Origin of the sequence: Klebsiella sp. CN_Kp106, from assembly GCF_040064575.1 — a bacterium.
Taxonomy (GTDB): domain Bacteria; phylum Pseudomonadota; class Gammaproteobacteria; order Enterobacterales; family Enterobacteriaceae; genus Klebsiella; species Klebsiella michiganensis.
The window spans coordinates 230,155-342,866 of record NZ_JBEAIG010000001.1 but is presented as its reverse complement, the minus strand read 5'-3'; the positions used below and the strand labels follow the sequence as shown (position 1 = coordinate 342,866).

Annotated in this window: 107 protein-coding genes and 1 other RNA gene (2 of these 108 only partly in view); 61 read left to right on the top strand and 47 right to left on the bottom strand. The window is 56.0% G+C overall.

The features are described 5' to 3' along the window. Together sbcC and sbcD are read right to left on the bottom strand one after the other, a co-directional pair. Positions 1-1,966, bottom strand: partial view of an exonuclease subunit SbcC gene (gene sbcC / locus ABLU96_RS01515; RefSeq protein WP_348862275.1) — the 5' portion only. 1,169 nt of this gene lie to the left of the window's left edge; the window shows 1,966 of its 3,135 coding nt (coding positions 1-1,966); it begins with the start codon at positions 1,964-1,966; its stop codon lies beyond the left edge, outside the window. Next, on the bottom strand, positions 1,963-3,165 hold the full coding sequence (sbcD, locus tag ABLU96_RS01510; protein WP_014228147.1) for an exonuclease subunit SbcD: 1,203 nt from the start codon (positions 3,163-3,165) through the stop codon (positions 1,963-1,965). Before sbcD ends, sbcC begins: the two co-directional genes overlap by 4 nt. Before the next feature lie 278 nt (positions 3,166-3,443). Between sbcD and phoB the strand changes: the two genes are divergently transcribed. The 5 genes from phoB (at position 3,444) to malZ (ending at position 10,647) form a co-directional block, all read left to right on the top strand. Further along, positions 3,444-4,133 carry a phosphate response regulator transcription factor PhoB gene (gene phoB, locus ABLU96_RS01505; RefSeq protein ID WP_004099401.1) on the top strand — a complete coding sequence of 230 codons (690 nt, stop codon included), beginning with the start codon at positions 3,444-3,446 and terminating at the stop codon, positions 4,131-4,133. Between the two features lie 21 nt (positions 4,134-4,154). Continuing rightward, a complete protein-coding gene (phoR, locus tag ABLU96_RS01500; protein ID WP_004848171.1) occupies positions 4,155-5,444 on the top strand; it encodes a phosphate regulon sensor histidine kinase PhoR in 1,290 nt (429 codons plus the stop codon). 418 nt (positions 5,445-5,862) lie between these two features. Further along, a complete protein-coding gene (gene brnQ / locus ABLU96_RS01495; protein WP_014837566.1) occupies positions 5,863-7,182 on the top strand; it encodes a branched-chain amino acid transporter carrier protein BrnQ in 1,320 nt (439 codons plus the stop codon). Positions 7,183-7,305: 123 nt separating this feature from the next. Next, complete coding sequence (gene proY / locus ABLU96_RS01490) at positions 7,306-8,676, top strand: proline-specific permease ProY (RefSeq protein WP_014228149.1); 1,371 nt, start codon at positions 7,306-7,308, stop codon at positions 8,674-8,676. Between the two features lie 153 nt (positions 8,677-8,829). Beyond that, positions 8,830-10,647: a maltodextrin glucosidase gene (gene malZ / locus ABLU96_RS01485; RefSeq protein ID WP_064405114.1), complete on the top strand. Its 1,818-nt coding sequence runs from the start codon at positions 8,830-8,832 to the stop codon at positions 10,645-10,647. Here malZ and ABLU96_RS01480 read toward each other — a convergent pair. Then, the gene (locus tag ABLU96_RS01480) at positions 10,644-11,546 is read right to left on the bottom strand and encodes a LysR family transcriptional regulator (protein ID WP_014228151.1); all 903 of its coding nucleotides are present in this window, start codon (positions 11,544-11,546) and stop codon (positions 10,644-10,646) included. The genes malZ and ABLU96_RS01480 overlap by 4 nt on opposite strands. Before the next feature lie 290 nt (positions 11,547-11,836). Here ABLU96_RS01480 and ABLU96_RS01475 point away from each other — a divergent pair, with 290 nt between their 5' ends. The 5 genes from ABLU96_RS01475 to ABLU96_RS01455 all read left to right on the top strand — a co-directional run bounded on the left by ABLU96_RS01475 (position 11,837) and on the right by ABLU96_RS01455 (position 19,238). Further along, positions 11,837-12,478 (top strand): hydrolase, encoded by a 642-nt coding sequence (locus tag ABLU96_RS01475; RefSeq protein WP_004848179.1) that lies wholly within the window; start codon positions 11,837-11,839, stop codon positions 12,476-12,478. A 136-nt stretch (positions 12,479-12,614) separates the two neighbouring features. After that, positions 12,615-13,160: an antibiotic biosynthesis monooxygenase gene (locus ABLU96_RS01470; RefSeq protein WP_004129650.1), complete on the top strand. Its 546-nt coding sequence runs from the start codon at positions 12,615-12,617 to the stop codon at positions 13,158-13,160. A gap of 24 nt (positions 13,161-13,184) precedes the next feature. Further along, complete coding sequence (locus tag ABLU96_RS01465; RefSeq protein ID WP_014228153.1) at positions 13,185-15,053, top strand: amidohydrolase; 1,869 nt, start codon at positions 13,185-13,187, stop codon at positions 15,051-15,053. Between the two features lie 136 nt (positions 15,054-15,189). Then, positions 15,190-17,847, top strand: coding sequence for a DUF2339 domain-containing protein (locus ABLU96_RS01460; protein WP_064405111.1), 2,658 nt, complete (start codon positions 15,190-15,192; stop codon positions 17,845-17,847). Further along, the gene (locus ABLU96_RS01455) at positions 17,844-19,238 is read left to right on the top strand and encodes a DUF3999 domain-containing protein (protein WP_047724319.1); all 1,395 of its coding nucleotides are present in this window, start codon (positions 17,844-17,846) and stop codon (positions 19,236-19,238) included. Before ABLU96_RS01460 ends, ABLU96_RS01455 begins: the two co-directional genes overlap by 4 nt. A 47-nt stretch (positions 19,239-19,285) precedes the next feature. Here ABLU96_RS01455 and ABLU96_RS01450 read toward each other — a convergent pair whose 3' ends face one another. Both ABLU96_RS01450 and acpH read right to left on the bottom strand, forming a co-directional pair. Beyond that, entirely contained in the window at positions 19,286-19,888 is a 603-nt protein-coding gene (locus tag ABLU96_RS01450; RefSeq protein WP_004099418.1) for a peroxiredoxin, read from the bottom strand. A 170-nt stretch (positions 19,889-20,058) separates the two neighbouring features. Beyond that, positions 20,059-20,640: an ACP phosphodiesterase gene (acpH, locus tag ABLU96_RS01445; RefSeq protein WP_049083002.1), complete on the bottom strand. Its 582-nt coding sequence runs from the start codon at positions 20,638-20,640 to the stop codon at positions 20,059-20,061. Between the two features lie 91 nt (positions 20,641-20,731). Between acpH and queA the strand changes: the two genes are divergently transcribed. From queA to ABLU96_RS01405, 8 genes are all read left to right on the top strand, one after another. Further along, on the top strand, positions 20,732-21,796 hold the full coding sequence (queA, locus tag ABLU96_RS01440; protein WP_032694142.1) for a tRNA preQ1(34) S-adenosylmethionine ribosyltransferase-isomerase QueA: 1,065 nt from the start codon (positions 20,732-20,734) through the stop codon (positions 21,794-21,796). A gap of 109 nt (positions 21,797-21,905) precedes the next feature. Continuing rightward, complete coding sequence (gene tgt / locus ABLU96_RS01435; RefSeq protein WP_004129667.1) at positions 21,906-23,033, top strand: tRNA guanosine(34) transglycosylase Tgt; 1,128 nt, start codon at positions 21,906-21,908, stop codon at positions 23,031-23,033. A gap of 22 nt (positions 23,034-23,055) precedes the next feature. Beyond that, positions 23,056-23,388 carry a preprotein translocase subunit YajC gene (gene yajC, locus ABLU96_RS01430; RefSeq protein WP_004099423.1) on the top strand — a complete coding sequence of 111 codons (333 nt, stop codon included), beginning with the start codon at positions 23,056-23,058 and terminating at the stop codon, positions 23,386-23,388. A gap of 27 nt (positions 23,389-23,415) precedes the next feature. After that, on the top strand, positions 23,416-25,263 hold the full coding sequence (gene secD / locus ABLU96_RS01425) for a protein translocase subunit SecD (protein ID WP_071957337.1): 1,848 nt from the start codon (positions 23,416-23,418) through the stop codon (positions 25,261-25,263). A gap of 10 nt (positions 25,264-25,273) precedes the next feature. Then, the gene (secF, locus tag ABLU96_RS01420) at positions 25,274-26,245 is read left to right on the top strand and encodes a protein translocase subunit SecF (RefSeq protein WP_004848195.1); all 972 of its coding nucleotides are present in this window, start codon (positions 25,274-25,276) and stop codon (positions 26,243-26,245) included. 116 nt (positions 26,246-26,361) lie between these two features. Beyond that, a complete protein-coding gene (locus ABLU96_RS01415) occupies positions 26,362-27,753 on the top strand; it encodes a M24 family metallopeptidase (RefSeq protein WP_064405108.1) in 1,392 nt (463 codons plus the stop codon). 64 nt (positions 27,754-27,817) lie between these two features. Beyond that, positions 27,818-28,183, top strand: coding sequence for a VOC family protein (locus ABLU96_RS01410; RefSeq protein WP_064377633.1), 366 nt, complete (start codon positions 27,818-27,820; stop codon positions 28,181-28,183). Between the two features lie 14 nt (positions 28,184-28,197). Next, positions 28,198-28,887 carry a YafY family protein gene (locus ABLU96_RS01405; protein ID WP_014228161.1) on the top strand — a complete coding sequence of 230 codons (690 nt, stop codon included), beginning with the start codon at positions 28,198-28,200 and terminating at the stop codon, positions 28,885-28,887. A gap of 43 nt (positions 28,888-28,930) precedes the next feature. On the opposite strand, the gene ABLU96_RS01400 is transcribed toward ABLU96_RS01405, so the two are convergent. Further along, complete coding sequence (locus ABLU96_RS01400) at positions 28,931-29,815, bottom strand: nucleoside-specific channel-forming protein Tsx (RefSeq protein ID WP_004848202.1); 885 nt, start codon at positions 29,813-29,815, stop codon at positions 28,931-28,933. 296 nt (positions 29,816-30,111) lie between these two features. Then, positions 30,112-30,654, bottom strand: coding sequence for a DUF3251 domain-containing protein (locus ABLU96_RS01395; protein ID WP_032748221.1), 543 nt, complete (start codon positions 30,652-30,654; stop codon positions 30,112-30,114). 147 nt (positions 30,655-30,801) lie between these two features. Here ABLU96_RS01395 and nrdR point away from each other — a divergent pair, with 147 nt between their 5' ends. The 6 genes from nrdR (at position 30,802) to pgpA (ending at position 34,908) form a co-directional block, all read left to right on the top strand. After that, positions 30,802-31,251 carry a transcriptional regulator NrdR gene (gene nrdR / locus ABLU96_RS01390; protein ID WP_014228162.1) on the top strand — a complete coding sequence of 150 codons (450 nt, stop codon included), beginning with the start codon at positions 30,802-30,804 and terminating at the stop codon, positions 31,249-31,251. A gap of 4 nt (positions 31,252-31,255) precedes the next feature. After that, positions 31,256-32,359, top strand: coding sequence for a bifunctional diaminohydroxyphosphoribosylaminopyrimidine deaminase/5-amino-6-(5-phosphoribosylamino)uracil reductase RibD (gene ribD, locus ABLU96_RS01385; RefSeq protein ID WP_025107180.1), 1,104 nt, complete (start codon positions 31,256-31,258; stop codon positions 32,357-32,359). Between the two features lie 93 nt (positions 32,360-32,452). Beyond that, a complete protein-coding gene (gene ribE, locus ABLU96_RS01380; RefSeq protein WP_004129690.1) occupies positions 32,453-32,923 on the top strand; it encodes a 6,7-dimethyl-8-ribityllumazine synthase in 471 nt (156 codons plus the stop codon). Positions 32,924-32,942: 19 nt separating this feature from the next. Then, positions 32,943-33,362, top strand: a complete 420-nt coding sequence (nusB, locus tag ABLU96_RS01375) for a transcription antitermination factor NusB (RefSeq protein WP_004099457.1) — start codon at positions 32,943-32,945, stop codon at positions 33,360-33,362. Between the two features lie 75 nt (positions 33,363-33,437). Further along, the gene (thiL, locus tag ABLU96_RS01370) at positions 33,438-34,412 is read left to right on the top strand and encodes a thiamine-phosphate kinase (protein ID WP_014228164.1); all 975 of its coding nucleotides are present in this window, start codon (positions 33,438-33,440) and stop codon (positions 34,410-34,412) included. Continuing rightward, the gene (gene pgpA, locus ABLU96_RS01365; protein WP_004133926.1) at positions 34,402-34,908 is read left to right on the top strand and encodes a phosphatidylglycerophosphatase A; all 507 of its coding nucleotides are present in this window, start codon (positions 34,402-34,404) and stop codon (positions 34,906-34,908) included. Before thiL ends, pgpA begins: the two co-directional genes overlap by 11 nt. Positions 34,909-35,059: 151 nt before the next feature. Here pgpA and ABLU96_RS01360 read toward each other — a convergent pair whose 3' ends face one another. The 4 genes from ABLU96_RS01360 to xseB are packed head-to-tail and all read right to left on the bottom strand — an operon-like array spanning position 35,060 to position 39,118. Then, positions 35,060-36,034: an aldo/keto reductase gene (locus ABLU96_RS01360; RefSeq protein ID WP_064377632.1), complete on the bottom strand. Its 975-nt coding sequence runs from the start codon at positions 36,032-36,034 to the stop codon at positions 35,060-35,062. Positions 36,035-36,094: 60 nt separating this feature from the next. Continuing rightward, positions 36,095-37,957, bottom strand: coding sequence for a 1-deoxy-D-xylulose-5-phosphate synthase (gene dxs, locus ABLU96_RS01355; RefSeq protein ID WP_025107179.1), 1,863 nt, complete (start codon positions 37,955-37,957; stop codon positions 36,095-36,097). A gap of 18 nt (positions 37,958-37,975) precedes the next feature. Further along, entirely contained in the window at positions 37,976-38,875 is a 900-nt protein-coding gene (gene ispA / locus ABLU96_RS01350; protein WP_004848218.1) for a (2E,6E)-farnesyl diphosphate synthase, read from the bottom strand. After that, a complete protein-coding gene (gene xseB / locus ABLU96_RS01345; protein WP_004099468.1) occupies positions 38,876-39,118 on the bottom strand; it encodes an exodeoxyribonuclease VII small subunit in 243 nt (80 codons plus the stop codon). Positions 39,119-39,331: 213 nt separating this feature from the next. Here xseB and thiI point away from each other — a divergent pair, with 213 nt between their 5' ends. Then, a complete protein-coding gene (gene thiI, locus ABLU96_RS01340) occupies positions 39,332-40,780 on the top strand; it encodes a tRNA uracil 4-sulfurtransferase ThiI (RefSeq protein ID WP_014228166.1) in 1,449 nt (482 codons plus the stop codon). Between the two features lie 57 nt (positions 40,781-40,837). Here the strand turns inward: thiI and yajL are convergent, their stop codons facing one another. Then, positions 40,838-41,428, bottom strand: coding sequence for a protein deglycase YajL (gene yajL / locus ABLU96_RS01335; protein ID WP_004848222.1), 591 nt, complete (start codon positions 41,426-41,428; stop codon positions 40,838-40,840). Then, on the bottom strand, positions 41,391-42,302 hold the full coding sequence (gene panE, locus ABLU96_RS01330; RefSeq protein WP_004848223.1) for a 2-dehydropantoate 2-reductase: 912 nt from the start codon (positions 42,300-42,302) through the stop codon (positions 41,391-41,393). The genes yajL and panE overlap by 38 nt, the downstream gene beginning before the upstream one ends. A gap of 142 nt (positions 42,303-42,444) precedes the next feature. Here panE and ABLU96_RS01325 point away from each other — a divergent pair, with 142 nt between their 5' ends. Then, on the top strand, positions 42,445-42,936 hold the full coding sequence (locus ABLU96_RS01325; protein ID WP_004129715.1) for a YajQ family cyclic di-GMP-binding protein: 492 nt from the start codon (positions 42,445-42,447) through the stop codon (positions 42,934-42,936). A gap of 103 nt (positions 42,937-43,039) precedes the next feature. On the opposite strand, the gene ABLU96_RS01320 is transcribed toward ABLU96_RS01325, so the two are convergent. The 9 genes from ABLU96_RS01320 to ABLU96_RS01280 all read right to left on the bottom strand — a co-directional run bounded on the left by ABLU96_RS01320 (position 43,040) and on the right by ABLU96_RS01280 (position 54,440). Continuing rightward, positions 43,040-44,404 carry an MFS transporter gene (locus ABLU96_RS01320; RefSeq protein ID WP_004848226.1) on the bottom strand — a complete coding sequence of 455 codons (1,365 nt, stop codon included), beginning with the start codon at positions 44,402-44,404 and terminating at the stop codon, positions 43,040-43,042. Positions 44,405-44,559: 155 nt separating this feature from the next. Continuing rightward, the gene (locus ABLU96_RS01315) at positions 44,560-45,738 is read right to left on the bottom strand and encodes a Gfo/Idh/MocA family oxidoreductase (RefSeq protein WP_047724313.1); all 1,179 of its coding nucleotides are present in this window, start codon (positions 45,736-45,738) and stop codon (positions 44,560-44,562) included. Between the two features lie 92 nt (positions 45,739-45,830). Next, positions 45,831-47,231, bottom strand: a complete 1,401-nt coding sequence (locus ABLU96_RS01310; protein ID WP_064405106.1) for an MFS transporter — start codon at positions 47,229-47,231, stop codon at positions 45,831-45,833. 407 nt (positions 47,232-47,638) lie between these two features. Continuing rightward, positions 47,639-49,003, bottom strand: coding sequence for an aromatic acid/H+ symport family MFS transporter (locus ABLU96_RS01305; RefSeq protein ID WP_046876999.1), 1,365 nt, complete (start codon positions 49,001-49,003; stop codon positions 47,639-47,641). Positions 49,004-49,013: 10 nt separating this feature from the next. Continuing rightward, the gene (locus tag ABLU96_RS01300; protein WP_025107174.1) at positions 49,014-49,832 is read right to left on the bottom strand and encodes a TIM barrel protein; all 819 of its coding nucleotides are present in this window, start codon (positions 49,830-49,832) and stop codon (positions 49,014-49,016) included. A 65-nt stretch (positions 49,833-49,897) separates the two neighbouring features. After that, positions 49,898-51,601, bottom strand: a complete 1,704-nt coding sequence (locus ABLU96_RS01295; RefSeq protein WP_064405104.1) for an FAD-dependent oxidoreductase — start codon at positions 51,599-51,601, stop codon at positions 49,898-49,900. A gap of 10 nt (positions 51,602-51,611) precedes the next feature. Further along, on the bottom strand, positions 51,612-51,932 hold the full coding sequence (locus ABLU96_RS01290; protein ID WP_004133454.1) for an NIPSNAP family protein: 321 nt from the start codon (positions 51,930-51,932) through the stop codon (positions 51,612-51,614). Positions 51,933-51,945: 13 nt separating this feature from the next. After that, complete coding sequence (locus ABLU96_RS01285) at positions 51,946-53,622, bottom strand: FAD-dependent oxidoreductase (protein WP_049083430.1); 1,677 nt, start codon at positions 53,620-53,622, stop codon at positions 51,946-51,948. Further along, on the bottom strand, positions 53,619-54,440 hold the full coding sequence (locus tag ABLU96_RS01280) for a hypothetical protein (protein ID WP_032748247.1): 822 nt from the start codon (positions 54,438-54,440) through the stop codon (positions 53,619-53,621). Before ABLU96_RS01280 ends, ABLU96_RS01285 begins: the two co-directional genes overlap by 4 nt. Positions 54,441-54,593: 153 nt before the next feature. On the opposite strand from ABLU96_RS01280, the gene ABLU96_RS01275 reads away from it, so the two are divergent. Beyond that, entirely contained in the window at positions 54,594-55,352 is a 759-nt protein-coding gene (locus tag ABLU96_RS01275; protein WP_032748248.1) for an IclR family transcriptional regulator C-terminal domain-containing protein, read from the top strand. Positions 55,353-55,454: 102 nt separating this feature from the next. Here the strand turns inward: ABLU96_RS01275 and ABLU96_RS01270 are convergent, their stop codons facing one another. The 8 genes from ABLU96_RS01270 to ABLU96_RS01235 form a co-directional block, all read right to left on the bottom strand. Further along, positions 55,455-55,766, bottom strand: a complete 312-nt coding sequence (locus ABLU96_RS01270; protein ID WP_348862266.1) for a hypothetical protein — start codon at positions 55,764-55,766, stop codon at positions 55,455-55,457. 1,117 nt (positions 55,767-56,883) lie between these two features. After that, positions 56,884-57,771 (bottom strand): heme o synthase, encoded by an 888-nt coding sequence (cyoE, locus tag ABLU96_RS01265; RefSeq protein ID WP_004129778.1) that lies wholly within the window; start codon positions 57,769-57,771, stop codon positions 56,884-56,886. 11 nt (positions 57,772-57,782) lie between these two features. After that, the gene (locus ABLU96_RS01260) at positions 57,783-58,112 is read right to left on the bottom strand and encodes a cytochrome o ubiquinol oxidase subunit IV (protein ID WP_004099523.1); all 330 of its coding nucleotides are present in this window, start codon (positions 58,110-58,112) and stop codon (positions 57,783-57,785) included. Beyond that, positions 58,112-58,723 carry a cytochrome o ubiquinol oxidase subunit III gene (locus ABLU96_RS01255; protein ID WP_004099525.1) on the bottom strand — a complete coding sequence of 204 codons (612 nt, stop codon included), beginning with the start codon at positions 58,721-58,723 and terminating at the stop codon, positions 58,112-58,114. Before ABLU96_RS01255 ends, ABLU96_RS01260 begins: the two co-directional genes overlap by 1 nt. Then, positions 58,713-60,704: a cytochrome o ubiquinol oxidase subunit I gene (cyoB, locus tag ABLU96_RS01250; RefSeq protein WP_004848247.1), complete on the bottom strand. Its 1,992-nt coding sequence runs from the start codon at positions 60,702-60,704 to the stop codon at positions 58,713-58,715. The genes ABLU96_RS01255 and cyoB overlap by 11 nt, the downstream gene beginning before the upstream one ends. A gap of 19 nt (positions 60,705-60,723) precedes the next feature. Then, positions 60,724-61,671: a cytochrome o ubiquinol oxidase subunit II gene (gene cyoA, locus ABLU96_RS01245; protein WP_348862264.1), complete on the bottom strand. Its 948-nt coding sequence runs from the start codon at positions 61,669-61,671 to the stop codon at positions 60,724-60,726. Between the two features lie 480 nt (positions 61,672-62,151). Continuing rightward, the gene (gene ampG / locus ABLU96_RS01240; protein WP_348862262.1) at positions 62,152-63,627 is read right to left on the bottom strand and encodes a muropeptide MFS transporter AmpG; all 1,476 of its coding nucleotides are present in this window, start codon (positions 63,625-63,627) and stop codon (positions 62,152-62,154) included. A gap of 45 nt (positions 63,628-63,672) precedes the next feature. Beyond that, positions 63,673-64,251 (bottom strand): lipoprotein, encoded by a 579-nt coding sequence (locus ABLU96_RS01235; protein ID WP_004848253.1) that lies wholly within the window; start codon positions 64,249-64,251, stop codon positions 63,673-63,675. A gap of 305 nt (positions 64,252-64,556) precedes the next feature. On the opposite strand from ABLU96_RS01235, the gene bolA reads away from it, so the two are divergent. The 9 genes from bolA to ABLU96_RS01190 all read left to right on the top strand — a co-directional run bounded on the left by bolA (position 64,557) and on the right by ABLU96_RS01190 (position 74,999). Beyond that, entirely contained in the window at positions 64,557-64,874 is a 318-nt protein-coding gene (bolA, locus tag ABLU96_RS01230) for a transcriptional regulator BolA (RefSeq protein WP_004133447.1), read from the top strand. 347 nt (positions 64,875-65,221) lie between these two features. Further along, positions 65,222-66,520, top strand: coding sequence for a trigger factor (gene tig, locus ABLU96_RS01225; protein WP_004848255.1), 1,299 nt, complete (start codon positions 65,222-65,224; stop codon positions 66,518-66,520). Positions 66,521-66,835: 315 nt separating this feature from the next. After that, positions 66,836-67,459, top strand: coding sequence for an ATP-dependent Clp endopeptidase proteolytic subunit ClpP (gene clpP, locus ABLU96_RS01220; protein WP_003021624.1), 624 nt, complete (start codon positions 66,836-66,838; stop codon positions 67,457-67,459). A gap of 132 nt (positions 67,460-67,591) precedes the next feature. Beyond that, a complete protein-coding gene (gene clpX / locus ABLU96_RS01215) occupies positions 67,592-68,866 on the top strand; it encodes an ATP-dependent protease ATP-binding subunit ClpX (protein ID WP_004099538.1) in 1,275 nt (424 codons plus the stop codon). A gap of 183 nt (positions 68,867-69,049) precedes the next feature. Beyond that, positions 69,050-71,404 (top strand): endopeptidase La, encoded by a 2,355-nt coding sequence (gene lon, locus ABLU96_RS01210; RefSeq protein WP_004099539.1) that lies wholly within the window; start codon positions 69,050-69,052, stop codon positions 71,402-71,404. A 208-nt stretch (positions 71,405-71,612) separates the two neighbouring features. After that, positions 71,613-71,885, top strand: coding sequence for a nucleoid-associated protein HU-beta (gene hupB / locus ABLU96_RS01205; RefSeq protein ID WP_002444653.1), 273 nt, complete (start codon positions 71,613-71,615; stop codon positions 71,883-71,885). A 213-nt stretch (positions 71,886-72,098) separates the two neighbouring features. Continuing rightward, the gene (gene ppiD, locus ABLU96_RS01200; protein ID WP_064405102.1) at positions 72,099-73,973 is read left to right on the top strand and encodes a peptidylprolyl isomerase; all 1,875 of its coding nucleotides are present in this window, start codon (positions 72,099-72,101) and stop codon (positions 73,971-73,973) included. A 148-nt stretch (positions 73,974-74,121) separates the two neighbouring features. Then, positions 74,122-74,487, top strand: coding sequence for a helix-hairpin-helix domain-containing protein (locus ABLU96_RS01195; protein ID WP_004848263.1), 366 nt, complete (start codon positions 74,122-74,124; stop codon positions 74,485-74,487). A 110-nt stretch (positions 74,488-74,597) separates the two neighbouring features. Then, on the top strand, positions 74,598-74,999 hold the full coding sequence (locus ABLU96_RS01190; protein ID WP_064405100.1) for a YbgC/FadM family acyl-CoA thioesterase: 402 nt from the start codon (positions 74,598-74,600) through the stop codon (positions 74,997-74,999). Between the two features lie 199 nt (positions 75,000-75,198). On the opposite strand, the gene queC is transcribed toward ABLU96_RS01190, so the two are convergent. Beyond that, positions 75,199-75,894, bottom strand: a complete 696-nt coding sequence (gene queC / locus ABLU96_RS01185) for a 7-cyano-7-deazaguanine synthase QueC (protein WP_014228183.1) — start codon at positions 75,892-75,894, stop codon at positions 75,199-75,201. 66 nt (positions 75,895-75,960) lie between these two features. After that, positions 75,961-77,661, bottom strand: a complete 1,701-nt coding sequence (locus ABLU96_RS01180; RefSeq protein WP_064405098.1) for an SgrR family transcriptional regulator — start codon at positions 77,659-77,661, stop codon at positions 75,961-75,963. A 126-nt stretch (positions 77,662-77,787) separates the two neighbouring features. On the opposite strand from ABLU96_RS01180, the gene cof reads away from it, so the two are divergent. Then, positions 77,788-78,606, top strand: coding sequence for an HMP-PP phosphatase (gene cof, locus ABLU96_RS01175; protein ID WP_025107162.1), 819 nt, complete (start codon positions 77,788-77,790; stop codon positions 78,604-78,606). 46 nt (positions 78,607-78,652) lie between these two features. Here the strand turns inward: cof and ABLU96_RS01170 are convergent, their stop codons facing one another. After that, positions 78,653-79,705, bottom strand: coding sequence for a PLP-dependent cysteine synthase family protein (locus ABLU96_RS01170; protein WP_025107161.1), 1,053 nt, complete (start codon positions 79,703-79,705; stop codon positions 78,653-78,655). A gap of 115 nt (positions 79,706-79,820) precedes the next feature. On the opposite strand from ABLU96_RS01170, the gene ABLU96_RS01165 reads away from it, so the two are divergent. The 6 genes from ABLU96_RS01165 to amtB are packed head-to-tail and all read left to right on the top strand — an operon-like array spanning position 79,821 to position 85,767. Further along, complete coding sequence (locus ABLU96_RS01165; protein ID WP_004135994.1) at positions 79,821-80,279, top strand: Lrp/AsnC family transcriptional regulator; 459 nt, start codon at positions 79,821-79,823, stop codon at positions 80,277-80,279. Positions 80,280-80,321: 42 nt separating this feature from the next. Continuing rightward, positions 80,322-82,094, top strand: coding sequence for a SmdA family multidrug ABC transporter permease/ATP-binding protein (locus ABLU96_RS01160; protein ID WP_064405096.1), 1,773 nt, complete (start codon positions 80,322-80,324; stop codon positions 82,092-82,094). Then, positions 82,087-83,865, top strand: a complete 1,779-nt coding sequence (locus tag ABLU96_RS01155) for a SmdB family multidrug efflux ABC transporter permease/ATP-binding protein (RefSeq protein WP_064405094.1) — start codon at positions 82,087-82,089, stop codon at positions 83,863-83,865. Before ABLU96_RS01160 ends, ABLU96_RS01155 begins: the two co-directional genes overlap by 8 nt. Beyond that, positions 83,865-84,095: a hypothetical protein gene (locus ABLU96_RS01150; protein WP_004848281.1), complete on the top strand. Its 231-nt coding sequence runs from the start codon at positions 83,865-83,867 to the stop codon at positions 84,093-84,095. Before ABLU96_RS01155 ends, ABLU96_RS01150 begins: the two co-directional genes overlap by 1 nt. Positions 84,096-84,108: 13 nt before the next feature. Further along, the gene (glnK, locus tag ABLU96_RS01145) at positions 84,109-84,447 is read left to right on the top strand and encodes a P-II family nitrogen regulator (RefSeq protein ID WP_004099573.1); all 339 of its coding nucleotides are present in this window, start codon (positions 84,109-84,111) and stop codon (positions 84,445-84,447) included. A 33-nt stretch (positions 84,448-84,480) separates the two neighbouring features. Continuing rightward, the gene (gene amtB / locus ABLU96_RS01140) at positions 84,481-85,767 is read left to right on the top strand and encodes an ammonium transporter AmtB (RefSeq protein WP_004848284.1); all 1,287 of its coding nucleotides are present in this window, start codon (positions 84,481-84,483) and stop codon (positions 85,765-85,767) included. 56 nt (positions 85,768-85,823) lie between these two features. Here the strand turns inward: amtB and tesB are convergent, their stop codons facing one another. Next, on the bottom strand, positions 85,824-86,687 hold the full coding sequence (gene tesB, locus ABLU96_RS01135) for an acyl-CoA thioesterase II (protein ID WP_064405092.1): 864 nt from the start codon (positions 86,685-86,687) through the stop codon (positions 85,824-85,826). Between the two features lie 220 nt (positions 86,688-86,907). Between tesB and ABLU96_RS01130 the strand changes: the two genes are divergently transcribed. After that, positions 86,908-87,417, top strand: coding sequence for a YbaY family lipoprotein (locus ABLU96_RS01130; RefSeq protein ID WP_004848288.1), 510 nt, complete (start codon positions 86,908-86,910; stop codon positions 87,415-87,417). Positions 87,418-87,456: 39 nt separating this feature from the next. Here ABLU96_RS01130 and ABLU96_RS01125 read toward each other — a convergent pair whose 3' ends face one another. After that, positions 87,457-87,768 carry an MGMT family protein gene (locus tag ABLU96_RS01125; protein WP_025107157.1) on the bottom strand — a complete coding sequence of 104 codons (312 nt, stop codon included), beginning with the start codon at positions 87,766-87,768 and terminating at the stop codon, positions 87,457-87,459. A gap of 65 nt (positions 87,769-87,833) precedes the next feature. Next, on the bottom strand, positions 87,834-88,241 hold the full coding sequence (locus ABLU96_RS01120; protein WP_025107156.1) for a hypothetical protein: 408 nt from the start codon (positions 88,239-88,241) through the stop codon (positions 87,834-87,836). Between the two features lie 254 nt (positions 88,242-88,495). On the opposite strand from ABLU96_RS01120, the gene ffs reads away from it, so the two are divergent. The 3 genes from ffs to ABLU96_RS01105 all read left to right on the top strand — a co-directional run bounded on the left by ffs (position 88,496) and on the right by ABLU96_RS01105 (position 89,377). After that, positions 88,496-88,592: signal recognition particle sRNA small type (gene ffs, locus ABLU96_RS01115), an RNA gene on the top strand. A 315-nt stretch (positions 88,593-88,907) separates the two neighbouring features. After that, on the top strand, positions 88,908-89,165 hold the full coding sequence (locus ABLU96_RS01110; RefSeq protein WP_004848294.1) for a hypothetical protein: 258 nt from the start codon (positions 88,908-88,910) through the stop codon (positions 89,163-89,165). Continuing rightward, the gene (locus tag ABLU96_RS01105; RefSeq protein ID WP_004129860.1) at positions 89,162-89,377 is read left to right on the top strand and encodes a hypothetical protein; all 216 of its coding nucleotides are present in this window, start codon (positions 89,162-89,164) and stop codon (positions 89,375-89,377) included. Before ABLU96_RS01110 ends, ABLU96_RS01105 begins: the two co-directional genes overlap by 4 nt. A gap of 133 nt (positions 89,378-89,510) precedes the next feature. Here ABLU96_RS01105 and ABLU96_RS01100 read toward each other — a convergent pair whose 3' ends face one another. Further along, entirely contained in the window at positions 89,511-90,938 is a 1,428-nt protein-coding gene (locus ABLU96_RS01100; RefSeq protein ID WP_046876987.1) for a PLP-dependent aminotransferase family protein, read from the bottom strand. Between the two features lie 87 nt (positions 90,939-91,025). On the opposite strand from ABLU96_RS01100, the gene ABLU96_RS01095 reads away from it, so the two are divergent. Then, positions 91,026-91,640 (top strand): membrane protein, encoded by a 615-nt coding sequence (locus tag ABLU96_RS01095; protein ID WP_014228193.1) that lies wholly within the window; start codon positions 91,026-91,028, stop codon positions 91,638-91,640. 92 nt (positions 91,641-91,732) lie between these two features. Continuing rightward, entirely contained in the window at positions 91,733-92,086 is a 354-nt protein-coding gene (locus ABLU96_RS01090) for a DUF1428 family protein (RefSeq protein WP_004848301.1), read from the top strand. Positions 92,087-92,132: 46 nt separating this feature from the next. On the opposite strand, the gene ABLU96_RS01085 is transcribed toward ABLU96_RS01090, so the two are convergent. Then, complete coding sequence (locus ABLU96_RS01085; protein ID WP_064405090.1) at positions 92,133-92,999, bottom strand: nickel/cobalt efflux protein RcnA; 867 nt, start codon at positions 92,997-92,999, stop codon at positions 92,133-92,135. Between the two features lie 167 nt (positions 93,000-93,166). Between ABLU96_RS01085 and ABLU96_RS01080 the strand changes: the two genes are divergently transcribed. After that, complete coding sequence (locus tag ABLU96_RS01080; protein WP_004129869.1) at positions 93,167-93,439, top strand: metal-sensing transcriptional repressor; 273 nt, start codon at positions 93,167-93,169, stop codon at positions 93,437-93,439. A 2-nt stretch (positions 93,440-93,441) separates the two neighbouring features. Here the strand turns inward: ABLU96_RS01080 and ABLU96_RS01075 are convergent, their stop codons facing one another. Both ABLU96_RS01075 and ABLU96_RS01070 read right to left on the bottom strand, forming a co-directional pair. Continuing rightward, entirely contained in the window at positions 93,442-95,028 is a 1,587-nt protein-coding gene (locus ABLU96_RS01075; protein WP_048261436.1) for an EAL domain-containing protein, read from the bottom strand. Between the two features lie 243 nt (positions 95,029-95,271). After that, positions 95,272-96,381 (bottom strand): ABC transporter ATP-binding protein, encoded by a 1,110-nt coding sequence (locus ABLU96_RS01070; protein ID WP_004848307.1) that lies wholly within the window; start codon positions 96,379-96,381, stop codon positions 95,272-95,274. 353 nt (positions 96,382-96,734) lie between these two features. On the opposite strand from ABLU96_RS01070, the gene ABLU96_RS01065 reads away from it, so the two are divergent. The 6 genes from ABLU96_RS01065 to ABLU96_RS01040 all read left to right on the top strand — a co-directional run bounded on the left by ABLU96_RS01065 (position 96,735) and on the right by ABLU96_RS01040 (position 103,869). Then, a complete protein-coding gene (locus tag ABLU96_RS01065; protein WP_064374547.1) occupies positions 96,735-97,967 on the top strand; it encodes a maltodextrin ABC transporter substrate-binding protein in 1,233 nt (410 codons plus the stop codon). Positions 97,968-98,023: 56 nt separating this feature from the next. After that, positions 98,024-99,331, top strand: coding sequence for a sugar ABC transporter permease (locus ABLU96_RS01060; RefSeq protein ID WP_004848312.1), 1,308 nt, complete (start codon positions 98,024-98,026; stop codon positions 99,329-99,331). A gap of 10 nt (positions 99,332-99,341) precedes the next feature. Beyond that, entirely contained in the window at positions 99,342-100,193 is an 852-nt protein-coding gene (locus ABLU96_RS01055) for a sugar ABC transporter permease (RefSeq protein ID WP_004848313.1), read from the top strand. A gap of 4 nt (positions 100,194-100,197) precedes the next feature. Further along, positions 100,198-101,400 carry an arabinogalactan endo-beta-1,4-galactanase gene (locus tag ABLU96_RS01050; RefSeq protein WP_032694156.1) on the top strand — a complete coding sequence of 401 codons (1,203 nt, stop codon included), beginning with the start codon at positions 100,198-100,200 and terminating at the stop codon, positions 101,398-101,400. 31 nt (positions 101,401-101,431) lie between these two features. After that, positions 101,432-103,489, top strand: coding sequence for a beta-galactosidase (locus ABLU96_RS01045; protein ID WP_048261447.1), 2,058 nt, complete (start codon positions 101,432-101,434; stop codon positions 103,487-103,489). 65 nt (positions 103,490-103,554) lie between these two features. Further along, positions 103,555-103,869, top strand: a complete 315-nt coding sequence (locus tag ABLU96_RS01040) for a PTS transporter subunit EIIB (RefSeq protein WP_064405086.1) — start codon at positions 103,555-103,557, stop codon at positions 103,867-103,869. Positions 103,870-103,992: 123 nt separating this feature from the next. Here the strand turns inward: ABLU96_RS01040 and ABLU96_RS01035 are convergent, their stop codons facing one another. Continuing rightward, positions 103,993-105,264, bottom strand: a complete 1,272-nt coding sequence (locus ABLU96_RS01035) for a maltoporin (RefSeq protein ID WP_014228201.1) — start codon at positions 105,262-105,264, stop codon at positions 103,993-103,995. Positions 105,265-105,533: 269 nt separating this feature from the next. Between ABLU96_RS01035 and ABLU96_RS01030 the strand changes: the two genes are divergently transcribed. From ABLU96_RS01030 to ykgO, 3 genes are all read left to right on the top strand, one after another. Next, positions 105,534-106,607, top strand: coding sequence for a LacI family DNA-binding transcriptional regulator (locus ABLU96_RS01030; protein ID WP_009653595.1), 1,074 nt, complete (start codon positions 105,534-105,536; stop codon positions 106,605-106,607). A 119-nt stretch (positions 106,608-106,726) separates the two neighbouring features. Beyond that, a complete protein-coding gene (locus ABLU96_RS01025) occupies positions 106,727-106,990 on the top strand; it encodes a type B 50S ribosomal protein L31 (RefSeq protein ID WP_004848323.1) in 264 nt (87 codons plus the stop codon). After that, on the top strand, positions 106,990-107,130 hold the full coding sequence (gene ykgO, locus ABLU96_RS01020; protein WP_003859006.1) for a type B 50S ribosomal protein L36: 141 nt from the start codon (positions 106,990-106,992) through the stop codon (positions 107,128-107,130). Before ABLU96_RS01025 ends, ykgO begins: the two co-directional genes overlap by 1 nt. On the opposite strand, the gene ABLU96_RS01015 is transcribed toward ykgO, so the two are convergent. Further along, positions 107,127-107,825 carry a GNAT family protein gene (locus tag ABLU96_RS01015; RefSeq protein WP_048261453.1) on the bottom strand — a complete coding sequence of 233 codons (699 nt, stop codon included), beginning with the start codon at positions 107,823-107,825 and terminating at the stop codon, positions 107,127-107,129. The two genes, ykgO and ABLU96_RS01015, sit on opposite strands and share 4 nt — an antisense overlap. 101 nt (positions 107,826-107,926) lie before the next feature. Here ABLU96_RS01015 and ABLU96_RS01010 point away from each other — a divergent pair, with 101 nt between their 5' ends. After that, positions 107,927-109,381, top strand: a complete 1,455-nt coding sequence (locus ABLU96_RS01010; RefSeq protein ID WP_064405080.1) for a PLP-dependent aminotransferase family protein — start codon at positions 107,927-107,929, stop codon at positions 109,379-109,381. Here ABLU96_RS01010 and ABLU96_RS01005 read toward each other — a convergent pair. After that, the gene (locus ABLU96_RS01005) at positions 109,356-109,826 is read right to left on the bottom strand and encodes a YlaC family protein (protein ID WP_004848329.1); all 471 of its coding nucleotides are present in this window, start codon (positions 109,824-109,826) and stop codon (positions 109,356-109,358) included. The two genes, ABLU96_RS01010 and ABLU96_RS01005, sit on opposite strands and share 26 nt — an antisense overlap. Before the next feature lie 20 nt (positions 109,827-109,846). Between ABLU96_RS01005 and ABLU96_RS01000 the strand changes: the two genes are divergently transcribed. Further along, positions 109,847-109,981: a hypothetical protein gene (locus ABLU96_RS01000; RefSeq protein WP_224243896.1), complete on the top strand. Its 135-nt coding sequence runs from the start codon at positions 109,847-109,849 to the stop codon at positions 109,979-109,981. Here ABLU96_RS01000 and maa read toward each other — a convergent pair. The 4 genes from maa to acrB all read right to left on the bottom strand — a co-directional run. Continuing rightward, positions 109,953-110,519, bottom strand: coding sequence for a maltose O-acetyltransferase (gene maa, locus ABLU96_RS00995; RefSeq protein WP_064357999.1), 567 nt, complete (start codon positions 110,517-110,519; stop codon positions 109,953-109,955). The two genes, ABLU96_RS01000 and maa, sit on opposite strands and share 29 nt — an antisense overlap. 162 nt (positions 110,520-110,681) lie before the next feature. After that, positions 110,682-110,900, bottom strand: a complete 219-nt coding sequence (locus ABLU96_RS00990; protein WP_004099646.1) for an HHA domain-containing protein — start codon at positions 110,898-110,900, stop codon at positions 110,682-110,684. A 26-nt stretch (positions 110,901-110,926) separates the two neighbouring features. Continuing rightward, complete coding sequence (tomB, locus tag ABLU96_RS00985; RefSeq protein ID WP_025107145.1) at positions 110,927-111,301, bottom strand: Hha toxicity modulator TomB; 375 nt, start codon at positions 111,299-111,301, stop codon at positions 110,927-110,929. Positions 111,302-111,783: 482 nt separating this feature from the next. Continuing rightward, positions 111,784-112,712: the end of a multidrug efflux RND transporter permease subunit AcrB gene (acrB, locus tag ABLU96_RS00980; RefSeq protein WP_014228207.1), read on the bottom strand. 2,218 nt of this gene lie beyond the right edge of the window; 929 of the gene's 3,147 nt are visible here — the last part of the coding sequence; its start codon lies beyond the right edge, outside the window; its stop codon occupies positions 111,784-111,786.

Here is a 112,712-nt window from a genome sequence, read left to right as displayed (position 1 = left end):
TCAGCGCAAATGCGGCCAGTTCAGCCGCCAGCGCGGCGCTGCGCTGCGCTTGTTCCTGCTGGAGCTGCTGGAGCTGCTGCTGGCACTCCTGCTGCTGGGCCTGCCAGGCCAGACGCTGCTGATGCTGATACAGCCGCTGTTCATGCTCCTGCTGCGCGTTTAGCCAGCCGGGAATGTCATCCTTTGGCGTCAGGTCGATATTTAATCCGGCGATCGTCGCCTGCCAGCGTGAGGTAAGCGCTTGCTCCTGCTGCAGAAGCGATGCTTTCTCGGTGGCCTCTTTCTGCTGCTGCTTAAGCAGGGCGTCCAGCTCGCCGCGTACCAGGGCGCCGGCCTCCGCCAGCTGTTTGACTTCGCGCTCAAGCGCATCGCGCCGCGCCTGATTTACGCCGGGAACCAGCGCCTGATACTCGGCGACGGCCGGATGCTGCGCGGAACCGCAGAGCGGACAGGGGGAACCGGGCTGCAGGCGGGCTCGTTCGGCCTCCAGGCCGGCAATGCGCGCTTCCATTTCGCACAGGGCTTTGACATCGCTAAGCTGCTGATTCTTCTCTTTATAGGCCTGACGGCGCTGGGCCAGGGTGGTTTCCAGCCGCTCCTGCTCCTGCTTACTGGCCTGCCCGGCGGCATGAAGCTGTGATAATCGCTGGCTCAGCGGCTGCAGCTGGCCATGCAGGGCCGCGAGCTGCTGGCGCAGAGCGCGCGCCGCGGCGTGCTGCGCGAGGCTGGCGCTGACCTGCTCAGCATCCAGCGCCAGCCCGTCGGGCGGCAGTTCGCCCAGCCGGCGGCTGGTTTCCGCCAGACGCTGCTGCAGAGCGGCTTGCTGCTGCGTATCGCGGGCCTGCTGCTGGAAAGCGGCCCGCCAGCCCGCCAGCGCATTGCCCCATCGCTGGTAGCGGTCGTGCTCTTTTAGCCATGCGGCGAGCGTTTGCTGGTGGTTCTGCAGGCGTTCAGATTGCTGCCGGGCGGCGAGGCGAATCCCCGCCCGCAGCCGCAGTCGTTCATGTAAGCGAGTATTTACTTCTTCTCTCAGATTGCGGGTTTGCGCCAGCGCGGCGATTTGCTCCTGTTGACGCGTCCACTGCGGGCGTAGCTGCTCCGCGGGCTGGGCATTCAGCAATACGGTAAGCTGCGGTTGCGCCTGCTCCAGCGCAGCCTGCGCTTCGCGTAGCGCGGTTTGAGCCTGCCGATCTTCTGCCGTCAGCTCTGCGCCGCGTACCAGCCACTGACGGGCATTTTGCAGGCGGGTTTGTTCGCTAACCTGCTGTTTTTCTTCATCAGTAAGCGCTTGCAAACTTTGTTGGAGCGCCTGCTGCTGTTCGTCGCTCAGCAGCAGCACGCCGGAGGCCTGGGCCTGAATTTTCTCCAGCTCGACGCGGGCCTGCTTATGCTTTTCAAAGACCTGTGCCGAAATCTGGCCGTAAATCTCGGTGCCGGTCAGCTCCTCCAGCAGCTCGGCGCGCTCTTTCGGTTTCGCGTTCAGGAAGGCGGCGAACTGCCCCTGCGACAGCAGCATCGAGCGGGTGAAGCGGCCATAGTCCAGGCCGGTGAGCGAGGCGGTCAGTTCCAGCTTATCTTTGACCTTATCGGCGAGGATCTTGCCGTCCTCGCAGCGCGCCAGCTCGACGCGCGGAACCTGCAGGTTGCCGTCCGGCTGGTTTCGCGCCCGGTTCTGGCTCCAGAAGGCGCGGTAGGCGATGCCTTTTACCTCAAACTCCACTTCCGCCAGGCATTCGGCGGTGTCGCGGGTCATCAGATCGTTCTGCGATTGCGACACGCTGCTCAGGCGCGGGGTTTCGTGATACAGCGCCAGACAGATTGCATCCAGCAGGGTGGTTTTTCCGGCGCCGGTTGGCCCGGTAATCGCGAACAGTCCGTTGCTGGCGAAGGGCTCAGCGGTGAAATCAATTTTCCATTCGCCTTTGAGTGAGTTGAGGTTTTTCAGGCGTAAGCTGAGTATTTTCACAGGCGATCCTCACCGTTCAGACTATGCAGCGTTTCATTAAAGAGCTGTTCCAGGCGCTGCTGCTGCGTTGCTTCCAGCGTTTCCAGCGCCAGACGGCGGGCGAAGACGTCCTCCACCTGCAGTTCGCTGAGGGTCTCGCGCTGAGCGCCGGCCAGAATGCGATCGCGCTGGGCGCGGCTGCGGCGCACCAGCAGCACTTCTACCGGCAGCGTTTCGGTCTGCGCCTGGATTTTACGTTGGATATCATGCATATATTCGTCGCTGGTGACTTCGATATCCAGCCACGCTGAGGGCTGCTGGTCGTTATTCTGCCATTGGTTTAGCTGTGCGCTAATGCTGGCGAAATCGCCCTTCAGGACCGCCAGCGGCTGGGTGACGGGGACGATAAGCGGCGTGACGTCCGTCAGGCAGCCGTTAGCGAAAGTGACCAGATTGACGCTCTTATTTTTCCCGGTTTCGTCAAAGCTCAGCGGGATGGGCGAACCGCTGTAGCGGATATGTTCGCAGCCGCCGACCACCTGCGCCCGGTGAATGTGGCCGAGCGCGATATAGTCGGCGGGCGGAAAACGGCTCGCCGGGAAGGCGTCCAGCGTACCGATATAGATTTCGCGAACCGCGTCGCTTTTGCTGGCGCCGACGGTGGTTAAATGGCCGCTGGCGATAATCGGCAGCGCCCGGTCGCCGCGCAGTTCGCAGGCCAGCTGGTACTGCTGCTGGTAGTAGTCGCTGATGGCGCTGAGCAGCAGCTGCTGCTTTTCGCCGCCAGAGTGCCCGGCCTGGCTGGTCACCAGCTCACGCGGGCGCAGGAACGGTACCGGACAAAAAATCGCCCCCGGCGTACCGTCGCGCAGCGGCAGGATAAAAGGGGCGTGGCCGGCATTGGCCACCACCGTCGTATTCAGGAAGGCGAGAATGTCTCGCGACTCGTTGAGGGTGGCAACCGAATCGTGGTTTCCCGCCAGCACCACCAGCCGGCAGCGGGTCTGCTGCAGCTGAACGACAAAGCGGTTATACAGCTCGCGCGCGTAGCTCGGCGGTGAGCCGGTATCAAAAATATCGCCCGCAACAATAATGGCATCGACATCATGTTCCTGCGCGCTGGCCAGCAGCCAGTCGAGAAACGCCTGATGTTCGGCGGCGCGACTTTTGCTGTAAAAATTTTGCCCAAGGTGCCAGTCAGAGGTGTGAAGGATGCGCATAGTTGTTCCCTGGAGAAAAAGCGTAAGCGGCATTATATACCCGTCATCCTTCAAGTTGCTTATGCGTTGGCTACGTCCAGCCACCTGGTTACCTGTACTTGTGGGGAGTGAAACCTGAATTATTGAGGGGATAACGCTGCTTTTGGGTGAGTTAAGTCCGTGTCACAATTCGAAATCCGCGTTCATCTGGCGGTCATTTTTTTCATAAATCTGTCATAAATCTGACGCATAATGGCCGCGCACTTCTATACTGATGGCTAAAAAATACAGGGTAAATAATGGCGAGAAGAATTCTGGTCGTTGAAGATGAAGCTCCAATCCGCGAAATGGTTTGCTTTGTTCTGGAGCAAAACGGCTTTCAGCCCGTCGAGGCGGAAGATTTTGACAGCGCGGTCAATCAGCTCAATGAACCCTGGCCTGATTTGATCCTCCTTGACTGGATGCTGCCGGGCGGGTCGGGTCTGCAGTTTATTAAACAGCTCAAGCGTGAAGCGATGACCCGTGATATTCCGGTGGTGATGCTGACCGCCCGCGGCGAAGAGGAAGATCGCGTCCGCGGCCTGGAGACCGGCGCCGATGACTACATCACTAAGCCGTTTTCCCCGAAAGAGCTGGTGGCGCGAATTAAAGCCGTGATGCGGCGCATTTCGCCGATGGCGGTGGAGGAGGTGATTGAAATGCAGGGGCTGAGCCTCGACCCCTCTTCGCATCGCGTCATGACCGGCGAAAATCCGCTGGATATGGGGCCTACGGAGTTTAAATTACTCCACTTCTTCATGACGCACCCGGAGCGAGTCTATAGCCGCGAACAGCTGCTGAATCACGTCTGGGGAACCAACGTTTATGTCGAAGACAGAACGGTAGACGTGCATATTCGCCGTCTGCGCAAAGCGCTGGAACATAGCGGCCATGACCGGATGGTACAAACGGTTCGCGGTACGGGATATCGTTTCTCCGCCCGTTTCTGAATGCTGACAGGAGTGTGAACCGTGCTGGAACGGCTGTCATGGAAAAGGCTGGCGCTTGAGCTTTTCTTGTGTTGTATCCCGGCCCTGATCCTCGGGGCGTTTTTAGGTTACCTGCCGTGGTTTTTATTGGCGGCAGTGACCGGTCTTCTTGTCTGGCATTTCTGGAATCTGATGCGCCTGTCGTGGTGGCTGTGGGTTGATCGCAGCATGACGCCGCCGCCGGGCAGCGGCAGCTGGGAGCCGCTGCTTTACGGACTGCACCAGATGCAGATGCGTAATAAAAAGCGCCGCCGTGAGCTGGGAAGCCTGATTAAGCGCTTTCGCAGCGGGGCGGAGTCTCTGCCGGATGCGGTGGTGCTGACCACCGAAGAAGGGGTGATGTTCTGGTGCAACGGTCTGGCCCAGCAGATCCTGAATCTGCGCTGGCCTGACGATAACGGGCAGAACATCCTTAACCTCTTGCGCTACCCTGAATTTGCCAATTATCTGAAATACCGCGATTTTTCCAAACCGCTCAATCTGGTGCTGAATAACGGCCGTCATCTTGAAATTCGCGTGATGCCCTATAGCGATAAACAGCTGCTGATGGTGGCGCGCGATGTCACGCAGATGCACCAGCTGGAAGGGGCGCGGCGAAACTTTTTCGCCAACGTCAGCCACGAACTGCGCACGCCGTTGACGGTGCTGCAGGGGTATCTGGAGATGATGCAGGAGCAGGTGCTGGAAGGGGGAACGCGCGAAAAAGCATTGCACACCATGCGTGAACAAACCCAGCGCATGGAAGGCCTGGTTAAGCAACTGCTGACGCTGTCGCGAATCGAAGCCGCGCCGGTACTGGCGATGAACGATAAAATCGATGTGCCGATGATGCTGCGGGTGGTCGAGCGCGAGGCGCAAACGCTAAGCCAGCAGAGGCAGGTGCTGCATTTTTCGGTCGATGAATCGCTGAAAGTACTGGGTAATGAAGAACAGCTGCGCAGCGCCATTTCCAACCTGGTCTATAACGCGGTCAACCATACGCCGCCGGGAACGGACATTACCGTAAGCTGGCAGCGCGCGCCGCACGGAGCGTTGTTCAGCGTCGAAGATAACGGGCCGGGCATCGCGCCGGAACATATTCCGCGTCTGACCGAGCGTTTCTACCGGGTGGATAAAGCGCGTTCAAGACAGACCGGCGGCAGCGGTCTGGGGCTGGCGATCGTCAAACACGCCGTCAGCCATCACGATAGCCGCCTCGAAATTGAGAGTACGCTGGGGAAAGGCACCCGCTTTAGCTTCCTGTTACCGGAACGTTTAATTGCCAAAAATTGAGCCCGAGCGGCCGGGTGTCAGAATAACTTGCCAATGACCAGCTTCGGCTGGTCATTTTCCTTTGCAGCGCAATCACAGCTGCGTAATTAACGAACGCTCGCTGCTTTTTTGTTCGCATGATAAGCCAGATGTTTTCTATCCATCAGGTAAATAATTCTACGCATCAAAATAGAGTTAGCATAATCATCTGCTTTTGCGATCCCTCCTTGCTTTAAAACGTTATAAGCGTTTAAATTGCCCCCCTACGGTCGCAGACAGACTGTTTTTGCGTGGTAATTCAAAAAACAATTCTTTTCCACGCCGCTTTGGGAGCATATCCCGCTGAGTTTACTGACAATGGCCGCTGTATCATCCCCAGGGGAAAGGCGCGGTATTTATCCGTTTTTACAACACCACATCCACAGGCTGTAATGAATTTATGACCCATCAGTTAAAATCTCGCGACATCATAGCGTTGGGCTTTATGACCTTCGCGCTGTTTGTCGGCGCAGGCAATATTATCTTCCCCCCAATGGTTGGCTTACAGGCCGGCGAACACGTCTGGAGCGCGGCCATTGGCTTTCTGATTACCGCCGTGGGTCTGCCGGTGCTAACGGTCGTGGCGCTGGCAAAAGTCGGCGGCGGCGTAGAGAGCCTGAGCACGCCGATTGGTAAAGTCGCCGGTATCCTGCTGGCGGTCGTCTGCTACCTGGCCGTAGGGCCGCTGTTCGCGACCCCGCGTACCGCGACCGTCTCTTTTGAGGTGGGGATTGCGCCGCTGACCGGCGACGGCCCGCTGCCGCTGCTGATTTACAGCGTTATCTATTTTGCGCTGGTGATCCTCGTTTCGCTCTACCCGGGCAAGCTGCTGGACACCGTGGGGAATTTCCTCGCGCCGCTGAAAATTATCGCCCTGATTATTCTCGCCGTGGCGGCAATCGTCTGGCCTGCCGGTCCGCTGAGCCACGCGATGGAAGCCTACCGCACCGCGCCGTTCTCTAACGGCTTCGTCAACGGCTATCTGACCATGGACACCCTCGGGGCAATGGTCTTTGGTATCGTGATTGTTAACGCCGCGCGTTCTCGCGGCGTCACCGAAGCCCGCCTGCTGACCCGCTACACCGTCTGGGCTGGCCTGATGGCCGGCGTGGGCCTGACGCTGCTGTACCTGGCGCTGTTCCGTTTAGGTTCCGATAGCGGCACGCTGGTGGAGCAGTCCGCTAACGGCGCGGCGATTCTGCATGCTTACGTCCAGCACACCTTCGGCGGCGCGGGAAGCTTCCTGCTGGCGGCGCTGATCTTTATCGCCTGTCTGGTGACGGCGGTGGGCTTGACCTGCGCCTGCGCGGAGTTCTTTGCCCAGTACCTGCCGTTCTCCTACCGTACGCTGGTGTTTATCCTCGGCCTGTTTTCGATGGCGGTCTCCAACCTCGGCCTGAGCCACCTGATTCAGATTTCGATTCCGGTGCTGACGGCTATCTATCCGCCGTGTATCGCACTGGTTGTATTAAGCTTTACCCGCGGTTGGTGGCATAATTCGTCCCGCGTTATCGCCCCGGCAATGTTTATCAGCCTGATGTTTGGTATCATTGACGGCATTAAAGCGTCGGCGTTTGCAGAGATGATGCCGTCCTGGACCGCGCGTCTGCCGCTGGCGGAGCAGGGCCTGGCCTGGCTGATGCCAACCGCCGTTATGGTGGTGCTGGCGGTTATCTGGGATCGCGCAGCGGGACGTCAGGTGACATCCAGCGCGCACTAACCGACGCTTTACACAGGTGTTTAACCACGGGACTTCAGGTCCCGTGGTTTTTTGTTTTTTTGGTCACCCTCCTTTGTTCTTTGCCCCCGCGAAGGCCAGAGGAGAAAAACGGCATGGAACACGATGGAAAGTAGTAACAAGCTTAAGCGCGGGCTAAGTACCCGGCATATTCGCTTTATGGCGCTGGGGTCGGCAATCGGTACCGGCCTTTTCTATGGTTCGGCTGACGCGATTAAAATGGCGGGGCCGAGCGTTCTGTTGGCTTATATTATCGGCGGCGCCGCGGCCTACATTATCATGCGCGCGCTGGGCGAGATGTCGGTGCATAACCCGGCCGCCAGTTCATTCTCGCGCTACGCGCAGGATTATCTTGGCCCGCTGGCGGGCTATATCACCGGCTGGACCTACTGTTTCGAAATTCTGATTGTCGCCATCGCCGACGTCACGGCCTTCGGTATCTATATGGGCGTCTGGTTCCCGGCGGTACCGCACTGGATCTGGGTACTCAGCGTGGTGCTGATTATCTGCGCCGTCAACCTGATGAGCGTGAAGGTCTTCGGCGAGCTGGAGTTCTGGTTCTCCTTCTTCAAAGTCGCCACGATTATCATCATGATCCTCGCCGGTTTCGGCATCATTATCTGGGGTATTGGCAACGGCGGGCAGCCGACGGGTATCCACAACCTCTGGAGCAACGGCGGCTTCTTCAGCAACGGCTGGCTGGGGATGGTGATGTCGCTGCAGATGGTAATGTTCGCCTACGGCGGGATCGAAATCATCGGTATCACCGCCGGCGAAGCGAAAGATCCGGAGAAATCCATTCCGCGCGCCATTAACTCGGTGCCGATGCGTATCCTGGTGTTTTACGTCGGGACGCTGTTTGTGATTATGTCTATCTATCCGTGGAACCAGGTGGGGACCAACGGCAGCCCGTTCGTCTTAACCTTCCAGCATCTCGGCATCACTTTTGCCGCCAGCATCCTGAACTTTGTGGTGCTGACCGCTTCGCTGTCGGCGATTAACTCCGACGTCTTTGGCGTGGGGCGTATGCTGCACGGCATGGCGGAACAGGGCAGCGCACCGAAGATGTTCGCGAAAACCTCCCGTCGCGGGGTGCCGTGGGTGACGGTGACGGTGATGACGATTGCCCTGCTGTTCGCGGTCTATCTTAACTACATTATGCCGGAGAACGTCTTCCTGGTGATCGCCTCGCTGGCGACCTTCGCCACCGTCTGGGTGTGGATTATGATCCTGCTGTCGCAGATCGCCTTCCGTCGCCGCCTGCCGCCGGAAGAGGCGAAGGCGCTGAAGTTCAGGGTGCCTGGCGGTGTCGCGACCACGGTGATTGGCCTGCTGTTCCTGGTCTTTATTATCGGTCTGATCGGCTACCATCCTGATACCCGCATCTCGCTGTACGTTGGCTTTGCGTGGATTCTCCTGCTGCTGATTGGCTGGCAGTTTAAAACCCGCCGCGAGCGAAAACTGGCGAAAGCCTAGTCATTTTCGTTCTCTTCTTGCCGGATGCGCTCAGGCTATCCGGCAAGCTATCCCTCCACCCCCGCCATCCTCCCCCAATAATTCTGCCGATGATGAGTCATACGCCAGTACGCTGTGGCAAGGTGTGCCCATTCTGCAAAGAGAGGAATAACAATGTTGAAGGCATGGCACCTCCCGGTTGCTCCGTTTATTAAGGAACAGCAGGAACGACTGATTATTACGCTATGGTTAAGCGGCGACGATCTGCCGCCGCGGGTCACGCTGCGCGCGGAAGAGGATAACGAAGAGCTGTCGCTGCCGATGCACCGCCTGCGGCAGGAGCCGCATCCGGGCGTGGTGGCGTGGCGCGGGGAAATCAGCCTCGTTAACGGGCAGCCGCGTCGCCGCTACAGCTTCAAGCTGCTGTGGGCCGACCGCCAGCTGTGGTTCACGCCGCAGGGGTTCAACCGCTTTCCGCCGGCGAGGCTGGAGCAGTTTGCGGTCGATCTGCCGGACAGCGGACCGCAGTGGGTAGCCGATCAGGTATTTTATCAAATCTTCCCTGACCGTTTTGCCCGCAGCGAGTCTCGCGAAGCGGGACAGGATGCGATTTATTACCATCACGCCGCCGGTCACGACATCGTACGCAAAGCGTGGGATGAACCGCTAACCGCCGAGGCGGGCGGCTCCACCTTTTACGGCGGCGATCTCGATGGTATCAGCGAGCGGCTGCCGTACCTGAAGCAGCTTGGCGTGACGGCGCTGTACCTGAACCCGGTATTTGTCGCCCCCAGCGTGCATAAATATGATACCGAGGATTATCGTCGCGTTGATCCGCAGTTTGGCGGCGATGCGGCGCTGCTGCGCCTGCGCCACCATACGCAAAAAGAGGAAATGCGTCTGATCCTCGATGGCGTGTTCAACCATAGCGGCGATTCGCATGCCTGGTTCGACCGCCACCAGCGCGGTAGCGGCGGTGCCTGCCATAACGCCGATTCGCCGTGGCGCGACTGGTATAATTTTTCCCCCGAGGGCGTTGCCCACGACTGGCTGGGATACGCCAGCTTGCCTAAGCTGGACTACCGGTCGTCGACGCTGATCGATGAAATCTATGGCGGGGAAGATAGTATCGTCCGCCACTGGCTGAAAGCGCCATGGAGCATGGACGGCTGGCGCCTGGACGTGGTGCATATGCTGGGCGAAGAGGGCGGGGCGCGCAATAACCTGCGCCATATCGCCGGCATTACCCAGGCGGCGAAGCTGGAGCGGCCGGACGCTTTCGTGTTCGGTGAGCATTTCGGCGACGCGCGCCAGTGGCTACAGGCCGACGTTGAAGACTCGGCGATGAACTACCGCGGCTTTACCTTTCCGCTGTGGGGCTTTCTCGCGAACACCGATATCTCCTACGATCCGCAGAAAATCGATGCGCAGACCTGTATGGCGTGGATGGATAACTATCGCGCCGGACTGTCGCACCAGCAGCAGCTGCGGATGTTTAACCAGCTCGATAGCCACGATACCGCGCGCTTTAAGTCTCTGCTCGGCAAAGATGTTGCCCGCCTGCCGCTGGCGGTGGTGTGGCTATTTAGCTGGCCGGGCGTGCCGTGCATTTACTACGGCGATGAAGTGGGCGTGGATGGCAATAACGATCCGTTCTGCCGTAAGCCGTTCCCGTGGGATCCGGCTTTGCAGGATGGCGCTCTGCTTGAACTGTACAAGCGGATGAGCAAGCTGCGTAAGGCCAATCAGGCGCTGCGCTACGGCGGCTGTCAGGTGATTTATGCCGAAGATAACGTGGTGGTGTTCGTGCGCGTCTATAAGCAGCAGCGCGTGCTGGTGGCGATCAACCGCGGCGAAGCCTGCGAGGTGGTGGTGGAGGATTCGCCGCTGCTCGACGTCAACGGCTGGCAGCTGAAAGAGGGCGCCGGGGCGCTACACGACGGCGTGCTGACGCTACCGGCGATCTCCGCCAGCGTCTGGTTTAGCCGCTAGTCGTAGAGCTGGCTCAGGCTTTCACTTTGCAAAATGGCCTCGCGCCACCAGCGCTGGGCCAGCCCGTCGTTGCCGCTGCGCCAGGCCATATAGGTGATATCTTTCTCGCGGCAGGAGATGACGGCCTTTTCGACCAGCTCGCCTTTTTCCAGCCACGGCCGGGCAATGTGGCGCGGTAAAAAGCCGCAGCCCAGCCCGGCGCGCAAGAGTTCGACTTTACTGGCGAAATCATCGACGCGGATTTGCGGCTGCTCGTCGAGCAGGTTGCTGTTGAGCGGATGGCAGTAGCGGGCGCTGTCGCTGATAACCACCGCGCGATGCAGGCTGAGCTGCTTATTGGTCAGCGGTTGGGTTGTTTCCGCCAGCGGATGCCCCGGCGCGATGACGAAAATATTGTCCATGGCGCCGAGCATTTTCCACGACCATTCGGCGGAGGTCGGCGGTTCATTGATCGCCCCGAGAATAATATCCGCGCCGTTGTGGGTGAGCTCTTCCCACGAGCCCGCAAGAGTATGGTGGGTAAAGTTAAGGCGGGTTTGCGGATGCTGGGCGTAGAACGCGTCGATCAGCGGCAGCAGCGCGCTAAACGGGAAAGAGTCATCCAGGGCGATTGCCAGATCCCGTTCCCAACCGGCGCTGAGCTGCACCGCCTGCTTTTCCAGATCTTTGGCGGCATTCAGCAGCAATCGGCCTTTCTCCAGCATCATTCTGCCCGTATCGGTAAATTTTGCCCGGTGCCCGGAGCGATCCAACAGAGTGATATTCAGATCGTTTTCCAGCTTTTGAATCATGTAGCTCAGCGCGGCAGGGGTTTTAAATAGCGATTCTGCGGCGGTGGCAAAAGAGCCATGTTTGTCCAGCGCGTCGAGAATCAACAGGACATCAAGGTTCAGGCGCATGCGTCAGCTTCCGGTAAAAAAGAGTGCCCCCGTTTTACCGGAGCGCCCTGTTCAATTCCAGTGAATAATTTAGAACGGTTAACCGTAAAAATTTGATAAACATAATTTCGCCCATCTTGTAATGGTTAATCGAATAGTCATAACTTTCGCTTTGGAAATAAATCAGAAAAAAATCTTTAATAACTCGTTAGAAATTACTGACTATACTCACCATGCTTTATCAGTCAGGATCCAGACAGCACAACGGAAACGGTAGTATCTTTTTAACTCATTGATTAACAGGATATGTTATGTCTATTCGTGAACTGATCGATCCCTCAAACTCAGCGCTTATTTTTATTGACCACCAGCCGCAAATGTCTTTTGGCGTAGCCAATATTGACCGTCAGACCCTGAAAAATAATACGGTGGCCTTAGCCAAAGCGGGCAAAATTTTTAATGTTCCGGTGATTTATACCTCAGTAGAAACCAAAAGCTTCAGCGGCTATATCTGGCCGGAACTGCTGGCCGTACATCCAGATGTGAAACCTATTGAACGTACCTCAATGAATTCCTGGGAAGACGCGGCTTTTGTTGAAGCGGTAAAGGCGACCGGACGCAAGAAATTGATTATTTCCGCACTGTGGACGGAAGTCTGCCTCACTTTCCCGGCGCTGATGGCGCTGGATGCGGGCTATGAAGTTTACGTGGTGACCGATACCTCCGGCGGCACCTCGGTTGATGCCCACGAACGCTCCATTGACCGTATGGTGCAGGCCGGCGCGGTGCCGGTAACCTGGCAGCAGGTGCTGCTGGAGTACCAGCGCGACTGGTCGCGTAAAGAGACGTATGACGCGGTGATGGACCTGGTGCGCGAGCACAGCGGCGCCTACGGGATGGGCGTGGATTACGCTTATACCATGGTGCACGGCGCGCCAGAGCGTAAAGCTTAAATACACTTCATCCTTCAAGCTGCCTCTTTGTTGGCTTCGTTTGCCCGCCTCGACGCAGCATGAATGATTTTGTGTATGGTCATGTATAGGGAATGGCGGCGGACAACCCGCCATTCCCTGAAGCAAGGAACTCTTAATGGCGCAACAGAAATCGGTGACCCTGGTGATCAGCCATGTGCTCGACCCGGAGCATGGCCAGCGGTATGAAGCGTGGCTGGGCAAAATTATGCCGATTGCGGCAGAGTTTCCCGGCCATCTTGGCGCAAACGTCATTCGTCCGGCCCCCGGGCAGAATTTATGGAGCGTGATTATTCGCTTCGACACCATTGAGCATCTTTACGCCTGGACCCAGTCGGAGACCCGCCGCCAGCTGGTGGCGGAAATTGCGCCGCTGCTGAGCGAAGGCGATCGTACCGAAGTCCGGACTGAACCGGCCTTCTGGTTTACGCCCCCCGCGGCGAACGTGCGCCAGCCGCGACGCTGGAAGCAATTTTTAATCACCCTGCTGGTGATTTTCCCCAGTACAAACCTGGTGCCGTCAATAACCGGAATACTGTTGCCCTCGCTGAAGGGAAGCCTGTTGCTGCATCTGATCAATGATGCCTGTGTGGTCGCGCTGGTGGTCTGGTTCTGGATGCCCATCGTGACCCGTCTGTTTGCTGGCTGGTTAAAGAAAAACTGAGCCAGTCTCCTGAAGGAGTGCGTTATGTCGCAAACTGCCACACTGATCCTGACCCACGGTCGGGTTCATACTCTCGATCGTCAAAATCCCCTGGCCGATGCGGTGGCGATCGCTGACGGTAAAATTCTCGCCGTCGGTAGCCACGATCGGATCATGAGCTTTGCCGCGGACGGGACGCAAATTATCGATCTCAAAGGCCATACGGCGATCCCCGGCCTGAACGACTCCCACCTGCACCTGATCCGCGGCGGCCTGAACTACAATCTGGAGCTGCGCTGGGAGGGGGTTCCCTCGCTGGCGGACGCGCTGCGGATGCTAAAAGATCAGGCCGACCGCACGCCGTCGCCGCAGTGGGTGCGGGTGGTCGGCGGCTGGAGCGAGTTCCAGTTCGCCGAACGGCGGATGCCGACGCTGGAGGAGCTTAACGATGCGGCGCCGGATACGCCGGTATTTGTCCTGCATCTGTACGATCGCGCATTGCTGAACCGCGCGGCGCTGAAGGCGGTGGGCTACACCAAAGAGACCCCGGATCCGGCGGGCGGCGAGATCGTTCGCGACGGTAACGGCAACCCGACCGGGATGCTGATCGCCAAACCCAATGCGATGATCCTCTACTCGACGCTGGCCAAAGGGCCGAAGCTGCCGCTGGAACTTCAGGTCAACTCAACGCGGCAGTTTATGCGCGAGCTTAATCGTCTGGGGCTGACCAGCGCTATTGATGCCGGGGGCGGTTTCCAGAACTACCCGGAAGATTATGAAATTATTGAACAGCTGCACGCCAAAGAGCAGATGACCGTACGTATCGCCTATAACCTGTTTACCCAGCGGCCTAAGCAGGAGCTGGAAGATTTTGAGCGCTGGACCGATATGCTCAAGCCGGGACAGGGCACCGATTTTTACCGCGCCAACGGCGCCGGGGAGATGCTGGTTTTCTCGGCGGCGGATTTCGAAGACTTCCTCCAGCCGCGTCCGGATCTGCCGGAAGGGATGGAAGATGAACTGGAGCGGGTGGTGCGCCATCTGGTTGAACACCGCTGGCCGTTCCGCCTGCACGCCACCTATGATGAATCCATCAGCCGGATGCTCGACGTCTTCGAGAAGGTGAATCGCGATATTCCGTTCAACGGGCTGCACTGGTTCTTCGATCACGCGGAAACCATCACCGAGCGCAATATCGAACGCGTTAAAGCGCTGGGCGGCGGCATCGCCGTGCAGCACCGTATGGCTTTCCAGGGCGAATATTTTGTCGACCGCTACGGTAAAGACGCGGTCAAACATACACCGCCGGTCGCGAAAATGCTCGAACTGGAGGTTCCGGTGGGTCTGGGGACGGATGCCACCCGCGTGGCGAGCTACAATCCGTGGACCGCGCTTTACTGGCTGGTATCAGGGCGTACCGTCGGCGGGATGGCGATGTACGACGACAGCAACCGCCTGCCGCGCGACGTGGCGCTGGAACTGTGGACGGCGGGAAGCGCGTGGTTTTCCAGCGAGCAGGGCAAGAAAGGGCGCATTGAGCAAGGCCAGCTTGCCGACCTGGTGGTGCTGTCGAAAGACTACTTCAGCGTCGCGGAAGAGGAAATCAAGGGGATCGAGTCGGTGCTGACGGTGGTGGACGGCAAGGTGGTGTACGCGGCGGGACACTTTTCGCCGCTGGCGCCGCCGCCCATTCCAGTGCTGCCCGAGTGGTCGCCGGTGGTGAAAGTTCCGGGCCATTACCGTTCCGCGCCGCCGACGGCCGCGAATATTGGCGCGATAGTTCAGATGCACCAGTGCTGCGGCAGCTGCGGCGTACATGGGCATCAGCATGATATTGCGCGCAAATCGGCGATTCCGGTTGCCGATGAGCAGGCGTTCTGGGGCGTACTCGGCTGCTCCTGCTTTGCTTTTTAGCGCGACGGACGCTTATTAGTACCGGTAGGCCAATGAGAGCGTTCACGCCCTCATTGGCCTTTTTCATTTTCTCGGATAGCGCTGATAAGACAATGTGTGTCATTCTGCTCCCTCTTCAAACAGTGAAGGTGAGAACATGGATGATCTACTGATCTTTGGCGCTGTGATTTTATTCTGCGGGCTGGTGGTTGGGCCGCTCGTGGCGATTGCCGCGCTCAGGCGCAGCGCGGCGGTCCGTGTGGAACTGGCGGCTTTGCAGCGTCGGGTTGAGGAGCTTGAGCTGCGCGGCGTTGCGCAGGCACCGGTGGCGGAGGCAAGTGGCGTCGTGCCGACTGCTCCGGAAGTCGTTGCCTCTGTTGACGCAACAGCGCTGGTAGAACACGAGCCATCACCGGCGCCCGTGGCGGAAGCCGTTGACCCATGGCTTTCGCAGCCGAAGCCAACGCCGAAGCCGGAGCAGATGGCGAAATCGGCTCCTGAAACCGAACAACCTTCCGCGTTTGGCGGGATGGTATCGTCATTGGTTCGTTGGTTTATGCAGGGTAACCCGCTGGCGAAGCTCGGGATCCTGCTGCTGTTTCTTGGCCTCTCCTTTCTGCTGCGCTATACCGTGGAACACGCGCTGTTCCCCCTCGAGTTACGTCTGGTCGCGGCGTCGTTGTTCGCCATTGTCCTGCTGGCTGTCGGATGGCGATTGCGGCATAAGCAACCGATGTACGCCCTGATCTTACAGGGTGGGGCAACGGGGGCGCTCTATCTCACCGTTTTTGGCGCCTTTCGCCTGTGGCAGATGCTGCCGATGACCCTGGCGTTTGCGCTGCTGGTGGTGATTTGCGCGGCGAGCGTAGGGCTGGCGATTGTGCAAAAAGCGCTCAGCCTGGCCATGCTGGCGAGTCTTGGCGGTTATCTTGCGCCGCTGCTGCTCTCTACCGGCGGCGGCAGTCATGTGGCGTTGTTCTCATTCTATCTTCTGCTGTCGGTGGGCATTCTTACCATCAGCATCCGCCAGCACTGGCGGGAGCTTAATCTGCTTGGCCTGCTGTTTACCTTTGGCGTCGGTGGCCTGTGGGGGCTGAATGATTATCGGCCAGAGTATTACCTGAGCTGCCAGCTGTTCTTAATCGCCAATACGATTATTTTTGGCGTGTTGAGCGTGGCGCTGTCGCTGCGGGCGCAGGAAAAGGGTAAGCAGATTATTGACGGCGTTCTGCTGTTTGCACCGCCGCTGGTCGGCTTTGGTATGCAGTACGCTATCACCCGGCATATGGAATACGGTCCGGCGCTCAGCGCGCTGGGCTACGGTGGCTTCTATCTGGCTTTAGCCTGGCTGGCACTGCGTCGCTACCCCTCTTTAGGGAAGCCGCTGGTACTGGCCGCGCTGGCGCTCGGCGGCGCATTTACCACCCTTGCTATTCCCCTTGCGCTTTCGGCTCGCTGGACCGCGATGGCCTGGTCGCTGGAGGGGCTTGGGATCCTCTGGCTGGGCGTGCAACAGCAGCAGCGGCGTATGAGCTATAGTGGGACTGCGCTACTCTTTTTGGCGGTTGGCAGCGCGCTCTGGGCGCAGGCAAATGACGCCACGCCGCTTTCTTTGCTGCTGATTTTCGCTGTACTCAGTCTTAGCTGGCTGGTCGCCGCCTGGCTGTGGCGAAGCATTGAAGTGCACGCCAGTGGAGGACTGCTTTTGGGCGGGCTACTGTTCTGGGTGGTGGCGCTTGTCGGCGCATCGCAGCTGGCGTTGAGTAAAGACTCGCAGATTATATTTGGCGTGCTGGCGACGCTGGCCGCGTCGGTATGGTGCTGGCGCGCGGTCGCTGCGCGTTTAGTCTGGCAAGAGCTGGATGCCAGCAAATGGTTGTTGTGGCCAATGATGTTGATAGTGCTGTTTTATCAGCTATCCCAACGGCAGATTTTCGCTGCTGGCTGGCAAAATCTGGCCTGGTGCGCGGCGCTGCCCGCGGCGGTGGCGCTGCTCTGGCGTGATGGGCCTTCCCTCCCGCCGCGCATAAACAGGCTCGCCCACCTGTCGCTGTTCTGGATGGTGTTGCTGGCGCTGGCGATGGAGCTGTTTTGGTTTACCCGGGATTTGCCGTGGGGGATGTCGGCCTGGGCGAGTGGATTAATGATGGCGGCAGGCGGGGGGCTGATCTTCCTTGTCTCTGAAGCCGTTCATCGGCAAATATGGCCATTCCGGGTATGGCCTGGGCTGTATGCCTCTCAGGCCATGATACCGGTGGCGGTTGCGCTGGGATGCCTGCTAACGCTGACGAACGTGCAGGATGGTACGGTCTACGGTCAGACCTATTTGCCGTTGATTAACCCGCTGGAAGAGGGCGCCGCTTTCGCGCTGCTTGGGCTGACGATATTTTATCGCGTTTCGCGGCGTTATTTTCCGCTGCAGCTATCGGTATGCCGCCCCTGGCCCGCGGTCGCGCTGCTGGCGCTCGGCTTCTGGTGGCTGAATGGCCTGCTGCTGCGCGCCCTGGCCTGGTACGGCGAGGTGGCCTGGAATATAGAGGCGCTGTGGCATTCGCGCTTAATTCAGACCACTTTCGCTCTGGTCTGGACGCTGGCGGCGCTGGCGGTCATGCTGCGTGCGACGCGGCGACACTCCCGCCGCGAATGGCTGTGCGGCGCGGCGTTGTTAGGCATTGTCATTGTGAAACTCATGCTGGTGGACAGCGCGCGCGGCGGCGGGCTGGCGCGCGCTGTCGCGTTTATCGGCGTGGCTATTTTGGTGCTGATCGTCGGGTATTTTTCCCCGTTACCGCCCAAAGCAGGAGAAGAAAAATGAAATGGATGAAAGCGGTGTTATGCAGCGTGCTGCTGGGCGTGACGGGCGCGGCTGTCAGCGGCGATGAAGCGCGAGAAAAACCACTGGACTATATGCAGGGGGTGATGCTGGAAACCACCGGCGCGTCGCCCTGGTATCGCGTCGAGCTTTCCCCGCTGCTCTATCAGGGGACGGCGTGGCCTGACCTGCGCGATGTGCGGGTATTTAACCATCAGGGAGAGACCGTACCGTTCGCGCTGCAGGTGCAGAAGGCGCAGCCCGTTACGCCTGAAGCGATGACGCTGCGGCTTTTCCCTCTGGAGATGTCGCCGGTTCCGCCGCGCGAAGAGGGGCGACGCGGCGGAGAATCGCTGGTCCTGCGTTCAACAACGGGGATCGAAATTCATCTGGAAACCGATGATGCGAAGGCGCTCGGGCAGAGCTACTTACTGACGCTGCCAACGGAGAAAACGGACGCGTTTGCGCTGGCTCAGCTGCGGCTGAACTGGGCGGCGCTGGCGGGCAGCTGGCAGGGGAAAGCGTCGGTCTATTCCAGTCGGGATTTGAAGTACTGGCGCCCTGTCCAGGAGGATGCGCCCCTTATGGATCTGGCGCGCGATAGCGATCGTTTGAAAATGGATACCATAAGCGCTGACCTGACGCTCTCCGCGGACGGGAATCGTTACCTGCTGGTGCTCCTCGATTCGCAAAGCAAGGCGGTCGTGTTAAATAGCGTGACGGCCCTGGCCGAACGCAGAGAGCCCGAGTCTACGCGCATTGAGCTTGATGCGCAGGCGAACAAGATTTCAGATGAGGAAGCCGTTTGGCGCTGGGCCCGGCCTCAGCCGCTGACTTCGCTCAGGATATCGATGGCCAGCGAAGGGGTTCTACCGGTCGCGCTCTCCTGGCGCAGCGGCGAAAAAGAAGCCTGGCAGCCGCTGACCAAAACCGTGCTGTATCGACTGGACGGCAAGCGTTCGGAGGATATTCAACTTTCTGGCCAGCCGGTTGAAGCGGTGCGGATCACAACGATTAACGCCCGATTACCGACGTCGCTGCCCGCGATAAGCGGTGCGCGAGACAAATACCAGCTGGTTTTTAATACCCAGGGAAAAGGGCCTTATATGCTGGCCTGGGGCAACCGGGCGGCGCCAAAGGCGGATGTCGCCATGGACATGCTGATACCGGCGTCGCTGCGCAAAACGCAGGCTGTAAGCGATCTACCGCTGGCCGTCGCGCAGGAGAGCGTCACCCTCGGCGGTGAAGCGCGGTTGACGGCGACGTCGGCTACCGAGCAGCAGAGCGGCTGGAAAACGCTGCTGGTGTGGGGAGCGCTAATAGTGGGCGTCCTGGTGCTGGCGCTGATGGCGTGGCGAATCTGGCGCGAAGTGAAAAAAAGCGGCTCCGTATAAAACAAAAAAGGCTCGCATCTGCGAGCCTTTTGCCGAACGTACGCCGATTACAGGCTGGATACGTTCTCGGTCAGGTATTTAGCGACGCCTTCCGGAGAAGCGGCCATACCTTCTTTTCCTTTTTCCCACTGCGCCGGACAAACTTCGCCGTGCTCTTCGTGGAACTGCAGCGCGTCAACCATACGCAGCATTTCGTCGATGTTACGGCCCAGCGGCAGGTCGTTAACCACCTGGTGACGAACAACGCCGTTGGCGTCGATCAGGAAGGAACCACGCAGGGCAACGCCTTCGTCCGGGTGCTCAATACCGTACGCTTTCTGGATTTCGCGTTTGATGTCAGCAACCATGGCGTATTTAACCGGGCCGATGCCGCCCTGGTCTACCGGGGTGTTACGCCACGCGTTGTGGACGAACTCGGAGTCAAAAGAAACGCCAACCACTTCTACGCCGCGTTTCTGGAATTCTTCGTAGCGCTTGTCGAACGCGATCAGTTCAGACGGGCAAACGAAGGTGAAGTCCATCGGCCAGAAGAACAGAACGGTGGCTTTACCGCTGGTGTGCTGTTTGAAGTTGAATTTCTCAACGATTTCGCCGTTACCTAAAACCGCTGCCGCGGTGAAGTCCGGAGCCTGACGAGTAACCAGAACCATATGATTCTCCTGTTAATACTAAGGTTAATTGGAACGCAACGCGGGCAAGTATAGGGAGAGGCGCCGGCGAACTCAACGTGACGCTGACAATCGATGAGATAGGTTTTGCCTATCAATCGTTATTTGAAACGGCTATTCAGAATAGTCTTTTGCCAAAAAAGCGCAATCTTTTACAGTTCACCTTTTTTCGCCTGCGCCATCATCTGCGGGTAGAAGCGCCAGAACTGATGCTCAAGACGATCGTAATGGGTATCCAGATCCTGCCAGGAGTCGCGCAGGGCGTCCAGCCGCGGACGGCGGCTGGCCATACCGTTCAGAACCCGCTGAATAAACGCCATATCCCGATAGCGTTCAAGCCAGCGCTCTGACCACAGGTATTCGTTGAGATTGACAAAACGCGGCGGGGAATCGGGCAAAATAAACGTGACCTGGGCGTGGGCGTAGCGGACAAACTCCGGCAGCGGCAGCTCGGGCGACAGCTGCGTCCAGTGGCGTGACAAGAAATGGTCCCACATCACATCCAGCGTAATCGGCGCAACCCGGCGCGTTTCGGGACGAAACCACCCTTTGGCTTCGGTGACTTCGGGCAGGTTATCCGTCAGTACATCGATCCGGCGGTGCATAAAAATGCCCTCCACGACGTCAGCGGGCCACTCGCCGGCGGGGTCGCCGCGAACGAAATCGGCCAGTAAATTACCGGAAAGGGAGCTGTCAGCGAGATGGGCGAGGTGCAGGTGTGCGAGAAAATTCATGCGATTCGTTATCCGGATACGGCTAGTTGTTGCAGCGAAGAGGTGTGAGCACTAGACTAAGCCGCCTGTTTTTAAGTCATGAGTATATGCCATGCGCGTCGCCGATTTCTCCTTTGAATTACCCGAATCCCTGATTGCCCACTATCCCATGCCCGAGCGCAGCAGCTGCCGCTTGCTGTCATTAGACGGGCCGACGGGCGCGCTGACGCACGGTACTTTCACCGATTTACTCGACAAGCTCAACCCTGGCGATCTGCTGGTTTTTAATAATACCCGCGTGATCCCGGCCCGCCTGTTTGGCCGTAAAGCCAGCGGCGGCAAGATTGAGGTGCTGGTCGAGCGCATGCTCGATGATAAACGTATTCTGGCACATATTCGCGCGTCTAAAGCGCCGAAACCGGGCGCGGCGCTGCTGCTCGGCGACGATGAAAGCATTAAAGCGACCATGGTAGCGCGCCACGACGCGCTGTTTGAAGTTGAGTTCGACGACGCGCGCAGCGTGCTGGACATTCTCAACGCTATCGGCCATATGCCGCTGCCGCCGTACATCGATCGTCCTGACGAAGACGCCGACCGCGAGCTGTATCAGACCGTATACAGCGAAAAACCGGGCGCCGTTGCGGCGCCAACCGCCGGCCTGCACTTTGATGAGCCGATGCTGGCGAAGCTTCGCGAAAAGGGCGTTGAGATGGCGTTCGTCACGCTGCACGTGGGGGCAGGAACCTTCCAGCCGGTACGCGTAGACAGCATTGAAGAGCATATTATGCACTCTGAATATGCGGAAGTGCCGCAGGAGGTGGTCGATGCGGTGCTGGCGGCAAAAGCGCGCGGCAGCCGGGTGATTGCGGTGGGCACGACCTCGGTGCGTTCGCTGGAAAGCGCGGCGCAGGCGGCGAAAAACGACCTGATTGAGCCTTTCTTCGGCGATACGCAGATTTTCATCTACCCGGGCTATCAGTACAAAGTCATTGATGCGCTGGTGACCAACTTCCATCTGCCTGAATCCACGCTGATTATGCTGGTTTCCGCATTTGCCGGCTATCAGCACACCATGAACGCCTATAAGGCTGCGGTAGAACAAAAATATCGCTTTTTTAGCTACGGGGACGCGATGTTTATCACGTACAATCCGCAGGCTATTTTTGAGCGCCCATAAGAAGGCTGTCGCGCTGGTTATTTTGACGCCTTCAGGAATTTATTAGCTATGGAATCATTCCGTAGCGAGTCGTTAAACGTCAGACTGTTTTTCTGACGCGGGAGTGATAATGAAATTTGAGTTAGATACCACCGATGGTCGCGCGCGCCGCGGCCGTCTTGTGTTTGAGCGCGGCGTCGTTGAAACGCCAGCCTTTATGCCGGTTGGCACCTATGGCACCGTGAAAGGGATGACGCCGGAAGAAGTTGAAGCGACCGGCGCGCAAATCATCCTCGGCAACACCTTCCATCTGTGGCTGCGTCCTGGTCAGGAGATCATGAAGCTGCACGGCGATCTGCACGACTTTATGCAGTGGAAAGGACCGATCCTCACCGACTCCGGCGGCTTCCAGGTCTTCAGCCTCGGCGATATTCGCAAAATCACCGAGCAGGGCGTGCACTTCCGCAACCCGATCAACGGCGATCCGATTTTCCTCGATCCGGAAAAATCCATGGAGATTCAGTACGATCTCGGTTCCGATATCGTGATGATCTTCGACGAATGTACGCCGTATCCGGCGGACTGGGATTACGCTAAGCGCTCAATGGAAATGTCCCTGCGCTGGGCGAAGCGCAGCCGCGATCGGTTTGACGGTCTGGGCAACAAAAACGCGCTGTTTGGCATCATTCAGGGCAGCGTTTACGAAGATTTACGTGATATCTCTGTTAAAGGTCTGGTAGAGATTGGCTTTGATGGCTACGCTGTCGGCGGTTTGGCTGTCGGCGAGCCGAAGGAAGATATGCACCGTATTCTGGAGCACGTCTGCCCGCAGATCCCGGCCGACAAGCCGCGATACCTGATGGGCGTCGGTAAGCCGGAAGATCTGGTTGAAGGGGTGCGTCGCGGGATCGATATGTTCGACTGCGTCATGCCGACGCGCAATGCGCGCAACGGCCACCTGTTCGTCACCGACGGCGTGGTGAAAATCCGTAACGCGAAGCACAAGAGCGATACTTCGCCGCTGGATGCAGAATGTGATTGCTACACCTGTCGCAACTATTCACGCGCTTACTTGCATCATCTTGACCGTTGCAACGAAATATTGGGCGCGCGACTCAATACCATTCATAACCTGCGATACTATCAGCGCTTAATGGCTGGTTTACGCAAGGCTATTGAAGAGGGTAAATTAGAGAGCTTCGTGACCGATTTTTACCAACGTCAGGGTCGAACCGTTCCACCTTTGAACGTTGACTAATTTTAATAATGAGGGAATTTCAATGAGCTTTTTTATTTCTGATGCGGTAGCAGCAACCGGTGGCGCGGCGCAGGGCAGCCCGATGTCTCTGATCCTGATGCTGGTGGTGTTTGGTCTGATTTTTTACTTCATGATCCTGCGCCCACAGCAGAAACGCACCAAGGAACATAAAAACCTGATGAACTCCATTGCCAAAGGCGATGAAGTACTGACCAACGGTGGCCTGGTTGGGCGCGTCACTAAAGTCGCGGAAAGCGGCTACATCGCTATCGCGCTGAACGATACCACTGAAGTGGTTATCAAACGTGACTTCGTAGCTGCCGTTCTGCCGAAAGGCACCATGAAGGCGCTGTAATTACCCATTTTCCCTAAGGGAACTGCCGTGTTAAACCGTTATCCTTTGTGGAAGTACGTCATGCTGGTCGTCGTCATTGTCGTCGGCTTAGTGTATGCGCTTCCCAACCTGTATGGTGAGGATCCGGCCGTTCAAATCACTGGCGCGCGCGGCGTCGCCGCCAGTGAGCAAACGCTGATCCAGGTCCAGAAAACACTACAAGAAGAAAAAATTACCGCGAAGTCTGTGGCACTGGAAGAGGGCGCAATTCTTGCGCGCTTCGACACCACTGATATCCAGCTGCGCGCGCGCGAAGCGCTGATGGGCGTGCTGGGTGACAAATACGTCGTGGCGCTTAACCTTGCTCCGGCAACCCCGCGCTGGCTGGCGGCCCTGTATGCCGAGCCGATGAAGCTGGGTCTTGATCTGCGCGGCGGCGTGCACTTCCTGATGGAAGTCGACATGGACACCGCGCTGGGCAAACTGCAGGAACAAAATATCGACAGCCTGCGCAGCGAACTGCGTGATAAAGGCATTCCTTACGCGACCGTGCGTAAAGAAGACAACTACGGCCTGAGCATCGCTTTCCGCGACAGCGCCGCGCGCGACCAGGCTATCTCATACCTTAGCCCTCGTCACCGCGATCTGGTTATCTCCACTCAGGGCAGCACTGGCCTGAAAGCCGTGATGACCGACGACCGTCTGAAAGAAGCTCGCGAATATGCCGTTCAGCAGAACATCAATATCCTGCGTAACCGTGTAAACCAGCTGGGCGTTGCCGAACCTCTGGTTCAGCGTCAGGGCGCCGACCGTATTGTGGTTGAACTGCCGGGTATCCAGGACACCGCGCGTGCGAAAGAGATCCTCGGCGCGACCGCGACCTTGGAATTCCGTCTGGTTAACACTAACGTTGATAGCGCCGCGGCGGCCGCCGGTCGCGTTCCGGGCGACTCTGAAGTGAAATATACCCGCGAAGGCCAGCCGGTTGTGCTGTACAAGCGCGTCATCCTCACCGGTGACCACATCACCGACTCGACGTCGAGCATGGATGAGTACAACCAGGCGCAGGTTAACATCTCCCTGGATAGCGCTGGCGGCAACATCATGTCTAACTTCACCAAGGACAACATCGGTAAACCGATGGCGACCCTGTTTGTGGAGTACAAAGACAGCGGGAAGAAAGATGCCAACGGGCGCGCGATTCTGGCGAAAGAGGAAGAGGTGATTAACATCGCCAACATCCAGTCTCGTCTGGGTAACAGCTTCCGTATTACCGGCATCAGCAACCCGACCGAAGCGCGCCAGCTCTCCCTGCTGCTGCGTGCAGGCGCGCTGATTGCGCCGATTCAGATTGTTGAAGAACGGACCATCGGTCCAACCCTCGGTATGCAGAACATCAAGCAGGGCCTGGAAGCGTGTCTGGCCGGTCTGGTGGTCTCCATCCTGTTTATGATCTTCTTCTACAAGAAGTTCGGCCTGATTGCGACCTCTGCGCTGGTGGCTAACCTGGTGCTGATTGTCGGCATTATGTCCCTGATTCCGGGGGCGACGCTGACCATGCCGGGGATTGCGGGGATCGTGTTAACCCTTGCGGTGGCGGTCGATGCGAACGTTCTGATTAACGAACGTATTAAAGAAGAGCTGAGCAACGGGCGCTCCGTGCAGCAGGCGATTGACGAAGGTTATCGCGGCGCGTTCAGCTCCATCTTTGATGCCAACATTACGACGCTTATCAAAGTCATTATCCTGTACGCGGTCGGTACCGGTGCCATTAAAGGGTTTGCGATTACCACCGGTATCGGTATTGCGACCTCAATGTTTACCGCTATCGTCGGCACCCGTGCCATCGTGAACCTGCTGTACGGCGGCAAGCGCGTTAAAAAGCTGTCTATCTGAGGAGTGCGTTGTGGCACAGGAATATACTGTTGAACAATTGAACCACGGCCGTAAAGTCTGGGACTTTATGCGCTGGGACTACTGGGCTTTCGGCATTTCAGGTTTTCTGCTGATTTTGTCCATCGCTATTATTGGCGTGCGCGGGTTTAACTGGGGTCTGGATTTCACCGGCGGTACGGTGATTGAGATCACCCTCGAAAAACCTGTCGATATGGACCAGGTGCGTCAGTCGCTGCAGAAGGCGGGCTTTGAAGAGCCGCAGCTGCAAAACTTCGGCAGCAGCCGCGACATCATGGTGCGTATGCCGCCGGTGCATGACGCCAACGGCAGCCAGGAGCTGGGCAGCAAGGTCGTTAGCGTGATTAACGACTCGACCAGCCAGAACGCGACGGTCAAACGTATTGAGTTTGTGGGGCCGAGCGTTGGCGCGGACCTTGCGCAGACCGGCGCGCTGGCGCTGATAGCCGCGCTGGTGTGTATCCTGATCTACGTCGGCTTCCGCTTTGAGTGGCGTCTGGCGGCAGGGGTGGTTATCGCGCTGGCGCACGACGTGGTGATCACCATGGGCGTGCTGTCGCTACTGCATATCGAGATCGACCTGACCATTGTGGCCTCGTTGATGTCGGTTATCGGCTACTCGCTGAACGACAGTATCGTGGTATCCGACCGTATTCGTGAAAACTTCCGCAAGATTCGCCGCGGTACGCCGTACGAAATCTTTAACGTGTCGTTGACGCAAACGCTGCACCGTACCTTGATCACCTCCGGGACAACCTTGATGGTTATCCTGATGCTGTACCTCTTCGGCGGTCCGATTCTGGAAGGCTTTTCGCTGACCATGCTCATCGGTGTCTCCATCGGTACGGCTTCTTCTATCTACGTCGCGTCCGCGCTGGCGCTGAAGCTGGGCATGAAGCGCGAGCATATGCTGCAGCAGAAAGTCGAGAAAGAAGGGGCGGATCAGCCGTCAATTCTGCCGTAAGGCAATCGCGTAGCGATAAAACGAATCCCGGTCGCAAGGCCGGGATTTTTTTATTACAGCCGCCCGGATTTTGGTTACTCTCCCGTATCAGCACGCAATGACATGGAGAAATGCCGATGGCTGTCGTAACGCTTTCCACCGTTCCTCAACCCCCGCTCTGGTACGATGTGCCTTCCGTTACGCTTAACGACGACACGCTGCAACTGCGCAAGTCCAGGGTGCTGGCAAATATGCGTCAGTCCGGCGTAGACACGCTTATCGTCTATGCCGACAAAGAGCACGGCGGCAACTTTGAGTATCTCACCGGCTTTATTCCCCGTTTCGAAGAGGCGCTGCTGGTGCTGCATCGGGACGGTGAAGCGGTGCTGGTGCTGGGTAACGAGAATCTCAAGCTGGCAGGCCATGCCCGGCTGGAAAACCGTGTGATTCACGCCCCGTGGTTTTCGCTGCCCAATCAGCCGATGGAAACCGGTAAAACGCTGGCTCAGCGGCTTCAGGAGGCGGGCGTTGCGGCGGAAAACCGAATTGGCCTGGCGGGCTGGAAGCTCTTTACCGGCGCGGCGGATGACCGCGCGCAGATGTTCGATCTGCCTGCCTTTATCGTGGACGCTATTCGCCAGGCCGCCGGCCCGCAGGCAAGATTAACTAACGCCACCGGCATTTTTATCGACCCGGCAAGCGGAGCGCGAGTCACCAATAATGCCAACGAGCTGGCGCACTATGAGTACGGCGCAAATCTGGCTTCCACCGCGATTCTCACCGCGCTTAACGCCGTTGCGCCGGGTAAAACGGAAAAGCAAATCGGCGCGCTGCTGGCGGCGGAAGGGCAGTCTAATAGCGTGGTGATGATTGCCGCTACCGGCGAGCGCTTCGCCTGGGCGAATCTCTATCCGGGCGATAAGGTGATTCAGCGCGGAGATAAATTCTCGCTGACCACCGGCTTCAAAGGCGGCCTGAGCAGCCGCGCCGCCTACGTGGTGGCCGATGAGAGCGAACTGGCGCCCGAGGTGGCTGATTACCTCGAGGTCGTGGCGAAGCCCTATTTCAACGCGGTGGTGAACTGGCTGGAAAATCTGCGCATCGGCATGCGCGGCGGTGATATGTATGCGCTGATAGAGCAGGCGTTGCCGAAGGCGGAATATCACTGGCACCTGAATCCGGGGCATCTGGTCGCGGATGAGGAGTGGCTCTGTTCGCCCATTGGCCCCCATTCAACCGCCTGCCTGCAAAGCGGGATGATACTGCAAATCGACATCATTCCTTCCCGCCCGGGCTACGGCGGCGCAAGCATTGAAGATACCGTGGCGCTTGCCGATAGCGCGTTGCGTCGGGAGCTGGCGCAGCGCTATCCCGAACTCTGGCAGCGTATCGTCGCCCGGCGCTTGTATATCGGCGAGCAGCTTGGCATTGTGCTTCCTGAAGAGGTGCTGCCATTTTCCAGTACCGTGGGATACCTGCGTCCGTGGCTGCTGAGTCCCGAGCGCGCGCTGGTGTGCGCACCATACTGACACAATGCTGTCAGTAGGCCTGTCTTACACTCCTCCTGAACCCAAACAATGGACAGGAGGATGTATGAACAACGTAATTAACTGGTTTGAGATCCCGGTTGCGGAGATGGATCGTGCCGTGGCGTTTTACGAGCCGGTGATGCAGGTGACGCTGCGTCGGGAAAAAATGGATTGCATCGAGATGGCCGTTTTCCCGCATGAGGATCCGGCTCCCGGCGGCGCGCTGGCAAAGTTCGAAGGCGTTAAGCCCTCCGATCAGGGATGTATTCTCTATCTGCATACTGACAATCTGGCGGCCACGCTCGATCGCGTCAACTCGGCGGGCGGAAGCTGCGTGTTTGGCCCCCTTGAACTGGCGGACGATATCGGCACGATTGCCCTGTTTATTGACAGTGAGGGTAATCGGATTGGCCTTCACCAACCCGCGTAAATGAGACAACAGAAATGAGCCGACGCGCCGACCGCCTTTTTCAAATCGTCCAGATCCTGCGCGGGAGGAGATTAACCACCGCCGGGCTGCTGGCCGAGCGGCTCGGCGTGTCAGAGCGCACCATCTACCGCGACATTCGCGACCTCTCGCTCTCCGGCGTCCCGGTTGAGGGGGAAGCCGGGAGCGGCTACCGGCTGCTGGCAGGCTATGACCTACCGCCGCTGATGCTAACAACCCAGGAATCGGAAGCGCTGATGGCCGCTATACGGCTGCTGCAAACCTGGGGCGGTGCCTCGCTTTCCCAGGCGCTGGAGTCGGCGCAGGAAAAAGTGCTGGCTATTTTGCCTGCCGAGAGCCGGCGCAAGGCGGAGCAGTCGCGCGTGTTCGCACCGGACTTTGGTGCGCAGGGCTATAGTAAAGATCAGTTTGATATAGTGCATCGGGCAGTCTCCGCCCAGCAGGCGCTGGGGCTGCGCTATCGCGATGAAGCGGGAAACGTGTCGCAGCGTGACGTACTGCCGCTGGGGCTTTTTTTCTGGGGCGAGCGCTGGCTGCTGGTGACCTGGTGCGAACTGCGGGAAGATTATCGCTGTTTTCGCCTTGACCGCTGCCTGGAGATTTCCGCCACCGGGCGTCATTTCAGCGAACGAGCCGATCGCTCATTAAGTGATTTCTTGCGTAAGGTGAGATGCGAAGAGCGTTAGCTTTTATGATCCCCGGCGTAGTTGCCGGGGATCATCGAGCCGATTAGAAGTTGTAGCCGACCACGAAGTAACCACCCCAGCCGGTAGAGCGGACGTTAAAGTCGCCGTCGCCGAAGTTCAGCTTCGCGTCATCCGCCCACTGGCCGCCGTTGTGGAAGTAACGCGCCACGACGGAGTAGTGCCAGTGATCGTAGTTCAGCGCCAGGATATGGCTGGATGCGATGGAGTTGCTGGTGCGTGAATGCTTACCGTTCAAATCATAAGCGTTGTCATCGCCCAGATCGGAGCCCCAGTCAAAGTTGGTGAAGCCGATATAGCTCAGTGAACCGCCCCACAGGTCGGTCAGCGGCACGAAGTATTTCACTTTGAAGCGGTAGCCGTCCCACTCGTTCTCGTTTGATGCGCCATAGTTTTGCCACTGATATTTCGCATAGACGTTGAGCGAGAGGCTCATCGGCAGGCCGGTATCGATATCGGTACCCAGACCCATATACCAGGTGCTCTGACGACCGGACTTGTTGCGGCCCATGTCGTAGATATAGTTGTTAGCGAAATACCACTCTTTGAACGGGCCGAAGCTGAGGTCGGTACCGGTCAGTTTGTCGATGGAGAAGCGCGGCTCAATTTCCATAAACAGCGGGGAACCGTGGTTCCAGATACCTTTCGCGTTGGTGTTACCGCCGAAGAAGACCGGCGCATCCATATAGCCATAGAAATCAAACCAGTCTTTCTTGGCGAACGCTTCATATTCCAGATAAGTATCGTTACGGATCTGCGGACCAAAACGAGTGTGGTAGCTGCCCACCACGTTTACACTCTGGTGCCACCAATCAGACAGGTATTGCGGTTTGTCGTTTTCTGCCGCGCTGGCAGAGAAAGATGCGGAGAGCGCCAGAGCTGCGCCGGCTGCCAGTAATGTTTTTTTCATAATGATGCCACTGTTTAAATTAAGCCTGAAGGCGTTAAAAGAAGCGCCGAAGCGTTTCTAAATATTTCGTATTTCTGTGGCGTCTATTATAGGAATCATTGCTCACAAAAATATGTGTTGTTTCACATAACGAACACATGCGTAATCGATTGCGTTCACGATTTTATGCATTTCTTGCGGGAATGCCACCGAAATTCATAAATTCTGGCAATTTTTAGTGAACTGAATGGAAAATCTGTAAGTGGATTAGCATGAGGGGAGGGGAGCCGGATGTTCAGGGCATCCGGCTGAGGGCGTTACGGCGTGTTTGCGGGCTGGATATCGTGGATGCGGACAAAGCCAACCTGCTCGGGCGTTACGCCATTCAGGCGTAGCGGAATATCGACGTCGCTCGGCGCCAGAACGCTTGCCGGCGCGCTAATCAGCTGATTTTGTACGTTAACTTCCTGATAGCTATCGGTGGTGCCGCTGATCTGCCCGGAGGCGACCGTCGCGCTAAAGGCCGGCAGCGGATCGTTTGATTCACCCTGGATACGCAGGGTCAGGCGGGTACCGTCGCCATCCGGCGCGATATTGAGCAGCGACATGCGCAGCGTACCAATCTGGCTTTTCAGACGGGCCGGCGTTTTCGCCTCCGGCAGCAGGTATACGCCGCTGTTTGATTTCGCGTTCAGAACGTTTTGCTGAGTAATTTTTACCGTTTGCTGATTGAGCTGGGTCATCTCTTTGCTCAGGGTGCTCACGCTCTGGTTCATCTGGCGGATTTCGCTTTGCTGCGCGCAGGCGCTGAGGGTGAAAATGCTACCCACAATGGCCAGCTTTAAATAACGTCTTGTCATAGTTGGGATTCCGTTAACAGAGGATGCTTAATGGTAGACCGATCGGATAATCGCACTATAGATCCTTTGTCTCAAAAGCTCTTTCTTTGTTGTCGGGTCACTTCGCGGTAAACTACCCGTTAGTTTAACTACATGTCAGGACGCGCCATGCATTGCCCTTTCTGTTTCGCCGTAGATACCAAAGTTATCGACTCTCGTCTGGTGGGCGAGGGCTCTTCCGTGCGTCGTCGTCGTCAGTGTCTGGTCTGTAATGAACGTTTTACGACGTTTGAAGTGGCGGAACTGGTGATGCCGCGAGTCGTAAAAAGCAACGACGTGCGCGAGCCTTTTAATGAGGACAAACTGCGCAGCGGTATGCTGAAAGCGCTGGAGAAGCGCCCGGTCAGCTCAGACGATGTCGAAATGGCGGTTAACCATATAAAAACCCACCTGCGCGGGACCGGCGAGCGGGAAGTGCCGAGCAAAATGATCGGCAACCTGGTGATGGAACAGCTGAAAAAGCTCGATAAAGTCGCCTACATCCGCTTTGCTTCCGTCTATCGCAGCTTCGAAGATATCAAAGAGTTTGGCGAAGAGATCGCCCGCTTACAGGACTGAGCCCATGCAGGATGAAATATACATGGCGCGAGCGCTGAAGCTGGCCGCGCGCGGACGCTTCACCACGCACCCAAACCCGAATGTCGGCTGCGTGATCGTTAAAGATGGCCAGATCGTCGGCGAAGGTTTTCACTATCGCGCCGGTGAACCGCACGCGGAAGTGCACGCGCTGCGCATGGCGGGCGAAAAAGCGAAAGGCGCGACGGCGTACGTCACGCTGGAGCCCTGTAGCCATCACGGGCGAACGCCGCCGTGCTGCGAGGCGCTGATTGCCGCAGGGGTGACCCGCGTGGTTGCGGCGATGCAGGACCCGAACCCGCAGGTCGCGGGTCGCGGTTTGTACCGTTTGCAGCAGGAAGGGGTCGACGTCAGTCACGGGCTGATGATGAACGAAGCCGAGGCGCTGAATAAAGGTTTTCTTAAGCGGATGCGCACCGGTTTTCCCTGGATTCAGTTAAAAATGGGCGCATCGCTGGATGGGCGCACGGCGATGGCCAGCGGAGAGAGCCAGTGGATCACCTCCCCGCAGGCGCGGCGCGATGTGCAGCGCCTGCGCGCGCAAAGCCACGCCATCCTGACCAGCAGCGCGACGGTGCTGGCGGATGACCCGGCGCTAACCGTACGCTGGGACGAGCTCAACGCCGACACTCAGGCGCTGTACCCGCAGGAAAACCTGCGCCAGCCTTTGCGTATCGTTATCGATAGTCAGAATCGCGTCACGCCGCAGCATCGTATCGTGGAGCAGGCGGGTGAAACGCTGTTTGCCCGTACCCGTGCAGATGAACGCCAGTGGCCGGAGAACGTACGCACGCTGCTGGTGCCGGAGCATAACGGTCGCCTGGACCTGGTGGTCCTGATGATGCTGCTGGGCAAACAGCAAATTAACTCGATCTGGGTGGAAGCAGGCCCCACCCTTGCCGGCGCGCTGCTGGAGGCCGGGCTGGTGGACGAGCTTATCGTCTATATTGCGCCTAAACTGTTAGGCAGCGATGCGCGCGGATTATGTGTACTGCCGGGGCTTGAGAAACTTGAGCAAGCACCCCATTTCAAATTCAATGAGATACGTCATGTAGGCCCGGATATTTGCCTGCATTTAGTGAACGCTTGATTTCCCCGGACAAAAGGGAAAGCAGTGCGCCGATTATTATGATAGAATCCGCCCCCCTTGCGGGGCCAAATGAACTGAACCCGAAGGAAGAGTATGAACATTATTGAAGCTAACGTTGCTACCCCGGACGCTCGCGTCGCCATCACCATCGCGCGTTTCAACAACTTTATCAACGACAGCCTGCTGGATGGCGCGATTGACGCCCTGAAGCGTATTGGCCAGGTCAAAGATGAAAACATTACCGTGGTTTGGGTTCCAGGCGCGTATGAGCTGCCGCTGGCGGCTGACGCACTGGCGAAAACCGGTAAGTATGACGCAGTGATCGCGCTGGGTACCGTTATCCGTGGCGGCACCGCGCACTTTGAATATGTGGCTGGCGGTGCAAGCAATGGCCTGGCGCACGTCGCTCAGGACAGCGGAATCCCGGTAGCCTTCGGTGTTCTGACCACAGAAAGTATTGAACAAGCCATCGAACGCGCTGGCACCAAAGCCGGTAACAAAGGCGCTGAAGCCGCGTTGACCGCGCTGGAAATGATTAACGTATTGAAAGCCATCAAGGCCTGATTTTTGTAAGGGGAATTCCGTGAAACCTGCTGCTCGTCGCCGCGCCCGTGAGTGTGCTGTCCAGGCGCTTTACTCCTGGCAGTTGTCCAAAAACGACATCGCTGATGTCGAATACCAGTTCCTGGCGGAACAGGATGTGAAAGATGTAGACGTTCTGTATTTCCGCGAACTGCTGTCCGGAGTGGCGACTAACAGCGCGTATCTCGACGGCCTGATGAAGCCGTATCTTTCTCGTCTGCTGGACGAGCTGGGTCAGGTGGAAAAAGCGGTGCTGCGTATCGCACTGTTTGAGCTGTCAAAGCGTAGCGATGTACCGTACAAAGTTGCGATTAACGAAGCCATCGAACTGGCGAAAACCTTTGGCGCTGAAGATAGCCATAAGTTTGTCAACGGCGTGCTGGACAAAGCTGCCCCGGTAATTCGTCCCAACAAAAAGTAAATTCCAGGGCCGGTTTTTGCAGAGTCTCACTTCTGCAAACCGGCCTTATTCTTTTCTTTTTCTGAGGCATAACGTATGGCATGCGGCGAATTCTCCCTGATTGCCCGTTATTTTGATCGCGTAAAAAGCGCACGTCTTGATGTTGAAACCGGCATTGGCGACGACTGCGCGCTCCTGAACATCCCCGAGAAAAAAACGCTGGCAATCAGCACCGACACCCTGGTGGCGGGAAACCATTTTTTACCCGATATCGACCCTGCCGACCTCGCCTATAAAGCGCTGGCGGTCAACCTGAGCGACCTGGCGGCAATGGGCGCTGAACCGGCGTGGCTAACCCTGGCCCTGACCCTGCCGGAAGCGGACGAAGCCTGGCTTGAGGCCTTTAGCGACAGCCTGTTCGTGCAGCTTAATTATTACGATATGCAGCTCATTGGCGGCGATACCACGCGCGGACCGCTGTCGATGACGCTGGGTATTCACGGCTATGTGCCGACGGGACGCGCTTTGAAGCGCTCCGGGGCAAAGCATGGCGACTGGATTTACGTCACCGGCACGCCGGGAGACAGCGCAGCGGGTCTGGCGATTTTGCAGGATCGGCTGCAGGTTGAAGATGACGCCGACGCGGATTATCTCCTGGCGCGCCATCTGCGTCCGCTGCCGCGGGTTCTGCAGGGGCAGGCGCTGCGCGATTTGGCGAACGCCGCCATCGATCTCTCCGACGGCCTGATTTCTGACCTGGGGCATATTCTCAAGGCCAGCGGCTGCGGCGCGCGCGTCGATCTTGATGCGATGCCGTTCTCGGATGCGATGCTGCGCCAGGTTGAGCCTGAGCAGGCGCTGCGCTGGGCGCTCTCCGGCGGTGAAGATTACGAGCTGTGCTTTACCGTACCTGAACTCAATCGCGGGGCGCTGGACGTGGCCCTTGCCAACCTCGGCGCGCGTTTTACCTGCATTGGGCAGATCCTGCCGGAATCGGAAGGTCTGCAGTTCACACGCGAAGGTAAGCCCGTCACGTTCGATTTTAAGGGATACGATCATTTTGGCGCGTAGTAGAGATGTGGCGAAAAGCCGCCTGAAGATGAGCAACCCCTGGCATCTGCTGGCAACGGGATTTGGCAGCGGCCTTAGCCCCGTGGTTCCCGGCACCATGGGATCGCTGGCGTCGATCCCCTTCTGGTATTTGCTGACCTTACTCCCCTGGCAGCTCTATTCGCTGGCGGTGATGATGAGCATCTGCATTGGCGTCTATATTTGCCACCGTACGGCGAAAGATATGGGTACCCACGATCATGGCAGCATTGTCTGGGATGAGTTTGTCGGGATGTGGATCACCCTGATGGCTCTACCGACGATGGACTGGCAGTGGGTCGCCGCTGGATTTGTGATTTTCCGCCTCTTTGATATGTGGAAGCCGTGGCCCATCCGCTGGTTCGACCGCAATATCCACGGCGGGATGGGGATCATGGTGGACGATATTGTCGCCGGGGTGATTTCCGCCGGGGTGCTGTACGTGATTGGCCACCACTGGCCGATTGGTCTTTTTTAAACCAGTCTGGCCCGGCTGGCCTGGCGCCTCTGGGAAATTGAGCAGGCAGGCTTTTCCCGGAGGCGGTGGTGAACTCGTCGTCCGCAGATGCTGGTGAACCTGTAGCCCGGCTAAGCGCAGCGCGAGCCGGGAATCGGCAGGGAACCGCGCGTTACTTGAACCCCACAATCGGGTGCGGTTTATACGGCGTCTCCAGCTTTTCAATCTGATCCGGCGTCAGCGTTAAATCGACCGCATGCAGCAGCTCATCCAGCTGCTCCTGCCTTGAGGCGCCGATAATCGGCGCGGCCACGCCCGGCTTGCTCAATAGCCAGGCCAGAGCCACCTGCGCGCGGTTGGCGTCAAGCTCTTCCGCGACTGCGGCCAGGTTTGTCGCGATCAGTTCATCATTCTCATCAGTGGCATTGTAAAGCGCCTTACCGACTTCATCGGATACCAGACGGGCGGTGGTTTCTCCCCACGGACGGGTCAGGCGACCGCGCGCCAGCGGACTCCACGGCATCACCGCGACGCCTTCACGGCTGCACAGCGGCAGCATTTCGTTTTCTTCTTCACGATAAATCAGATTGTAGTGATCCTGCATGGTGACGAAGCGGGCCCAGTTATTCTGCCGCTGTAGCGCTAACGCCTGGGCAAACTGACGGGCATGCATTGACGATGCGCCGATATAGCGGGCTTTACCCGCCTTGACGATGTCGTTTAGCGCTTCGAGAGTTTCTTCAATGGGCGTGGTGTAATCCCAGCGATGGATTTGCAGCAGATCGACATACTCCATGCCGAGGCGGCGCAGGCTGTCGTCAATGGAGCGCAGGATCTGCGCGCGCGACAGTCCCTGCGGCAGATCGCCCACCTGATGGTAAACCTTTGTGGCGACGATCACGGAATCGCGACGAGCATACTCACTCAGCGCGCGCCCGAGGATCTCTTCGCTGCTGCCGTCAGAGTAGTTATTCGAGGTGTCGAAGAAGTTAATGCCGCCCTCGAGGGCGTATTTTATCAGCGGGCGGCTGCTCTCTTCCGGTAAGGTCCATGCATGGTTACCGCGGTCCGGTTCGCCAAAGGTCATACAGCCGAGGCAGAGTCGGGAAACGCGGAGATCGGTATCGCCAAGAGGGATATAGTGCATAGTGCGCTCCTGCTACGGGTAAAGGGTATCCTTTAAGCATAGCAGGAGCGGTGGCGGCAATTATGCCAGCCAGGCGTGGATTTTGGCTTCTATTCCGGCGGCGTCCAGGCCGAGGTCGGCGTGCGCTTCTTCCTGGGTTCCCTGCGGGATAAAGAAATCAGGCAGGCCGAGATTGAGCACAGGAATCGCGCGGCGGCGGGACATCAGCAGCTCATTCACGCCGCTGCCCGCACCGCCCATAATGGCATTCTCTTCCAGGGTGACCAGCACTTCGTGTTCTGCGGCCAGCTGTAGCACCAGCGCTTCATCCAGCGGTTTGGCAAAGCGCATATCCACCAGGGTGGCGTTAAGCTTTTCCGCGACTTTTGCCGCCTGCGGCAGCAGCGTGCCGAAGTTCAGAATCGCGATTTTTTCACCTTCGCGTTTCACTACGCCTTTACCGATAGGCAGCGAGGCTAGCGGTTCAAAGGCCGCGCCGGTACCGGAGCCGCGCGGATAGCGCACCGCGCTCGGGCCGTCGTTGTAGTGATAACCGGTATACAGCATCTGGCGGCACTCGTTCTCATCGCTGGGGGTCATGATGACCATGTCAGGAATGCAGCGCAGGAAGGAGATATCAAACGCGCCCTGATGGGTTTGCCCATCGGCGCCGACGATACCCGCACGGTCGATAGCGAACAGCACCGGCAGCTTCTGGATGGCGACATCGTGAATCACCTGATCGTATGCGCGCTGCAGGAAGGTGGAGTAGATCGCCACCACCGGCTTATAGCCGCCGATCGCCAGGCCGGCGGCAAAGGTCACCGCGTGCTGCTCGGCAATGGCCACGTCGAAATACTGGTCGGGGTATTTTTTCGAGAACTCGACCATCCCGGAACCTTCGCGCATCGCTGGCGTGACGGCCATCAGCTTGTCATCTTTCGCGGCGGTTTCGCACAGCCAGTCGCCAAAGATTTTCGAGTAAGAGGGCAGGCCGCCGCTGCTTTTCGGCAGCACGCCGCTGGTGTGATCGAATTTTGGCACCGCGTGGAAGGTGATCGGGTCTTTTTCGGCGGGCTCATAGCCGCGGCCTTTTTTGGTCATAATATGCAGGAACTGCGGCCCTTTCAGGTCGCGCATATTCTTCAGCGTATTTACCAGACCGATAACATCATGACCGTCCACCGGCCCAATGTAGTTAAAGCCCAGCTCTTCAAACAGGGTCCCCGGAACCACCATCCCTTTGATATGTTCCTCGGTGCGTTTGAGCAGCTCTTTAATCGGCGGCACGCCAGAGAAGACCTTTTTGCCGCCTTCGCGCAGCGTGGAGTAGAGTTTGCCGGAGAGCAGCTGCGCCAGATGATTGTTTAGCGCACCGACGTTCTCGGAGATCGACATTTCGTTGTCGTTGAGCACCACCAGCAGATCGGGTTTGATATCGCCAGCGTGGTTCATCGCTTCAAACGCCATCCCGGCGGTTATCGCCCCGTCGCCGATTACGCAAACCGCGCGGCGCTGCTTATCCTCTTTGGCTGCGGCGATAGCTATGCCGATTCCGGCAGAGATGGAGGTCGACGAGTGGCCGACGCTCAGGACGTCATACTCGCTTTCTCCGCGCCACGGGAAGGGGTGCAGCCCGCCTTTCTGGCGGATGGTGCCGATCCGATCGCGGCGTCCGGTCAGAATTTTATGCGGGTAAGCCTGGTGGCCGACGTCCCAGATCAGGCGATCGAAAGGCGTGTTGTAGACGTAGTGCAGCGCCACGGTTAGTTCTACCGTACCGAGCCCGGAGGCAAAGTGTCCGCTAGAGCGGCTGACGCTGTCCAGCAGATAACGCCGCAGTTCGTCGCACAGTTTCGGCAGGCTATCTTTCGGCAACAAACGCAACTCCTGGGTGGAATCCACCAGCGCCAGGGTCGGGTATTTGGCAATATCAAAACTCATCAGAGACTCATTTATTGTTTATTTATCACGCTGAATTATGTAATTCGCGAGCGCTTCCAGTGCCGTGGTATCCAGAGATTGCGCGGCCAGCTCAGTTAACGACCGGCGGGCGTCGGTAATCAGGTCAAAGGCCTTTTTCCGGGCTTGCTCGAGTCCCAAAAGGGCGGGGTAGGTACTTTTGCCCAGCTGCTGGTCGGCTCCCTGACGTTTGCCAAGTGTGGCAGTATCCCCTACCACGTCGAGAATGTCATCCTGGACCTGGAAGGCGAGACCGATGTTCTCGGCGTAGCGATCGAGAGCGGGTAGCGCCCTGCGTCCGGCTTCACCTGCGCTCAGCGCGCCCATTCGTACCGCGGCGCGAATCAACGCGCCGGTCTTATGGCGGTGAATTCGCTCCAGCGACGTCAGATCAACCTGATGGCCTTCCGCTTCCAGATCCAGCGCCTGACCGCCGCACATACCCGCGATGCCGCTGGCCTGGGCCAGCTCAGAAATCATCGCCAGGCGATCGCGATCCGGCACTTCCGGCATCGGCGCATCACTCAGTATAGAAAACGCCAGCGTTTGTAGGGCGTCTCCGGCAAGAATTGCGTTCGCTTCGCCGAATTTTATATGGCAGGTCGGCTGGCCGCGGCGTAAATCGTCATCGTCCATCGCCGGGAGATCATCGTGCATCAGCGAATAGGCATGGATGCATTCGACGGCGGCGGCAGGGGCATCCAGCGTAGCGCGGCTAACGCCAAACATATCGCCGGTCGCGTAAACCAGGAACGGGCGCAGGCGTTTGCCGCCTAATAGTGCGCCATACTGCATGGCTTCGACCAGCGGAGTGTTCTGAAAGGGCTGCGGAGCGATAAAACGGCGCAGCGCTTCGTTAGCCTGCTCGACGCACGCCTGTAGCTGTTGCGGGAAGTCCATTTATTCAGCGTCCGGCGTAAAAGGGGTAAGCGGCGCGTCTTCGCTATCCGCCAGCAGAATTTGTACGCGCTGTTCGGCCTGCTGCAGCTTTGCCTGCCCCTGGCGCGCCAGCTGGATCCCGCGCTCGAATTCGCCGAGCGCTTCTTCTAACGGCAGCGAGCCGCTTTCCAGACGATTAACAATTTGCTCCAGCTCGCCCAGGGCGGTTTCAAAGCTGGCCGGGGCCTCATTTTTCTTTGGCATAGTGAATATAGACTCTTGTAATGTCTCGATGGCTATCAATATGGTAACGAAGTCGCGCGGTTAATCAAATAACGCGCAATGCCAGGTGAAAAGCGTCCAATAGTGGTATACTCCGCGCCCTGGATGCAGACGCCAGTCGCGCCTGTACAACTTTTTATGCTTAAAGCCCCGTCGGGCTAGCCAACGACGGGCTTGCCAACGAATAGTGTCGCCATGAAGTTTATCATTAAATTGTTCCCGGAAATCACCATCAAAAGCCAATCTGTGCGATTGCGCTTCATTAAAATTTTAACCGGGAACATTCGTAACGTTCTCAAAAACTATGATGAGACGCTTGCCGTCGTTCGTCACTGGGATCATATCGAGGTCCGGGCGAAGGATGAAAACCAGCGTCCGGCTATTCGCGATGCCCTGACCCGTATCCCCGGTATCCACCATATTCTGGAAGTCGAAGACGTTCCTTATACCTCTCTGCACGATATTTTCGAGCAGACGCTGCCGCTGTGGCGTGACGCGCTGGAAGGTAAAACGTTCTGCGTGCGCGTTAAGCGTCGCGGTAAGCATGAGTTTACCTCAATCGAAGTGGAGCGCTACGTCGGCGGCGGTTTGAACCAGCATATTGAAACGGCGCGAGTGAAGCTGACCGATCCCGATGTGACGGTTAACCTCGAGATCGAAAACGATCGCCTGCTGCTGGTTAAAGGGCGCTACGAAGGTATCGGCGGTTTCCCGATCGGCACCCAGGAAGACGTGCTGTCGCTCATTTCCGGCGGTTTCGACTCCGGCGTTTCCAGCTATATGCTGATGCGCCGCGGCTGCCGCGTGCATTACTGCTTCTTTAACCTCGGCGGCGCGGCCCATGAAATCGGCGTGCGTCAGGTCGCGCACTATCTGTGGAACCGCTTCGGCAGCTCACACCGCGTGCGCTTCGTGGCGATTAACTTCGAGCCGGTGGTGGGTGAGATCCTGGAGAAAGTCGACGACGGTCAGATGGGCGTGGTGCTCAAGCGCATGATGGTGCGCGCGGCGTCAAAAGTCGCCGAGCGCTACGGCGTCCAGGCGCTGGTCACCGGCGAGGCGTTAGGCCAGGTTTCCAGCCAGACGCTGACCAACCTGCGCCTGATCGACAACGTCTCGGATACGCTGATTCTGCGTCCGCTGATTTCGCACGATAAAGAGCACATTATTGACCTCGCGCGTGAAATCGGCACTGAAGATTTTGCCCGCACCATGCCGGAATACTGCGGCGTTATCTCGAAGAGCCCCACCGTGAAAGCGGTGAAGGCGAAGATCGAGGCGGAAGAAGAGCACTTCGATTTCAGCATCCTTGAGAAAGTGGTGGCGGAAGCGAGCAACATTGATATCCGCGATATCGCTCAGCAGACCGAGCAGGACGTAGTGGAAGTGGAAACCGTCAGCGGTTTTGGCCCTGACGACGCGATCCTCGATATCCGCTCTATCGACGAGCAGGACGATAAGCCGCTGAAGGTGGAAGGCGTGGACGTGGTTTCTCTGCCGTTCTATAAGCTGAGCACCAAATTTGGCGATCTCGACCAGAGTAAAACCTGGCTGCTGTGGTGCGAGCGTGGGGTGATGAGCCGCCTGCAGGCGCTGTATCTGCGCGAGCAGGGCTTTGAAAACGTGAAGGTATATCGCCCCTAGTTCTTCAGGAGCAAGGCGTAATCATGAAAACGGCAACCCTGGGTTGCCGTTTTGCATTTATTCGTAGTAGTTATAAATTCCTGCCGCCATCACCAGCTGTGAAGCGACTTCGTGCGCTTTTTCGCGTCCAACCAGCAGGTCGATCATCTTCAAGGCGAAATCAATTGAGGTTCCCGGCCCCTGGCTGGTGAGCAGCTTAACGCGAGCGTCCCAGACGACGCGCTTATCCTGCCACTGCTCGGCGGGAATGCGTTCTTTCAGCGCCGGAAAGCCGGTCATATTGCCGATGGGGAAAAGGTTGTGCGGCACCAGCACGGTCGGCGCCGCGGCGCAAATCGCCGCAACGATGCGCCCGGAAAGATGGAATTGACGTACTGTTTCAACCAGCAGCGGGCTGTCGCGAAAGCACTCCGCACCCTTAATGCCGCCGGGCAGAACAAGGATATCGAAATCGCCATCGGCCACTTCGACCAGCGGCGCATCGGCCAGCAGCTTAACGCCGCGCGAGCAGACAATGGTCAGGCTGCCATCGCTGGCAACGCTGGCGGTCGTGACCTTTACTCCTCCGCGAACGAGTAAATCAATGGTGGTGACCGCTTCGGTCTCTTCGCTACCAGGGGCGAGGCAAATCAGTGCCGACGCGCTCATATTCATTCTCCTTACGCTTTACCAGTTCAAACAGGCGGGTATTCTCAGGTACGGCGATACCGTGGGCTCGGGCGCGTTTTAACAGATAACCGGTGATATAGTCGATTTCCGTATGGCGCTGGGCGAGAATATCCTGCAGCATGGAGGAGGTATTTTCTGCCGTACTTTCAATAACCTGATGTACATAGAATAACAGGTTTTCCGGCGAGGTATGCATCCCCTCGCGATCCATCACCGCCGCAACTTCATAACAAATCGCGGCGACCTCCTGCGGGTATTCGCGTAAATCGCCGTTCTGACAGTTTTTTAACGCCGTCAGCGGGTTAATCACACAGTTTACCGCCAGCTTGCTCCAGGTCGCGGGGTAGATATTGTTATGCCAGGCGACGTCGGGCAGCACGCTCTGCAGTACATCGGCGAGATAGCTATAATCCTCAGGGTAGGCTTTCGCCGGGCCAATATGGCTGGTGCCGTTGGCGACGTGGACGATCACGTTGCCGTCGCGGCGGGCCGCCTGCGTTGTCGAAGCCAGAAGCAGCGGCTGTTTGAGGCTCTTAAGCTCGTCAACGGTACCCATACCGTTGTGCATGAGCAGAACAGGTACTGACGACGGCAGGATGGCGCTCAGGTTTTTTACCGCGTTAGAGACCTGCCAGGCTTTGAGGGTGACCAGCAGCAGGTCGCTGCTGGCGAGAAAATCAGGATCGTTAGCGGTAAACGATTCATTAAACACGCTGCCGTCGGTTTCAATCACATTGACGCTACAGAATGGCTGTGGGACGCGTAACCAGCCCTGGACTTCATGTCCGTGTTTGTACAGCGCAGTTAGCCATAACTGTCCCAGTGCACCGCATCCGAGTACGGTTACTTTCATTATTCCTCCTCACCTGTGAGTGCTGCATCAGGTGCTCATGGCTAAAGTATAGCGTTATCAGTTATCCTTTCGGGATAACAAGTTGAGTTATGTCGCGTTGCGGGTATTATGCAACGCAAAAGAAACTGAAGGAGAGGAAAAGATGCCATCTTTCGATATTGTCTCTGAAGTCGATCTTCAGGAAGTTCGAAACGCCGTAGAGAACGCGACCCGCGAAGTTGAATCGCGTTTTGATTTCCGTAACGTCGAAGCGAGCTTTGAGCTGAACGAAAAAAACGAGACCATCAAGGTCCTCAGCGAGTCTGATTTCCAGATTAACCAGCTGTTGGATATTCTGCGCGCCAAGCTGCTGAAACGCGGAATTGAGGGCAGTTCTATCGAAGTGCCGGACGAGTTCGTGCACAGCGGTAAAACCTGGTTTGTCGATGCGAAGCTGAAGCAGGGCATTGAGAGCGCGACGCAGAAAAAAATCGTCAAGCTGATTAAAGACAGCAAGCTGAAAGTACAGGCGCAGATCCAGGGCGAAGAGATTCGCGTTACCGGTAAATCTCGTGACGACCTGCAGGCGGTTATGGCGCTGGTGCGCGGCGGTGATTTGGGCCAGCCGTTCCAGTTCAAAAACTTCCGCGATTAAAAGAGTCCCGTCTGTCGGCCGGGCACGGCGTTAGCCGCCGCCCGGCAGGACACAAAGCACCGCTCAGAATCGTTTTTGCCTGCCTGAACAAAGGTGCTCGCTTTTATATCCCTTTGATTGCCTGCTCAATTTCAAAGCGGTTGGTGATCTTGCTGTCGATTTTGATATACACCGAACGCTCTTCGCTAATCACCAGCACCTCTTTGACGCCCTCTTTAGCCCGTAAGCGCGCTTCGAGCATTTTGTCCGCGGCGATATCCTCCGGGATCTCGACCCGCAGGCTGCTAACGTACGGCGGCTCGCTCATGGTGCTGGCCACCAGCAGCCACAGCATCGCCAGCAGGGCGCCGAGCAGGAAGACGGTTTGCGAATCAAAAAAGCCATCCACCCAGCCGCCGAGCGCTCCGCCGATGGCCACGCCAAGGAACTGGCTGGTGGAGTAAATGCCCATCGCGGTGCCTTTATATCCGGCCGGTGATTCTTTACTGATTAACGACGGCAGCAGCGCTTCCAGCAGGTTAAACGCGAGGAAAAATAGCTGAACGCCGGCGACCAGCTCCCAGAAATAGCCTCCGGCACCCCAGAGTACGATTTCAGCAATCAGCAGGATGGCGACGCACAGCAGAAAGACGCGCTTCATTTTGCGCTTCACTTCGGCGTAGATAATAAACGGCACCACCGCGACAAATGAGACCAGCATGGTGACCAGATAGATTTTCCAGTGCTCGGCGGCGGGGAAACCGGCGGCCTCAAGCTGGCCCGGCAGAGCGACAAACGTGGACATCAGCATGATATGCAGGCACATAATGCCGAAATTGAGCTTCAGGAGTTTTGGCTCAGCAAGAACTTTGCTGAAGCAGCCTTTCACCATACCGGACTCGCGGTTCAGCACGTGATTCTGGCTGTTCGGCACCACCCATAGCGTCAGCAGGATGCCGAGCGTCGCCAGAACAGCAATCATCCAGAACAGGGCGTGCAGGCCGAGCTGGTGGGTAACGACAGGCCCGAGAACCATGGCGATAGCAAAGGTGACGCCAAAGCTGACGCCGATAAACGCCATGGCTTTAGTGCGGTTTTGCTCGCGGGTTAAATCGGAAAGCAGCGCCATGACCGCGGCGGCAATCGCCCCGGAGCCCTGCAGCGCGCGGCCAAGAATAATGCCCCAGATAGAGTCAGAAAGCGCGGCGATAACGCTGCCGACAACGAAGATTAACAGGCCGCCGACGATCAGCGGCTTACGGCCAATGCGGTCAGAAAGCAGCCCGAAAGGTATCTGGAATAGCGCCTGAGCCAGCCCGTAAATACCAATTGCCAGTCCGATAAGGGCTTCGCTTGCGCCCTGTAACGCCATGCCGTAAGTGGTCAGAACCGGCAGGACCATAAACATGCCGAGCATGCGCAAAGAGAATACGGTCCCCAAACCCCAGGTCGCACGCAGTTCGCCTGGCGTCATTTTATTATCGTTCATTACCACCTCAATATAAAAACTGCGCATAGTGTAGTGGGGGGAAACAGAAGCGTAAATAAATGTTTGTTTAACAGATATTACGACTGTGTTGCATGATGAGGTGAGTACGGTAGAAAGAAAAAACCAGTGGAGGGGCCTCCACTGGTGTTCAGCGGTTATTGGCAGTTAAAGTCAACCCACTGGCCGCCTGCGTCGGCGGATTTGACGCACTGCTCAACCCAGTAAACGCCGTGAAGACCGGCTTCGACGTCCGGATACCAGAAGGTCTCCAGGAACGCCTGGTCCCCGCGATCCATCGCGTCGATGGCGATAGCGTAGCGGCGATAGAGGTTGGCCCACGCCTCGAACAGCCCTTCAGGGTGACCGCCGCCAATGCGGTCGTCCGCCAGCGCCTGCTGGCTGAGATAGGGCATCCCGCGCTCGAGGACGCGAGCCGGTTCGCCCTGTACCTCATAGCTGAGCTGATTTGGACGCTCATCCCACCATTCGATGCTGGCTTTTTCGCCAATGACGCGGACTTTTTGCGAGTGCATCGCGCCGCTGTTGACCGCGCTGGTCCACAGTGAGCCAACGGCGCCGTTGTTATATTCCATCAGCACAAAGGCGTTATCTTCCAGCGGCGCGCGAGATTTGACGAAGCTTTGACGCGCGCACATCAGGCGGGTGATGTTCAGGTTCGGCACCATCGTCTCGGCAATAAATAGCGGATGGGTCGCCAGATCCCCCAGCACATAGCTAGGGCCGGCATATTTGGGCGTTACCCGCCAGCGGGTGGATTCAGCCTGTAGCTCAACGGCTTCATTATGAAAACCGTGGGCGAACTGCATATTAATAATGCGGATCTCGCCGAGCATCCCTTCCGCTATCATCTGCCGCGCCTGCTGGATCATCTGGTGCCCGGCATAGCCGTACGTGACGCCGATAATTTTATTCTGCTTTTTGCTTAGCGCCAGCAGCTCGCGCGCTTCGTCGGCGGTAAAGCACAGCGGTTTTTCGCAAATAACGTGCAGCCCGGCTTCAAGCGCCGCTTTAGTGATAGCGAAGTGAGTATTGTTCGGCGTCGTTACCGATACGGCTTCAATGCCGTCAGGGCGTTTGGCCTCCTCCGCGAACAGCGTTTGGTAATCGGCGTAGCAGCGTTCAGGAGCGATGCCGAGCTGCTCGCCGAATTGACGACCGCGCTCGGCATCGATATCAAGCGCGCCGGCGAGCAGAGTAAAGACGTTGTCGCGAAGCGCCGCACAGCGGTGGCTGTAGCCAATCTGGCTGGTGCCGCCGCCGCCGACCATGCCCCAGCGCAGGGAGCGGGATAAGGGTTTCATGCCGTTTAACATGATGGTGCACTCCTCAATGATAGAGATCCTACGGATTTCAGATGTTCTTCTGTGTACCCGCGCTCGCCGAGCGCGGGCCTGGTTCTAAGGTTTTACATCTCGCCACGGGCTTCGCGTTCTTTCAGGTCATGCATGATCTGCGGGTATTGCTTATCCAGGCGATAAAACAGCAGGGTGATAATGACCACGATCCACAGGAAGAAAGAGCCGTAGAGATAAACGTGGTTAATCATGTCGATAGCGCTTTGCGGCTGAACGCCGGATCCGCTGCTGGAGCTGACGTAACCCGCCATGCTCAGCAGGCCGGAGATAACCGCGGCGGCAATACCTGCGCCGAGTTTCGTCCCAACGGAACCGGCGGAGAAGATCATCCCTTCCTGTCTGACGCGCGTTTTCCACTGGCCGAATTCGACGGCATCGCCGCAGAAGCCGAACAGCACGGCGTTCAGCGGGGCGAAGCCAATACCGCGAATAATCGCGTTTGCCAGCGCCCAGTGGTAATCATCAGAGTTAAACATAAACAGCACCTGGCCGATGGTCGCCAGCACGATACCGCAGAGGGCAACGTTGCGTTTACCGTATTTGCGGATGGGCACGGAGCTCAGGAAGGTGAAAATAATAATGCAGGCGGTTTCGGCAACGAAAATGGAGCTATAGAAGGTATCGTCACCGAGCACGTAGCGGCAGTAGTAAGGCAGCGCGATCCCTACCACGGTGTAGTACACGCTTTGCGCGGTCCACAGGATGGCGCTGGCCCAGAAGTACTGGTTACGAAAAAGCGCGGAAAGCTGGGTTTTTACCGGTACGTTTCCCTGTTTTTCTCGCGCTTTGATGACCACCTTTTCTTCGCATTTATAAAAGCAAAACAGCAGCAACAGCAGCGCCAGAAAAGCCCAAATAGACATGGTTTTGATCCACGCGGCCTGATCGTCGCCAAAGTACTTCACCAGCGGCAAAGTGCAGGCAACGGCGAGAATACGACCAAAAGGCGACATCGACATTCGGGTGATGCTGAGCATATCCCTTTCCCAGGAGGCGCGGGTCATCATCGCAGAGAGGCTGCCGTAGGGGAGGTTGATGGCGGTATAGCACACGGTGGTGCAGAAGTTATAGGCGACCAGCAGATAGAGAAACTGCAGCGTGCCGGTGGTCTGCGGGACGGTGAACAGTAAAATTGCCGATACGGCGTAGGGCACGCTCATCCACAGCAGCCAGGGGCGTGATTTACCCCAGCGAGAGTTCGTGCGTTCCACCATCAGGCCCATGATGACATCGGAAACGCCGTCAAACAGACGTGAGATCAGCATCACCAGGCCAACGGTGGCGATGCTGATGCCGACATAGTCGGTATAAAACAGGGTTAAAACCGTGCCGATCATGCCGAACACGACGTTACAAGCGGTATCGCCGCCGCCGTAAGCGATTCGGGTAGCCCAGCTTAGCTTATCGCTGCGTGCTGCCGCGGGAGAGAGAAGAATCTGCTGTTCACTCATGGTCAATTCCTTTGTCTGGAAGGACAAGTCAGGACCTCTGCGCCAGTTCCACCGGCACGACCTTATCCTGAATATCAGCCAGAACATAAGGAAATATTTATTTCATTTCAATGTTTGTTTGGAATTTAATTTCTGTATATGCGAGGCGGATCGAAAAACCGTAAAAATTGAGCCGTAAATTTTTTGGTTACAGCTATCAAGCCATTCTGATTGATAAGGTTATTAAGTGTTTTTCTGGGCGACGTTTGATTTGTTTCTTGTATGTATTTAATGATTTTGCACTGTGGTTTTGTGAAGTGAATCGATACTGCATGGCATTTTTATTTTTCATTATTCATTTAAATGAAATTAATTTTTCTTTTTTGGGCAGGCGTGTTTTTGAAACACGCCTGCCTTAGCGTCAACGTTTAAAATGTACTTCTGACGGGCGCGGTTGACGCGGTGGCCCTTGCCGACGGGCCAGCCGCGAAAATACCTTTGGCCGCCAGCCCGGCGACGGTTATCGCGGCGGGAATGCCAAGGATCAGGAAAACGCTTTCGAAGCTGATATTCAGCGCCAGCATCTCCGCCCCGGCAAAGGCGCTCAGGATCGCGCCCATGCGGCCAACGCCGTGCATCCAGCTGGAGCCGGTAGCCCGTGCTTCGGTAGGATAGTAGCGGGCGGAGAGCGCGTTCATGCCGGTATTGGCGCCGTTTAAGCAGGCTCCGCTGATAAACGCCAGCAGGCAGATGAGCGCAAAGCTTGCCGCGGCATAGCCCATCGCCATCGTAAACAGGCCGCCAACCGCGTAAATCAGCCCGAGCGCCCGATGTGGGTTGATCCGGTCCATTAGCCAGCCCGCAAACAGCGAGCCAAGGGTTCCCCCAGCCTGGTACATTGCGGTCATTACCGCCGCCTGGCCGACCGTTAAGCCCACCTCTTTTACCAGCGTCGGTAGCCAGCTGCCGAGGAGGTAAACCAAAAAAAGCCCCATAAAGTAAACCAGCCAGAGCATCATCGAACCGAAGCGATACTGGCGGGAGAGAACGATGCGCATGGCATTTGCCTGGACGGGCTGGGCCGGGAGGCTGAACTCGGCCTCATCGGGGATTTGTCCCGGATAGAGGCGTTGCATAATCCGCCGAATACGTTCGGCAGGCGCGCGCTTAACGACCAGAAAACGCACCGATTCCGGTAACAGCCAGATCAGGACCGGAGCGAACAGCAGCGGGAGGATCCCGCCAAGCAGCATCAGCGAGTGCCAGCCAAACTGCGGGATTAGCCAGGATGCGGAGAAACCGCCCGCCGCCGCGCCAAAGGTGAAGCCGCAAAAAATAATCGTAATCAGGAACGAGCGCTGGCGCTCCGGCGCATACTCTGACACCAGGGTGCCGATATTCGGCATGGCGGCGCCTAATCCCAGCCCGGTCAGGAAGCGGAAAACCATCATCTGCTCAATATTTTGTGAAAGGGCGGTGGCGATGGTCCAGAAGCCGAAGAAGAAGACGCTATTAATGATAATTTTTTTCCGTCCCAGCCAGTCGGCGAGCGGCCCGGAGAAAATGGCCCCCAGCGCCAGGCCTATCAGCGCGGCGCTGATGACAAAACCGAGTTGGTGATTGCTTACTCCCCATTCCTGCTTCAGCGTCGGGGCGATAAATCCCATGATGGCGATATCAAAGCCGTCCAGCGCGATAACGCAGAAGCCTAAAAACACCACCAGCTTCTGAAAGCGGCTTAGCGGATTGGCGTTGATTAACTCCCTGACGTCCAGGCGTTGAGTCTGTGTCATGGGACTCTCCTTATGCGCAAGGGCGCAGGTAGGACTGCGCGGCGTTAAACAGCAGCTGAGCGCGAGCGAGCGGCGGCAGCGCACCCCGATCGCCGCTTAGCGGGACCTCGATGGATACCGGCAGCGTGGCCGGAAGCGCCGCCATCAGACCGTGCAGGTCGAGTCCGCCTTCGCCGGGGACCTGGCGCGCGGCGCGGGCCTGGTAAATCAGCTCCTGCTCGTCAGCGGGGGGTTGCGGTGAGGCATCGCAAAGCTGCATATAGTTGAGGCAATTTTGCGGTAGCGCCGCGATCGTGGACAGGGATTCGCCGGCCCGCCAGAAGTGAATAGCGTCAATCAAAATACCGATATCGCTGCGGCCGCTGGCGGTGATGAGCGCCCGGGCTTCGGCAATGGTGCGCAGGTGGGTCCAGGGCATGGGTTCCAGGTTCATGGTTAATCCATGCTCCTGGCCGGCTTCGGCAAGCCGGGCGAGATTTCCCGCGCTGCGCGCGCGGTTATCATCGTTTCCTGCCACTAAAACCTGCTTTGCGCCAAGGCGCGCGGCGGTAGTAAGAAAAAGCTGCAAACGAGCGTCCACTGAAAAATCGGGCGTCAGGCGGACGATCTCAACGTCCGAAACGCGAACGCCGGTTTCCATCAGCGCCGCCAGGGTATCGCGTACGGCGGCGGTGTCGCCGAGCATGTCGTAATCCGGATCTGACGGGGTTGCGGGAAGCAGGCGCAGACCAACGTGGGTGAATCCGGTCTGGGCCGCAATGCGTACCTGTTCCGGCGGCGGAACGTCGAGGAGGGTAAGCGCGGCGAGTGAGAGGGTTCGCATGTTCATAAAGGACTCCAGTACAGTTGCAGGTGATTGTTGTTATGCGTATTGCCGTCCCTGGTGGAATGCTTTTACTGCGTTGTTTTATTGAGATTTTCTGCCAGGTTTTTTCCGACCAGATAGCCAAAAGTCATGGCCGGACCCAGCGTGATACCGCCGCTGGGATAGAATCCCCGCATCACGCTCGACATATCGTTGCCGATGGCGAAAAGCCCCTGGATCGGCTGCCGCTGCGCGTTGAGAACACGGGCATTTTCATCGGTGATTAGTCCACTGAAGGAACCCAGCGAGCCGGGCAATATACGTACCGCATAAAAAGGCCCATGGCTGAGTTTCCCGAGCGTGGGGTGGGGCGAGCGGCTGGCGTCACCCTGCGCGCGGTTATAGGCCGAGGCGCCGCGCTGAAAATCCTTATCCTCTCCCTGGTCTACAAAGCCGTTAAACCGGGCGATCGTTTCCGTTAGCTGCTGCGGATTGATGGCGCATGTTTTCGCCAGCGCTTCCGGCGTCTCACCGACGTACAGATAGCCGGTCCGTCGCCAGGCCTCGGGGGTAAACGGGAAGGGGCGAGCATGGCCCAATCCGTAGCGCCGCAGCGCACGGCCGTCGGCAATTAGCCACGCCTGCGGCGTTTCGCCCGACGGCGTCGCGTCCAGCAGCGCGGCAATAAAATCATGATAAGAGTCGGCTTCATTGGTGAAGCGTTTACCGTTAGGCAACACGGCAATAAAGCCGGGCTTAGCGCGCTCAACCAGATGCGGGAACGGCAACTGCAGTCCGCTGGCGAGGGTAACGCGCGACACCGGCGCCCAGGCCATGGCGTGCCTGAGTGAGGTATCAAACTGGCCGCCGACCGCTTCGCCGAGCTGAATGCCATCCCCCTGATTGCCCGGGGGCGCGGCGGAGAAGTGGCCGTAGCCGCTGGCGGCGTGCGGCACATTTTCGGCCAGACGCTGCCTATCGTGAGGAAAGCCTCCGCAGGCGAGGAGCACCGCGCCGGCGCGAACCTTCAGCGCGCCGCCGTCGCTGCGTAATATCGCGCCTGCAACGCCGTTGTTGTCGGCAAGCAGACGTTCTACCGGCGCGTTAAGCTGAAAATTAACCCCCGCATCCAGCGCCGAACGCAGCAGGCGGGCGACCAGCGCGTTGCCGTTAACCAGATGCTGTCCGCGACCGGCGCGTAGCCGCTGCCAGCCGTGACGCAGCAGGCGGCGGGTCGCATACAGCGCCGAGCCCGGTGAGCGGGTCGCGTTGAAAAAGTGCGCCATGTCCGTGCCGCCGGCAATGCCCATACCCGCAAGGCTGATGGTCTCCAACGGAGGCCGCAGGCGATGCAGCCAGTCGCCCAGCAGCCGTCCGTCAAAAGGCTGCGCCGTGACCGAGCGGCCGCCCAGCGCAGCGCCCGGTGAAGCGTGAAAATCGGGCATTTTGCTGCCGGAAAGAAACTGCACGGCGGTACGGCGGCGGAAAAAGTCGATCATCTCCGGTCCGTACTGTAAGAAGGCAAGCAGACGCGCATCGGCAGGCTCACCGTCCATTTCATGGCGTAAATAAGCGAGCGGCGCGCCCGGTTCTTCTTCAATCCCTTCTTCACGAGCCAGCGGGTTACGCGGGATCCACAGCCAGCCGCCGGACCAGGCGCTGGTGCCGCCAATGACCGACTCTTTCTCCGCAACCAGTACGCTGGCGCCGCCGAGCGCGGCGGTGACGGCGGCAGAGAGCCCCGCCGCGCCGGAGCCGACGACCAGAACATCCACGTTCATCTGCCCGCTCATGACCCTCTCCTTATTGCAGTGGTGAAAAATCAGTGGGGCGCAGAAGCACCGACTCCAGACGCTCGACGGCGGCCAGCTCGCGGTTTTTGCGCGAGAACGTCAGCCAGCGTTCGTCCTGCGCCATGCGCGCCCGACGCGCCAGGCGATCGTCCAGACTTTCATAGGCCCAGATATGCACCACCTGATTGACCACGCCAATTTCGGTAAAAAAGAAGCCGATGAGCTTACCGAGGTGCTCGGTTTGCACGGCGTAAGCATCGCTTTTGTACAGCGCCAGCCAGTCGGCCATTTTCAGCGGATTGATGGTGTAGGTGCGTTTTTCATAGATCATGATTTTCTCCTGTTTATAGTGCGTGTTGTTGCGCCATATGGCTGGCTGAGAGATAGCCGAAGGTGAGCGCCGGGCCGAGCGTAATACCTGGGCCGGGGTAGGTTCCGGCCATCATCGAATCCATATCATTACCCACGGCATAGAGGCCTTTAATCGGTTCACCGTGCTGGTTAATGACCTGAGCATCGGCGGTAGTGACCAGGCCGCGCGAGGTACCGAGATCGCCGGTATAGAGGGTGACGGCATAAAACGGCGCGCGGGTCAGCGGAGCGTTACAGGCGTTTGGCCGGTGGCCGGGGTCGCCCATCGCGCGGTTATAGCTGTTGCCGCCTTTGGTGAACGCCGGGTCGAGGCCCTGAGCGGCGTCGCGGTTGTAGCGAGCCACCGTGTCAGCGAGCGTCTGCGGATCCAGGCCGAGCCGCTGCGCCAGTTCAGGCAGCGTATCGGCCTTATGCAGATAGCCCGCTTTCACCAGCGCGTCATTATTGACCGGGGCAGGGCGCGCCAGGCCGAGGCCGTAGCGCTTCATGGCCAGGGCGTCGCAAATCAGAAAGCAGGGCGCATTTTCTGCCCGGCTTTGCATGGCGCTGGCGAAGTGGTGATAAGAGTTAGATTCGTTCACGAAGCGCACCGCGCGCTGGTTGACGGCAATCACTCCAGGTTTGGCGCGATCGGTGACCAGATGAGGGAAGCGCTCTTGCGTGCCGTCGGGATGCTGTAAAACCGAGACCGGCGCCCAGAAAAAGTTAGACGGCAGGTCAGCCCCTTCCCGGGCATTGACCGCGGCGGCAAGGCGCAGCGCGGCGCCGTCGTTGGCGGCGGGGGACATGGTGTAGTGCTCGCGGGTCTGGGGGCGATAGCGTTCAGCCAGCCTGCCTGCGGCAAAACCACCCGCCGCCAGTACCACCCCGCAGCGGGCTTCAAGGGCCTGCTTTTGTCCCTCGTGCTCAATTTCTACGCCGGTCACCTCGCCATTGCGTTCGCTCAGCGAAAGCACGTTGACGTTGAGCCTGAGCTGCATACCTTTGCGAAAGGCGAGCGTCGCCATGCGGGCGATCAGCGCGTTGCCCATCGCCAGGCGGGTACCGCGAGGGTACCGCAGGCGATCGCGACCGAAGCGCAGCAACAGTCTGCCGCAGTGCGCGAACGAGCGCGGGGAGCGGCGCATATCGAGAAAGTGCTGGATATCAACCCGGTTAACCATCATCCCGCCAAACAGCAGCATTCCCGGTGGGGGAGAGCGGAGGTCGCGAAAATGCGCACCCAGTTCCCGTCCGTCAAACTCCACCACCTCGAGCGCCCGCCCGACATCGACGGCGCCGGGCTCATCCGGGTAATAATCCGGAGAGAGCGGGCGCAGGCTATATTTCACCGCGCCCTCTTTTTCAAGAAACGCCAGCGCCTCGCGCCCTGAAGCGATAAAGGCATCCACCAGATCCTGACGATAATGAGGCTCACCGATAATCGTCCGCAGATAGGTTTCGATGGCCTGCGGGCTGCCGCCCACGGCCATTTTCCGCGCCTGATCGCTATCGTGGATCCACACCGCGCCGCCGGAAATGGCGGAGGTGCCGCCAAACTGCGGGGCTTTTTCCAGCATCAGCACCGACAGTCCCTTACAGCTGGCGGTCACCGCCGCGGCAAAACCTGCGGCGCCGCTGCCGATAACGATGACATCCCAGCTTTTCATGCCGCCGCTCCTTGTTCCTGCGCGATGGCGCCGATGAATTGCCCCATCAGTTTCATCTGCGCCAGCGCCATCTCCGGCCCGGTCTGGATCGCGCAGCCGCGATCCCGGGCGAAGGCGAGGAGCGGGGTGATGATCGGGGCGGTCACCACGTCGGCGACATGCGTGGATAGCGGAAGGGTTTCCAGCAGCGTCTGCGGCAGCGGCAACGGCTCGAAACCGGCCATTCCCGCCGGGGAACCATTCACCAGCAAATCCAGGCCGGCAAGCGTAGCGGGCAGGTCGACGAGATGAACGTGCGGAAAATGGGTGGCCAGCCGGTTATGCAGCAGCTGAAGGGTGGCGGGATTCTGATCATAAAGGGCCAGCTGGCGGATACCCGCTTCGCAAAGCCCCCACGCGATAGCGCTGCCCACACCGCCGCAGCCGGAGAGCAGCCCCTTTTTACCGGCGGCGCTAAAGCCGTGCGCCTCTGCGGCAAGCTGAAAACCGACGCCGTCGAGCATATCGCCCTGTAAACGGCCATCGGCCAGCTTACGGATGACGTTAATGGCATTGAGGTGCTGAGCTCGCGGGGTTAACTCGTCGACCAGGGCGGCGGCCCGCTGTTTGTGCGGAACGGTGACCAGGACGCCGCTCATGTTGTGCCAGCCGCGCAGGGCCTGCAGAAAGTCAGCAACGGCTTCGGGGGCGATATCAACCGGGATCATCACGCTGTCCAACTGCTGGTCAGCAAAGAAGCGGTTGAAATTCTCCGGCGACTTAACCTGGGTAATCGGGTGGCCGATGACGGCGACGACCTGAGTGAATCCACTGACCATTTCAAACCTCATTTTGTTAAATGAATGTTGTGAAAGTATTTCAGCGGAAGCTGAGAGCGACAACGCAGAATTCGGCCATACTGGTTGTTAATCGCACTACCACTGCGATAATCGCGCTAAACTGATTGTATTGTTGCGAAAGTGTGAACAAGTATGCAAAACCAGATTCATACCCGCGATCTGATCGTCGGCCTGCAAAAAGGGCTGGCGCTGATCCAGCTATTTTCAAAAGAGTTCCCCCGGCTCACCGTGCCGCAGGCGGCGAAAATGAGCGGCCTGACGCAAAGCGCCGCGCGGCGCTTTTTCCTTACCCTGCTGCACGAGCGCTATCTGCAAACCGACGGACGTCATTACTGGCTAACGCCTAAAGCGTTAAGGCTGGGGCAGGCGTATGTCGATTCGGCGCAGTTCCCACGCATGGTACGACCGATCGTGGAGTACATCGCCAGTCGGACGGAAGAGCACGCTTCGGTCGGCGTGATAGATGATGACGAGCTGGTGTATATCGCCCGCAGTAAACACACGCCGTTTAACTCGACTTCAGTGCGTCTGGGGGAGAGAGTGCCGATTTACTGTACCGCCGGAGGGCGACTATGGCTGGCTTCCTTAGCGGAAACCGAGTGTGAAACCGTTTTGCAGCGGATCCGCCGCGAGCAGCGTACGCCCTATACGGTGACGGACGTGGCGGCGTTAATGGAAAAGATCGCTCAGGTTCGTCGCCAGGGATACGCCGCGATTGAGCAGGAGTTTGAAATTGGCATGCTGGTCCTGGCCGTGCCGCTGTCAGATCGGGAAGGGCTTTACTGGGGAGCGCTGAGTTTAACCAGCCATCAGTCAAGAACCTCGATTGAGGCACTATGCCGCGATCATCTGGATTTGCTCTATAGCGCTCAGGCGATGCTGGTGGGTTAAAACCAAAGGCGCAGACGATTCACTCATCCTCGTGCCGAGAGAGCTTACGGTAGGCAAAAAAAAGGGCAGGAAGAATCCTGCCCTGAGAATGACGAACCGATATTAGGCGGTGATGCTGTTAGTGAAAGTGTTCCACTCGCCCGACAGGTCGTGCACAGAATTGCTCCAGTTTTCGTTGCTTGAGGCAACGAAATCCTGCCACGTAGATGTGCCGCTCAGGTAATCACCGAACGCAATGGTATCGTTAACGATGGCATTGGCGATGGTAGCACCTGCGGAGGTAATAAAATCGCTCAGATGGCTTGCTGTATTATTAATAATGCTGGAAATGCTGGAAATGCTGTTAGCAATGCTGCCGAACACATTAAAACCACCAGAAATAGATTCCATTTCGCCAATAGTTAATTCTTTCATTGGTATTCCTTGTTAAGTTTGATTAATTTTTATTAGTGGGTCTCTTACCCACGGAAGAAATACTAACACTCTTAAATTATGTTAATCCAGAGTATTAATATGTGAAATATTCAATTTCATACAAATTTAATAAAATGAAGTTTTCTTCAGAGATAACGGCGTAAGCCATGAGTATGAATTTTTTATTCGGCACATCTGGCTTTAATGTGAAATTGCATGAGGGCCTTATAAAGAAAAACGCGCTGAAAGTGGTTGCAGGCGGAAATAAGACGGACAGCTTTTTTTTCATTGAAAACTTTACTATTGTTCAATAGAGATGCTATATGAACCGGAGAGAAAAATATTCATGGCAAAAGACCGCCTGTTCGTGCGGAGGAGGGGAGGGCATGAGAACATCACCCTGGCACCATACCTCACGTTAATATGTTAATTTTCGATTTCACATTCGCCCACCGGGAATGAAGGAAGCGCAGCCCGCTGAATGAACGAGAGCCTGTCTATGGTTTGCTAACCCGAATGACGTCAGCGTTCGACGAAACAAAAATTTCGCGATATATCTCTTATACTATTTTGCGCACAATAAATTTATTTACCGTATATATGCAGCTAAACCACTCGGCGCCGTACGGGGTAGCGCGGCGGCGGGATTCATATCTCAAAGATACCATTGCCGACCGCAGTGGGAAAACCGTGCTTAGCGATGATTCGTTAAACAACGGAATCATTAGCCGGTATATAGTGCTCATTTTATTGACAGTACCAGCGTTAAAACCAATTTTAATTCATCTAAATAAACGATGGCTGCAGGATAATGAATTGCTGCTGATGAATCTGATGCGGCTATTTGTCGAAACGAATTGGCAGTACTGCGTGACTATTATCGCATCAGTATGGCTAAACGCGTTCCGGCAGTAAGCGGAGAAAGGCATGTACGGGGGGCGTCTTTGATCGAGGACGCTGAAGCGGAATTTAGCCAGGGGCAGAGAAAGCGTTGAGAGGGTTGAGGGCACAATCTCAGAATAATAGGGTGGGGAGAATGATTTACAACCATCGGCGATGCGAGATTAACAGGGGGAAATAAGTAATGGCGTATCGTGCGATACGCCATTGAGAGACACTATCTGACCATGGTCAGCAGGTTGTGTGAATCCGGCACCATAAAGTCGACGGACATCATCACCGACAGCGCGGTAATGGCTACGATGGAAAAGACGAACAGCTTACGCGCCCAGACTTTATCATCCGCCACTTTATAACCGCGCAGCGCCATTCCGAGCCACCAGACGCTCACCGCCGCAGCGACAACCAGATATTTATATCCAGCGTAGCCGCCCAGGGAGAGCATCAGCGTGGCAACGGCGAAAGCGATGATGTAAACGGTGATATGGTTTTTCGCTACCGAAATGCCTTTCACTACCGGCAGTACCGGAATGTTCGCTGCCTGATAATCCTTGAAGCGGAAAATCGCGATAGCGTAAGAGTGAGGCATCTGCCACAGGCTGAAAATCGCCAGCAGAATCGCGGCACCGCTGTCAAAATCACCGGTAACCGCGCAGTAGCCAATCACCGGCGGCGCAGCGCCGGAGAGAGAACCAATCAGCGTGCCGTAGACGGAGTGGCGCTTCATGTACAGGCTGTAAACGCCGACATAAACCACGAACCCCATCACCCCCAGCCAGCAGGCCAGGGGATTCGCGCCAAACCACAGGAGCATGAAGCCAGCAATACCCAGCAGGGTGGCGTATACCAGCGAAGCTTCTGGCGAGATCAGCCCTTTGACCAGCACCCGGTTTTTCGTCCGTTCCATCTTACGATCGATATCACGGTCGATATAGTTGTTGAAAACACAACCCGAGGCGACCACCAGGGATACTCCGAGGAGCGTCCAGATAAAAAGCGGATAGTCGATGTGGCCCTTGGAGGCCAGCAGGAAACCGCCAATCACGGAGATCAGGTTGCCAAAAATAATGCCTGGTTTCGTTACTTGCAGGTATTGCTTAAACATACTCGCCGCTCTTAGTGCATCATCATGTTGTAGTTCAGGTTCCACATAATCCAGATGGAGCCGACAACTACGATAGCAATGATGATTACGGTGAAGATAAATGCGGTCAGGTTCCAACCTTCGTCCGATTTACTGTTCATGTGCAGGAAGTACACGAGGTGTACCACAATCTGCACAACCGCAGTGACCAGGATGGTTCCCAGAATAGCCGCATGCGATGCAGATCCACTCATCACCATTGCAAACGGGATAACCGTCAGAATGATCGACAGGATGAAACCTGTCATGTAGCTCTTCACGCTGCCGTGAGAAGCGCCGCTATGATCGGTAGAATGACTCATTACATCGCCCCCATCAGATAAACAACAGAGAACACGCAGATCCACACGACGTCCAGGAAGTGCCAGAACAGGCTCAGGCACATGATACGGGTGCGGTTCGTGCTGGTCAGGCCGCGACGAGAAACCTGAACCATCAGCACCGCCATCCAGATCAGACCAGAGGTCACGTGCAGACCGTGGGTGCCGACCAGCGCGAAGAACGCTGACAGGAAGCCGCTGCGATCCGGGCCCATACCTTCAACAATCAGGTGATGGAATTCATAGAGTTCCATCGCGATGAAGCCTGCCCCGAAGAGGAAGGTCAGCGCCAGCCAGGAAACCACCTGGCTCTTGTTGTTTTTGTACATGGCGATAGCCGCCATGCCGTAGGTGATGGAGCTGAACAGCAGCAGCGCGGTTTCAACCAGAACGAACGGCAGTTCAAAAATATCTTTACCGGTCGGACCGCCCGCCGTGCCGTTCACCAGAACGGCATAGGTAGCGAACAGAGTGGCGAAGATAATGCAGTCGCTCATCAGGTAGATCCAGAAACCGAATACCTTCATCGGTCCTGTATCATGGTGCCCGTGTTCGTGCGCGTGGGCGTTATGCGCAAGAGTATCAGTTGCCATTTTTCAGCCCTGCTTTGTTAATCTCATCGAAATGCTGATTTTCCAGTTTTTCGACTACTGCAACCGGCACGTAGTAATCCACGTCCTCGTCAAAGCTCTTAATAATCCAGGTCACCAGGATACCGACGAAGCTTGCAATCGCCATCCACCAGATATGCCAGATCATTGCGAAACCAAACACCGTTGCGAAAGCAGCAATCACGATGCCCGCGCCGCTGTTTTTCGGCATATGAATCTCTTCATAGCCAGCCGGTTTCTTATACGCGTCGCCTTTTTCTTTCATTTCCCAGAACGCGTCACGCTCGTGAACGACAGGAACGATAGCAAAGTTGTAGAACGGCGGAGGAGAAGAGGTTGCCCACTCCAGCGTACGGCCGCCCCACGGGTCGCCGGTCAGGTCACGGTTCTGCTCGCGATCGCGGATAGACACGTAGAACTGAATCAGCTGGCAGAGAATACCGCAAGCGATCAGCGCCGCACCGCAGGCTGCAACAACCAGCATCGGGTGGAACTGCGGGTCAATCTGCTGGCTCAGGCGACGGGTCATACCCATGAAGCCCAGTACGTACAGCGGCATAAACGCGACGAAGAAGCCGATGATCCAGAACCAGAAAGCGCGTTTGCCCCAGGTTTCGTTCAGGGTGAAGCCAAAGGCTTTAGGCCACCAGTAGGTCAGACCTGCGAAGCAACCGAACACCACGCCGCCGATGATGACGTTATGGAAGTGCGCGATCAGGAACAGGCTGTTGTGCAGCACGAAGTCTGCGCCCGGTACCGCCAGCAGTACGCCGGTCATACCCCCTACGGAGAAGGTCACGATAAAGCCAATCGTCCACAGCATTGCTGAGTTGAAGACGATACGGCCCTGGTACATGGTAAACAGCCAGTTGAAGATCTTAACCCCGGTCGGGATAGCGATAATCATGGTCGTAATACCGAAGAAGGCGTTTACGTTCGCGCCCGCACCCATAGTAAAGAAGTGGTGCAGCCAAACGATGAACGACAGAACGGTAATACACACTGTTGCCCATACCAGCGAGGTGTAGCCAAACAGACGCTTACGCGAGAAGGTTGCGGCGATTTCGGAGAAGACACCGAATACCGGCAGAACCAGAATGTACACTTCCGGGTGACCCCAGGCCCAAATCAGGTTGATGTACATCATCATGTTGCCACCCATATCGTTGGTAAAGAAATGGGTGCCCAGGTAGCGGTCCAGGGTCAGCAGCGCGACGGTGACGGTCAGAATTGGGAAGGAGGCGATAATCAGGATGTTGGCGCACAGAGATGCCCAGCTAAACACCGGCATCTTGAACATGGTCATGCCAGGGGCACGCATCTTGATAATCGTTACGAAGAAGTTAATACCGGTGAGCGTTGTACCAATACCGGATAGCTGGAGAGCCCAGATCCAGTAATCGACCCCGACGCCCGGACTGTACTCAATTCCCGAGAGCGGCGGATAGGCCAGCCAACCGGTCTGCGCGAATTCACCGACGCCCAGAGAGAGGTTAACCAGAATCACGCCCACAACGGTGAACCAGAAGCTCAGGTTGTTAAGGAATGGGAAGGCAACGTCGCGCGCGCCGATCTGCAGCGGAACCACCAGGTTCATCAGACCGATAACAAACGGCATCGCTACGAAGAAGATCATGATAACGCCGTGGGCGGTAAAGATCTGATCGTAGTGGTGAGGCGGCAGGAAGCCTGCTTCCCCGGCCGAGGCCAGCACCTGCTGGCTACGCATCATAACGGCGTCAGCGAAGCCACGCAGCAACATGACGATTGCTACGATAACGTACATGATACCGAGACGTTTGTGGTCAACCGAAGTCAGCCACTCATTCCAAAGGTAGGACCACTTACCGAAGTAAGTGATGGCCGCCAGAAGCGCCAGTCCCCCAATGATAATTGCAGCCACCGTAACCACAATAATGGGTTCATGGTAGGGCACTGCATCCAGTGTAAGTTTTCCGAACATCGTTTTCTTCCTCGGCCCCTTAGTGAGCGGTTTCCGCGTGGCTCATGTCCATGCCTTCCATTCCTTCGTGCGCTGCGTGCTCGCCCTCAGGTTGGGTCATATCCATGCTCTTACCGTGAGACATAAATTTGTTAACAACATCTTTAAACAAATCTGGTTTCACGTTAGAGAAGTATTCCACTTTGTTGTATTCGCTAGGCGCAGCCAGTTTGTCGAACGTTTCCATGGAGTCCATGGCGTTCGCAGACTCTTTGGCTTTCGCTACCCACTGATCGAAGGTTGCACGATCCGGCGTGGCGATAGCTTTGAACTTCATTCCTGAGAAGCCCGGGCCGCTATAGCTGGCGGAGATACCGTCGTAAGTACCAGCTTCGTTCGCGATGAGGTGCAGCTGAGTCTGCATCCCGGCCATTGCGTAAATCTGGCTACCTAAACGTGGGATAAAGAACGAGTTCATCACGGAGTTGGAGGTCACTTTGAAGTGTACCGGTACGTTCGCCGGGAAGGCGATTTCGTTGACGGTAGCAATGCCTTGTTCCGGATAGATGAAGAACCATTTCCAGTCCATCGAAACGACTTCGATAGTGATAGGTTTTTCATCGTGAGCAAGCGGTTTGCTCGGCTCTAATGCGTGAGTGGTTTTCCAGGTCAGAACGGCCAGGAACAGGATGATCAGGATAGGAACCGTCCAGACCACAGCTTCCACTTTGTTGGAGTGTGACCAGTTCGGGCTATACTTCGCATCTTTATTGCTCGCACGATACTTCCAGGCAAATCCTACTGCCATCAAGACGGCTGGAATAACGACGATCATCATCAGGCCGAAGGCCGTCAGAATCAGAGAGCGTTGCTCCAGTCCAATCTGTCCTTTTGGGTCGAGGAGTGCAGAATCACAACCACTGAGTAATACAGTGCCTGCGATTAATGACATCCATCCCAAACTTTTATTGTATTTCCTAAGTCTCATTGAACGACCTCAATTCCACGGAATCTGGTGGCGCTTAAAGTGTACGGGCATTTTACGGGAAGGTTGCATTACTGTAAACATAGTTGGAGCTGTGTCTGCTCTATGTTAGCGGCTTCTGCTTGCCCTGTCACATATGTTACGGAGTGTGACATTATCGCTTGCAAACCTTGATTTAGGCGGGATTGATAACGAAAGGGATAAGAACGAAAGGCTTTATAAGAGAATGAGCATAACTACCCGCAAAACAACACAAATAATTAACAATTAATTATCAAATAAAAGACATCGTAAAAGCGGAAAATAAAACCTGCAAAGCTGAATCGGTTAAATTATTTAAAGATTCGCATGAAAATTGTCAATAATTTCCAGAAATCTAAAACGCACAAAACAACAAATCGGCTACGATGAATATAAAATCGTTAATAAGACGTTATAATTACGTTTAGTAATTACAACGTCCACGTACGTTTCTGCGCTGATTTAAATCAGCTCGGTTTTACGTAATGCCAGATAGTCAAGGAAGGCGCCGAGTAAAATACCCGCGACGGCGGTGAGTACGGCGATCTCAAGCAGGCCGGCAAGGAAGGAGAAGTTGGTGTAATCCAGCGCGTTGAGCGCCAGCAGCAGCAGCCAAATCGCCAGCATCAGGCAGCCAGCAGCCAGAATAATTAATGCCAGCCCGTAGGTCTGCGGAAAGCGCGTGCGCGGCATAAAGCTTTCTGAGCGCTGAGTGTGTTCCAGCGTACGCCGGCAAATTAACAGCAGCAAAATCCCCGGCACCGCGGCGACGACGGAAAAGAGATAGAAGGTAGGCCAGCCGTGGGCTTCAACAAACCAGCCGGCGATAGGCCCAACGTACACGCGCCCAACGGCAGAGAGCGCTGAGAGCAGGGCAAACTGGGTGGCTGAAAACGATTTATTGCACAGCGTCATCAGCAGCGCGACGAACGCCGCGGTGCCCATCCCGCCGCACAGATTTTCGAAAAACACCGCCGTCGCCATGGAGAAAAGGTGTTTATCGGTAATTGAGAGCAGCCAGTATCCGGCGTTGGATACCCCCTGCAACAGGCCGAAAATCAGCAGCGCGCGGAACAACGTCAGGCGCTGCATGAGCACGCCGCCGTAAAGCGCGCCGATAATCGTGGCGAACAGGCCGAGCGTTTTATTCACCATTCCCACTTCACCCGCATCGAAACCGACGCCGCGAATCAGGAACGTGGTGGTCAGGCTCATGGCAAACGCGTCGCCAAGCTTATAAAGGACGATCAGCAGCAGAATAAGCCAGGCATTATTGCGGCCGAAGAAGTCGCGTAGCGGTGCGGCGACGGCCTGCTCCAGCGTCTTCGGCACCGGAATAACGTCGCTGGGTTCCGGCGCCAGCAGCGTGGCGATAATGCAGGGGATCAGCAGCGCGGCCATCAGGCAGTACATCCCCTGCCAACCCAGCCAGCGATCGGCCAGCCAGAGCGCCAGCCCGCCGGAGACCAGCATCCCCAGACGATAGCCCAGCACGCTGATTGCCGCTCCGGTGCCTCGCTCTTCCGCGGCCAGCACGTCAGTTTTCCACGCGTCAAATACGATATCCTGAGAGGCGGAACAAAAGGCGATGACCACCGCCAGCGCTGCCATCCAGCGCAGCTGCGTGGACGGTTCAAGGAAACCCATCGCCGCAATGGCGATAAGGAGCAGAAACTGGGTCGCCAGCAGCCAGCCGCGACGACGGCCGAGAAACGGCGGCGTATAGCGGTCCATCACCGGCGACCAGAGGAACTTAAAGACGTAGGCCTGGCCGACGAGCGAGAAAAAACCGATAGTTTTCAGATCGATGTTTTCAACGGTCATCCACGCCTGCAGCGTGCCGGAGGTGAGGGCGAGCGGTAATCCCGAGGCAAAACCGAGGATCAGCAGGATAGCTGATTTTGGCTGCGTGAAAATGCGTAAGTAATGATTAGACATGGCATGTCGTGCAGACCCGGCGCGAGGCCGGGTCTGCGACTTAAATTAACGCGCGTTTTGCTTGATGAAATCGTGAATGCTGGTGTCCTGCGCCATATCACTAATGGTATCGGTCATGACGCTATTAACCGCATCGGCGATATTTTTATTCGAGGCCTGGAAGGCGCCTTCAACAGAGTAGCTGGCACGATAGTTTTTCGTCATCTTATTGCCGTTGGCGGCAGTGGCAACGATCGCAATATCGGCTTTAGTCGCAATGTTGTAACGCACGTTGCCCTGAGAAACGTCGGCGTACAGTTTATTCACGATGATTTGCAGATCCACGGCGCCGTTCGGGCCAATCATATAGCCACGCGAGGTCATCTGTTTCTCGAGCACTTCCTGCAACAGGAAGCGCAGGTCGCGGGAGGCGGTGAGCGTAACCTGTTGGTTATCGCGGGTGACTTTCGCCAGCGCCTGATCCGGACGCTGATCGGCGCCGTTAATGCTGACGGTCACGCCCATCAGGCTGGGATCCTGCTGTGGCAGGGTGATTTTCGGTGAAACATCAATGGTGGTCGGCGGAGTGGCGCATCCGGCCAGCATAAACAGCGCGACCAAAGGAAAAAGAATTTTCTTAAACATGTTCAGGGTCTCAACGCATGGTGGAGTGGTAATGAGGAAAATTCCCGCCATCATAACATCGCCAACGGCAAGGGGAAGTGGCAACGCATGTAAATTCATCGCCTTGTGCGTTTTCTGTCCTGACTGCATCTCTTATCGCAACGCAGGCAGGGCTTTCAGGACACCGAACCACTAAAGCCGATACTTTTGCATGAAAATATCAGAGGAATGCTAATTTTTTGTTGTTTTCGCCCAATGGAAGCGGTAAAAGCGGCTAACATTTAAAGGGAATGGCGGCAATACAGCGTTGTCGGAGGAGAAAATTCATGATGATACGTGAACAGATCGAAGCAAAACTTAGGGCAGCGTTCGACCCGGTGTATCTTGAAGTCGTGGATGAAAGCTATCGCCACAACGTTCCTGCGGGCTCTGAAAGTCATTTTAAAGTGGTGTTGGTGAGCGATCGCTTCCTTGGCGAGCGTTTTCTTAATCGTCACCGTATGATTTACGGAACGTTGACTGAGGAACTATCAAGCACCGTGCACGCTCTGGCGTTGCATACCTATACAATCAAAGAGTGGGAAGGGCTACAGGATACCGTCTTTGCTTCTCCTCCTTGTCGCGGGGCTGGAAGTATCGCGTAGAAATCGCATTTGCAACCGCTGGAGCTTTTCCAGTATGTTGCGTGAAGATTTATGAGAAAACGGCCTGCGGGCCGTTTTGTTTTGCCTGAAAAATGTGCAATTCACGCATATTTACAGGCAAATTTGCTCGGGAAATGTGAAAAAAGCCGCAGCAGTGGGCGACAACCGTTCTCGACTCACAAAAGTGATGCCGCTATAATGCCGCGTCTTTTATTATGAATGTCTTCGGGATGATTCTGACGACAGGGAATGTGTTTCTGATTTGAAGAGGGCATCCCGGTTCTGCGAAGCAACCTGTTCGCGCTTCCAGAGTTGACCGAGCACTGTGATTTTTTTGAGGTAACAAGATGCAAGTTTCAGTTGAAACCACTCAGGGCCTTGGGCGCCGTGTAACGATTACTATCGCCGCTGACAGCATCGAGAATGCTGTCAAAAGCGAGCTGGTCAACGTAGCGAAAAAAGTTCGCATTGACGGCTTCCGTAAAGGCAAAGTGCCGATGAATGTTGTTGCTCAGCGTTATGGCGCATCTGTTCGCCAGGACGTGCTGGGTGACCTGATGAGCCGTAACTTCGTTGACGCGATCATCAAAGAAAAAATTAATCCGGCCGGCGCGCCGAACTACGTTCCGGGCGAATACAAGCTGGGTGAAGACTTCACCTACGCGGTAGAGTTCGAAGTTTATCCGGAAGTTGAACTGCAGGGTCTGGAAGCGATCGAAGTTGAAAAACCGGTTGTTGAAGTGACCGATGCTGACGTTGACACCATGCTGGATACTCTGCGCAAGCAGCAGGCGAACTGGAAAGACAAAGACGGCGCTGTTGATGCAGAAGATCGCGTTACCGTTGATTTCACCGGTTCCGTTGACGGCGAAGAGTTCGAAGGCGGCAAAGCCTCTGACTTCGTACTGGCGATGGGCCAGGGCCGTATGATCCCGGGCTTTGAAGACGGTATCAAAGGTCACAAGGCTGGCGAAGAGTTCACCATCGACGTGACCTTCCCGGAAGAGTACCACGCTGAAAACCTGAAAGGTAAAGCGGCCAAGTTCGTTATCAACCTGAAGAAAGTTGAAGAACGTGAACTGCCAGAGCTGACTGAAGAGTTCATCAAACGTTTCGGCGTTGAAGATGGTTCCGTAGCCGGGCTGCGCGCTGAAGTGCGTAAAAACATGGAGCGCGAGCTGAAAGGCGCCGTGCGTAACCGCGTTAAATCTCAGGCTATCGAAGGTCTGGTTAAAGCTAACGATATCGACGTTCCGGCTGCGCTGATCGACAGTGAAATCGACGTTCTGCGTCGTCAGGCTGCTCAGCGTTTCGGCGGTAACGAGAAACAGGCTCTGGAGCTGCCGCGTGAGCTGTTCGAAGAGCAGGCTAAACGCCGCGTTGTTGTTGGCCTGCTGCTGGGCGAAGTGATTCGTACCAACGAGCTGAAAGCTGACGAAGATCGCGTTAAAGGCCTGATCGAAGAGATGGCTTCTGCTTACGAAGATCCGAAAGAAGTGGTTGAGTTCTACAGCAAAAACAAAGAGCTGATGGACAACATGCGCAACGTCGCGCTGGAAGAGCAGGCCGTTGAAGCCGTGCTGGCGAAAGCTAAAGTGTCTGAAAAAGCCACTTCCTTCAGCGAACTGATGAACCAGCAGGCGTAATTTCGCCCCAAGGTTTAAGGTTTGAGCAAAAACCCGTTGCCGAAAGGCTGCGGGTTTTTTTATTGCAATGATAGCCTTAGGATGAGTGCGAAAAGGCGATTTCAGTGATAGCGTTACGACAAAAGATTGTTATGCTTGAATTATGGCGACGTCATCCCCATAACCGGGAGACGTAACTGCATTGGCATAATCATGCGCCGTAATGAAGCGTGCATCTATGCACTTCTGCCCGACGGCAGAAATTCTGGCTGATAATCCGTCCGTAAGGTTACAATCAGTGCAGCGGTTTTTTTCAAATTAATCCAGGAGACGGAAATGTCATACAGTGGCGAACGAGACAACTTTGCACCCCATATGGCCCTGGTGCCGATGGTCATTGAACAGACCTCACGCGGCGAACGTTCATTTGATATTTACTCCCGTCTGCTCAAGGAGCGCGTCATTTTTCTGACCGGCCAGGTAGAAGACCACATGGCTAACCTGATCGTGGCGCAGATGCTGTTTCTGGAAGCGGAAAACCCGGAAAAAGATATCTATCTGTACATTAACTCTCCGGGCGGGGTGATTACCGCCGGGATGTCTATCTATGACACCATGCAGTTCATCAAGCCTGACGTGAGCACCATTTGTATGGGCCAGGCGGCCTCAATGGGCGCGTTCCTGCTGACCGCCGGGGCGAAAGGCAAACGTTTCTGCCTGCCGAACTCCCGCGTGATGATTCACCAGCCGCTGGGCGGCTACCAGGGCCAGGCGACGGATATCGAAATCCACGCCCGCGAAATCCTGAAAGTGAAAGGTCGCATGAATGAACTGATGGCACATCATACGGGTCAATCCCTTGAGCAGATCGAGCGCGATACCGAGCGCGATCGCTTCCTGTCTGCCTCAGAAGCAGTGGAATACGGCCTCGTTGACTCTATTTTGACTCATCGTAATTGATGCCCCAGGCGCAAGGGTGCCGCTATACTTGTTTGAAAGAGGGCGGCACAACGCTTCACAGCGGTTTGCGCCTGAGAATGGCATTTGCGTCGTCGTGTGCGGCACAAAGAACTTAATAAGAGGTTTGGACTCATGACAGATAAACGCAAAGATGGTTCGGGCAAACTGTTGTACTGCTCTTTTTGCGGCAAAAGCCAGCATGAAGTGCGTAAGCTAATCGCCGGGCCATCCGTGTATATCTGCGACGAATGCGTTGATTTATGTAACGACATCATTCGCGAAGAAATTAAAGAAGTTGCGCCGCATCGCGAGCGCAGCGCGCTGCCGACGCCGCACGAAATTCGCCATCATCTGGACGATTACGTTATCGGCCAGGAGCCGGCGAAAAAAGTGCTGGCGGTGGCGGTATACAATCACTACAAACGTCTGCGCAATGGCGACACCAGCAACGGCGTTGAACTGGGCAAAAGTAACATTCTGCTGATCGGGCCGACCGGTTCCGGTAAAACGCTGCTGGCGGAAACGCTCGCGCGCCTGCTGGATGTGCCTTTCACCATGGCGGATGCCACCACCCTGACCGAAGCCGGCTACGTGGGTGAAGACGTTGAGAACATCATCCAGAAGCTGCTGCAGAAGTGCGACTACGACGTACAGAAAGCCCAGCGCGGTATCGTCTACATTGATGAAATCGACAAAATTTCCCGTAAATCGGATAACCCGTCGATCACTCGCGATGTTTCCGGCGAAGGCGTGCAGCAGGCGCTGCTGAAGCTTATTGAAGGTACCGTTGCCGCGGTTCCGCCGCAGGGCGGGCGTAAGCATCCGCAGCAGGAGTTCCTGCAGGTTGATACCTCTAAGATCCTGTTCATCTGCGGCGGCGCCTTTGCCGGTCTGGATAAGGTCATTTCCCACCGTGTTGAAACCGGTTCAGGTATTGGTTTCGGCGCGACGGTCAAGGCGAAGTCTGACAAAGCCAGCGAAGGCGAGCTGCTGTCGCAGGTTGAGCCGGAAGATCTGATCAAGTTTGGCCTGATTCCTGAGTTCATCGGGCGTCTGCCGGTTGTGGCGACCCTGAGCGAGCTGAGCGAAGAAGCGCTGATTCAGATCCTCAAAGAGCCGAAAAACGCCCTGACCAAGCAGTATCAGGCGCTGTTCAGCCTGGAAGGCGCTGAGCTGGAATTCCGCGACGAAGCGCTGGACGCCATCGCTAAGAAAGCGATGGCGCGTAAAACCGGGGCTCGCGGTCTGCGTTCTATCGTTGAAGCCGCGCTGCTTGATACCATGTACGATCTTCCGTCAATGGAAGACGTAGAAAAAGTGGTCATCGACGCTTCGGTTATCGATGGCCAGAGCAAGCCGCTGCTGATTTACGGCAAACCGGAAGCGCAGCAGGCATCTGGTGAATAATTAACCATTTTGCTCAAGCAGTTAACAAAAAGGGGGGATTTTATCTCCCCTTTTATTTTTCCTGCATTCCCGCCGTTGAATGTATGGAATACATCCCCATATACTGGTTTACATATTAACGGCGACGCGTCGTTGAGTTGCGTCGTCGGCTACCTGGCGGACTTTAAACTAAGAGAGAGCTCTATGAATCCTGAGCGTTCTGAACGCATTGAAATCCCCGTATTGCCGTTGCGCGATGTGGTGGTTTATCCGCACATGGTCATACCCCTGTTTGTAGGGCGGGAAAAATCTATCCGTTGCCTCGAAGCAGCCATGGATCATGATAAAAAAATCATGCTGGTTGCGCAGAAAGAAGCCTCGACGGATGAGCCGGGTGTAAACGATCTTTTCACCGTCGGGACCGTGGCGTCTATTTTGCAAATGCTGAAGCTACCGGACGGTACTGTCAAAGTGCTGGTCGAAGGTTTGCAGCGCGCGCGCATCTCTGCGCTGTCTGATAACGGTGAGCATTTTTCGGCGAAGGCTGAATATCTTGAATCGCCGGCCATTGACGAACGCGAGCAGGAAGTGCTGGTTCGTACGGCCATCAGCCAGTTTGAAGGCTACATCAAGCTGAACAAGAAAATCCCACCGGAAGTGCTGACGTCGCTGAATAGCATTGACGATCCGGCGCGCCTGGCGGATACCATCGCTGCGCATATGCCGCTGAAGCTGGCGGACAAACAGTCCGTGCTGGAGATGTCCGACGTTAACGAACGTCTGGAATATCTGATGGCGATGATGGAGTCGGAAATCGATCTGCTGCAGGTTGAGAAGCGCATTCGCAACCGCGTGAAAAAACAGATGGAGAAATCTCAGCGCGAGTACTATCTGAATGAGCAAATGAAAGCCATTCAAAAAGAGCTCGGCGAGATGGACGACGCCCCGGACGAGAACGAAGCGCTGAAGCGTAAGATCGACGCGGCGAAAATGCCGAAAGAGGCAAAAGAGAAAACCGAAGCGGAACTGCAGAAGCTGAAAATGATGTCCCCGATGTCGGCGGAAGCGACCGTCGTTCGCGGCTACATCGACTGGATGGTGCAGGTACCGTGGAACGCCCGCAGCAAGGTCAAAAAAGACCTGCGTCAGGCTCAGGAGATCCTCGACACCGACCACTACGGCCTCGAGCGCGTGAAGGATCGTATTCTTGAGTACCTCGCGGTGCAGAGCCGTGTTAACAAGCTCAAAGGGCCGATCCTGTGCCTGGTTGGGCCTCCGGGGGTCGGTAAAACCTCTCTCGGCCAGTCCATCGCCAAAGCCACCGGACGTAAGTACGTGCGTATGGCGCTGGGCGGCGTGCGCGATGAAGCGGAAATCCGCGGTCACCGTCGTACCTATATTGGCTCAATGCCGGGCAAACTGATCCAGAAAATGGCCAAAGTGGGCGTTAAAAACCCGCTGTTCTTACTGGATGAGATCGACAAGATGTCTTCGGACATGCGCGGCGATCCGGCCTCGGCGCTGCTGGAGGTGTTGGATCCGGAACAGAACGTGGCCTTTAACGATCACTATCTGGAAGTGGATTACGATCTCAGCGACGTGATGTTTGTCGCGACCTCCAACTCCATGAACATTCCGGCGCCGCTGCTGGATCGTATGGAAGTGATCCGTCTCTCCGGCTACACCGAAGATGAGAAGCTGAACATCGCCAAACGCCACCTGCTGTCAAAACAGATTGAGCGTAACGCGCTCAAAAAAGGCGAGCTGACGGTGGATGACAGCGCGATTATCGGCATTATCCGCTACTACACGCGTGAAGCGGGCGTGCGTGGTCTGGAGCGCGAAATCTCGAAACTGTGCCGTAAGGCGGTAAAACAGCTGCTGCTGGATAAATCGCTGAAGCACATCGAGATTAACGGCGACAACCTGCATGACTTCCTTGGCGTGCAGCGCTATGACTATGGCCGGGCGGATAGCGAAAACCGCGTGGGTCAGGTGACGGGTCTGGCGTGGACGGAAGTGGGCGGCGATCTGCTGACCATTGAAACCGCCTGCGTTCCGGGCAAAGGTAAGCTGACCTATACCGGTTCACTGGGTGAGGTGATGCAGGAGTCCATCCAGGCTGCGCTGACCGTGGTGCGTTCGCGTGCGGATAAGCTGGGTATCAACTCAGACTTTTACGAAAAACGCGATATTCACGTGCACGTGCCGGAAGGTGCTACGCCGAAAGATGGCCCAAGCGCAGGTATCGCGATGTGTACCGCGCTGGTTTCCTGTCTGACGGGCAATCCTGTGCGCGCCGATGTGGCGATGACCGGGGAAATTACCCTCCGTGGCCAGGTGTTGCCAATCGGTGGTCTGAAGGAAAAACTGCTGGCCGCGCACCGCGGCGGCATTAAGACTGTTCTGATTCCTGATGAAAACAAACGTGACCTTGAAGAAATTCCAGATAACGTTATCGCCGATTTAGATATCCATCCGGTGAAACGAATCGAGGAAGTTCTGGCACTTGCACTGCAGAACGAGCCGTTTGGTATGGAAGTCGTCACGGCAAAATAGTGATTTCGCGCAAATTGCGCTAAGAAAAATAGGGCTGGTAAGTAAATTCGTACTTGCCAGCCTTTTTTTGTGTAGCTAACTTAGATCGCTGGCAGGGGGGTCAATTACAACTCTGTTGTAAGGGCATGACAGTCCTGATATAACTGCTGCGCGGTCGCGCCACGAAGGATTCTGGTGCGATATAAATTATAAAGAGAGGAAGAGAACAGTGAATAAATCTCAACTGATTGACAAAATTGCTGCCGGTGCGGACATTTCTAAAGCCGCAGCTGGACGTGCGTTAGATGCTTTAATCGCTTCTGTTACTGAATCTCTGCAGGCTGGGGATGACGTTGCGCTGGTAGGGTTTGGTACTTTTGCTGTTAAAGAGCGCGCTGCCCGTACCGGTCGCAATCCGCAAACAGGCAAAGAAATCACCATTGCTGCTGCTAAAGTACCGGGTTTCCGTGCAGGTAAAGCGCTGAAAGACGCGGTAAACTGATCGACTTCCCCACTGGGGTCTGTGACGAAGTACAAGGGCGCATCGTAAGATGTGCCTTTTTTATTTGCCAGAATGAGACTTAATGTGACTTTATACGCACTTGTGGGCTGACAATCACCCCGTTTTCTTGTCAAAATACGTCCTCACGCGCGGCGGCCATCACATGCTATGCTGCGCGAGCTAAAGTCATCTACAGCGGAGCGTTGTTACACCATGATGGACAACCTACGCACGGCCGCCAACAGCGTCGTGCTCAAGATTATTTTCGGTATCATTATCGTCTCGTTCATTTTGACCGGGGTGAGTGGTTACCTGATTGGCGGTGGTAACAACTATGCCGCAAAAGTTAATGACCAGGAGATTGGTCGCGCACAGTTTGAAAATGCCGTTGCCAGCGAGCGTAATCGCATGCAGCAGCAGCTTGGCGACCAGTTCTCAGAACTGGCGGCCAATGAAAATTACATGAAGACCATGCGTCAGCAGGTGCTGAACCGTCTGATTGACGAGGCGCTGCTCGATCAGTATGCCCGTGAACTGGGTCTCAACATCAGCGACGACCAGGTGAAGCAGGCTATCTTCCAGACCCAGGCTTTCCAGGCGGATGGCAAATTTGATAACGAGCGCTTCAGCCGTATTGTTAATCAGATGGGGATGACGACGGATCAGTACGCGCAGGCGCTTCGTAATCAGCTGACGACTCAGCAGCTGATCAACGCCGTAGCCGGTACCGACTTTATGCTGCCGGGCGAATCCGACCAGCTGGCGGCGCTGGTTTCTCAACAGCGCGTCGTCCGTGAAGCCACTCTCGACGTGAACGCGCTGGCGGCGAAGCAAACCGCTACCGACGATGAAATCAACGCGTTCTACCAGCAGAACCAGGCGCGTTTTATGGCGCCTGAGCAGTTCCGCGTCAGCTACATCAAGATGGACGCTGCCAGCATGCAGGAAAACGTCTCTGACGAAGAAATTCAGTCATGGTACGACCAGCATCAGGATCAGTTCACTCAGCCGCAGCGTAACCGCTACAGCATCATCCAGACCAAAACCGAAGCGGATGCGCAGGCGGTGCTTGATGAGCTGAAGAAAGGCGCTGACTTCGCCACGCTGGCCAAAGAAAAATCAACCGATATTATCTCTGCCCGCAGCGGCGGTGATATGGGGTGGCTGGAAGATGCGGCGACCGTGCCAGAGCTGAAAGAGGCCGGTCTGAAAGAAAAAGGCCAGCTTTCTGGCGTAATTAAATCCTCCGTTGGGTTCCTGGTTGCCCGTCTGGACGATGTTCAGGCAGCACAGGTTAAACCGCTGGCTGAGGTTCGCGACGATATTGCGGCGAAAGTGAAGCAGGAAAAAGCCCTGGATGCGTACTATGCCCTGCAGCAGAAAGTGAGCGATGCGGCGAGCAACGATAACGAGTCGCTGGCGGGCGCAGCCCAGGTTGCCGGTCTTAAAGTGGTTGAAACCGGCTGGTTTGGCCGCGACAGCCTGCCGCAAGAGCTGAATTTCAAGCCGGTCTCTGAAGCTATCTTCAACGGCGGCCTCGTGGGCGAAAACGGCACGCCGGGCAGCAACTCCGATATCATCACCGTCGACGGCGATCGTGCGTTTGTTCTGCGAATCAGCGAGCATAAACCGGAAGCGGTGAAACCGCTGGCGGATGTAAAAGCGCAGGTGAGCGATATTGTTAAGCACACGAAAGCGGAACAGCAGGCGAAGCTGGATGCCGACAAGCTGCTGACGGCCCTGAAAGAGGGTAAAGGCGATGAAGCGATGAAAGCCGCAGGCCTGAGCTTTGGTGCGCCGCAGACGCTGTCACGCACCGGTCAGGAAGCGCTGAGCCAGTCCGTCTTTGCACTTCCGCTGCCGCAGGCAGGTAAGCCAAGCTACGGCGTGGGCTCCGATCTGCAGGGCAACGTGGTGCTGCTGGCGCTGGACGAAGTGAAAGCGGGTACGATGCCGGAAGAGCAGAAAAAAGCGATGATTCAGGGGATCACCCAGAATAACGCCCAGATCGCTTTCGAAGCGCTGATGAGCAACCTGCGTAAAGCGGCGAAAATTAAGCTCGGCGACATTATCGATCAGCAACAATAATTACGTGCTGCTTCGCAAAAGCAAGTAACGTGATGTCATTCTCAAAGGCCGCTTTCGCGGCCTTTTCCATTTCTGCATTTTGCCTTTTGTACTCTTTTTCCTTCGTCGCTATCGTGACCTTGCTGTCTACAAACAAGGAGATAACAGCATGAAACGAGGAATGAAAACGCTTATTGCCGCCGTACTGGTTTGCGCGGCGGGGAGTCAGATAGCGCAGGCGGCGCCTTCTGCCGGCAAAGCGTCGGCGCCGGTAAAGGAAAGCGTGCAGTCACCGCAGGCAAAAGCGCCGGATGCGTTAAATGCGCCGGATAGTGAAGGCACCAGGGTGAGTATCAATAACGCCAGCGCGGAAGAGCTGGCTAAGGCGCTGAATGGCGTCGGCCTGAAGAAAGCGCAGGCTATAGTGAGCTATCGCGAAGAGTACGGGCCATTTAAAACCGTTGACGATCTTAAGCAGGTGCCCGGAATGGGCAACTCGCTGGTAGAGAGAAATCTGTCACATCTGAAGCTGTAAATTTTCAGCGAAAGTTTGCACAGTCGTCATTATTTGCCAGACTGAAGAGGTCACACCAGTGGTGTGACCTCTGACCTCAAAACAACAATTAAAGATAAGGCATTTGCGCTATGCAGACACAAATCAAAGTTCGCGGCTATCATCTGGATGTCTATCAGCACGTTAACAATGCGCGTTATCTGGAGTTTCTCGAAGAAGCGCGTTGGGATGGCCTGGAAAGCAGCCCGGCCTTCCACTGGATGACCGCTCGCAACATCGCCTTTGTGGTGGTCAATATCAATATCAACTACCGCCGACCGGCGGTACTGGGCGATGTGTTAACCGTCACCAGCAAGCTCGAACAGCTGAACGGAAAAAGCGGGACGCTAAGCCAGGTGGTCACCCTCAATCCTAACGGCGAAGTAGTCGTCGATGCGCTTATCACTTTTGTCTGTATCGATCTAAAAACGCAGAAAGCGCTGCCGCTTGAGGGCGAACTGCGGGAGAAGCTGGAGCAGCTTGAGCCTCGCTAACAGGCCAGCCGGAGGGGGATGTCCCGGAGGCGGTGCTGCGCACCTGTCCGGGCTACGTTTCCTCAGCTGTCTGCGATCCGGTAGCGCGGGCAGGCGCACAGAAAGTGGCAGAACTTCCCCGAAGGCGCTGCTGCGTATCTGACCGGGCTATGCATCGTGAGCCGCCTGCGATCCCGCCACGCCGCCGGGAAGTAACTGGTTACTGGAGCCCGGTTTTCTGCTTCATCACCGTCATCACCCCAACCTTATCGCCCAGATACTGGCTCAGCCCGTTGGCGCGGAGGTTACAGGCGGCGCACTGCCCGCAGCCGTCGCCTTTAATACCGTTATAGCAGGTGAGGGTTTCATGGCGCACCAGGTCGAGCTGGCCCCAGTAATCGGCCAGGGCCCACGTTTCGGCTTTGTTAAGCCACATTAGCGGCGTCTCAAAGCGAATATCTTTCGCCATACCGAGGCTGACGGCATGGTGCAGCGCTTTCACGAACTCGTCGCGGCAGTCCGGGTAGCCCGAAAAGTCGGTCTCGCAAACGCCGGTGATAATGGCTTCCGCCTTCACCTGATACGCGTAAATGGCCGTCAGGGTTAAAAACAGAATGTTGCGCCCGGGTACGAAGGTATTCGGAATGCCGCTGGCGTCCGGTTCATAATCCGGAACCGGAATGCTATCGCGGGTCAGGCTGCTGACCGCCAGTTCGTTAAGCAGGGTGACATCAAGGACTTTATGGGCCACGGCCCCCAGCTTTAGCGCCAGTTCGCGAGCAACGTCAATCTCCGCGCGATGACGTTGGCCATAATCAAAAGTGACGCAATGCACTTCATCATACTGTTGCAGAGCCTGCACCAGGCAGGTCGTCGAATCTTGTCCTCCGCTGAAGACAACTACGGCGCGTTTCATGGTAATTCCTGACAATCGAAGTGAGGCGCATATGGTAGCGCCTGATGAACGTGACCACCAGCCCCGTCACGGCGCAGAGGCCGGTAGCCAGGCGCTGGCGAAATCAAACCAGCCGCGCGCGTTCAGCCGTAGTCCGTTGACCCCCGGCGGCGCGCTGATGCGATAATTATAATTGAACAGCGGCGTCATGATGGCATCGTCCATCAGGCTGTTAAAGACGTTGCGCAACGCTTCGCTACGGCTGCGTTCGTCCGGTAAGGACTGAACGGCATCCAGAGTCGCCTGGAGATGCGCATATTGCGCCCCGGTCAGCAAATTAGGCCACAGCACGTCGCAGCGTAGCCACTGCTCCAGCGCATAGACCGGCGCTTCGCCAATCAGGCGGTCGCCCATCATCAGGTCCGCCTGTGCAAACTGCTGGCAGCCATCCCAGTTTTTCGCATCATGGAAAATAATCGTCAGCTCGCAGCCCAGCTCCGCCAGCCGTTGACGAAGCCGATCCGCCATGGCGTGTAGCTCTACGGGGAGGTGATAGAGCAGCGTAAGCCGTTCAGGCAGAGGGGTATCATGATTTTCAGGCCACTGCGGAATAGACCAGCCCGGCAAGACTTCGTTGCTGGGCGCGATCAGATCCTCATCCAGCGGCAGGGTTTCTAACAGGGTGGAGCGATGAATCAGCGAGACCAGCCTTTGCGCCTGCGCTTTGTTAAGACGAGGGCTCTGGCGCAGCGTCAGATAGCAAAAGCCGAGGCTAATACTGTTGCTGACCTGACGTAGTCTGGTCAGCTCGTCAGGATCGCCAATGGTTATCTGTACCGGATGACGACAGCTGGTGCCCAGATCCTGCTCGAACAGCTGCGGCGTGATCCAGTACTCCACGGCCTGCAGCAGCGGGTGAGTGAGATGATAGCGCTGATGGTTTTCCAGCCGCACCAGGTCCGGAGTAAATCGCTTCAGGCGAAACGGTCCGCTGCCGATCGCCGGATCGTCAGGATGCGCCAGCACGCTGCAGTAGCTGGCAAGGCGGAACGGCAGCCAGTAATCGGCACGATGCAGGGTGATAGTCAGACACTGGGAGTGGGTGACGCTAATCTCGCTGATACTGGCGAACAGCGTGCGCAGCGCGGGCAGCTGCAGCAGCATCAGAAGCCGCTGCTGCAGCTGTGAGGTTTTAATCGGATCGCCGTTGTGCCAGAACAGGGTAGAACGAATATAAAAGTGCCAGCGCAGGCCGTCAGGCGACACCTCCCAGTGATGGGCTAAATCGCCTATCGGACAGGTACTCTGCGCATCAAATCGGGTCAGACCGGAAAATATCTCCCCGGCCAGGTGCTGCTCCGCGCGTCCCGGCATAAAACCCGGGCGCAGCGGCTCCAGCGGACGGTAGTAAGGAATACGCAGGGTCGGCGTATTGTTCTGCCATTGGCCGCCGAGAAAGGGGGAAAGCAGCGCTTTAAGCTCCACCGGCGCCAGCTGGGCCAGTTCGAGGGCATTTTGCTGCTGCCCTTTATTCAGCGCCTGCTCCATCATCTCATTGCGCAGCGTTTCCGGCGCTTTATAAAACTGGAGTAGCCCGCGCTTTCCGCGACCGGAGCTGGCCTGCCAGCTTAGCCAGCCGGACTCTTGCGCCTGGCGCAGCAGGGTTCGAATGTGGCGTTCGCTGCAAAAGCAGCGTTCGGCCAGCTCGCCGACGGTTACCTGCTGCGGCTCTCCGGCGGAGGGCTGCCAGAGTCGCTGGTACTGATGCAGACGGTTTAATAGCCTCATCGCTGTGTAATCCTGCGTAGATTGGTAAACCCGGAACAATAAAATTTATCTATTCACTATTACTTCCGTATATCTCAGGCAATACTGCAACACAAGCAAAATCCACCACGATTTGGGGAGCAGAAGATGGCAAGACTGGCTGCATTCGATATGGACGGTACGCTACTGATGCCGGACCATCGTCTGGGAGAAAAAACGCTTTCGACGCTCAAACGTCTGCGCGATCGCGATATCACCCTGACTTTCGCCACCGGTCGTCATGCTCTGGAAATGCGCCACGTTATCGGCGAGTTCTCTCTGGATGCGTTTTTAATCACCGGCAACGGGACGCGCATTCACTCTCTGGAAGGTGAGGAGCTGTATCGCCGCGATCTGGCTCCCGATGTGGCGGAAGAGGTGCTGCACAGCGCCTGGGAAACCACGGCCAGTATGCATTTCTTTAACGACGGCGGCTGGTACACCGGGCAGGCGATCCCGGAATTACTGAAAGCGCACGTCTTTAGCGGTTTTCGTTATCAGCTGTACGATCCAAAGCGAATACCGGCGCATCAGGTCACTAAAATCTGCTTCTGCGGCGATCATGACGATTTGCGGCGGCTAAGGCTTCAACTGAGTGAAGCGCTGGGCGGCAGAGCGGATCTCTGTTTTTCGGCGATGGATTGCCTTGAAGTGTTGCCTGGCGGCTGTAACAAAGGCGCGGCGCTGGCGGTATTAAGCCAGCATCTGGGGCTGACGATGCAGGATTGTATGGCGTTCGGTGACGCCATGAACGACCTGGAAATGCTCGGCAGCGTCGGGCGCGGCGTGATTATGGGCAATGCGATGAATCAGCTGAAAGCGGAACTCCCACATCTACCGGTTATTGGCGACTGCCGTCATCAGGCCGTCTCCCACTTTTTGACTCATTGGCTGGATAATCCCGATCTTCCTTATTCCCCCGAATAAAGAGACCCTGCCAGCAAGCCAGATATCCTGTGATATCTGGCTTCTTTTATTTTGCCTGCAGCATGTCGGCGATTTGTGCCTGCCATGAGGAGATATCGCCAATATTGGCCGCTACCCACTGCGGGTTGTAGTAGGTTTCCAGATAACGTTCACCGCTGTCGCACAGCAGCGTGACGAGAGAGCCGGTGCGCCCCTCTTCGCGCATCCGCACGGCCAGCTGCAGTACGCCCCACATGTTGGTGCCGGTGGAGGCGCCGACCTTACGTCCGAGCAGCGTTTCCAGCCATAGCGCGGTGGCGACGCTGGCGGCATCCGGTACCCGCAGCATCTCATCGACCACGTCGGGAATAAACGACGGTTCGACGCGCGGGCGGCCGATGCCCTCAATTTTACTGCCGACCGGGCTGCGCAGGCTGGCGTCGCGGCTCTGCCAGTAGTCCATAAACACCGAGTTTTGTGGGTCAACCACCAGCAGCTGCGTATCGTAGCCCTGACTACGAATGTAGCGTCCGATGGTGGCAGAGGTGCCTCCGGTGCCCGCGCTCATCACGATATACGACGGCTGCGGATGCGGCTCGTGGTTCATCTGACGGAAGATACTGTCGGCGATATTATTGTTTCCCCGCCAGTCGGTCGCCCGTTCGGCATAGGTAAACTGATCCATATAATGGCCGTTCAGCTCGCGGGCCAGGGTTTCGGAGGCGGCATAGATTTCGCAGGCGCTATCGACGAAATGGCAGCGGCCGCCGTAGAACTCAATTTGTTCAATTTTACGTTTTGCCGTACAGGAAGGCATCACGGCGATAAACGGCAGGCCTAAGAGACGGGCGAAGTAGGCTTCAGAGACGGCGGTCGAACCGGAAGAGGATTCGATAATCGTTGTCCCTTCTTTAATCCAGCCGTTGCACAGACCATAGAGAAACAGCGAGCGGGCCAGGCGGTGCTTCAGGCTACCGGTTGGATGGGTGCTTTCATCCTTCAGGTAGAGCTGGATCCCCGGGAACCCCGGAAGCGCCAGACGAATAAGGTGCGTGTCGGCGGAACGCTGATAATCGGCATTAATTTCACTAATCGCGTGTTTAACCCAGGCGCTGTTCATCTCAAATTCCTGTTTGTCATTTTGTGCCCAGCTTAGCGGAAATCGAAGGAAAAATTGTTGCCATTTAGCCTTTCAATTACAATGAATGGAGTAAATTTTTCTCCCAAGGTGCCCTATGTTAGATAAAATTGACCGTAAGCTGCTTTCTTTACTGCAAACCGACTGCACCCTCTCTTTGCAGGCGCTGGCCGATGCCGTTAATCTGACCACCACGCCCTGCTGGAAGCGCCTGAAGCGGCTGGAAGATGAAGGTATTCTGCGTGGACGCGTTGCGCTGCTGGATGCGGAAAAGGTCGGGCTTGGGCTGACGGCGTTTGTGCTGATTAAGACTCAGCATCACAGTAGCGACTGGTATTGCCGCTTCGTCAGCGAAGTCACGCAGATGGCGGAGGTTCTCGGTTTCTGGCGTATGGCGGGGGAGTATGACTACCTGCTGCGGGTCCAGGTGGCGGATATGAAGAACTACGACGATTTTTATAAACGCCTGGTAAACAGCGTGCCGGGGCTCTCGGATGTGACTTCGAGTTTTGCCATGGAACAGATAAAATACACCACTGCCTTGCCGATTGATTAACGGCATCAGCCGCTACGAATTACACACTCAGGATTTAACTGCTTGCGATTATTTGCCCAACTTAGCTGGTATTTCCGCCGGGAGTGGCGTCGTTACCTCGGCGCTATTGCTCTGCTGATCGTCATTGCCATTCTGCAACTGGTGCCGCCAAAGGTGGTGGGTATCGTGGTTGACGGCGTAACAAAACAACATTACACCGCGGAAAAGGTGTGGATGTGGATCGGCCTGCTGGTCGTTATTGCGGTGATGGTCTATCTGCTGCGCTACGTCTGGCGCGTATTGCTTTTCGGCGCCTCTTATCAGCTGGCCGTCGAACTGCGCGAGGATTTCTATCGCCAGCTCAGCCGCCAGCATCCGGCCTTTTACCTGCGCCACCGTACCGGCGATCTGATCGCTCGCGCCACCAACGATGTGGATCGGGTGGTGTTCGCCGCCGGCGAGGGGGTATTAACCCTGGTTGACTCGCTGGTCATGGGCTGCGCGGTGCTGATTGTCATGTCGACGCAAATCAGCTGGCAGTTAACCCTGCTGGCGCTGCTGCCCATGCCGCTGATGGCGCTGGCGATTAAGCGTAACGGCGATGCATTACACGAACGCTTTCGCGTCGCGCAGGCGGCCTTCTCCAGCCTCAACGACCGCACCCAGGAGAGCCTGACCAGCATCCGCATGATCAAAGCCTTTGGTCTCGAAGACCGACAGTCGGCGCTGTTTGCCGCCGACGCCGCGGATACCGGGTCGAAAAACATGCGCGTGGCGCGTATCGACGCCCGCTTTGACCCGACGATTTATATCGCTATCGGGACCGCTAACCTGCTGGCCATCGGCGGCGGCAGCTGGATGGTGATCCAGGGCAGCCTGACTCTGGGTCAGCTCACCAGCTTTGTGATGTACCTCGGCCTGATGATCTGGCCAATGCTGGCGCTGGCGTGGATGTTTAACATCGTGGAGCGCGGTAGCGCGGCCTATGCGCGCATTCGCACCATGCTGGAGGAGGCGCCGGTGGTGAACGACGGCAGCGAGCCGACGCCGGAAGGGCGCGGCACGCTTAGCGTCGCCGTGCGCGAGTTTATCTACCCGCAGGCGAACAAGGTCTCGCTGGAAAAGGTCAACTTTACGCTCCAGCCCGGGCAGATGCTGGGGATTTGCGGGCCGACCGGCTCCGGCAAGAGCACCATTCTGGCGCTGATTCAGCGTCATTTTGACGTCACCGAGGGCGATATCCGCTTCCACGACGTTCCCCTGACCCGGCTACAGCTGGATAGCTGGCGCGCCCGGCTGGCGGTCGTCAATCAGACACCGTTCCTGTTCTCCGATACCGTCGCCAGCAACATTGCCCTCGGTAAACCGGACGCCACGCAGGAGCAAATCGAGCACGTTGCGCGGCTTGCCAGCGTGCATGAGGATATCCTGCGCCTGCCGCAGGGGTATAACACCGAAGTCGGCGAGCGCGGCGTGATGCTTTCCGGTGGGCAAAAACAGCGTATTTCCATCGCCCGCGCGCTGCTGCTGGAGGCGGAGATCCTGATCCTTGATGATGCGCTGTCGGCGGTGGATGGCAGAACGGAGCACCAGATTTTGCATAACCTGCGGCAGTGGGGAGAGGGGCGGACGGTGATCATTAGCGCCCATCGCCTGTCGGCGTTGACCGAGGCCAGCGAAATTCTGGTGATGCAGCACGGGCATATTTCCCAGCGCGGTCGCCATGAGGCGCTGGCGGCGCAGCCGGGCTGGTATCGGGATATGTACCGTTATCAGCAGCTGGAAGCGGCGCTGGATGATATCCCGCAGGAAGATAAGGAGGTCGCCGGTGCGTAGTTTCACTGAACTCTGGCCGACCTTAAAGCGCCTGCTGGCCTACGGCTCCCCGTGGCGTAAACCGCTGATGATAGCGGTTGCCATGATGTGGGTTGCGGCGGTGGCGGAAGTCAGCGGCCCGCTGCTGATCAGCTATTTCATCGACAATATGGTGGCGAAGAACTCGCTGCCGTTGAAGCTGGTCTGCGGCCTCGCCGCGGCCTACATTGGCCTGCAACTCCTTGCCGCTGGCCTGCATTACTGCCAGGCGCTGCTGTTTAATCGCGCGGCGGTCGGCGTGGTGCAGCAGCTGCGCAGCGATGTGATGGACGCCGCGCTGCGTCAGCCGCTCAGCGAGTTTGATACGCAGCCGGTCGGGCAGCTCATCTCGCGGGTTACCAACGATACCGAAGTGATTCGCGATCTCTACGTGACCGTGGTGGCGACCGTGCTGCGTAGCGCCGCTTTGATTGGCGCGATGCTGGTGGCGATGTTCAGCCTTGACTGGCGGATGGCGCTGGTGGCTATCGCTATTTTCCCGGCGGTGCTGATCGTGATGATGATTTATCAGCGCTACAGCACGCCCATCGTCAGGCGGGTTCGCGCCTGGCTGGCGGACATCAACGACGGTTTTAATGAAGTGATTAACGGCATGGGCGTCATCCAGCAGTTCCGCCAGCAGGCGCGGTTCGGCGAGCGGATGCGCGAGGCCAGCTACGCCCACTATCTGGCGCGTATGCAAACCCTGCGTCTTGATGGCTTCCTGCTGCGCCCACTGCTGAGCCTCTTCTCTTCATTAATTCTCTGCGGCCTGCTGATGCTGTTTGGTTTCAGCAGCAGCGGAACGATCGAAGTCGGGGTGCTATACGCCTTTATTAGCTATCTTGGGCGACTGAACGAGCCGCTGATCGAGCTGACCACCCAGCAGTCAATGCTGCAGCAGGCGGTCGTGGCAGGCGAGCGCGTCTTCGAGCTCATGGACAAACCGCGTCAGGCGTGGGGTGAAGATAGCGAGCCGCTGCGCAGCGGGGCGATGAGTATCGATCATGTCTCTTTTGCCTACCGCGACGATAGCCTGGTGTTGCAGGATATTAATCTCGATATCCCGTCCCGCAGCTTTGTGGCTCTGGTTGGTCATACCGGGAGCGGTAAAAGCACCCTGGCCAGCCTGATGATGGGCTACTACCCGTTAACCCAGGGAGAGATTCGCATCGACGGTCGTCCGCTTTCTTCCTTAAGCCACAGCGCGCTGCGGCAGGGGATTGCAATGGTGCAGCAGGATCCGGTGGTGCTGGCTGACACCTTCTATGCCAACGTCACCCTCGGTCGCGACATCAGCGAAGAGCAGGTGTGGGAAGCGCTGGAAGCGGTACAGCTGGCGGCGCTGGCCCGTGAAATGGAAAACGGTATTTATACGCTGCTGGGCGAGCAGGGGAATAATCTCTCCGTTGGCCAGAAACAGCTGCTGGCGCTGGCGCGGGTGCTGGTCGATACGCCGCAGGTGCTGATTCTTGATGAGGCGACGGCCAATATCGATTCCGGTACCGAGCAGGCGATTCAGCAGGCTCTGGCTCGGGTGCGCGAGCACACCACGCTGGTGGTGATTGCGCACCGCTTATCGACCATCGTCGAGGCCGATACGATCCTGGTACTGCACCGCGGTCAGGCCGTTGAGCGCGGAAGTCACCAGCAGCTGCTGGCGGCCAGAGGCCGCTACTGGCAGATGTATCAGCTGCAGCTGGCTGGCGAAGAGCTGGCGGCCAGCGCGCAGGAAGAGTCGCTTATCGCCTGATGCACCATAAACAGGCAGCGGCGCCGCCGCGGCCTGAGGTGGTGCAAAATCGTCACAAGCTGCGCACTGAAATGGTGCAGTTTCAGGCAAAAGAGGCATTTTGCCGCTTCGTTTCCGCCGAATTATTCTCCTTCCTCCTCAAAAAGGGCCGCCTGGCGGTCCTTTTTCATTTCTGGCATAGCCCTTGCTTTATTAGAGACGTGTTAGCTGCGGCCATTACCGAATTCTGACTGGAGGGGACTTATGAAGCTGGTTACCGTGGTAATCAAACCATTCAAACTGGAAGACGTGCGTGAAGCATTATCTTCAATGGGTATTCAGGGCCTGACGGTCACTGAAGTTAAAGGGTTCGGCCGTCAGAAAGGCCACGCGGAGCTCTATCGCGGCGCGGAATATAGCGTCAATTTTCTGCCGAAAGTGAAAATTGACGTCGCGATTGCCGACGATCAGCTGGACGAAGTCGTCGATGTCATCAGTAAAGCGGCTTACACCGGAAAGATTGGCGACGGCAAAATCTTTGTCGCCGAGCTGCAGCGCGTGATTCGCATCCGTACCGGCGAATCAGACGAAGCGGCACTGTAACTTTCAGACCACACAGTGATGGGGAACGAAACAATGAAGATAGCAACAATGAAAACAGGTCTGGGAGCGTTGGCTCTCCTTCCGGGGCTGGCGATGGCCGCACCGGCGGTCGCGGACAAAGCCGACAACGCTTTTATGATGATTTGCACCGCGCTGGTGCTGTTTATGACGATTCCGGGCATCGCGCTGTTCTACGGCGGGCTGATCCGCGGTAAAAACGTTCTCTCCATGCTGACGCAGGTCATCGTGACGTTTGCGCTGGTCTGCGTACTGTGGGTGGTTTATGGCTACACGTTGGCCTTCGGCGCTGGCGGCAGCTTCTTCGGCAACTTCGACTGGGTACTGCTGAAAAATATTGAACTGAAAGCGCTGATGGGGAGCTTCTATCAGTACATCCACGTTGCTTTCCAGGGCTCCTTTGCCTGTATTACCGTTGGCCTGATCGTCGGTGCGCTGGCGGAACGTATTCGCTTCTCGGCGGTACTGATATTCGTTGTGGTATGGATGACGCTCTCTTATGTGCCGATTGCGCACATGGTATGGGGCGGCGGTCTGTTGGCTACGCACGGCGCGCTTGATTTCGCCGGCGGTACGGTTGTTCACATCAACGCCGCGGTCGCGGGGCTGGTGGGCGCCTACATGATGGGCAAACGCGTCGGCTTTGGTAAAGAAGCGTTCAAACCGCATAACCTGCCGATGGTTTTCACCGGCACCGCCATCCTCTACGTTGGCTGGTTCGGCTTTAACGCCGGTTCAGCAAGCGCGGCGAACGAAATTGCCGGTCTGGCGTTTGTTAACACCGTGGTTGCAACGGCGGCGGCTATCCTGGCATGGACCTTCGGCGAGTGGGCAACCCGCGGCAAGCCGTCACTGCTGGGCGCCTGTTCAGGGGCGATTGCCGGTCTGGTCGGCATCACTCCGGCCTGTGGCTACATTGGCGTCGGCGGCTCGCTGATTGTGGGTATCGCTGCGGGCCTTGCGGGTCTGTGGGGCGTCACCGTTCTGAAACGCTGGCTGCGCGTTGATGACCCGTGCGATGTGTTTGGCGTCCACGGCGTCTGCGGTATCGTAGGTTGCATCCTGACCGGTATCTTCGCCGCGACTTCTCTGGGCGGTGTGGGCTACGCGGAAGGCGTCACCATGGGCCATCAGGTTCTGGTACAGCTGGAAAGCATCGGTATCACCATCGTCTGGTCAGGCGTCGTCGCCTTTATCGGTTACAAGGTTGCCGATATGACCGTTGGCCTGCGCGTACCGGAAGATCAAGAGCGTGAAGGACTGGACGTAAACAGCCACGGCGAAAACGCCTACAACGCCTGATAAAACGAGTTATCTCCTGAAGCTGCAGAGCCTCCCCTCGGGGAGGCTCTGCTTTTTTATGCGTTGCGATTACGCATGACGCCTTCCTGCACCGTGGAAGCCACCAGCGTACCGTCCTGAGTGTAGAACTCGCCGCGGACAAAACCGCGCGCGCTGGAGGCGGAGGTGCTCTCAACGCTGTACAGCAGCCAGTCGTTGATGTTGAACGGGCGGTGGAACCACATTGAGTGATCGATGGTGGCAACCTGCATGCCCGGCTCCAGAAAACCGACGCCGTGAGGCTGCAGGGCAACGGGCAGGAAGTTAAAATCCGAAGCGTAGCCCAGCAGAGACTGATGGGTGCGGAGATCTTCCGGCACTACGCCGTTGGCGCGGATCCAGACCTGACGCGTTGGTTCTGCAACGTGTCCTTTCAGAGGGTTATGGAATTCGACCGGGCGAATCTCCAGCGGTTTATCGCAGAGAAATTTCTCTTTGACCTGCGGCGGCAGCAGGTGGGCCAGCTTGCGGGCAATATCCGTTTCGGAGGGAAGCGCGTCCGGAGCGGGTGCCGCTGGCATAGTTTTCTGATGTTCATAGCCGGGTTCTGGCGCCTGGAAAGAGGCGGTCATATAGAAAATGGGCTTCCCGTTTTGAATCGCCGCCACCCGGCGGGCGCTGAAGCTATTGCCATCGCGCAGGACTTCAACATCATAGATGATAGGTTTCAGGCTATCGCCGGGACGCAGGAAGTAGCTGTGAAACGAGTGAATCAGGCGTTCTGAGGGCACCGTCTCTTTTGCCGCATACAGCGCCTGACCCACTACCTGGCCGCCAAAGACCTGTCGCAATCCCAGATCTTCGCTCTGTCCGCGGAACAATCCCTCTTCAATTTTTTCCAGATTTAACAATGCCAGCAAATGGGTTAGTGCCTGACTCATAGTTATCCTCAATCAATGATGACTGCCTGGCGCAGCGCGTTATTGAGGCAAAGTATAACCTGGAATCGCAAGTGGTCCGATGGGTTCAATAATCTGAATATGGGCTCTTTTCCAGGAAGAGATCTGAGATCTGTGCCACACTTATTCACGATACTAATGTCCTGTCCCCGATTGTGGCTGGATGTACTCCTGTTAAAGAAGGGATGAAAAGGAGAAAAGAATGAAATTTGCCTATATGTTAAGTGCTTTAGCCGTAGCGGCTACGCTGTCTGCCTGTGCGAACAACCACAACAGCAATGCAGCGAACCAGGCGGCGCCCGATCCTTATGGCATTGCCTCACTAAGCTCCTCGCAGCAGCAGCCTAACGTATCCGGGACCATCAATATTCGACAGCGCGTGGCGTTACCGCCGGACGCGGTATTGACCGTAACCCTGTCGGATGCGTCTCTGGCCGATGCGCCAGCGCACGTGCTGTCGCAAAAAGCGGTAAGGACCGAAGGGAAGCAGGCGCCGTTTAACTTTGTCCTGCCCTATAACCAGGCGCAAATTCAGCCTAATGCCCGCATTCTTCTCAGCGCGGCGATTACCGTTAACGGTCAGCTGATGTTTATTACCGATACCGTGCAGACGGTGATTAACCAGGGCGGTAACCGGGCCGATCTGGTGCTGGTGCCGGTTCAGCAAACGGCGGTGCCGGTGGCGAACAACAGCGCTCCTGCTGCCCAGTAACTCCCCACCATGCCCCTTTACAGGGGCATTTTTTTGCCTTCAATAAATCCAGCGGTAGTGCTGGAGATCAATATGTCCGCTGCCTGAAACCTGGACGCCCTCCGCCAGTAGCGCCTGGCGTTGGCGCTGCAGATCTGGTCCGGTAAGGGAGATATCGCCGTGGCGGTTGACGACCCGATGCCAGGGGAGAGTCGATCCTTCCGGCAGGCGCTTTAATACTCCGCCCACCTGGCGAGCCGCTCGCGGTGAACCCGCCAGATGAGCAATGTCGCCGTAGGTGGCAACGTATCCCTCTGGAATCGAGGCGACTATCTGCCAGACCCGCTGCGGAAAAGTATCGTGAGAATCCATAGTACGTCCTGTTGCCGGAAAAGGCTCAGGATAAGCGTTGTATGACGGGCTGTACAGATAGCGGGTCAGGCCGATTTAACGATGGTAAATTCCAGCGCCAGACCCAGCACCTGCATGCCATGAACATTTTCATTCGCCGTATTGCTCAGCAGTGTTTCAAGAAACTTCAGGCGTTTTGACTGGGCGTTAATCACCAGCTTTGCGCGCATTGCCGGAAGCTTAAGCGTTGATATCGGATACACCACGCGACCGCTGACGTCGATGGGGAGTTTACGTAATTCAATGTGCTGAAGGACGCCGACGGTAGAGTAGAGCAGCGCGACCGGGGTGACGGCGAGCAGCTGATTATTGCTAATCGTCACAAAATCGAGGATGACCTCCGGACGCAGAAAGTTTAAACCGCGGAAGGAAACGGTCACTTCGGCGATGGCCGGCATCGCCAGGGTAGTGATTAAACGCGGTGATTCACTCATTCATATACCATTGAGACAGTGCGTTGATTAAAAAAGACGGTAGATAAGCCTCATTATGGCCGCTGGCGAGGATTTCCGCTGAGAGTGTGCTCGCAATCTCATAAGGGGATCGGGGCCATTTTACGGTGAGAAGCCGCTGTAGACGCGACTTTGCGCAATAAACCAGCACCCAATCGCCGGCGGCTTGCAATTCAGGGGTTCAGCAGGGATAATGCGCCAGCGCGTTAGGTAACTAACGTTCTCAATGGGGGCTCTGTTGGTTCTCCCGCAACGCTACTCTGTTTACCAGGTCAGGTCCGGAAGGAAGCAGCCAGAGCAGACGACGTGTGTGCCGGGATGTAGCTGGCAGGGCCCCCACCCATTTCAGGGTGCCCTCTCGCTATTCGCATTCATTCCATGGTTTCCCTCAGCCTTCATATTTAATATCCACAAATATATTGTGAGTATTTTTGGTTTCTAAACCCTCTATTTTTTATGCCAAAAAATTCACTACGTCATAAATTTGAAATTTAACTGAAATATTATTGTCATCTTTATGTCATATATAACGTGCAGATTATTCATGGGAAAATGTTGTTTGATATAAGCTAAAAATATATCTCTGGATCAGCATGTTAACTTCGTGTATTAATTATATGATGATTTTATTTCACGGGAAGCGTGACTATGACCACTGTGGTTCTGAACGTAAAAATTGATGGCGAGTTAAAAGAAAAGCTGCGTCAGTATGCGGAAGAAAATAACGAAAATTTAGGAACAGCTACGGAGAAACTGCTGCTGCTGGCCTTTCAGGTAGCGGAATCAGCAGACGAGGCGGGGGTTTCGGAAGAAGATATCGATAGCCAGCATACCGAAGAGGAAGCGTCTCCATTAACCCCTAAAGAAATCAAAGCATTACGTAAAATTCTGAAGAAGAAAAAATGAAACAACAACTCTCTACAGCCAGCAACTATAGCGAAGCCTGCGATATGCTGCGTTCCGGATACGTTAAGCACGTACGCCTGAACTGGAATATCGGTAGCGATGAGTTCTTTCGCATTGCCTCCGACTGGTGTGACACAGGGGCAAAAATAAAAAAAGATGAAGACGGCTTTATTATTTCTCTGAAAGGGTTTCCGATCCCGCGTCAGCATTAATGAAACTATTGCAATTTTGTCATCGGGCTGACACGTCAGAAAGACAAAATTGAAGCGCAATTTTATAAAAACATCTCATATGCGTCATGGATGATGGTTTTTGACGGGCTGGCTCCAGCCCGTCGATATTTTCTTAAATGATTTTCCTCAGGCGGAAACTCTCTTTCTGCTCAGTCAGACTATGCCACAACGGCTGCAATGTCGTAAACGCGCTGCGCAGTTCGTCATCCGAAAGGGTAAAGGGCAAACGCAAATAGCGATCAAACGCGCCGGCCAGGCCAAAGCGAGTTCCCGTCCCGATGTGAATTCCCCGGCTTTCAGCGCGAACGGAAAAGAGCGTCGCCAGCATTCCCGGTAATTCCACCCAAAAAGAGAGTCCTCCTTCCGGCGGCGTGAAGTGCCAGTGGGGAAAATATTCCGCCATCAGCGCGCCGCACATATCCCGGCGAGTCGCCAGCATGGCGCGCCGTGACGGTAGCAGCCTGTGCTCATTCTCAAGCAACCAGCAGCAGGCCAGCTGTTCCAGCAGCGGGGAGCCGAGATCGAGAGAGTCGCGGGCCTGAACTAGCGAAGCAATGGTTCGTGAAGAAGCGCGGATCCAACCTATGCGCAGGCCGCCCCAGAAGCTTTTTCCCGCTGAACCGATGGTTATCACCGGGGCATCAGGATTAAATGCCGCTAAAGGCGGCGGCGGCGGGGCGTCATACCATAAATCCACCATTGTTTCGTCTGCCACCAGCGTGGTGCGGGTTTGTGCGGCGATGTCCGCTACCCGCTGGCGCGTTGCGCTATCCATACAGCGGCCGGTGGGATTATGAAAATCCGGCATCAGCCAGGCCAGACGCGGAGCCGTTTGGGCAATCGTTGCCGCCAGACCATCGCAATCCCATCCCTGCTGCGGTAACGCCACGCTAACCGGACGACATGATGCGCCCTGTATCGCGCTAAGCGCCATGGGGTAAGTTGGCGCATCCACCACCACCCGATCGCCGGGCCCGGTGAATAAACGCAGTACCAGCGCAAAGCCGCTAAGCGCCCCGTTGACGATCATCACTTCATCGCTGCGGGTTGGCAGCCCGCGTTCGCTATAGCGGCGGGCGATGGCTTCGCGCAGAAGCGGGAGCCCTTGTTGATCGTAACCGGTGTTGGATAAATGTTCAGGCATGATCTTTAAGGCCTGGCTGTAGGCCTGATGGATCTCGGGGCCGGCGCTAAGGGCGGCAACGGCCAGATTCACCGATAGCGGGTCCGTTTGTTTGGCCGCCGCCTCTACCGGACGCTCCGGCAAGGCGATCCGCGAACCGCTTCCCTGACGGCTGTAGAGATAGCCTTCTTCCCGAAGCTGACCGAGCGCGCTGGCAACCGTGGTGCGGCTGATATTCAGGGCAGCCGCCAGTTCACGTTCGCCGGGCAGTCGCGTTTCCAGCGCCAGGCGGCCATCGAGAATGAGCAGGCGCAGCGCTTCTGCAAGCTGACGCCAGATAGGCGTGCGAGAAGTGGACTCCTGCCAGTGACCGAGCAGCCGTACCAGCGATTGTGCACCAAAGCGACGAGATAACATGGCAATCCACTTTTTAAAAACTGGCCATTAATTATCAATCCATTTTTACTGATGATAAGGGAAATCGCAATTGCCCTGAGGTGAAAAATGGTACGTCGCTTGCTGCAACTTTACATTGGTCTGGTCCTGTACGGCGTGTCGACCGCGTTATTTGTGCATGCCAATCTGGGGGCCGATCCGTGGGATGTTTTTCATCTGGGGATCGGTAAGCAGTTTAATCTGGATTTTGGTACGGTCATGATCCTGACGGGAGCGGCAGTGCTGCTGCTGTGGATCCCGCTACGGCAAATGCCGGGGCTGGGTACGGTGAGCAACGTGATTGTGCTGGGGCTGGCGGCAAACGCGACCTTAGCCGTGCTGCCGCCGTTGGATTCGCTGGTGGCGCGTAGCCTGCTGCTGGCGGGCGCTATCGTACTGAATGCGCTGGCGACGGGGATGTATATTGGCGCGGGCTTTGGTCCCGGGCCGCGCGATGGGCTGATGACCGGTCTGCATGCTCGTACGGGGTGGTCGCTGCGCGGTATCCGCACCGCGATTGAAGTTTCGGTCCTGCTGATTGGCTGGATGATGGGCGGCAAGTTTGGCGTGGGAACCGTACTCTATGCGTTAACTATCGGCCCGCTAATCCAGCTGTGCCTGCCGTGGTTTCATCAGCCAGCCGCGCGGAAGGCTCTGGCGAAACCCGGTGAGGCTATCTCCTGATTTTACGCTGCCATCAGACCTGGAGACTAAACTTATCAATTCAGATACGGCCGGATTCTCCGGCCGTACTGTTCACTTCGGAGAGCAGACTCATGAAGTACGTTGATGGTTTTGTCGTTGCCGTACCGGCGGAAAATAAGGAGGCATACCGCGAGATGGCAGCAAAGGCCGCGCCATTATTTAAAGAGTTTGGCGCACTCCGCGTGGTCGAGTGCTGGGCGGATGATGTCCCGGATGGCAAGCTGACCGATTTTCGCCTGGCGGTGAAAGCGGAAGAGAGTGAAGAGGTGGTGTTCAGCTGGATTGAGTATCCCTCTAAAGAGGTTCGCGATGCCGCGAATGCCAAAATGATGGCCGACCCGCGGATGAAAGAGTTTGGCGAATCGATGCCCTTTGATGGAAAACGAATGATATACGGCGGCTTTGCCCCGCTTCTGGATGAGTAATTCATCTTTGCCATCCCCATAGCTTTTGGGGATGGCGATAGACGCGCTACAGATGACTCCAGCCATGCAGCAGCATATAAAAACCCACCACCATAATCAGGGTGCCGGAAATCCACGGCGCTTTGCGCGAGAGATCGTTCAGCCCGGGCCAGCGGTTTGCCACGTGCTTCAGGCTGAGGGCGGCAATTGCGCCGGAAGCCACCAGGGTGATCGCCAGCCCAACGCTAAACCCCAGTACCAGGGTTGCCCCCAGCGAGAACTTTTTCAACTGCAGGCAAATGAGCAGCACGGTAATGGATGCCGGGCAGGGAATGAGTCCCCCGGTCAGTCCGAACAAGACGATCTGCCCGGTGGTGACCCGCTGGCCGTTAAAGCGGCGATTGATCGCTTGCGCATGCGCGCGCTGATGGGCGTCCTGCCAGTCATCGGCGGCAACCCGCGAAGGTTGGTGAGCGTGAGGATGATGTTGATACGCAAGGTGGCGATCGTGATGATGTTCATGTTCATGTTCATGTTCATGTTCATGTTCATGTTCATGTTCATGTTCATGGTCATGGGTATGGGTATGTGAACGCGATTCGCGCCAGGTACGCGCCAGCATCCAGCAGGCAATCAGTACGATAAGGCCCCCTGAGATTAGCTGAAACCAGGGTTCCGACGTTTGTGCATTCCAGCCGCGGCCGAACCACAGGCCTGCCATGGCCACCAGCCAGACCACCGCCGTATGCGATACCGTCGCCGCCAGCCCCAGCAGCACCGCCTGCTTTAATGTTCCGCGCACCGCCACGATAAATGCCGCCATCATGGTTTTTGAGTGCCCGGGCTCAAGGCCGTGCAGCGCGCCCAGCAGAATCGCGCTGGGAATAAATAGCCAGGCGTTGCCCTGCTGCAGGAGTGAAGCGAAATCGTTCATAACGTGATCCCTAACTAAAAAGTGCTTGTATGCTACTCCCCCCCAGTACATAAATACTACCCCCCAGTAGAAAAATACTCCGGGGGAGTAGGGCATGTTATGCTGTTCTGATTACATACAAGGGTCGTTAGTGGAAACGATCGATTAATCAAATAGTGGATCGCGAAATGTCACATACCGTTCGTCACAAGAAGATGTTATTGACCCGATTGAAGAAAATTCAGGGGCAAAGCGCCGCGCTGGAAAAAATGCTTAACCGCGAGCATGAATGCGCAGAGGTTCTACAGCAGCTGGCTGCCATTCGCGGTGCGGTAAACGGCATGATGATGCAGGTTATCCAGGGGCATTTAACGGATCATGTCGTGAAGGAGCCGGAAGAAGGTCAGCGTGAGGCTGACCTTGATGTGGTGATGCAGGTGATAAAATCCTATCTGAAATAGGCTCAGTCATCATGTGTTCCGGACGGTGATGAATACGCCTTGAGGTTATTCTCGGCCCACAGAATAAATTTCTCTTTTGGCAGCGCCTTACTATAAAGCCAGCCCTGGGCATACAGCACGCCATGCATGCGCAGCCAGTCGCGTTGGCTTTCGGTTTCGACGCCTTCTGCGACGGTCGCCAGATTGAGCGCTTTCGCCATTTCAATGATGTGCGGCGTCAGCGATTCACACTCCAGCGTATCGACAAATGCTTTATCGATTTTCAGGGTATCAACGTCCAGCTTTTGTAAATAGCTCAGGCTGGAATAGCCGGTGCCGAAGTCATCGATGGAGATACGGTGTCCGGCCTGACGATAGCCGGCGATGACTGGCAGAGTGGTTTGCGGGTCGACAAAACCGCGCTCGGTGATTTCCAGAATGATCTGCTGAGCGCTGATGCCCCAGCGCTGAAGCTGCTCTTGTAACAGCATCGGCAGCCTTGGCGAACGCAAATCATCAACCGACAGGTTTATCGAGATATGTATCTCCGGGCGCTGCCGCAGCCAGGTACCGAGATCGGTAAAAATTTTTCGTACAATATCTTCGGTTAAGCGGGTAATCAGCCCGGTTTGTTCGGCAAGCGGAATAAAAATATCCGGCGATAAGAAACTGCCATCGGGCTGCCTCCAGCGAGCAAGCGCCTCTGCACCGACGATCTTTCCGCTCTGCAGCGAAATAATGGGCTGGTAATAAACCTGGATGGCATGAGAATTCAGCGCGTCCAGCATCCCATTACGCGGTGAGCGCAGCCTCCGCAGCAGGCGAAGCAGCAGAAATGAGGCCAGAAGGCTGGTGAACAGACCAATCGGCAGCCACAGCATCAGCTGCTGATGTAGCTTTTTCTGCAGCGGCACCGTCGAGGACCAGGTGGCAATGGCCAGCCCCAGCTCCGGGAGACGATGAAGACGATAAACGGTGCTATCGAGGGTTAGGGTCCTGGCATACTGATGCTTAATTTTCTCCCAGACGGCAGCGTTGAGCGGTTTACTGCTAATGATGATTTGATCGTGCTGCGTGCCGAACAAGAGCGTGTGAATCTCTTCATGGCCTAATGGAATGACATCGATAAACGACACGGGATCGATCATCACCACGTGATGCTCGCTGCCCATGGCCGTCATTTTATGTTTCAGACCCAGGTCGTTAACTGAGGTAAGCCAGGTACGATAGCCATCGGCCGTGATATGGTCGGGAGCAGGAAAGGTAACCGAAACCTGATGATCTTCGAGGGAAGAGCACTGCGGAATACCCTCATGTAACCACAGCACTTCCTGAACGTAGCGATGGGTATAGGCGATCCGTCGCATCGTGAGCAAATGCTGCGGACTGCAGGTGGTAGCCGCATGCGCATCAGCTTCGTTCAGCGCCTCTCTTGCCTGATCGGCAACCTGCTGAACGCGGGCCAGTACGCGGACGGAAAAGTTGTCCAGTTCGCTATAAAATTGCTCTTTGGCCTGCTGCATTGCCAGCCAGATGCTCAGCGCGACCGGCAGGATAATGGCGAGTATCAATACCCCTGTAACCAGACTCACCTGATGCCGGGTCGTCATGAGTATTTCCTTATTTTATTGAGGGGTTCGATGAGTATACGCGAAAGATAAAAGAGGGTTCAGCACGGGGTAGAAAAAGGCCCGAACCGCAAGATAGCAACGAATTCGGGCTAACAGTGGATGAACCGCGACGCCCAAGGCCTGGAGCGTCGCGGAGAAAAACGAGGGCTGGTATGCTGGCAATAAGCGTTGTCAGCACAGATTCATATTCTAAAGCGCAATCATGACAGTCATATGTTGCGCTTAATGGGCGTCCGGCGCAGCGATGTCAGCGCTAATCCGCTGGTCGTTTTCGTCGAAGACCATGCAGTAGCGATCGTCAAACGCGACCCTTATCTTCTGCCATGGACGGAAATGAACGTCGCCGGGCAGCAGAATTTTGACGTTATCGTGGCCGTAGCACTGGCCGAACAGATAGGTGTTGTTACCCAGTCTCTCCACGACTTCACATTGAAACTCAACTACGGTACCGATATTCACATCAGTTGAGAGATGTTCAGGGCGAATACCGAGGGTAACGGCAGCGCCGGGCTGCAGCGGCGATGTGGTGATATTGAGCGTCAGATTATGATCTTGCGCCATCTTCACGCTAAGCTGGCCCGGCTGCCATGCGGTGACCGTCGCGGGCAGGAAGTTCATTTTCGGCGAACCGATAAATCCCGCAACGAACTTATTGACCGGGTTGTAATACAGCGACATCGGCGAACCCATCTGCTCAACTTTGCCGTAGTTCATCACCACGATTTTATCGGCCAGCGTCATCGCTTCAACCTGATCGTGGGTGACATAAACCATGGTGGTTTTGAGTTCATGATGCAGTTTAGCAATATGCAGGCGCATCTCAACGCGCAGCTCGGCATCCAGGTTGGAGAGGGGTTCATCAAACATAAACACCCGTGGATTACGCACGATGGCGCGACCGATCGCCACGCGCTGGCGCTGGCCGCCGGAAAGCTGCTTAGGTTTGCGATCCAGCAGATGAGAGAGCTGCAGCGTTTTCGCCACCATTTCAACCTGGCGGCGAATTTCATCTTTTGGCACTTTATTCACCTTCAGGCCATAGCCCATATTTTCCGCTACCGTCATATGCGGGTAGAGCGCATAGGACTGGAATACCATGGCGACGCCGCGATGGGCAGGAACGACATCATTCATCACCTCATCGCCAATAAGCACTTCACCTTCGCTCACCTCTTCGAGACCGGCAATCATTCGCAGTAGCGTCGATTTGCCGCAGCCTGACGGACCGACGAAAACCGCAAACTCGCCATCTTCAATATCAAGATTTACCTGATGCAGCGTCACTGTACTGCCGAACCGTTTGGTGACATTCCTCAGTCGTATATTGGACATCAACACTCCCCGGGTTAGTAGCCGTTTTTGCCGTTGGGATTTGGGCTGTGACGCATTATTTGTATAACGTGTAACAATTCAGCCGGGCGATGCTCAACGACACTAAAATCATGCAGTGACTATAACTTCCAGAGTTTTAGCGCCCTATATCGATGTTTCATTTCTGCAATCACGATCACACAACTGGCAGCTTTCAGTAGTTTTGTCAGCATTCAAAGCGTACCGTATAACAAATCAGGAATAACGGCATATTTGTTTATGAATCACCGTTTATCAGTTAACTGAAAGATTCTCGGAAGTCACATCGCCCAATAAAAACCATTAAATTGTTATACCTTCACATGAGGTTGATAATGAAAAAGAACACTCTTGCTGCACTGATCCTTACTACTCTGGCTGCCGGGCAGCTGGTTAGCCTGCAGGCGCACGCGGCCGGACAGCTCAACGTCTGGGAAGACATCAAAAAATCCGACGGCATTAAGGCCGCGGTAAGCGATTTTGAAAAGCAGTTCAACGTTAAGGTGAACGTGCAGGAAATGCCGTACGCCCAGCAGCTGGAAAAGCTGCGCCTTGATGGCCCGGCGGGCATTGGCCCGGACGTGCTGGTGATCCCTAATGACCAGCTAGGCGGTGCGGTCGTCCAGGGACTGCTGTCTCCCCTGACGCTGGACCAGGCGAAGCAGGAGGCCTTTACGCCGGCATCAATCAACGCGTTCCATATGGATAACGTGCTTTACGGCGTACCGAAAGCGGTGGAAACCCTGGTGTTGATTTACAACAAAGACCTGATCGATAAGCCGCTGGATAGCCTGCAGGACTGGTTCGACTATTCGAAGCAGCAGCGCGAAGAGGGTAAGTACGGCCTGCTGGCGAAGTTTGACCAGATCTATTACAGCTGGGGCGCTATTGGCCCAATGGGCGGCTATATCTTTGGCAAAAACGACAAAGGCAGCTTCAACCCGCAGGATGTCGGCCTGAATAAGCCAGGCGCGGTGGAAGCGGTGACTTTCCTGAAAAAATTCTACACCGACAAGGTATTCCCGGCGGGGATCCTCGGCGATAACGGGCTGAACGCCATCGACTCGCTGTTCACCGAGAAGAAAGCGGCTGCGGTGATTAACGGCCCGTGGGCCTTCCAGCCGTATGAAGCGGCAGGCATTCATTATGGCGTCGCGCCTTTGCCGACGCTGCCGGATGGCAAACCGATGAGCTCCTTCCTCGGCGTGAAGGGCTATGTCGTCTCGACGTGGAGTAAAGATAAAGCGCTGGCGCAGCAGTTTATCGAGTTCATCAACCAGCCGCAGTACGTGAAAGCTCGCTATGTCGCCACCGGAGAAATCCCGCCGCTGAAGGCCATGATTGACGATCCGCTGATTAAGAATGACGAAAAGGCCAGCGCGGTGGCGGTGCAGTCAGCGCGGGCGACGGCGATGCCCGGGATCCCGGAAATGGGTGAGGTATGGGGCCCGGCGAACGCCGCGCTCGAGCTTAGCCTGACCGGTAAACAGGAGCCGAAGGCGGCGCTCGATAACGCTGAAAAGCAGATCAAGATGCAGATCGAAGCCATGCAGGCCAGCAATCAATAATTCGGTGATGTAACAGAACGGGAGGGCCGTCCTCCCGTTTTCAGAAGGAGTCGTGTGTGATTATCAATCCCAGCGAAAATATTGCCGAAGCGCGCGGCGCAGGACGCCATGCGTGGTGCGGCCTGTTGCTGGCTATCGTGCCGGGTTTTGGGCAGTTTTATCACCGCCAGTGGCTGAAGGGGATTGTCTTCCTGGTGCTGCTGAGCAGTTTTATGAGCATTTTCTATGACTTTCTCAGCGAAGGCCTGTGGGGGTTATATACCTTAGGCGAGGAAGTTCCGCGGGATAACTCTATTTTCCTGCTGGCGGAAGGGATAATCAGCGTACTGATTATCGCATTCGGTTTGTTGGTCTATTTCCTCTCGCTGCGCGATGCCTGGGTTAACGGCAAAAAGCGCGATGAAGGCATGGCGCTGAATAGCGTACGCAAGCAGTATCAGATGCTGCTCAGCGAGGGTTTCCCGTATCTGATGATCACGCCCGGCTTCATACTGCTGGTGTTTGTGGTCATCTTCCCGATCCTGTTTGGTTTTGCTATCGCCTTTACTAACTACAACCTTTATCACACGCCGCCGGCGAAGCTGGTGGATTGGGTGGGATTCAAAAACTTCATCAATATTTTCACATTATCCATCTGGCGCTCGACCTTCTTTGACGTACTGCAGTGGACGGTGGTGTGGACGCTGCTGGCGACGACCCTGCAATGTACCGTCGGCGTGCTGCTGGCGATTCTGGTCAACCAGAAAGATCTGCGCTTTAAGCCGATGATCCGCACAATTTTCATTCTGCCGTGGGCGGTGCCGGGCTTCGTGACGATTCTGGTTTTTGCCGGCATGTTCAATGATTCATTCGGGGTGATTAACAACGCCATTTTGTCCTTCTTTGGCATCACGCCGAAGGCCTGGCTGACCGACCCGTTCTGGACTAAAACGGCGCTGATCATGATGCAAACCTGGCTGGGCTTTCCGTTTGTTTTCGCCATGACCACCGGCGTCCTGCAGGCGATCCCGGACGATCTGTATGAAGCGGCCACCATGGATGGCGCCAGCGCGTTTACCCGCCTGCGGACCATTACTCTGCCGCTGGTGCTCTACTCCATTGCGCCGATCATCATCACTCAGTACACCTTCAATTTTAACAACTTCAATATCATCTACCTGTTCAATAACGGCGGACCGGCGGTAGCCGGGTCGAATGCCGGCGGTACGGATATTCTGGTGTCGTGGATCTACAAATTAACGATGTCGTCTTCGCAATACGCCATCGCGGCCACCATCACGATTCTGCTGTCGATTTTTGTCGTCGGCCTGGCGTTGTGGCAGTTCCGCGCCACGAAATCCTTCAAAAACGACGACATGGCGTAAGGGAAGCAACATGGCTAAATCACCGAGTATTAAACGCGAAAAGTGGATTCGCCTGTCTCTCACCTGGCTGGTGGTCCTCTTTGTATCGACGATCATTATATATCCGCTGGTCTGGACGGTAGGGGCGTCTCTGAACGCCGGGAACAGTCTGCTGAGTACGTCGATTATTCCTGAAAACCTGTCGTTCCAGCATTACGCGGATCTGTTTAACGGCAATGTGAATTATCTCACCTGGTACTGGAACTCGATGAAAATCAGCTTCATGACCATGGCGTTGACCTTAATCAGCGTGAGCTTCACGGCCTATGCGTTCTCCCGTTTTCGTTTCAAAGGGCGGCAGAACGGGCTGATGCTGTTTCTGCTGCTGCAGATGATCCCGCAGTTCTCGGCGCTGATTGCGATCTTTGTTCTCTCTCAGCTGCTGGGGTTGATCAATAGCCATCTGGCGCTGGTGCTGATCTACGTTGGCGGCATGATCCCGATGAATACCTGGCTCATGAAGGGGTATCTGGACGCGATCCCCAAAGATCTGGATGAATCCGCGCGGATGGATGGCGCCAGCAGCTTCCGCATCTTTATCGAAATCATTATGCCGCTGTCGAAGCCGATTCTGGCGGTGGTGGCGCTGTTTTCATTTACCGGCCCGCTGGGGGATTTCATCCTCTCCAGCACCATTTTGCGTACCCCGGATAAATACACGCTGCCGATTGGCCTGTATAACCTGGTGGCGCAGAAAATGGGCGCCAGCTATACCACCTACGCGGCGGGCGCGGTGCTGATTGCCGTCCCGGTGGCAATTCTCTATCTGGCGCTACAAAAATACTTTGTTTCCGGCCTCACCTCAGGCAGTACAAAAGGATAACCCCATGAAAAGATTAACACCCGCGTGGCTTGCTGTTTCTCTGGCATGCTGTTTTTCCGCCGGTACGCTGGCGGCAGATGCGCTGCAAACGAAGGCGTTTAGCAATATGCCCGCTGATTTTATTAAAGGCGCGGATATCTCTACGCTGCTGGATGCGGAAAAGCACGGCGCGAAGTTCTTTAACCACAACAATCAGCCGCAGGATCCGATCGCGATTCTGAAGGCCGACGGCGTGAACTATGTTCGCCTGCGCCTGTGGGTGGATCCAAAAGACGCCCAGGGTCAGCGTTACGGCGGCGGCGATAACGATCTGGCGGCGACGCTGGCGCTGGCGAAGCGCGCAAAAGCGCAGGGTATGAAGCTGCTGCTTGATTTCCACTACAGCGATTTCTGGACCGATCCGGGCAAGCAGTTCAAGCCGAAGGCCTGGGAGAAAATGGATTATCCGCAGCTGAAAACCACGATCCACGACTACACCCGCGACACGATTGCCCGCTTTAAGCAGGAGGGGGTGCTGCCGGATATGGTCCAGATCGGCAACGAGATCAACGGCGGTATGCTGTGGCCGGAGGGCAAAAGCTGGGGGCAGGGCGGCGGCGAGTTCGATCGCCTGGCGGGGCTGCTTAACGCCGCCATTGACGGCCTGAAGGAAAACCTCACCGGCGGCGAGCAGATTAAAATTATGCTTCATCTGGCCGAAGGCACGAAAAACGACACCTTCCGCTGGTGGTTTGATGAAATCAGCAAGCGCAACGTGCCTTACGACATCATTGGTCTGTCGATGTACACCTACTGGAATGGTCCGATTAGCGCGCTGAAAGCCAATATGGACGATATCAGCAAGCGCTATAACAAAGACGTGATAGTGGTGGAAGCCGCTTACGCCTATACCCTGGAAAACTGCGACAACGCCGAAAATAGTTTCCAGGCGAAAGAGGAAAAGGATGGCGGTTATCCTGCCACCGTACAGGGGCAATATAATTATATTCACGACTTAATGCAGGCCGTTGCGGACGTACCGGACCACCGCGGTAAAGGTATTTTTTATTGGGAGCCGACGTGGATTGCCGTACCGGGAAATACCTGGGCGACGCCTGCCGGAATGAAATATATCCATGATGAATGGAAAGAGGGGAATGCCCGGGAAAATCAGGCGCTGTTTGATTGCCAGGGAAAAGCATTGCCGTCGATGAAGGTATTCAATTAATTATTCAGCTTTACACTTCAGGATGTTTATTATGAAAAAATTTGCGCCTTTGAGTCCGAAGGTCAATGCGCTATTGCATGGCGCCGACTATAACCCGGAGCAGTGGGAGAACTATCCCGATATTATCGATAAAGATATTGCCATGATGCAGCAGGCAAAATGTAATGTTATGTCGGTAGGGATATTTAGCTGGGCGAAACTTGAACCTCAGGAAGGCGTATTTGAGTTTGGCTGGTTGGACAGTATCCTGGATAAACTCTATGCCGCCGGCATTCATGTCTTTCTCGCGACCCCAAGCGGCGCGCGCCCGGCCTGGATGTCGCAGAAATATCCTCAGGTCCTGCGCGTCGGTCGCGATCGGGTGCCTGCGCTGCACGGTGGACGTCATAACCACTGTATGTCGTCGCCGGTCTACCGTGATAAAACCCTGAAAATAAATTCCCTGCTGGCGGAGCGCTACTCGCAGCATCCGGCGGTGCTGGGCTGGCATATCTCCAATGAATACGGCGGAGAGTGCCACTGCAGCCTGTGCCAGGAGCGTTTCCGCGACTGGCTGAAAGCGCGCTATGAAACGCTGGATAACCTCAATCACGCCTGGTGGAGTACCTTCTGGAGCCACACCTACAGCGACTGGTCGCAGATCGAATCTCCGGCCCCGCAGGGGGAAGTCTCCATTCATGGTCTGAACCTGGACTGGCATCGCTTCAATACCGCTCAGGTGACGGACTTCTGCCGCCACGAAATTGCGCCGCTGAAAGCGGCGAATGCTGCGCTGCCGGTAACAACCAACTTTATGGAGTATTTCTACGATTACGACTACTGGCAGCTGGCGCAGGTGCTGGACTTTATCTCATGGGACAGCTACCCCATGTGGCACCGTGATAAAGATGAAACCACGCTGGCCTGCTACACCGCTATGTATCATGACATGATGCGCAGCCTGAAGGGCGGCAAACCGTTTGTGTTAATGGAATCCACCCCGAGCGCGACCAACTGGCAGCTGACCAGTAAGCTGAAGAAACCGGGAATGCATATTCTCTCTTCTCTGCAGGCGGTGGCGCACGGCGCGGATTCGGTGCAGTACTTCCAGTGGCGTAAGAGCCGCGGTTCGGTTGAGAAGTTTCATGGCGCGATTATCGATCATGTCGGTCATCTGGATACGCGCGTGGGTCGTGAAGTGACGGCGCTCGGCGAGATGTTAAGCCAGCTGCCGGGCGTCGTGGGCTGCCGGACGGATGCGAAAGTGGCGATTATCTTCGACCAGCAAAACCGCTGGGCGCTGGATGATGCACAGGGGCCGCGAAATCTCGGCATGGAGTATGAAAATACCGTCAACGAACATTACCGTCCGTTCTGGGAGCAGGGGATTGCGGTTGATGTTATCGATGCTGACGTTGACCTGAGCGCTTATCAACTGGTCATTGCGCCAATGCTGTATATGGTTCGTGAGGGATTTGCCGAACGCGCCGAAGCGTTTGTGGCTAACGGTGGTCATTTAGTTACAACATACTGGACGGGTATTGTTAACGAATCCGACCTTTGCCATCTCGGCGGTTTCCCGGGCCCGCTGCGTAAACTGCTGGGCATTTGGGCGGAAGAGATTGACTGCCTGAACGACGGCGAACGCAACCTGGTACAGGGGCTGGCGGGCAATGAAGGGGGCCTGCAGGGACCGTATCAGGTACGCCATCTGTGTGAACTGATCCATGCCGAAACGGCGCAGCCGCTGGCGACCTACCGCGATGATTTTTACGCGGGAAGACCGGCGGTTACCGTCAATCACGTGGGTAAAGGTAAGGCCTGGCACGTCGCTTCGCGCAACGATCTGGCTTTCCAGCGGGACTTCTTCACCGCCATAAGTAAAGAGCTGTCGCTGCCGCGTGCGGTGGCAGCCGATTTCCCGCCGGGCGTGGTGGCGACCGCACGGACGGACGGTGAGACCACCTACGTGTTCCTGCAAAACTACAGCGCGCAGCAGCAGCAGGTGACCTTACCGCAGGGCTATCAGGACAGCCTCACCGGCGCGGCACTGAACGCGCCGTTGACCTTAAAAGCGTGGGATTGCCGCATTCTCAGCCGTCACGCGTAATTTTTCTCTATCCACGCCTGCTCGCAAGAGCAGGCGTTTTTTTATCTGCTTATCAGGAGTCTATTATGGTGAGTTTAAAATCCTTTCTGAATTATTTCTCCCAGTCTCGTCCGGCGGTAACGTTAAGCCCGGCGGAACAACAACAGATTGAACGTTTAATTCAGGCTTTTGGCGGCGAGGCGAATATTGTCAACGTTGACGCCTGTATCACCCGCTTACGCGTCACGGTGAATAATCTGTCGATTGTTGACTCTCAGGCGCTACAGCAGCAGGGAGCGCTTGGCGTTATTATCCTTGGGCAGCAGGAGCATGCTATTTTCGGTAAACAGTCGGATGCTTTGCGTCAATTACTTGACGAACACTTTGCCAGCCGTAAATAAAATAAAACGGGATAACGCAATAATGAGTTATCCCGAAAAGAAAACAAAGCATTCAATGGCAATAATGATTACCGGAGGGTAATTAACGACCTTACAGCTGGAGATAAAACAGTTAAATGACGACTACCACCAGGCCTCGACCTGTACACCAAAGTTCCACGTATTATTGGCAGTTTGATCTTCGAACGGTTTACCGTTTTCAGAGTCATTCAGATACGAAGCGAAAATGCGCAGTTCCGGGCGAGACATAAAGTCAGGGCCATCGGCCAGGCCCAGCGCGATGGTATATTTCTCACCGGCCTGCTTATAATCAGTATTGTTCTTGTAGCTATCTTTTTGGTAAAAGCCGCCCACTTCGCCAATCAGGCGCACGTATTCGGTGAACTGATACTGCCCACGAGCCACCAGCGACAGCATGCGCGTTTTATCCGTGTAATCGGTGATGTTGTCCGCGGAGCCCCAGGTGAGAACGTGGTTAATGGAGAACTTTTCGGTAATCGGAATTAAACCGGTATTAATCACGCGGTATCCGGTGGCGTCATTGACGTAGTTCCACATGTCGTACCAGCCGCCGCCCTGGGAAACCATGTTCTGCGCCAGCCCTTTGTTGGCGTACTGCAGCACCGTTTTGTTGTAACCACCCAGCATATCCTGGCTGATTTCACCGGTCAGCATGACGCCGTTTTCAGCATCGTATAGACCACCGTAGGAGTCCTGCTTTTTAGTGGTATTCGGCATCGCGTAGTCGATACCAAATTCGGTCCACGAACCGGCCCACGGCTTCCAGCCTGCGTAGCGCAGGTCGAGGTAGTTAATGTTGACGTTGCTATCGCCATCGACGCGGTAGTCGACGTCATTGGCATCTCCGCGGATCCAGGCAAATGAAACGGCCCCCGGGCCGAGCGTATAGTTTTCGATCCCGGCACCGGATCCGGAAATGTTCCAGTATTTGGTATCAATGATGTGGAGATCGTGGCGCTGGTAGTAGCGTTTACCGCCCCAAATGACCGCGTTCGGATCGCCGGGGACCAGCCCTTTGATTTGCAGGTTGAGCTGGCGCAGGCCGAATTGGGCATCATCATCGAGCGTGGTTTCGTTATCGTTAGAACCGTCAGAGACCATGCTGACCATGCTATCAAGATAGAAGCTAACGTCATTCTTCTTATAGACCTCTGATCCCAGCTCCAGCTCGCCGTAGGTATCGGACTCATTACCCAGACGGCCAATTTTGTTTTTTTGCCATTCGGCCTGACTACCGTCGCCGGAGACCCCAACCCCGGCGCGCATATAGCCATGAAAATCGATACCCGGAAGCGTGGCGGAAGCAGCAAACACGGATGGTGAAATCAGCGCAGCGGCCAACGCAGCGGAGAGTGTGCGCAGCGTAGTGTTCATGTCTATCCTCTTATTGTTTTGTATTACGTTCACATAACCGATGTCATAAAATGCCTAAACCCGAATTCAGGCAATTAAATGATCGCTATAGTGTGATTAACTGCAAATAAATTGGCGGGTTTTGTAACGACTAGTGAGTCCATTCACAATTTGTTGTATTGTGAGCGTAATACTTTTTGTGATGATTGTGGTTCGGGGGACGCGGCGATGAGCGTTTTTTCACATTGCCCCTGTTACAATCCAGGGATAACAACATAAGGAACCGGACTATGAAGTCTAAAAGCGCGACCTTAGAAGACGTTGCTCGCCATGCGGGCGTCTCCTATCAGACCGTGTCCAGGGTACTCAATAAATCTGCTAATGTATCCAAAGCCACACGCAGCAAGGTGGAGAAATCCATTGAGGAGCTGCGCTATGTCCCAAACCGCCTGGCGCAGCAGCTGGTAGGAAAGCAAAGCCGCACCGTGGGCCTGGTCACCATCTCCCTCGCATTGCACGCGCCTTCTCAGGTGGCTGCTGCGGTAAAACGCTATGCGAATGTGGAAGGCTATCAGGTGCTCATCTCCATGATCGATGAGAGCGTCAACCAAAGTATTCAAGATTCCATTAATGAACTTAAGTCTCAGCTGGTGGATAAGGTCATCATCAACGTGCCGCTGGAGACTGAACTGGCTCAAAAAATTGCCGCTGATAACGATGATATCGTCTGTCTGTTTTTAGATGTTGACCCCTACAGCTCCGTGTTTAACGTTTCGTTTAACCCGGCTGACGGCACCCGGGCCAGCGTCAAATATCTCTATGAAATGGGGCATCGGGAGATCGCGCTGCTAGCCGGCCCGGAAAGCTCGGTATCGGCTAAACTGCGTCTGAAAAGCTGGATTGAGACCCTTGAGGGATATGGCCTGCAGCCGGTCACGGTGATTCGCGGTAACTGGGATGCGCAGAGCGGCTATGCCGGCGCGCTGCAAATGCTGCGGGAGACGCCAAACTTTACCGCCGTTCTGGTGGGTAACGATCAGATGGCGCTGGGCGTACTGAGCGCGTTTCACCAACATCAGGTGCCGATTCCGGGGGAAAAATCGGTTATTGGTTATGATGACACCTATGAGAGTTCGTTCTTTTACCCGGCGCTCACCACCGTTTCGCTGGATCTTGATTTACAAGGAAAAGAGGCCGTCCGGCGCCTTCTCGATAGCGGCGATCGCGAGACATCTCATACTTCTTCTATCCTTCCGGCTCGTCTGGTCGTGCGCCACTCTACCGGGCCAAAAACGGAGCCGGGTAAAAACCTGCAGTCTATTGCCGAACAGCTCAGAGCGCTGGCGCATCAGCTTAATCCTTAATCCTTAATCCGCAACGGGCGGCCTGCGCCGCCCTTTAGCCCCTTCCATTCTCAGGGTTGATCTTTGTATTCACCCGGCGTACCATGATGTTATGTTATAACGTAATGATTGAGGTCGCTATGAAACCCAATATTCATCCGCATTATCGTACGGTGGTTTTTCACGATACCAGCGCCAATGAATACTTCAAAGTCGGATCAACGATCCGTACCGAGCGCGAAATTGAGCTGGAAGGCGAGACGTATCCCTACGTAACGCTCGATGTCTCCTCCAAATCGCATCCGTATTACACCGGCAAACAGAAGGCCTTCAACAATGAAGGCAGCACCGCGCGTTTCCGCCAGCGCTTCGGCGGTTTTATTGATGCGAAAAGGAGTAAATAATGCAGGTGCTCAACTCATTGCGTAGCGCGAAACAGCGCCACCCGGATTGCCAGATCGTCAAGCGTAAAGGGCGGCTGTACGTTATCTGCAAAAGTAATCCTCGCTTTAAGGCCGTCCAGGGGCGCAAGAAGAGACGTTAACGGAAGCTCTCCAGCGTTCGTAACTGCCGGCCGTCGGCGCTAAAGTTGTCGGCGGCCAGCCACTGCTGCATTGCCTTGTCAATCTGCGGCCACTCGGAATCGATAATCGAAAACCAGTCGGTATCGCGGTTGTGGCCCTTTATCACCAGCGCCTGACGAAAACGCCCCTCATACTGAAATCCCAGCCGCAGCGCCGCCCGGCGTGAAGGCTCGTTCAAACTGTTGCATTTCCACTCGTAGCGACGATAGCCGAGCGTTGCAAAAATATAATGCATCAGCAGCCATTGGGCCTCGGTGGCCATCGCCGTCCGGCTTAGTAAAGGCGAGAAGTGAACGTGGCCGACTTCAACAACGCCATTTTTAGCATCGATTCTCATCAGCGCCAGTGAGCCGACGGGCTGGTCTGTCCGTTGATCTATCACGGCAAAGTGAATGGGATCGGCCTGCCCGGAAACGTGCTCTATCCACGCGCGGTATTCCTCTACGCTGTTATCCGGCTCACGCAGCAGCCACGTCCAGCTTCGGGTGTCCGGGGCCAGCCGATGGGCGTCAAACAGCGCACCGGCGTGCGTGGAGCGCAATGGCTCAAGGCGGCAAAGGCGGCCCTGCAGATTCAACCTTTCAGGATGCGGACGGGGCAGCCAGTCGGGCAGGGCTGCGCCAACGGGTTGATCGAATTGATTAAGATGGCTCATGAGGTTTTCCTTTGGCAGGTGAATGCTGCGAGATTAGGCGCTTGTTGGTTCCATAAAAAGAACCACAGGAGTATGTTTTTAGGGTGCCACGAGGAGCGATGATGAATATTCCGGATGATGCTTTTTTTGCTTTACTGGATCAGGCCCTGCGCGGCAGGGGAGGTGGAACCCTGCAGCGTACGCTCTATCAGACACTACGCGAGGCGATTTTGCAGGGGGCGCTGGCAGGTGATAGCCGTTTACCCGGCTCGCGCGCCATGGCCCAGCGTCTGGGACTGTCGCGCAACACCGTCAACGGCGCGCTGGAGCAGCTGGCGATAGAGGGGTATTTATTACGTAGCCGCCAGGGGACGTCCGTCGCGCCTTTAGGAACTCAGGGAGAGGGGGACGTTGAGGCGCGCCATATTGTGCTCCCTGAATACTTACAGGGATTACCAGCGGCAATCCATCGTGATTCACCCACGCTGCTCTTTACGCCGGGAATGCCTGCGGTTAACTACTTTCCGCTTTCCATCTGGCGCCGGCTCCTGGATCGCGTACTGCGTGAAGAGGGAAGCGCATTATTGGGCTACGGCGATGCGCAGGGAGAGCTCGTACTGCGAAAAGCCATTGCCCGCCACCTTGCGCTCTCGCGGGGGATCCGCTGTGAAGCCAGCCAGATTGTGATTACGGAAGGTGCGCTGGAAGGCGTCGATTTATGCACGCATTTGCTGAGCGTTGCTGGCGATACGGCATGGGTAGAAGAACCCGGCTATCCGGGAGCAAAAAGCATCTTTCTCAAATCCGGACTTCATATAGAGGGCGTGCCGGTTGATCATGAAGGGATGCGTTTTGATAGTCATAATGATAGTGAAGCGCCGCGATTGATCTTTACTTCACCTTCCCATCAATACCCCTGCGGGGCAGTGATGAGCGCCGGGAGGCGACTGGCGCTACTGGAGTATGCCCGCCGGCATGATTCATGGATTATTGAAGATGATTACGACAGCGAGTTTCGCTACAGCGGTGAGCCCATTCCGGCCATGCTGGGGATGGCCAGGCAGGCGCCGGTGGTTTATCTGGGGACATTCAGCAAAACGCTATTTCCGGCGCTGCGCATTGGCTTTATGGTGATGCCTCCCGCGCTGGCGGAGGCCGCACGTGGCGCCATTGGTTCGCTATTACGCGGCGGCCATCGGGCCGAACAGAGGGCGCTGGCGTTGTTCATTGAGGAGGGGCACTACGCACGTCATTTAGCCGCCATGCGCCGTTTATACCGTAAACGTCAGCAGCAGCTGCGGGAGATTCTGGCTCAAGAGCTCAGGCATCCTTATGAACTGTTTGGCGGCGAGGGGGGCCTGCACCTGACCGTTGCTATCGACAACGTGGATGACCTGGCGATTGTGCAGCAGGCCCGGCGGTTTCAGCTGGCACCCGGGGCGTTAAGCCGTTTTTACCTCGATGTAAAAACGGCGCGAAGCGGCTTTGTTCTGGGCTACGGTAATACGTCCGCCTCGCATTTTATGGCTGCGGTACGGACGCTGAACCGTCTTATTGCGCTGGACCGACGCGGGTAAGAGAAAACACATCGTAAAAGGAGAGTTCGCCTTTGGTGGCGATCATTTTTTGTAGCTGCGCCTTTTGTTCGCCGCCGACGCGTGGCGATTGCAGGATGCGTTCAAGCAGCTGGTCAGGGACAAATCGGGTGTTGTACCACTCACCGTTGTAGCACACGCGGAAATCAAGAACGTCAATATCTTCATAACGATAGCGCGGGTAGACGTCGAAGAAGAAGAAACCGTTTAGCAGAACAAATAACACAATTAACAGCCAGACAGAATCTACCAGCGTTTCGGAACGTAGCATCACAATAAGCGTGGCCAGGAAAGCCGCGTACATGGCGACAAAAAGCCATGGATGGTTGCGAATAAAGCTAATGCTAAAGCGCGGACGGTTGTCGCGCTTCTCTTTCACATTAAGCTCATCAATGGTGCTCTTCAGCAGCAGCTGTATTTCTGTCATCTTATTCCCCAAATTCTGCCATGAGCCCGTATCCAGGCGTGACAAACCGGGCTCAGCCTGAAGACTATTTTATGTTGCGTAAATCCATGGGGAAAGTAACAGATTGGTTGCAGAAAAGCATAACAGTTACCGTTTTTCGCTCTCCAGCATTTTGATTATCCGTGCCGGGTTTCCGCCGACGACGGCGTTTGCCGGCACATTTTTTACTACGACGGCCCCCGACGCCACCACGGCATTATCGCCGATAGTGACGCCTGGATTAATCACTGCCCGGCCGCCAAGCCACACATTGTGGCCAATGGTGACGGGTTTTCCGTACTCTTGACCACTATTGCGGTCGACAGGGTCAAGGGGATGCGTAGCGGTATAAATATGCACGCCCGGCGCCAGCATGCAGTTATCGCCAATATGAATTGGACAGACGTCAAGCATGACGCAATCAAAGTTAGCGTAGAAATTTTTGCCGAGGAAGATATTGTAGCCATAGTCACAGCGAAATGTGGGTTCGATATACGCGTCACTCGCGTGCCCAAGCAGTTCAGAAAGTAATGCGTTTCTTAATTCACGTTCTTCAGGCGCCGAATGATTGTAGCGGTGCAGCAGCTGTCTGGCCCGCAGACGATCGGCTTTCAACGTGGCGTCACCTGCCAGATACAGTTCGCCGGCAATCATTTTTTGTTTCTCTTCGCTCATGGAGGCTTTCCTTATTTCCTTATCGTTAGGCCGCCATAGTATAAAAAAGAAACCGGTTTCATATTCGCATTGAGCCAACATCTGTGAGCACTGTCACACTTATTATCATCACGAGAGAGGGGCGTTTTCGGCACGAGATGTATGACTTTCATTTGAAATAAACTAGCGGATAAATTTCCAGACTGAAGGGGGGATCTTGTCATACAGTTTATTCATCGTCAGCTCAGCAAGACGATGGTCGGCCGCTGAGTAAAATACCGCCAGTTCATTATCGGAAAGTTCATATTTATTTTTTTCAATTACGCGCTCCAGCGTATCAATTGTCTGACAGCGTCGTAAACGCATCAAATAGTCTATTTTGGTTAATGTTTTATCAGACATAAATTCACCTTTTGATTGTAATAATACTAACAAGAAAGACTGGCCGGGTTTTCCCGACAGGCGTTGACAAAGCAGCGGAATAACCGATTGCCAGATTTACGCCATTTCTGCAGATCTGCGCTGTTAATGCCGTAGTTGCTGAACAAGACGAAAGTGTCATCCAGATATTCGTCAATCTGGGTAATCAGCTTATTATCCTCGGCGTACTTAATTTTATAATTAAGTGCGAACGCGGCAATGTGCTCGATCAATTCATTAAGTTGAAGATTGACAGCCGAGGTCGGGTCATTAACCCAGCCGTGGTTGCTCTCTTCCAGGTTTGCAAGACAGTCATGATACAGGGTTTCGCAGAGAAATTTAAGCTGCGCAATATCATGTCTTTTTGGCGAGTATTCGTCCATAACGCATCCCCTTTTGAGTGGTTTAAACGACGATTATCGACACCGTTGTGGGATGAACACGACTAACAGACCTGACACATACATTGTAATCTTGCTGTTTAACTATAATCCACTCTTAAAAAGATTTCATCGTGCTATTACGAAAAATTACAATTATCAGTGTCCTTTTATCTTCAATGCCTCGGACTTTATTATATCGTGCCGTTATCCCGATCGGAAAAAACGAATACTGACCTTATATTTCATCAGGTTAGCCGACGCGTTTAGCCGTTATAGAGAGACAACCATACATAAAATCAGTGATTAAGAATATTCTGAGTTAGGGGCGCAGGAAAGAAAATTGTGGAAAAAAAATGGAGATAAGCACCGCGACTCATCATTAAATATTATATCTCAGCTTATAAATTAGACAATAACAATCCGTGCGTTTTAACGAGGAACAAAAGAAAAGGGCCGCAAATGCGGCCCTGAGAGGAGAGAGATTAATGATGCTCAACCGGATGGCTGTGCTCAATATCCTCATTTTTCTTACTAAAGCGGCGGCGAACCACCACGAAGAACACCGGCACGAAGAAAATCGCCAGCACCGTCGCGGTCACCATCCCACCCATTACGCCAGTACCGACGGCGTTCTGCGCGCCGGAGCCTGCGCCGGAGCTGATAACCAGCGGCATGACCCCAAGGATGAACGCCAGCGAGGTCATCAGAATCGGACGCAGACGCATACGAACGGCTTCCAGCGTGGCTTCGATCAGGCCTTTGCCCTCTTTATCCATCAGGTCCTTGGCGAATTCAACGATAAGTATCGCGTTCTTCGCCGACAGGCCGATGGTGGTCAGCAGACCAACCTGGAAGTAGACGTCGTTGGTTAATCCACGGAAGGTAGCCGCCAGCAGCGCACCCACAACCCCCAGCGGAACAACCAGCATGACCGAGAACGGAATCGACCAGCTTTCATACAGCGCCGCCAGGCACAGGAAGACGACAATCAGCGAGATAGCGTACAGCGCTGGTGCCTGGTTGCCTGACAACCGTTCCTGATAAGACATACCGGTCCAGTCATAGCCAATACCCGCAGGCAGTTTACCCGCCAGCTCTTCCATCAGGTTCATCGCTTCACCGGTACTCTTGCCCGGTGTCGCCTGGCCGAGGATTTCCATTGATGGCAGACCGTTGTAACGCTCCAGACGCGGTGAGCCGTATTCCCAGCGTGAAGTCGAGAAGGCGGAGAAGGGCACCATCTGTCCATCGCTGCCGCGTACGTACCAGTTGCCGATATCTTCCGGCAGCATACGGTATTTCGCTTCAGACATGATATACACTTTCTTCACGCGACCGCGGTCAATGAAGTCGTTGACGTAGCTACCACCCCATGCTGCGCCAAGCGTCGTGTTAATGTCGCTGATAGACA

Excerpts from the sequence above, each read along its gene's own strand:
- sbcD (WP_014228147.1), bottom strand. The coding sequence starts at position 3,165 with ATGCGCATCCTTCACACCTCTGACTGGCACCTTGGGCAAAATTTTTAC.
- phoB (WP_004099401.1), top strand. The coding sequence starts at position 3,444 with ATGGCGAGAAGAATTCTGGTCGTTGAAGATGAAGCTCCAATCCGCGAA.
- brnQ (WP_014837566.1), top strand. The coding sequence starts at position 5,863 with ATGACCCATCAGTTAAAATCTCGCGACATCATAGCGTTGGGCTTTATG.
- proY (WP_014228149.1), top strand. The coding sequence starts at position 7,306 with ATGGAAAGTAGTAACAAGCTTAAGCGCGGGCTAAGTACCCGGCATATT.
- malZ (WP_064405114.1), top strand. The coding sequence starts at position 8,830 with ATGTTGAAGGCATGGCACCTCCCGGTTGCTCCGTTTATTAAGGAACAG.
- ABLU96_RS01480 (WP_014228151.1), bottom strand. The coding sequence starts at position 11,546 with ATGCGCCTGAACCTTGATGTCCTGTTGATTCTCGACGCGCTGGACAAA.
- ABLU96_RS01475 (WP_004848179.1), top strand. The coding sequence starts at position 11,837 with ATGTCTATTCGTGAACTGATCGATCCCTCAAACTCAGCGCTTATTTTT.
- ABLU96_RS01470 (WP_004129650.1), top strand. The coding sequence starts at position 12,615 with ATGGCGCAACAGAAATCGGTGACCCTGGTGATCAGCCATGTGCTCGAC.
- ABLU96_RS01465 (WP_014228153.1), top strand. The coding sequence starts at position 13,185 with ATGTCGCAAACTGCCACACTGATCCTGACCCACGGTCGGGTTCATACT.
- ABLU96_RS01460 (WP_064405111.1), top strand. The coding sequence starts at position 15,190 with ATGGATGATCTACTGATCTTTGGCGCTGTGATTTTATTCTGCGGGCTG.
- ABLU96_RS01455 (WP_047724319.1), top strand. The coding sequence starts at position 17,844 with ATGAAATGGATGAAAGCGGTGTTATGCAGCGTGCTGCTGGGCGTGACG.
- ABLU96_RS01450 (WP_004099418.1), bottom strand. The coding sequence starts at position 19,888 with ATGGTTCTGGTTACTCGTCAGGCTCCGGACTTCACCGCGGCAGCGGTT.
- acpH (WP_049083002.1), bottom strand. The coding sequence starts at position 20,640 with ATGAATTTTCTCGCACACCTGCACCTCGCCCATCTCGCTGACAGCTCC.
- queA (WP_032694142.1), top strand. The coding sequence starts at position 20,732 with ATGCGCGTCGCCGATTTCTCCTTTGAATTACCCGAATCCCTGATTGCC.
- tgt (WP_004129667.1), top strand. The coding sequence starts at position 21,906 with ATGAAATTTGAGTTAGATACCACCGATGGTCGCGCGCGCCGCGGCCGT.
- yajC (WP_004099423.1), top strand. The coding sequence starts at position 23,056 with ATGAGCTTTTTTATTTCTGATGCGGTAGCAGCAACCGGTGGCGCGGCG.
- ABLU96_RS01415 (WP_064405108.1), top strand. The coding sequence starts at position 26,362 with ATGGCTGTCGTAACGCTTTCCACCGTTCCTCAACCCCCGCTCTGGTAC.
- ABLU96_RS01410 (WP_064377633.1), top strand. The coding sequence starts at position 27,818 with ATGAACAACGTAATTAACTGGTTTGAGATCCCGGTTGCGGAGATGGAT.
- ABLU96_RS01405 (WP_014228161.1), top strand. The coding sequence starts at position 28,198 with ATGAGCCGACGCGCCGACCGCCTTTTTCAAATCGTCCAGATCCTGCGC.
- ABLU96_RS01400 (WP_004848202.1), bottom strand. The coding sequence starts at position 29,815 with ATGAAAAAAACATTACTGGCAGCCGGCGCAGCTCTGGCGCTCTCCGCA.
- ABLU96_RS01395 (WP_032748221.1), bottom strand. The coding sequence starts at position 30,654 with ATGACAAGACGTTATTTAAAGCTGGCCATTGTGGGTAGCATTTTCACC.
- nrdR (WP_014228162.1), top strand. The coding sequence starts at position 30,802 with ATGCATTGCCCTTTCTGTTTCGCCGTAGATACCAAAGTTATCGACTCT.
- ribD (WP_025107180.1), top strand. The coding sequence starts at position 31,256 with ATGCAGGATGAAATATACATGGCGCGAGCGCTGAAGCTGGCCGCGCGC.
- ribE (WP_004129690.1), top strand. The coding sequence starts at position 32,453 with ATGAACATTATTGAAGCTAACGTTGCTACCCCGGACGCTCGCGTCGCC.
- thiL (WP_014228164.1), top strand. The coding sequence starts at position 33,438 with ATGGCATGCGGCGAATTCTCCCTGATTGCCCGTTATTTTGATCGCGTA.
- ABLU96_RS01360 (WP_064377632.1), bottom strand. The coding sequence starts at position 36,034 with ATGCACTATATCCCTCTTGGCGATACCGATCTCCGCGTTTCCCGACTC.
- dxs (WP_025107179.1), bottom strand. The coding sequence starts at position 37,957 with ATGAGTTTTGATATTGCCAAATACCCGACCCTGGCGCTGGTGGATTCC.
- ispA (WP_004848218.1), bottom strand. The coding sequence starts at position 38,875 with ATGGACTTCCCGCAACAGCTACAGGCGTGCGTCGAGCAGGCTAACGAA.
- xseB (WP_004099468.1), bottom strand. The coding sequence starts at position 39,118 with ATGCCAAAGAAAAATGAGGCCCCGGCCAGCTTTGAAACCGCCCTGGGC.
- thiI (WP_014228166.1), top strand. The coding sequence starts at position 39,332 with ATGAAGTTTATCATTAAATTGTTCCCGGAAATCACCATCAAAAGCCAA.
- yajL (WP_004848222.1), bottom strand. The coding sequence starts at position 41,428 with ATGAGCGCGTCGGCACTGATTTGCCTCGCCCCTGGTAGCGAAGAGACC.
- panE (WP_004848223.1), bottom strand. The coding sequence starts at position 42,302 with ATGAAAGTAACCGTACTCGGATGCGGTGCACTGGGACAGTTATGGCTA.
- ABLU96_RS01325 (WP_004129715.1), top strand. The coding sequence starts at position 42,445 with ATGCCATCTTTCGATATTGTCTCTGAAGTCGATCTTCAGGAAGTTCGA.
- ABLU96_RS01320 (WP_004848226.1), bottom strand. The coding sequence starts at position 44,404 with ATGAACGATAATAAAATGACGCCAGGCGAACTGCGTGCGACCTGGGGT.
- ABLU96_RS01315 (WP_047724313.1), bottom strand. The coding sequence starts at position 45,738 with ATGTTAAACGGCATGAAACCCTTATCCCGCTCCCTGCGCTGGGGCATG.
- ABLU96_RS01310 (WP_064405106.1), bottom strand. The coding sequence starts at position 47,231 with ATGAGTGAACAGCAGATTCTTCTCTCTCCCGCGGCAGCACGCAGCGAT.
- ABLU96_RS01305 (WP_046876999.1), bottom strand. The coding sequence starts at position 49,003 with ATGACACAGACTCAACGCCTGGACGTCAGGGAGTTAATCAACGCCAAT.
- ABLU96_RS01300 (WP_025107174.1), bottom strand. The coding sequence starts at position 49,832 with ATGAACATGCGAACCCTCTCACTCGCCGCGCTTACCCTCCTCGACGTT.
- ABLU96_RS01295 (WP_064405104.1), bottom strand. The coding sequence starts at position 51,601 with ATGAGCGGGCAGATGAACGTGGATGTTCTGGTCGTCGGCTCCGGCGCG.
- ABLU96_RS01290 (WP_004133454.1), bottom strand. The coding sequence starts at position 51,932 with ATGATCTATGAAAAACGCACCTACACCATCAATCCGCTGAAAATGGCC.
- ABLU96_RS01285 (WP_049083430.1), bottom strand. The coding sequence starts at position 53,622 with ATGAAAAGCTGGGATGTCATCGTTATCGGCAGCGGCGCCGCAGGTTTT.
- ABLU96_RS01280 (WP_032748247.1), bottom strand. The coding sequence starts at position 54,440 with ATGGTCAGTGGATTCACTCAGGTCGTCGCCGTCATCGGCCACCCGATT.
- ABLU96_RS01275 (WP_032748248.1), top strand. The coding sequence starts at position 54,594 with ATGCAAAACCAGATTCATACCCGCGATCTGATCGTCGGCCTGCAAAAA.
- ABLU96_RS01270 (WP_348862266.1), bottom strand. The coding sequence starts at position 55,766 with ATGAAAGAATTAACTATTGGCGAAATGGAATCTATTTCTGGTGGTTTT.
- cyoE (WP_004129778.1), bottom strand. The coding sequence starts at position 57,771 with ATGTTTAAGCAATACCTGCAAGTAACGAAACCAGGCATTATTTTTGGC.
- ABLU96_RS01260 (WP_004099523.1), bottom strand. The coding sequence starts at position 58,112 with ATGAGTCATTCTACCGATCATAGCGGCGCTTCTCACGGCAGCGTGAAG.
- ABLU96_RS01255 (WP_004099525.1), bottom strand. The coding sequence starts at position 58,723 with ATGGCAACTGATACTCTTGCGCATAACGCCCACGCGCACGAACACGGG.
- cyoB (WP_004848247.1), bottom strand. The coding sequence starts at position 60,704 with ATGTTCGGAAAACTTACACTGGATGCAGTGCCCTACCATGAACCCATT.
- cyoA (WP_348862264.1), bottom strand. The coding sequence starts at position 61,671 with ATGAGACTTAGGAAATACAATAAAAGTTTGGGATGGATGTCATTAATC.
- ampG (WP_348862262.1), bottom strand. The coding sequence starts at position 63,627 with ATGTCTAATCATTACTTACGCATTTTCACGCAGCCAAAATCAGCTATC.
- ABLU96_RS01235 (WP_004848253.1), bottom strand. The coding sequence starts at position 64,251 with ATGTTTAAGAAAATTCTTTTTCCTTTGGTCGCGCTGTTTATGCTGGCC.
- bolA (WP_004133447.1), top strand. The coding sequence starts at position 64,557 with ATGATGATACGTGAACAGATCGAAGCAAAACTTAGGGCAGCGTTCGAC.
- tig (WP_004848255.1), top strand. The coding sequence starts at position 65,222 with ATGCAAGTTTCAGTTGAAACCACTCAGGGCCTTGGGCGCCGTGTAACG.
- clpP (WP_003021624.1), top strand. The coding sequence starts at position 66,836 with ATGTCATACAGTGGCGAACGAGACAACTTTGCACCCCATATGGCCCTG.
- clpX (WP_004099538.1), top strand. The coding sequence starts at position 67,592 with ATGACAGATAAACGCAAAGATGGTTCGGGCAAACTGTTGTACTGCTCT.
- lon (WP_004099539.1), top strand. The coding sequence starts at position 69,050 with ATGAATCCTGAGCGTTCTGAACGCATTGAAATCCCCGTATTGCCGTTG.
- ppiD (WP_064405102.1), top strand. The coding sequence starts at position 72,099 with ATGATGGACAACCTACGCACGGCCGCCAACAGCGTCGTGCTCAAGATT.
- ABLU96_RS01195 (WP_004848263.1), top strand. The coding sequence starts at position 74,122 with ATGAAACGAGGAATGAAAACGCTTATTGCCGCCGTACTGGTTTGCGCG.
- ABLU96_RS01190 (WP_064405100.1), top strand. The coding sequence starts at position 74,598 with ATGCAGACACAAATCAAAGTTCGCGGCTATCATCTGGATGTCTATCAG.
- queC (WP_014228183.1), bottom strand. The coding sequence starts at position 75,894 with ATGAAACGCGCCGTAGTTGTCTTCAGCGGAGGACAAGATTCGACGACC.
- ABLU96_RS01180 (WP_064405098.1), bottom strand. The coding sequence starts at position 77,661 with ATGAGGCTATTAAACCGTCTGCATCAGTACCAGCGACTCTGGCAGCCC.
- cof (WP_025107162.1), top strand. The coding sequence starts at position 77,788 with ATGGCAAGACTGGCTGCATTCGATATGGACGGTACGCTACTGATGCCG.
- ABLU96_RS01170 (WP_025107161.1), bottom strand. The coding sequence starts at position 79,705 with ATGAACAGCGCCTGGGTTAAACACGCGATTAGTGAAATTAATGCCGAT.
- ABLU96_RS01165 (WP_004135994.1), top strand. The coding sequence starts at position 79,821 with ATGTTAGATAAAATTGACCGTAAGCTGCTTTCTTTACTGCAAACCGAC.
- ABLU96_RS01150 (WP_004848281.1), top strand. The coding sequence starts at position 83,865 with ATGCACCATAAACAGGCAGCGGCGCCGCCGCGGCCTGAGGTGGTGCAA.
- glnK (WP_004099573.1), top strand. The coding sequence starts at position 84,109 with ATGAAGCTGGTTACCGTGGTAATCAAACCATTCAAACTGGAAGACGTG.
- amtB (WP_004848284.1), top strand. The coding sequence starts at position 84,481 with ATGAAGATAGCAACAATGAAAACAGGTCTGGGAGCGTTGGCTCTCCTT.
- tesB (WP_064405092.1), bottom strand. The coding sequence starts at position 86,687 with ATGAGTCAGGCACTAACCCATTTGCTGGCATTGTTAAATCTGGAAAAA.
- ABLU96_RS01130 (WP_004848288.1), top strand. The coding sequence starts at position 86,908 with ATGAAATTTGCCTATATGTTAAGTGCTTTAGCCGTAGCGGCTACGCTG.
- ABLU96_RS01125 (WP_025107157.1), bottom strand. The coding sequence starts at position 87,768 with ATGGATTCTCACGATACTTTTCCGCAGCGGGTCTGGCAGATAGTCGCC.
- ABLU96_RS01120 (WP_025107156.1), bottom strand. The coding sequence starts at position 88,241 with ATGAGTGAATCACCGCGTTTAATCACTACCCTGGCGATGCCGGCCATC.
- ABLU96_RS01110 (WP_004848294.1), top strand. The coding sequence starts at position 88,908 with ATGACCACTGTGGTTCTGAACGTAAAAATTGATGGCGAGTTAAAAGAA.
- ABLU96_RS01105 (WP_004129860.1), top strand. The coding sequence starts at position 89,162 with ATGAAACAACAACTCTCTACAGCCAGCAACTATAGCGAAGCCTGCGAT.
- ABLU96_RS01100 (WP_046876987.1), bottom strand. The coding sequence starts at position 90,938 with ATGTTATCTCGTCGCTTTGGTGCACAATCGCTGGTACGGCTGCTCGGT.
- ABLU96_RS01095 (WP_014228193.1), top strand. The coding sequence starts at position 91,026 with ATGGTACGTCGCTTGCTGCAACTTTACATTGGTCTGGTCCTGTACGGC.
- ABLU96_RS01090 (WP_004848301.1), top strand. The coding sequence starts at position 91,733 with ATGAAGTACGTTGATGGTTTTGTCGTTGCCGTACCGGCGGAAAATAAG.
- ABLU96_RS01085 (WP_064405090.1), bottom strand. The coding sequence starts at position 92,999 with ATGAACGATTTCGCTTCACTCCTGCAGCAGGGCAACGCCTGGCTATTT.
- ABLU96_RS01080 (WP_004129869.1), top strand. The coding sequence starts at position 93,167 with ATGTCACATACCGTTCGTCACAAGAAGATGTTATTGACCCGATTGAAG.
- ABLU96_RS01075 (WP_048261436.1), bottom strand. The coding sequence starts at position 95,028 with ATGACGACCCGGCATCAGGTGAGTCTGGTTACAGGGGTATTGATACTC.
- ABLU96_RS01070 (WP_004848307.1), bottom strand. The coding sequence starts at position 96,381 with ATGTCCAATATACGACTGAGGAATGTCACCAAACGGTTCGGCAGTACA.
- ABLU96_RS01065 (WP_064374547.1), top strand. The coding sequence starts at position 96,735 with ATGAAAAAGAACACTCTTGCTGCACTGATCCTTACTACTCTGGCTGCC.
- ABLU96_RS01055 (WP_004848313.1), top strand. The coding sequence starts at position 99,342 with ATGGCTAAATCACCGAGTATTAAACGCGAAAAGTGGATTCGCCTGTCT.
- ABLU96_RS01050 (WP_032694156.1), top strand. The coding sequence starts at position 100,198 with ATGAAAAGATTAACACCCGCGTGGCTTGCTGTTTCTCTGGCATGCTGT.
- ABLU96_RS01045 (WP_048261447.1), top strand. The coding sequence starts at position 101,432 with ATGAAAAAATTTGCGCCTTTGAGTCCGAAGGTCAATGCGCTATTGCAT.
- ABLU96_RS01040 (WP_064405086.1), top strand. The coding sequence starts at position 103,555 with ATGGTGAGTTTAAAATCCTTTCTGAATTATTTCTCCCAGTCTCGTCCG.
- ABLU96_RS01035 (WP_014228201.1), bottom strand. The coding sequence starts at position 105,264 with ATGAACACTACGCTGCGCACACTCTCCGCTGCGTTGGCCGCTGCGCTG.
- ABLU96_RS01030 (WP_009653595.1), top strand. The coding sequence starts at position 105,534 with ATGAAGTCTAAAAGCGCGACCTTAGAAGACGTTGCTCGCCATGCGGGC.
- ABLU96_RS01025 (WP_004848323.1), top strand. The coding sequence starts at position 106,727 with ATGAAACCCAATATTCATCCGCATTATCGTACGGTGGTTTTTCACGAT.
- ykgO (WP_003859006.1), top strand. The coding sequence starts at position 106,990 with ATGCAGGTGCTCAACTCATTGCGTAGCGCGAAACAGCGCCACCCGGAT.
- ABLU96_RS01015 (WP_048261453.1), bottom strand. The coding sequence starts at position 107,825 with ATGAGCCATCTTAATCAATTCGATCAACCCGTTGGCGCAGCCCTGCCC.
- ABLU96_RS01010 (WP_064405080.1), top strand. The coding sequence starts at position 107,927 with ATGAATATTCCGGATGATGCTTTTTTTGCTTTACTGGATCAGGCCCTG.
- ABLU96_RS01005 (WP_004848329.1), bottom strand. The coding sequence starts at position 109,826 with ATGACAGAAATACAGCTGCTGCTGAAGAGCACCATTGATGAGCTTAAT.
- ABLU96_RS01000 (WP_224243896.1), top strand. The coding sequence starts at position 109,847 with ATGAGCCCGTATCCAGGCGTGACAAACCGGGCTCAGCCTGAAGACTAT.
- maa (WP_064357999.1), bottom strand. The coding sequence starts at position 110,519 with ATGAGCGAAGAGAAACAAAAAATGATTGCCGGCGAACTGTATCTGGCA.
- ABLU96_RS00990 (WP_004099646.1), bottom strand. The coding sequence starts at position 110,900 with ATGTCTGATAAAACATTAACCAAAATAGACTATTTGATGCGTTTACGA.
- tomB (WP_025107145.1), bottom strand. The coding sequence starts at position 111,301 with ATGGACGAATACTCGCCAAAAAGACATGATATTGCGCAGCTTAAATTT.